Annotated in this window: 103 protein-coding genes, 1 tRNA gene and 2 riboswitches (1 of these 106 only partly in view); of the genes, 83 read left to right on the top strand and 21 right to left on the bottom strand. The window is 35.3% G+C overall.

Annotated features, from left to right (window positions below; translation table 11 throughout):
- The 19 genes from purL to ESZ47_RS03415 all read left to right on the top strand — a co-directional run.
- Nucleotides 1–926: the final stretch of a phosphoribosylformylglycinamidine synthase subunit PurL gene (purL, locus tag ESZ47_RS03505; protein WP_148604792.1), read on the top strand. The gene continues 1291 nt to the left of window position 1, outside the view; only the last 926 of its 2217 coding nucleotides appear in the window; its start codon lies off the left edge, out of view; it ends in the stop codon at nt 924–926.
- Nucleotides 905–2515, top strand: a complete 1611-nt coding sequence (gene purF, locus ESZ47_RS03500; RefSeq protein ID WP_148604790.1) for an amidophosphoribosyltransferase — start codon at nt 905–907, stop codon at nt 2513–2515. Before purL ends, purF begins: the two co-directional genes overlap by 22 nt.
- Nucleotides 2512–3549: a phosphoribosylformylglycinamidine cyclo-ligase gene (gene purM, locus ESZ47_RS03495; protein ID WP_148604788.1), complete on the top strand. Its 1038-nt coding sequence runs from the start codon at nt 2512–2514 to the stop codon at nt 3547–3549. The genes purF and purM overlap by 4 nt, the downstream gene beginning before the upstream one ends.
- Entirely contained in the window at nt 3543–4133 is a 591-nt protein-coding gene (gene purN / locus ESZ47_RS03490; protein WP_148604786.1) for a phosphoribosylglycinamide formyltransferase, read from the top strand. The genes purM and purN overlap by 7 nt, the downstream gene beginning before the upstream one ends.
- Nucleotides 4130–5656 carry a bifunctional phosphoribosylaminoimidazolecarboxamide formyltransferase/IMP cyclohydrolase gene (gene purH, locus ESZ47_RS03485; RefSeq protein ID WP_148604784.1) on the top strand — a complete coding sequence of 509 codons (1527 nt, stop codon included), beginning with the start codon at nt 4130–4132 and terminating at the stop codon, nt 5654–5656. The genes purN and purH overlap by 4 nt, the downstream gene beginning before the upstream one ends.
- A gap of 104 nt (nt 5657–5760) precedes the next feature.
- Nucleotides 5761–6933 carry a metallophosphoesterase family protein gene (locus ESZ47_RS03480; RefSeq protein ID WP_148604782.1) on the top strand — a complete coding sequence of 391 codons (1173 nt, stop codon included), beginning with the start codon at nt 5761–5763 and terminating at the stop codon, nt 6931–6933.
- Nucleotides 6923–9286 carry an ATP-binding protein gene (locus ESZ47_RS03475; RefSeq protein WP_148604780.1) on the top strand — a complete coding sequence of 788 codons (2364 nt, stop codon included), beginning with the start codon at nt 6923–6925 and terminating at the stop codon, nt 9284–9286. Before ESZ47_RS03480 ends, ESZ47_RS03475 begins: the two co-directional genes overlap by 11 nt.
- Nucleotides 9287–9313: 27 nt before the next feature.
- Nucleotides 9314–10264, top strand: a complete 951-nt coding sequence (locus ESZ47_RS03470) for a 3'-5' exoribonuclease YhaM family protein (protein WP_148604779.1) — start codon at nt 9314–9316, stop codon at nt 10262–10264.
- A gap of 447 nt (nt 10265–10711) precedes the next feature.
- Complete coding sequence (locus tag ESZ47_RS03465) at nt 10712–12001, top strand: alkaline phosphatase family protein (RefSeq protein WP_148604777.1); 1290 nt, start codon at nt 10712–10714, stop codon at nt 11999–12001.
- 58 nt (nt 12002–12059) lie between these two features.
- Nucleotides 12060–13385, top strand: coding sequence for a bifunctional folylpolyglutamate synthase/dihydrofolate synthase (locus ESZ47_RS03460; protein WP_148604775.1), 1326 nt, complete (start codon nt 12060–12062; stop codon nt 13383–13385).
- A gap of 129 nt (nt 13386–13514) precedes the next feature.
- On the top strand, nt 13515–14603 hold the full coding sequence (locus ESZ47_RS03455) for a tRNA dihydrouridine synthase (protein WP_148604773.1): 1089 nt from the start codon (nt 13515–13517) through the stop codon (nt 14601–14603).
- A gap of 63 nt (nt 14604–14666) precedes the next feature.
- Entirely contained in the window at nt 14667–16139 is a 1473-nt protein-coding gene (murE, locus tag ESZ47_RS03450; protein WP_148604772.1) for a UDP-N-acetylmuramyl-tripeptide synthetase, read from the top strand.
- A gap of 75 nt (nt 16140–16214) precedes the next feature.
- Nucleotides 16215–17225: a lipoate--protein ligase gene (lplA, locus tag ESZ47_RS03445; protein ID WP_148604770.1), complete on the top strand. Its 1011-nt coding sequence runs from the start codon at nt 16215–16217 to the stop codon at nt 17223–17225.
- Nucleotides 17218–18354, top strand: a complete 1137-nt coding sequence (locus ESZ47_RS03440) for a thiamine pyrophosphate-dependent dehydrogenase E1 component subunit alpha (RefSeq protein ID WP_148604768.1) — start codon at nt 17218–17220, stop codon at nt 18352–18354. Before lplA ends, ESZ47_RS03440 begins: the two co-directional genes overlap by 8 nt.
- A 1-nt stretch (nt 18355) precedes the next feature.
- Nucleotides 18356–19336, top strand: a complete 981-nt coding sequence (locus tag ESZ47_RS03435; protein ID WP_148604766.1) for an alpha-ketoacid dehydrogenase subunit beta — start codon at nt 18356–18358, stop codon at nt 19334–19336.
- Nucleotides 19329–20630 carry a dihydrolipoamide acetyltransferase family protein gene (locus ESZ47_RS03430; RefSeq protein WP_148604764.1) on the top strand — a complete coding sequence of 434 codons (1302 nt, stop codon included), beginning with the start codon at nt 19329–19331 and terminating at the stop codon, nt 20628–20630. The genes ESZ47_RS03435 and ESZ47_RS03430 overlap by 8 nt, the downstream gene beginning before the upstream one ends.
- Before the next feature lie 2 nt (nt 20631–20632).
- Nucleotides 20633–22042 (top strand): dihydrolipoyl dehydrogenase, encoded by a 1410-nt coding sequence (lpdA, locus tag ESZ47_RS03425; protein ID WP_148604762.1) that lies wholly within the window; start codon nt 20633–20635, stop codon nt 22040–22042.
- A 31-nt stretch (nt 22043–22073) separates the two neighbouring features.
- Nucleotides 22074–22859 carry an alpha/beta fold hydrolase gene (locus ESZ47_RS03420; protein ID WP_148604761.1) on the top strand — a complete coding sequence of 262 codons (786 nt, stop codon included), beginning with the start codon at nt 22074–22076 and terminating at the stop codon, nt 22857–22859.
- A 132-nt stretch (nt 22860–22991) separates the two neighbouring features.
- Nucleotides 22992–24665 (top strand): glycerophosphodiester phosphodiesterase family protein, encoded by a 1674-nt coding sequence (locus ESZ47_RS03415; RefSeq protein ID WP_148604759.1) that lies wholly within the window; start codon nt 22992–22994, stop codon nt 24663–24665.
- Between the two features lie 39 nt (nt 24666–24704).
- Here ESZ47_RS03415 and ESZ47_RS03410 read toward each other — a convergent pair whose 3' ends face one another.
- Nucleotides 24705–25868 carry a DNA/RNA non-specific endonuclease gene (locus ESZ47_RS03410; protein WP_148604757.1) on the bottom strand — a complete coding sequence of 388 codons (1164 nt, stop codon included), beginning with the start codon at nt 25866–25868 and terminating at the stop codon, nt 24705–24707.
- A gap of 410 nt (nt 25869–26278) precedes the next feature.
- Here ESZ47_RS03410 and ESZ47_RS03405 point away from each other — a divergent pair.
- From ESZ47_RS03405 to topA, 3 genes are all read left to right on the top strand, one after another.
- A tRNA-Ile gene (locus tag ESZ47_RS03405) sits at nt 26279–26352 on the top strand.
- A 106-nt stretch (nt 26353–26458) separates the two neighbouring features.
- The gene (locus tag ESZ47_RS03400; RefSeq protein WP_148604755.1) at nt 26459–26992 is read left to right on the top strand and encodes an HdeD family acid-resistance protein; all 534 of its coding nucleotides are present in this window, start codon (nt 26459–26461) and stop codon (nt 26990–26992) included.
- Between the two features lie 162 nt (nt 26993–27154).
- Nucleotides 27155–29242 (top strand): type I DNA topoisomerase, encoded by a 2088-nt coding sequence (gene topA, locus ESZ47_RS03395; RefSeq protein WP_148604753.1) that lies wholly within the window; start codon nt 27155–27157, stop codon nt 29240–29242.
- A gap of 22 nt (nt 29243–29264) precedes the next feature.
- On the opposite strand, the gene ESZ47_RS03390 is transcribed toward topA, so the two are convergent.
- A complete protein-coding gene (locus ESZ47_RS03390; RefSeq protein ID WP_148605724.1) occupies nt 29265–30152 on the bottom strand; it encodes a YitT family protein in 888 nt (295 codons plus the stop codon).
- A 103-nt stretch (nt 30153–30255) separates the two neighbouring features.
- On the opposite strand from ESZ47_RS03390, the gene ESZ47_RS03385 reads away from it, so the two are divergent.
- The 18 genes from ESZ47_RS03385 (at nt 30256) to ESZ47_RS03300 (ending at nt 46153) form a co-directional block, all read left to right on the top strand.
- Nucleotides 30256–30726: a hypothetical protein gene (locus tag ESZ47_RS03385; RefSeq protein ID WP_148604751.1), complete on the top strand. Its 471-nt coding sequence runs from the start codon at nt 30256–30258 to the stop codon at nt 30724–30726.
- Nucleotides 30726–31529 (top strand): hydroxymethylpyrimidine/phosphomethylpyrimidine kinase, encoded by an 804-nt coding sequence (locus tag ESZ47_RS03380; RefSeq protein ID WP_148604749.1) that lies wholly within the window; start codon nt 30726–30728, stop codon nt 31527–31529. Before ESZ47_RS03385 ends, ESZ47_RS03380 begins: the two co-directional genes overlap by 1 nt.
- A gap of 55 nt (nt 31530–31584) precedes the next feature.
- Nucleotides 31585–32784, top strand: coding sequence for an isochorismate synthase (locus tag ESZ47_RS03375; RefSeq protein WP_148604747.1), 1200 nt, complete (start codon nt 31585–31587; stop codon nt 32782–32784).
- Nucleotides 32765–34387, top strand: a complete 1623-nt coding sequence (gene menD, locus ESZ47_RS03370; RefSeq protein WP_148604745.1) for a 2-succinyl-5-enolpyruvyl-6-hydroxy-3-cyclohexene-1-carboxylic-acid synthase — start codon at nt 32765–32767, stop codon at nt 34385–34387. Before ESZ47_RS03375 ends, menD begins: the two co-directional genes overlap by 20 nt.
- Entirely contained in the window at nt 34384–35193 is an 810-nt protein-coding gene (gene menH, locus ESZ47_RS03365; RefSeq protein WP_148604743.1) for a 2-succinyl-6-hydroxy-2,4-cyclohexadiene-1-carboxylate synthase, read from the top strand. The genes menD and menH overlap by 4 nt, the downstream gene beginning before the upstream one ends.
- Nucleotides 35171–36271: an o-succinylbenzoate synthase gene (menC, locus tag ESZ47_RS03360; RefSeq protein ID WP_148604741.1), complete on the top strand. Its 1101-nt coding sequence runs from the start codon at nt 35171–35173 to the stop codon at nt 36269–36271. Before menH ends, menC begins: the two co-directional genes overlap by 23 nt.
- Nucleotides 36272–36283: 12 nt before the next feature.
- Nucleotides 36284–37549 (top strand): tetratricopeptide repeat protein, encoded by a 1266-nt coding sequence (locus ESZ47_RS03355; protein WP_148604739.1) that lies wholly within the window; start codon nt 36284–36286, stop codon nt 37547–37549.
- 40 nt (nt 37550–37589) lie between these two features.
- Nucleotides 37590–38795, top strand: a complete 1206-nt coding sequence (locus tag ESZ47_RS03350; RefSeq protein WP_148604738.1) for a CCA tRNA nucleotidyltransferase — start codon at nt 37590–37592, stop codon at nt 38793–38795.
- The gene (locus ESZ47_RS03345) at nt 38782–39279 is read left to right on the top strand and encodes a dihydrofolate reductase (protein WP_148604736.1); all 498 of its coding nucleotides are present in this window, start codon (nt 38782–38784) and stop codon (nt 39277–39279) included. Before ESZ47_RS03350 ends, ESZ47_RS03345 begins: the two co-directional genes overlap by 14 nt.
- A 10-nt stretch (nt 39280–39289) precedes the next feature.
- A complete protein-coding gene (locus tag ESZ47_RS03340; RefSeq protein ID WP_148604735.1) occupies nt 39290–40144 on the top strand; it encodes a DegV family protein in 855 nt (284 codons plus the stop codon).
- A 180-nt stretch (nt 40145–40324) separates the two neighbouring features.
- Nucleotides 40325–41311 (top strand): nucleoside hydrolase, encoded by a 987-nt coding sequence (locus tag ESZ47_RS03335; protein ID WP_148604733.1) that lies wholly within the window; start codon nt 40325–40327, stop codon nt 41309–41311.
- Complete coding sequence (locus ESZ47_RS03330) at nt 41308–41856, top strand: ECF transporter S component (RefSeq protein ID WP_148604731.1); 549 nt, start codon at nt 41308–41310, stop codon at nt 41854–41856. Before ESZ47_RS03335 ends, ESZ47_RS03330 begins: the two co-directional genes overlap by 4 nt.
- A 130-nt stretch (nt 41857–41986) precedes the next feature.
- A complete protein-coding gene (locus tag ESZ47_RS03325; protein WP_148604729.1) occupies nt 41987–42706 on the top strand; it encodes a nicotinamide mononucleotide transporter family protein in 720 nt (239 codons plus the stop codon).
- A gap of 95 nt (nt 42707–42801) precedes the next feature.
- Complete coding sequence (locus ESZ47_RS03320) at nt 42802–43713, top strand: SGNH/GDSL hydrolase family protein (RefSeq protein ID WP_148604727.1); 912 nt, start codon at nt 42802–42804, stop codon at nt 43711–43713.
- Entirely contained in the window at nt 43695–44306 is a 612-nt protein-coding gene (locus tag ESZ47_RS03315) for a YpmS family protein (protein ID WP_148604724.1), read from the top strand. The genes ESZ47_RS03320 and ESZ47_RS03315 overlap by 19 nt, the downstream gene beginning before the upstream one ends.
- Nucleotides 44293–44520, top strand: coding sequence for a YozE family protein (locus ESZ47_RS03310; protein WP_148604723.1), 228 nt, complete (start codon nt 44293–44295; stop codon nt 44518–44520). The genes ESZ47_RS03315 and ESZ47_RS03310 overlap by 14 nt, the downstream gene beginning before the upstream one ends.
- 21 nt (nt 44521–44541) lie before the next feature.
- On the top strand, nt 44542–45399 hold the full coding sequence (gene ylqF / locus ESZ47_RS03305; protein ID WP_148604721.1) for a ribosome biogenesis GTPase YlqF: 858 nt from the start codon (nt 44542–44544) through the stop codon (nt 45397–45399).
- The gene (locus ESZ47_RS03300) at nt 45392–46153 is read left to right on the top strand and encodes a ribonuclease HII (RefSeq protein ID WP_148604719.1); all 762 of its coding nucleotides are present in this window, start codon (nt 45392–45394) and stop codon (nt 46151–46153) included. The genes ylqF and ESZ47_RS03300 overlap by 8 nt, the downstream gene beginning before the upstream one ends.
- Here the strand turns inward: ESZ47_RS03300 and ESZ47_RS03295 are convergent.
- The 4 genes from ESZ47_RS03295 to ESZ47_RS03280 are packed head-to-tail and all read right to left on the bottom strand — an operon-like array spanning nt 46137 to nt 49049.
- Nucleotides 46137–46778: an energy-coupling factor transporter transmembrane component T family protein gene (locus ESZ47_RS03295; RefSeq protein ID WP_148604717.1), complete on the bottom strand. Its 642-nt coding sequence runs from the start codon at nt 46776–46778 to the stop codon at nt 46137–46139. The genes ESZ47_RS03300 and ESZ47_RS03295 overlap by 17 nt on opposite strands.
- Entirely contained in the window at nt 46775–48145 is a 1371-nt protein-coding gene (locus ESZ47_RS03290; protein WP_148604715.1) for an ABC transporter ATP-binding protein, read from the bottom strand. Before ESZ47_RS03290 ends, ESZ47_RS03295 begins: the two co-directional genes overlap by 4 nt.
- Before the next feature lie 32 nt (nt 48146–48177).
- Nucleotides 48178–48471, bottom strand: a complete 294-nt coding sequence (locus tag ESZ47_RS03285) for a thiamine-binding protein (RefSeq protein ID WP_148604714.1) — start codon at nt 48469–48471, stop codon at nt 48178–48180.
- A complete protein-coding gene (locus ESZ47_RS03280; protein ID WP_148604712.1) occupies nt 48468–49049 on the bottom strand; it encodes an ECF transporter S component in 582 nt (193 codons plus the stop codon). The genes ESZ47_RS03285 and ESZ47_RS03280 overlap by 4 nt, the downstream gene beginning before the upstream one ends.
- A gap of 219 nt (nt 49050–49268) precedes the next feature.
- Nucleotides 49269–49358: riboswitch (TPP riboswitch) on the bottom strand.
- A 202-nt stretch (nt 49359–49560) separates the two neighbouring features.
- Between ESZ47_RS03280 and ESZ47_RS03275 the strand changes: the two genes are divergently transcribed.
- Genes ESZ47_RS03275 through pepT form a run of 3 tightly spaced genes read left to right on the top strand, consistent with a single transcriptional unit; the run spans nt 49561 to nt 52300 of the window.
- Nucleotides 49561–50250 (top strand): tRNA (adenine(22)-N(1))-methyltransferase, encoded by a 690-nt coding sequence (locus ESZ47_RS03275; protein ID WP_148604710.1) that lies wholly within the window; start codon nt 49561–49563, stop codon nt 50248–50250.
- Nucleotides 50247–51032 (top strand): Nif3-like dinuclear metal center hexameric protein, encoded by a 786-nt coding sequence (locus ESZ47_RS03270; protein WP_148604708.1) that lies wholly within the window; start codon nt 50247–50249, stop codon nt 51030–51032. Before ESZ47_RS03275 ends, ESZ47_RS03270 begins: the two co-directional genes overlap by 4 nt.
- Nucleotides 51033–51064: 32 nt before the next feature.
- Complete coding sequence (gene pepT / locus ESZ47_RS03265; protein WP_148604706.1) at nt 51065–52300, top strand: peptidase T; 1236 nt, start codon at nt 51065–51067, stop codon at nt 52298–52300.
- 48 nt (nt 52301–52348) lie between these two features.
- Here pepT and ESZ47_RS03260 read toward each other — a convergent pair whose 3' ends face one another.
- A complete protein-coding gene (locus ESZ47_RS03260) occupies nt 52349–52546 on the bottom strand; it encodes a DUF2929 family protein (protein WP_148604704.1) in 198 nt (65 codons plus the stop codon).
- Between the two features lie 184 nt (nt 52547–52730).
- On the opposite strand from ESZ47_RS03260, the gene ESZ47_RS03255 reads away from it, so the two are divergent.
- The 9 genes from ESZ47_RS03255 (at nt 52731) to ESZ47_RS03215 (ending at nt 63694) form a co-directional block, all read left to right on the top strand.
- Nucleotides 52731–56069, top strand: a complete 3339-nt coding sequence (locus tag ESZ47_RS03255) for a DNA polymerase III subunit alpha (RefSeq protein ID WP_148604703.1) — start codon at nt 52731–52733, stop codon at nt 56067–56069.
- Between the two features lie 95 nt (nt 56070–56164).
- Complete coding sequence (gene pyk / locus ESZ47_RS03250; RefSeq protein ID WP_148604701.1) at nt 56165–57586, top strand: pyruvate kinase; 1422 nt, start codon at nt 56165–56167, stop codon at nt 57584–57586.
- 150 nt (nt 57587–57736) lie between these two features.
- Nucleotides 57737–58933, top strand: coding sequence for an ammonium transporter (locus ESZ47_RS03245; protein ID WP_148604699.1), 1197 nt, complete (start codon nt 57737–57739; stop codon nt 58931–58933).
- A gap of 105 nt (nt 58934–59038) precedes the next feature.
- A complete protein-coding gene (locus ESZ47_RS03240; protein WP_148604697.1) occupies nt 59039–60031 on the top strand; it encodes a PhoH family protein in 993 nt (330 codons plus the stop codon).
- Complete coding sequence (ybeY, locus tag ESZ47_RS03235) at nt 60031–60513, top strand: rRNA maturation RNase YbeY (RefSeq protein ID WP_148604695.1); 483 nt, start codon at nt 60031–60033, stop codon at nt 60511–60513. The genes ESZ47_RS03240 and ybeY overlap by 1 nt, the downstream gene beginning before the upstream one ends.
- Nucleotides 60497–60964 carry a diacylglycerol kinase family protein gene (locus ESZ47_RS03230; protein ID WP_148604693.1) on the top strand — a complete coding sequence of 156 codons (468 nt, stop codon included), beginning with the start codon at nt 60497–60499 and terminating at the stop codon, nt 60962–60964. Before ybeY ends, ESZ47_RS03230 begins: the two co-directional genes overlap by 17 nt.
- A 34-nt stretch (nt 60965–60998) precedes the next feature.
- The gene (era, locus tag ESZ47_RS03225; protein ID WP_148604690.1) at nt 60999–61910 is read left to right on the top strand and encodes a GTPase Era; all 912 of its coding nucleotides are present in this window, start codon (nt 60999–61001) and stop codon (nt 61908–61910) included.
- Between the two features lie 39 nt (nt 61911–61949).
- The gene (recO, locus tag ESZ47_RS03220; protein ID WP_148604688.1) at nt 61950–62732 is read left to right on the top strand and encodes a DNA repair protein RecO; all 783 of its coding nucleotides are present in this window, start codon (nt 61950–61952) and stop codon (nt 62730–62732) included.
- Entirely contained in the window at nt 62732–63694 is a 963-nt protein-coding gene (locus ESZ47_RS03215; RefSeq protein WP_148604687.1) for an asparaginase, read from the top strand. The genes recO and ESZ47_RS03215 overlap by 1 nt, the downstream gene beginning before the upstream one ends.
- Nucleotides 63695–63759: 65 nt before the next feature.
- Here the strand turns inward: ESZ47_RS03215 and ESZ47_RS03210 are convergent, their stop codons facing one another.
- The 3 genes from ESZ47_RS03210 to ESZ47_RS03200 are packed head-to-tail and all read right to left on the bottom strand — an operon-like array spanning nt 63760 to nt 67302.
- Nucleotides 63760–65115: an aspartate kinase gene (locus tag ESZ47_RS03210; protein ID WP_148604685.1), complete on the bottom strand. Its 1356-nt coding sequence runs from the start codon at nt 65113–65115 to the stop codon at nt 63760–63762.
- Between the two features lie 34 nt (nt 65116–65149).
- The gene (gene thrB, locus ESZ47_RS03205; protein WP_148604683.1) at nt 65150–66028 is read right to left on the bottom strand and encodes a homoserine kinase; all 879 of its coding nucleotides are present in this window, start codon (nt 66026–66028) and stop codon (nt 65150–65152) included.
- Entirely contained in the window at nt 66025–67302 is a 1278-nt protein-coding gene (locus tag ESZ47_RS03200) for a homoserine dehydrogenase (RefSeq protein ID WP_148604681.1), read from the bottom strand. The genes thrB and ESZ47_RS03200 overlap by 4 nt, the downstream gene beginning before the upstream one ends.
- 123 nt (nt 67303–67425) lie before the next feature.
- Here ESZ47_RS03200 and thrC point away from each other — a divergent pair, with 123 nt between their 5' ends.
- From thrC to ESZ47_RS03180, 4 genes are all read left to right on the top strand, one after another.
- Nucleotides 67426–68883: a threonine synthase gene (thrC, locus tag ESZ47_RS03195; RefSeq protein ID WP_148604679.1), complete on the top strand. Its 1458-nt coding sequence runs from the start codon at nt 67426–67428 to the stop codon at nt 68881–68883.
- Between the two features lie 95 nt (nt 68884–68978).
- Nucleotides 68979–70211, top strand: coding sequence for a serine hydroxymethyltransferase (gene glyA, locus ESZ47_RS03190; protein WP_148604677.1), 1233 nt, complete (start codon nt 68979–68981; stop codon nt 70209–70211).
- Nucleotides 70212–70248: 37 nt separating this feature from the next.
- Nucleotides 70249–70779, top strand: a complete 531-nt coding sequence (locus ESZ47_RS03185; RefSeq protein WP_148605722.1) for a 5-formyltetrahydrofolate cyclo-ligase — start codon at nt 70249–70251, stop codon at nt 70777–70779.
- Between the two features lie 122 nt (nt 70780–70901).
- Entirely contained in the window at nt 70902–72098 is a 1197-nt protein-coding gene (locus ESZ47_RS03180; RefSeq protein WP_148604675.1) for an SAM-dependent methyltransferase, read from the top strand.
- Nucleotides 72099–72138: 40 nt separating this feature from the next.
- Here the strand turns inward: ESZ47_RS03180 and ESZ47_RS03175 are convergent, their stop codons facing one another.
- The 4 genes from ESZ47_RS03175 to rbsR form a co-directional block, all read right to left on the bottom strand.
- A complete protein-coding gene (locus ESZ47_RS03175; protein ID WP_148604673.1) occupies nt 72139–72972 on the bottom strand; it encodes an aldo/keto reductase in 834 nt (277 codons plus the stop codon).
- 197 nt (nt 72973–73169) lie between these two features.
- The gene (gene rpiA / locus ESZ47_RS03170; RefSeq protein WP_148604671.1) at nt 73170–73868 is read right to left on the bottom strand and encodes a ribose-5-phosphate isomerase RpiA; all 699 of its coding nucleotides are present in this window, start codon (nt 73866–73868) and stop codon (nt 73170–73172) included.
- Between the two features lies 1 nt (nt 73869).
- The gene (gene rbsK, locus ESZ47_RS03165; protein ID WP_148604669.1) at nt 73870–74814 is read right to left on the bottom strand and encodes a ribokinase; all 945 of its coding nucleotides are present in this window, start codon (nt 74812–74814) and stop codon (nt 73870–73872) included.
- 107 nt (nt 74815–74921) lie between these two features.
- Entirely contained in the window at nt 74922–75932 is a 1011-nt protein-coding gene (gene rbsR / locus ESZ47_RS03160; RefSeq protein WP_148604667.1) for a ribose utilization transcriptional repressor RbsR, read from the bottom strand.
- Nucleotides 75933–76085: 153 nt separating this feature from the next.
- Between rbsR and ESZ47_RS03155 the strand changes: the two genes are divergently transcribed.
- From ESZ47_RS03155 to ESZ47_RS03145, 3 genes are all read left to right on the top strand, one after another.
- Nucleotides 76086–77309, top strand: coding sequence for a NupC/NupG family nucleoside CNT transporter (locus ESZ47_RS03155; RefSeq protein WP_148604665.1), 1224 nt, complete (start codon nt 76086–76088; stop codon nt 77307–77309).
- Nucleotides 77310–77337: 28 nt separating this feature from the next.
- The gene (gene rihC, locus ESZ47_RS03150) at nt 77338–78249 is read left to right on the top strand and encodes a ribonucleoside hydrolase RihC (protein WP_148604663.1); all 912 of its coding nucleotides are present in this window, start codon (nt 77338–77340) and stop codon (nt 78247–78249) included.
- A 198-nt stretch (nt 78250–78447) separates the two neighbouring features.
- Entirely contained in the window at nt 78448–79659 is a 1212-nt protein-coding gene (locus tag ESZ47_RS03145; RefSeq protein ID WP_425280129.1) for a chloride channel protein, read from the top strand.
- 38 nt (nt 79660–79697) lie between these two features.
- On the opposite strand, the gene ESZ47_RS03140 is transcribed toward ESZ47_RS03145, so the two are convergent.
- From ESZ47_RS03140 to kdsA, 3 genes are all read right to left on the bottom strand, one after another.
- Nucleotides 79698–81128 carry a nicotinate phosphoribosyltransferase gene (locus ESZ47_RS03140; protein WP_148604659.1) on the bottom strand — a complete coding sequence of 477 codons (1431 nt, stop codon included), beginning with the start codon at nt 81126–81128 and terminating at the stop codon, nt 79698–79700.
- A 198-nt stretch (nt 81129–81326) separates the two neighbouring features.
- Nucleotides 81327–82283, bottom strand: a complete 957-nt coding sequence (locus ESZ47_RS03135) for a KpsF/GutQ family sugar-phosphate isomerase (protein WP_148604657.1) — start codon at nt 82281–82283, stop codon at nt 81327–81329.
- Nucleotides 82267–83118 (bottom strand): 3-deoxy-8-phosphooctulonate synthase, encoded by an 852-nt coding sequence (gene kdsA / locus ESZ47_RS03130; RefSeq protein WP_148604655.1) that lies wholly within the window; start codon nt 83116–83118, stop codon nt 82267–82269. Before kdsA ends, ESZ47_RS03135 begins: the two co-directional genes overlap by 17 nt.
- 246 nt (nt 83119–83364) lie before the next feature.
- Here kdsA and ESZ47_RS03125 point away from each other — a divergent pair, with 246 nt between their 5' ends.
- From ESZ47_RS03125 to ESZ47_RS03105, 5 genes are all read left to right on the top strand, one after another.
- Entirely contained in the window at nt 83365–83814 is a 450-nt protein-coding gene (locus tag ESZ47_RS03125) for a Fur family transcriptional regulator (RefSeq protein WP_148604653.1), read from the top strand.
- A gap of 202 nt (nt 83815–84016) precedes the next feature.
- A complete protein-coding gene (locus tag ESZ47_RS03120) occupies nt 84017–84919 on the top strand; it encodes a metal ABC transporter solute-binding protein (protein ID WP_148604651.1) in 903 nt (300 codons plus the stop codon).
- An 8-nt stretch (nt 84920–84927) separates the two neighbouring features.
- Nucleotides 84928–85614, top strand: coding sequence for a metal ABC transporter ATP-binding protein (locus tag ESZ47_RS03115; RefSeq protein WP_148605720.1), 687 nt, complete (start codon nt 84928–84930; stop codon nt 85612–85614).
- On the top strand, nt 85607–86410 hold the full coding sequence (locus ESZ47_RS03110) for a metal ABC transporter permease (protein ID WP_148604649.1): 804 nt from the start codon (nt 85607–85609) through the stop codon (nt 86408–86410). Before ESZ47_RS03115 ends, ESZ47_RS03110 begins: the two co-directional genes overlap by 8 nt.
- Nucleotides 86411–86502: 92 nt before the next feature.
- Nucleotides 86503–87834 carry a dihydrolipoyl dehydrogenase family protein gene (locus ESZ47_RS03105; protein WP_148604647.1) on the top strand — a complete coding sequence of 444 codons (1332 nt, stop codon included), beginning with the start codon at nt 86503–86505 and terminating at the stop codon, nt 87832–87834.
- Between the two features lie 60 nt (nt 87835–87894).
- Here ESZ47_RS03105 and ESZ47_RS03100 read toward each other — a convergent pair whose 3' ends face one another.
- A complete protein-coding gene (locus ESZ47_RS03100) occupies nt 87895–89538 on the bottom strand; it encodes a hypothetical protein (RefSeq protein WP_148604646.1) in 1644 nt (547 codons plus the stop codon).
- Nucleotides 89539–89732: 194 nt separating this feature from the next.
- Here ESZ47_RS03100 and ESZ47_RS03095 point away from each other — a divergent pair, with 194 nt between their 5' ends.
- From ESZ47_RS03095 to ESZ47_RS03050, 10 genes are all read left to right on the top strand, one after another.
- Nucleotides 89733–91421 (top strand): hypothetical protein, encoded by a 1689-nt coding sequence (locus ESZ47_RS03095; RefSeq protein ID WP_148604644.1) that lies wholly within the window; start codon nt 89733–89735, stop codon nt 91419–91421.
- Between the two features lie 177 nt (nt 91422–91598).
- On the top strand, nt 91599–93008 hold the full coding sequence (locus tag ESZ47_RS03090) for a cryptochrome/photolyase family protein (RefSeq protein ID WP_148604642.1): 1410 nt from the start codon (nt 91599–91601) through the stop codon (nt 93006–93008).
- A 35-nt stretch (nt 93009–93043) separates the two neighbouring features.
- Entirely contained in the window at nt 93044–94090 is a 1047-nt protein-coding gene (locus tag ESZ47_RS03085) for an ABC transporter permease (RefSeq protein ID WP_148604640.1), read from the top strand.
- A gap of 1 nt (nt 94091) precedes the next feature.
- Complete coding sequence (locus tag ESZ47_RS03080; protein ID WP_148604638.1) at nt 94092–94808, top strand: ABC transporter ATP-binding protein; 717 nt, start codon at nt 94092–94094, stop codon at nt 94806–94808.
- A gap of 366 nt (nt 94809–95174) precedes the next feature.
- Entirely contained in the window at nt 95175–95606 is a 432-nt protein-coding gene (locus ESZ47_RS03075) for a universal stress protein (protein ID WP_148604636.1), read from the top strand.
- Between the two features lie 644 nt (nt 95607–96250).
- A riboswitch (FMN riboswitch) is annotated at nt 96251–96390 on the top strand.
- Nucleotides 96391–96511: 121 nt separating this feature from the next.
- Nucleotides 96512–97531, top strand: coding sequence for a bifunctional diaminohydroxyphosphoribosylaminopyrimidine deaminase/5-amino-6-(5-phosphoribosylamino)uracil reductase RibD (gene ribD, locus ESZ47_RS03070; protein WP_148604634.1), 1020 nt, complete (start codon nt 96512–96514; stop codon nt 97529–97531).
- Nucleotides 97532–97545: 14 nt separating this feature from the next.
- On the top strand, nt 97546–98136 hold the full coding sequence (locus tag ESZ47_RS03065) for a riboflavin synthase (protein WP_148604632.1): 591 nt from the start codon (nt 97546–97548) through the stop codon (nt 98134–98136).
- 2 nt (nt 98137–98138) lie between these two features.
- Nucleotides 98139–99329 (top strand): 3,4-dihydroxy-2-butanone-4-phosphate synthase, encoded by a 1191-nt coding sequence (ribB, locus tag ESZ47_RS03060; protein WP_148604630.1) that lies wholly within the window; start codon nt 98139–98141, stop codon nt 99327–99329.
- A gap of 22 nt (nt 99330–99351) precedes the next feature.
- Complete coding sequence (gene ribH, locus ESZ47_RS03055) at nt 99352–99825, top strand: 6,7-dimethyl-8-ribityllumazine synthase (protein ID WP_148604628.1); 474 nt, start codon at nt 99352–99354, stop codon at nt 99823–99825.
- 289 nt (nt 99826–100114) lie between these two features.
- Nucleotides 100115–102751, top strand: coding sequence for a cation-translocating P-type ATPase (locus tag ESZ47_RS03050; protein WP_148604626.1), 2637 nt, complete (start codon nt 100115–100117; stop codon nt 102749–102751).
- A gap of 48 nt (nt 102752–102799) precedes the next feature.
- Here ESZ47_RS03050 and ESZ47_RS03045 read toward each other — a convergent pair whose 3' ends face one another.
- Both ESZ47_RS03045 and ESZ47_RS03040 read right to left on the bottom strand, forming a co-directional pair.
- Nucleotides 102800–103975, bottom strand: coding sequence for an MFS transporter (locus ESZ47_RS03045; RefSeq protein WP_148604624.1), 1176 nt, complete (start codon nt 103973–103975; stop codon nt 102800–102802).
- A gap of 31 nt (nt 103976–104006) precedes the next feature.
- Entirely contained in the window at nt 104007–105677 is a 1671-nt protein-coding gene (locus ESZ47_RS03040) for a glycoside hydrolase family 13 protein (RefSeq protein ID WP_148604622.1), read from the bottom strand.
- 479 nt (nt 105678–106156) lie between these two features.
- Here ESZ47_RS03040 and ESZ47_RS03035 point away from each other — a divergent pair, with 479 nt between their 5' ends.
- The 8 genes from ESZ47_RS03035 to ESZ47_RS03000 all read left to right on the top strand — a co-directional run bounded on the left by ESZ47_RS03035 (nt 106157) and on the right by ESZ47_RS03000 (nt 113710).
- The gene (locus tag ESZ47_RS03035) at nt 106157–106834 is read left to right on the top strand and encodes a response regulator transcription factor (protein WP_148604620.1); all 678 of its coding nucleotides are present in this window, start codon (nt 106157–106159) and stop codon (nt 106832–106834) included.
- On the top strand, nt 106827–107822 hold the full coding sequence (locus ESZ47_RS03030; RefSeq protein ID WP_148604618.1) for a sensor histidine kinase: 996 nt from the start codon (nt 106827–106829) through the stop codon (nt 107820–107822). Before ESZ47_RS03035 ends, ESZ47_RS03030 begins: the two co-directional genes overlap by 8 nt.
- Before the next feature lie 102 nt (nt 107823–107924).
- Nucleotides 107925–108680: an ABC transporter ATP-binding protein gene (locus ESZ47_RS03025; protein WP_148604616.1), complete on the top strand. Its 756-nt coding sequence runs from the start codon at nt 107925–107927 to the stop codon at nt 108678–108680.
- 1 nt (nt 108681) lies between these two features.
- Nucleotides 108682–110646: an FtsX-like permease family protein gene (locus tag ESZ47_RS03020; protein WP_148604614.1), complete on the top strand. Its 1965-nt coding sequence runs from the start codon at nt 108682–108684 to the stop codon at nt 110644–110646.
- A 98-nt stretch (nt 110647–110744) separates the two neighbouring features.
- Nucleotides 110745–111296: a GNAT family N-acetyltransferase gene (locus ESZ47_RS03015; protein WP_148604613.1), complete on the top strand. Its 552-nt coding sequence runs from the start codon at nt 110745–110747 to the stop codon at nt 111294–111296.
- Between the two features lie 98 nt (nt 111297–111394).
- On the top strand, nt 111395–112303 hold the full coding sequence (locus ESZ47_RS03010; RefSeq protein WP_148604612.1) for an aldo/keto reductase: 909 nt from the start codon (nt 111395–111397) through the stop codon (nt 112301–112303).
- Nucleotides 112304–112649: 346 nt separating this feature from the next.
- Nucleotides 112650–113384 (top strand): AzlC family ABC transporter permease, encoded by a 735-nt coding sequence (locus ESZ47_RS03005; RefSeq protein WP_148604610.1) that lies wholly within the window; start codon nt 112650–112652, stop codon nt 113382–113384.
- Nucleotides 113381–113710 carry an AzlD domain-containing protein gene (locus ESZ47_RS03000; protein ID WP_148604608.1) on the top strand — a complete coding sequence of 110 codons (330 nt, stop codon included), beginning with the start codon at nt 113381–113383 and terminating at the stop codon, nt 113708–113710. Before ESZ47_RS03005 ends, ESZ47_RS03000 begins: the two co-directional genes overlap by 4 nt.
- Before the next feature lie 331 nt (nt 113711–114041).
- Here ESZ47_RS03000 and ESZ47_RS02995 read toward each other — a convergent pair whose 3' ends face one another.
- Nucleotides 114042–114896, bottom strand: a complete 855-nt coding sequence (locus tag ESZ47_RS02995; RefSeq protein ID WP_148604606.1) for a helix-turn-helix domain-containing protein — start codon at nt 114894–114896, stop codon at nt 114042–114044.
- A gap of 207 nt (nt 114897–115103) precedes the next feature.
- On the opposite strand from ESZ47_RS02995, the gene ESZ47_RS09520 reads away from it, so the two are divergent.
- Nucleotides 115104–115343, top strand: a 240-nt coding sequence (locus tag ESZ47_RS09520) for a KxYKxGKxW signal peptide domain-containing protein (protein WP_244307553.1), incomplete at its 3' end; no start/stop codon positions are given.

The following is a 115343-nucleotide window of genomic DNA, read 5'->3' as shown; positions in this document are numbered from 1 at the left end:
CTCAAGTACGTGCTGATACGGCTATTAAGCCTGGTGGAGATGCGGCGTTGATTCGTATTCGTGATACGCAAAAGGCATTAGCGATGACAACAGATGTCAATGCTCGTTATTTGTATCTTAACCCACGTCTGGGTGCCAAAATGGCAGTTGCTGAAGCGGCTAGAAACATTGTATCTACAGGGGCAAAACCAATTGGCATTACAGATGGCTTGAACTTTGGTTCACCTGATAATCCAGAAGTTTATTATGAATTGGATCAAGCTGTTTCAGGGATTAATGATGTTGCCAAAAAGCTTAACACACCAATTATTTCTGGAAACGTGTCCCTTTACAACGAAACAGATGGGCAAGCAATTTACCCCACACCAATGATTGGCATGGTTGGTTTGCTTGAAGATATCACAAAAGCAACACGAACGGCATTTCAAAAAGCAGGCGATAACATTTATCTTGTAGGACGAACGAAAGATAGCTTTAACGGTTCAGAAATTCAAAAAATGCAAACAGGGCGTATTGACGGACAATTATTTGATTTTAATGATGAGGACGAGTTAGCAGCGCAACAGTTCATTCTAGACGCTACCGATCGACGTTTGCTTAATAGTGCGCATGATTTATCTGAAGGTGGATTAGTCGTTGGTCTTCTTGAAAGCGCCTTTGCTGGGAATCTTAGTTTTGATATCACGGTAGACTTAGCCGATAAGTATCTATTTTCGGAAACACCAAGTCGTTTTGTAGTCAGTGTGTCGCCTGAAAATAGGACAACATTTGAATTAATAGCCGGTGACCGAGCAACAAAATTAGGTACGGTTACAACAGATGATGCCATTAATATTACAACGACAACAAGCGATATTCAATTGTCACTCGGTGAAACGAAGAATATCTATCAGGAGAGTATCGCATGGAAACTAAACGCGGAGTAACGATGATGAACGAACAAAAAAATGAAACATCACGTCTTAATGTGCGTAGTTTAAATGAAGAATGTGGCATTTTTGGTGTCTGGGGTCGATCCGATGCGGCGCAATTAACATACTATGGACTACATTCATTACAACATCGTGGTCAAGAGGGAGCGGGTATTGTTGCTAACAATAATGGTCGTTTGTGGCAAGAGCGAGGCCTAGGTCTACTCAGCGATGTTTTTCGTGACACATCTCGTATTGAGGCCTTAGCTGGGGAAAGTGCTATTGGTCATGTGCGTTATGCCACAGCTGGATCTAATGGGTTAGAAAACATCCAACCTTTGATGGTGAATTTTCATGACATGCAAATTTCATTAGCGCACAATGGTAATTTGACAAATGCACTTACATTACGTGAAGATTTAGAAGAAGAAGGGGCTATTTTTCAATCATCTTCTGATTCTGAAATTTTATTGCATTTAATTCGCCGGTCTAAAGCTGATAAATTTATTGATAAACTAAAAGAGGCTTTAAATATTGTGCATGGTGGGTTTGCGTTCTTACTGTTGACGCCACATGGGATGTTTGCTGCATTGGATCCACATGCATTTCGACCTTTTGTGATTGGTCAAATGCCAGATGGTCACTACATTGTTACATCTGAAACAGCTGCTATTGAAGTTGTTGGTGCCAAGTTCGTACGCGATGTACAACCTGGTGAACTAATCGCAATCGACGACAATGGATTAACCATCGATACATATACTGATAAAACCACTTTAAATATTGACTCGATGGAATATATCTATTTTGCTCGCCCTGATTCAATGATTTATGGTGTGAATGTACACAAGGCACGTAAGCGGATGGGGGCAGCTTTAGCAGCAGAACAGCCGGTTCCGGAAGCAGATATTGTTGTTGGCATTCCGAACTCTAGTTTGAGTGCAGCCGCTGGGTTTGCTGAGGCCAGTGGGTTACCCAATGAGATGGGATTAGTCAAAAATCAATATATTGCGCGAACATTTATAGAGCCGACACAGGATAAAAGAGAGCGTGCTGTTCGCATGAAATTAAGTGCTGTTCGAGATGTCGTTGTTGGTAAAAATGTTGTATTGATTGATGATTCAATTGTCCGTGGTACGACATCGATGTTTATTGTACGTATGTTAAAAGAAGCCGGTGCTAAATCTGTTCATGTTCGGATAGCTAGTCCAATATTTAAATTTCCGTCATTTTATGGTATTGATATGCAAACAACAGAAGAACTGATGGGCGCAAATCATTCATTGCTTGAAATGACTAAAATGATTGAGGCTGATTCACTTGGATTTTTGTCAGTTGGCGCGCTAGTTAAGGCAATAGACTTACCGTATGATGGGGAAGGAACTGGGCTAACGACTGCTTACTTTGATGGCCATTATCCAAGTCCAATTTATGACTATAAGCCAAGCCTAGATAAATTTATTCGTGCTAGGGAAGTGGATTTTGTTCCTGAACCGACTACTACTTACCACCCTCGTCAAGTGGCTTCACTACGACACCAAGAACTCTTGTCAGATGGTACTATCCATTTAGATTCACAAACAATCCAAGGGGTGGAAATATGAGTGAGAAAAATGCGTATCAAAAAGCTGGTGTTGATATCAAGGCAGGAGAACGTGCTGTTGATTTAATGAAGGATGCAGTTGCAGATACCTATAATGACCAAGTACTTGATGGTATTGGTGGTTTTGGCGCTGCATTTGCTTTGGGAAAAGGATATACCGATCCTGTTCTGATTTCAGGTGCTGATGGCGTGGGAACAAAGTTACTGTTGGCTATCGCTGCGGATAAGCATAACACGATAGGGCAAGACTTAGTAGCAATGGTGGCTAATGATATTTTAGCTCAGGGTGCAAAGCCAGCTTTCTTGCTTGATTATTTAGCTGTGGACAAGATGAGGCCAGAAGTTGTTGCTGAAATTGTCACTGGTATTGCCAAAGCTGCCAAAGCATCAAATATGTCTTTGATTGGTGGTGAAAGTGCGGAACTACCAGGGTTGTACGCAGAAAAGCATTATGATTTAGCGGCTTTTGCTGTTGGTGTTGCAGAACGTCAGCAGTTATTGTCATCACAAAATGTTTCTGAAGGGGATATTTTAATTGGATTACCATCTTCTGGTATTCACTCAAATGGTTATTCACTAGTACGTCAGGTTTTTGATATTCATTCGGACAATGATTTTAAGCAATTATCATCTGAAACAAAAGAAACACTCCTGACGCCAACAGCCTTATATGCTAAATCTGTTTGGCCACTTGTTGAAGCTAATCTAGTACAGTCAATGGCACATATTACTGGTGGTGGAATTGTTGAAAACTTACCTAGAGCGTTACCAGAAAATGTTTCTGCAGAAATAAGCTGGGGCTCATGGCCTATTTTACCAATTTTTAATGAGTTGCAGACTAAGGGAAAACTGTCATTGGAAGATATGCTATTGACTTTTAATAATGGACTTGGAATGATTTTGATTGTAAAACCACAGCAACTAGCAGATGCAATGACATTACTGACTCAACAAAATCAAACAGCTTACTTACTTGGCAAAATAACGCCTGCTCAGAGTGAAAGAGTTGTTTTTACAGGTAATCAGCCATGGTGAGGAAAATTAGATTAGCAGTTTTTGCCTCTGGAACGGGGACTAACTTTCAAGCATTGAATGATGCCATTTTACAACGAGGTCTTAATGCTGAGATAGTACGCCTGATAGTCGATAAATCAACTGCTGGGGCTTTGAATTTAGCTAAAATATTCGGTATTCCTGCTACAGCAATTAAATATTCGAACTATGAAAAGAAGACCGAAGCGGAACAGGTCATTATTAATCAACTTAAAACAGATCAAGTTGATGGTATTTTATTGGCTGGTTATATGCGTATTTTGACGCCAAAGTTAATCGATGCCTATTCGGGGAAGATTATCAACCTCCATCCGGCCATGTTACCTAAATTTCCGGGACGACACAGCATCTTAGATGCCTTTGAAGCCGATGTTTCAGAAACCGGTGTAACCGTTCATTTTGTGGATAATGGCATTGATACTGGTGAGATAATTGCTCAAGAAGCTGTACCGATTTATGATGATGACACACTTGATTTACTAGAAACACGCATTCATAATATTGAACACGTACTGTATCCTAACACACTTGCAAAGTTAATAGATGAAGGAGTATTTTTAAAATGACACGAGCATTACTTAGCGTTTCTGATAAAAGTGGTTTAGTCCCATTTGCCAAAAATTTGGTTGAATTAGGCTATGAATTAGTCTCCACTGGTGGTACACACAGGGTATTGGCAGATGCTGGGTTAGATGTTATTTCAATTGATGAAGTAACCGACTTTCCAGAAATGTTGGATGGCCGTGTAAAAACGTTGCATCCACGTGTTCATGCGGGCTTACTTGCTCGTCGTGATTTACCAGAGCATATGGCTAAATTAGCAGAATTTGATATCACACCAATTGATATGGTAGTTGTGAACTTGTATCCTTTCAAATCAACTATTCAAAAAGAGGGTGTTACAGAAGCAGAAGCCATTGAAAACATTGATATTGGCGGTCCATCAATGTTACGTTCTGCTGCTAAAAATTTTGCATCAGTTTTGCCAATTGTAGATCCAAAAGATTATGATGCTGTTGTCAATAAGCTAAAATCCGGTGAAGTTAATCGTGAATATCGTAAGTCATTAGCCGCAAAAGTATTTCAACATACCGCCAGCTACGATGCTTTGATTGCTAATTATTTGACGGAAACATCATTTCCTGAAAATCTAACATTACCTTACGAAAAATTTGATGATATGCGTTACGGTGAAAACCCACATCAACCAGCTGCTGCTTATAAGACAGCCTTGCCAGAAACCTATTCGGTTTTGAATGCTGATATTTTGCATGGTAAGCAATTGTCGTATAATAATATTCGTGATGCTGATGCGGCACTTAGAATAATTGCTGAATATGAAGAAACTACAGTTGTTACAGTTAAGCACATGAACCCAGCTGGAATAGGGCAGGGAGAAACTTTGGAATCTGCTTGGGATCAAGCTTTTGCTGCTGATGATATTTCAATTTTTGGTGGTATTGTGGCTTTAAACCGCGAAGTTGACGCGGTAACTGCAGAAAAGATGCATGCTATTTTCCTTGAGATTATTATTGCGCCAAGTTTTACAGCGGAAGCATATGAAATCTTAGCAGCTAAGAAAAATCTTCGTTTGCTAACATTACCATTTACAACAAATATTTCACAAAAATTAGAAGTCACTTCTGTATTAGGTGGGGTGGTTGTACAAGAACGTGATTTGGTTGGCGAGTCTGAAGATAATTTTACCGTGGTTTCAAAAGCACAGCCTACCAAAGAACAGTTACAGGCAATGATTTTTGCTCAAAAAGTAGTGAAACATGTGAAGTCAAATGCTATTGTTGTCGCTCGTAATGGTCAAACGTTGGGTATAGGTGCAGGGCAGCCTAATCGTATTGATTCAGTTGTTTACTCAATCCAAAAGGCAGAAAAAAAACCAGGATTTGATGAAGCTGTATTAGCTTCAGATGCATTTTTCCCAATGGATGATTCTGTCCAGTATGCAGCGGAACATGGTATTAAAGCGATTGTTGAACCTGGCGGATCTATAAAAGACAAGGATTCAATTGCCAAGGCTGATGAATTAGGCGTTGTCTTAATCTTCAGTGGTACACGACACTTTAAACATTAAAATACTGTCCAAAAAAGCGCTCTAAATAGCGCTTTTTTAGTTGAATCACGGTATTTTTTTAGGTATACTTATTTATACGAACAAATATTCGCTTAGGAGATTATATGAAATTTATTCATGCAGGTGATGTACATCTAGGAAATCCCTTTTCAGGCCTGGATAAACAGCTACCAAATAAACTAAAAAAAGTTGTTCAATCAGCAACTATTCATTCTTTTGAGCAATTGGTTGACGATGCCTTGACTAATGAAGTTGACTTTATTTTGTTTCCAGGAGACTTATATAATTCTGCAGACAATAGTCCATTCATTCAAGAGGTTGTGAGTCAACAATTTGAAAGACTTTCTAAAGCTAATATCGACGTTTTTTTAAGTTTTGGTAATCATGATTTTGAGGCGAATACTAGGCATCATTTACCATGGCCAAATACAGTACATGTCTTTGATCAAAAAGTAGAGATAAAGTATTTAACATTAGCTTCAGGTGAAAAAATTGCACTAACCGGATTTAGTTATCAAACACAACGTCAAACAACTAAAATTATTGATGAATTTCCTGTTAAGGGGGATGTGGATTATCAAATGGGACTATATCATGGTTCACTAGGAGTTGATGGAGATCCCTACGCACCATTTTCAGTCAGTAATATGCTAGAAAAAAACTATGATTATTGGGCTTTAGGGCATATTCATGTACGACAAACATTAAATGAACAGCCTTTTATTGGTTATTCGGGTGTGTTACAAGGACTTAATCGTAAAGAGACGAACGAAAAAGGATATTATTTAGTTCACGATGAAAATAAATGCTTAGTACCAGTTTTTAAAAGTGTTGCGACTATTATTTGGGATAGCGTAAACATTTCTACGATGATTGACGAAGAAGACTTAATTGATCAGATAAATAATTTACAAAATGAGAAGACAATATTTTGGTCGATTACTATTACTGCTTCGTTGAATTCAACAATGATTGAAAGAATAAATAGTGGGGTCACGTTAGATAAAATTCGCGCGCAATTACCTACTAATATGTGGGTAGTACGGTTAAGCATTTCTGATGCTAAGCATTTGGCTCTAATTTCCGACAATATTGATCAACAATATTGGATTCAAGGACTAGAACAAGTATTTGAAGAATCTAGTGTGATGGACTATTTATCAAACCAAGTTCCTGTGTTTATTCGTGAATATTTTATGAATGATGATGGTAAAGCTGAACTTAGAAATAGTATGGAACAATTAATTGCAGAAAGGCGACAAAATCATGAGGATTAAACGCTTAGAAATTAGTGGGTTTGGTCGTTGGTCGCAACAAAATTTTGATTTAATAGATGGCATGCAAGTTATTGCTGGTCAAAATGAATCTGGGAAAACTACATTACGCGCTTTCATTGTAGGTGTTCTGTTTGGCTTTCCAACAAAAAAAGGTGGCGTCAATGTTTATGATCCAAAAGATGGTAGTCAATACGGTGGTAGTCTGATTTTAGAAACAGATGAGGGGGATGTCCGTATTACGCGCTTAGATCGAACAAAGACAACCTTGAATATTACAAGATTAGTTAATCAAACTGAAATTAATGATCCAGAAAAATGGTTAAAGAAAAAACTATCGCCACTTACTAGAGAATCATTCGATGATATTTTTAATTTTAACCAAGAGGATTTATCGCATATATCTCAAATTAAATCAGAAGATTTTCAAAAATTATTACTCAATATTGGTGCTGTAGGGAGTACAGGCTGGTTGGATGTGATGGCAGATCTTGACAAGTCAGCTGATAAGCTTTTTGCACCACGTGGTAATAAGAGACCATTGAATATGGCCATAAAAGATTATGAAAATAATGCTTTGCAGATACAACAAAACAGTGAAGCACTAAGTGACTTTATTTCAACCGAAAAAAAATTAACAGATTTGGAAACAAAACAGCAAGAGCAACAAAATAAAATTTTAACGATTAATCAGGCGCTTCAAGAAAGAAATAAATTGATACAGCAGTATCAATTATTTGAGTCGGCTAAAAAGATAACGATTCAAGATATTCAGACTGTTAATGAAACTGAGGTTGTAAAAGCACAGCGTTTACAAATTGAAATTGATGCTTTAAGCAACAGCATAAATCGCCACAACGCAACACTACAAAATATTAAATTACCCGAGCAACTTACCGATAGTAAAAAGGAGCAATTGCTTTTATCTCAAGCGCAGGTAAGGCAACGTATTTTATCCGAAAATCAAACCAAAAAGAACGAGTTATTGCAACAGACGAAACAATTGGAGGAGAGATTTACAGCGCATGTTCCTGAGCCGTTGACAGATAAAGAACTGCAAGAATTAGCAACGAGTAATTTTTATTTTTATGTTAGTGTGATAGCAGTCATTTTAGTAATATTAAGTACTTTTGTACTGCATCTATCAATGTTGTGGATAGGTATTATCATATTAGTCGGTTGTGGTGGTTTATATTACAAGAGTCAGCAACAAAATAAAAGTAAGCAAGCTATTAAAGAGCGATATAGTCCACTAGATGTAGTAACGATTAAAGCAATTCAGCCACAAATTAATCTATATGAACAACATTTATCAGAAATTGAAAAATTAGATTCTGACATAATACAGCAGCAGGATGATGTGGTTAATTTAATCAAGCCAATAGCAGTAAGACTCGATGTTGAAGTATTGTGTGATTCGTTAGACCTTACAATTGTTCAATTAATTACGGCATTGCAACAACAAAATCTTTCAACAGACAATAAACGAAATTTACTTGTTCAACAGCAAAATCAAATTGTTGTTGAAACGCAGCAAGAAAAAGAAAAATTAAATTCAAAAATTGAAGAACAGAATATTGTTTTTAAAACGTATCATGTTAATGACTTGAACGAATTAGAAGATTTATTATCTCAATTCAAAAAGAATTTGCAATTTAAACAGCGCTATCAAGATATTATGCAGCAAATTGACGAAGAAACACGTCAAAAGTTAGTGCGATACGAAAGTGAAGAACAACTTGTTGCGCAACAAGAACAACAGAAACATGAGTTGGCTATTCTACAAGAGCACGCTTTTAAATTGCAAAATGAAATTGCGAACTACAAAGCACAACAAGAACAACGAACTAGTAATGATCAATTTATGACTATGCAGCAAAATTTAGCTAATCAAAAAACTGAATTAACTCAACAATTTAGTGATTATCTAACGCTAAAATTGACTGTTAGATGGATCAATAAAGCTTTACAAAATGCTTCTCAAAATCGTTTTCCAAAAATGCAAGAATTAGCAACAAAATATTTTAAATATCTTACCAATGAACGTTATGATAAAATTCAATTTTCAAAAAATTCATTACAGGTTATAACCATAGATAGTCAAAAATTTGATGTGACAGAACTATCTACTGGTACACAAGAACAGCTTTATGTTGCTTTTCGCTTAGCTTTAAGTCAAGTGATTAAAGATATCATTAGTATGCCACTTCTAGTAGACGATGGATTTGTTAATTTCGATGATAATCGTAAAAAAAATGTAATGCATTTATTACATGATTTAGCACAGGAACAACAAATCATTTATTGGACGGCAGCTAGGGACAATGATCAATTTAAAAATGTGATAAAATTATAATTAATTAAGCTAGTTAGGGGCTAGACTATGACAAAATTATTAGCAGAGTATCAAGATAATGAACATATTGATAGTTTTGCATTAATTAAAACTGCAGAAGTACGTTTGACAAAAACAGGGAAAACATACATTAGTATTTTGTTTTCAGATCGATCCGGAGATTTACCTGGAAACTTGTGGGATGCTGAAGATAATCAAATTAAAACGCTTGTTCCAGGAAAAATTGTCCGTTTACAAGGAGTCAAAGGTTCTTACCGAGACCAACCACAAGTTCAGATTACTCAAGTCCGTTTAACTGAGGCAGGGGAACCTGATAGCCCTTCAGACTTTATGGTTCATGCACCTGTCAAAGAATCCGAAATGAATGAAGAATTAAATGACTTTGTGTTGTTAATAACTAATCCAACTTGGAATCGTGTTGTTAGGAAGTTATTTTCACAGTATAATGATCTATTTTTACGGTATCCAGCTGCTAAATTTAATCATCATAATTTTAGTGGTGGGCTAGCGTTTCATTCATTGTCAATTGCAAAACTAGCTAAAAATATTTCAAACCAGTATGCTCAGCTGAATCAAGAATTACTCATTGCTGGTGCTCTACTACATGATTTAGGAAAAGTTATCGAGTTGTCCGGTCCTATTGCTACTCAGTATACATTAGCGGGAAGTTTGATTGGCCATATTGCACTGGTTGACGAGCAGATTGTGCTGGCAGCAAATGAATTACATTTTGATTTACAGAGTGAAGAAATGATTATTTTACGTCATGTTGTGTTGGCGCACCATGGATTACTTGAATACGGTTCACCAGTCAGGCCAGCTTTGATGGAAGCAGAAGTTTTACATCAGTTAGATGAATTAGATGCAGGTATTCAAATGATGACCAGTGCTTTAGATAAAACTGATTCAGGTACATTTTCAGATAAGATTTTTGGATTAGATAATCGTAAATTTTACAAAATAACTGATCAAGACTAAGTATTTTAAACGAATTAAAACACCCTAAAAATAAAGGCATTAGAAACTTACTTTTCGGGGTGTTTTAGTTGTTCAGAAAATTGAAACTGTTTATACATTTTTTGTTAGGTATTTATGGGTGCCTTAACTAATAAATATGTACATATTACAAATCCAATTTCGATTAGTAAAACGGTACAAACAAAAAAGAGTAAGTGTAAATCATTCAGCCGAAAGGCTAAATATATAAATAATAAAAGTACTAAAAATATAATAATGAAAAATGCAGGCATATGACGCTCCAATTTGGTATGACGTTATTTTATGTATTTAATTATAATAATATATAGTTATTTGAATTTTAAACTATTCATCGTTAAGTAGTATAATTATCTTTTGAAACGCCTATAGTTTAAGTGCTACAATATAAAAAGCTAATCGCTTAATTGACACGAGGAAGAAGAAATTATGACCATTAAAAATCCATTAGTGATTATATCTTTTGATGCAATGGGTGCTGAAGATATTGCTGAACATATTGATTTGATGCCGAATGTTGCAAAACTAATTGAACGTGGTACGCATGTAAAAAAAGTTGAGGGGATTTATCCAACATTAACTTATCCTTCACATGCAACAATTATTACTGGCGTTTATCCGGCTAAGCATGGCATTGTTAATAATACAAAGATACAGCCAGAACGTGGTGATTCCCCTGATTGGTTTTGGTATGCACAGGATATTAAAACACCAACGTTATTCGATTTAGCACATGAAAAAGGACTGAAAACAGCGGCTTTCCTATGGCCTGTTTCAGCAAAAGCACCGATAACATGGAACATTGCTGAAATTTTTCCTAATCGTATTTGGACCAATCAATATTTTGTGTCGTTTAATGCTAGTACGCCTTATTTTCTTTTTGATATGAATAGAAAGTTTGGTAAATATCGTCAAGGAATCAAGCAACCGGCGCTTGATCAATTCATTACCAAAGCTGCTGCTGATACAATTAAACGTAAAAAACCTGATATGACAGCAATTCATTTAGTTGATATGGATGCTCATCGCCATAAGTATGGTGTTCATTCTAAAGAAGCTTACGAAGCATTACAGCGATTGGATGCTAACTTAGGTGAGCTAATAAAAGCTACAAAAGAAGCTGGTATTTTTGATAAAACTAATTTTGTTGTTCTAGGGGATCACTTTCAAATTGATGTTGAAAATATGATTCATTTAAATCAATTATTTGCTGTCAATGGCTGGTTAACGGTTAACGATAAAGGTCTAATTGATAATAGTTGGCGTGTCTTGGCCAAAACCACTGACGGTTCAACCTATATTTACATTAATGATATGTCGTTAAAAAATGATGTATATGAAGCCCTAAAAAAAGTACCGGGTATTGAAAAAATTTATACCTCAGCGAATATTATTAAGTGGCACATTAATCCTGATGCAGACTTTATGGTGGAAGCACAGAATGGCTTTTTCTTTACGGATGAAATAAATCGTCCTGCTATCGTTGAGCCGACTAATGATAAAGAATTGGGACAAAGTGATCGCTATAAAGCGGTTCATGGATTCCGTCCGGATAAAAAAGGATATCAAACGACATTGGTTATGGCAGGGCCTGATATTGCTCATGGCATAATTGAAGATGCTCAATTAGTCGATGAAGCACCAACTATGGCTAAATTACTTGGTGTTGAATTTGATAATGTATTAGATGGTATTCCGCTGAGAAAAATTTTTAAATAAACTACTTTATATAGGTTATGCTAAAATAACATGTATAATATTTTTTTGGAGACTGCTTGTGGATAAAAAAATGAATAAAACTGAGTTAAAGGCCTCAGCACGCTATAGAACAGTTCTAAAGAGTTTGGATAATACTTGGCGTCTTCTTGATGAAGGGCGAGTCGCAGTGTTAAAAGAAGTATTAATGTGGCTTGGTCATCCTGATCAATCATTGAAAATTATTCATGTTGCTGGTACAAATGGTAAAGGGTCTACAGGCACTATGTTGGGCGCTATTTTAAAGGCTAATGGATATACCTATGGCCATTTTTCTAGTCCTTTTATTATGGATGATCGCGAGCAAATTCGTATTAATGGTGATATGATTTCAAAAAGCGATTTTCTCAAATATTACGATCAAGTAGCGACTCTTTTTAAGCAGCATGATGTGCCTCCGTACTATTTATCTTATTTTGAGTATTTTACAATAATTTCTTTACTTGCCTTTGTTGATAAAAAAGTTGATTTGGTTATTTTTGAAACAGGTTTAGGTGGCTTATGGGACGCTACCAATGCGATTGAGTCACCCATGCTGACTGTTTTTACAAAAATAAGTATTGATCATCAAAATTTATTGGGACATAACATCTCAGAAATTGCTGAAAATAAGGCTGCAATAATCAAACCGGGAACCTGGGTCATTGATTATGCTGGGCAAGATATTGAAGCAAAAAAAATATTACAAGCACGTACTAGTGCTGTAGGTGCTCGATGGTTTGAGCATGATCAGGATAAAATTATAATTTCTAATACGACACCATCTGGTTTAGATTTAATTATCAATGGTGAAAGTGGTTATTTTTTGAGTATGGCTGGTGCTTTTCAAGTGCACAATTTTAGTATTGTTCTAAAAATTAAAGCTGCGTTAATTGAAAAAGGCTATCAATTTGACCGAGAAAAAACACGCAATGGCATTGCTAATGTAAAAATGTTAGGTCGTATGAACTATCATCCTGATAAAAATATTTTATTTGATGCTGCTCATAATGTAGACGGCATTCAGGCGCTTGTTTCTGCTCTAAATTCATGGCATTTGAAAATCAAACCAACTCTAGTTTTGGGTGTGCTGAAAGATAAAGATTATCATGAAATGCTTGATGAAATTGTGCCCTTTGTTCAACGCGTGATAACGGTTACGCCGAACAATAAAACGCGTGCACTGTCGGCTGATGAATTAGCAACTGATATTTTATCTAATTATCCAAGCGTTGATGTTGAAATTGCTAACGATGCTTCAGCTGCCGTATCACTTGCTATGCGAGTACGTGAGTCATCACAAGCGCTGATTGTTGTTACTGGATCGTTCTACACGTTGAGTGCCATTCATAAGGAGGGTGGTATCTGATTTTTATATTTTTAATGATTTGATGTCAATATATGTATATATCAGTATCAATTCTTTGTGAAAATATCTGTCTCATGTTAAAATGTGAGAGATATTTTTTATGAATATAGAATTTTATGAGGCAAAATAATGTCAGAATTAAAGCAAAATACGTTTTGGGACGAAGTTGTTGAAAAAGTCCAAGCTAATCATAAGACAACGCAACCTTTTTTTAGTATGGCACCAATGGAGGCTGTAACGGACACAATTTTTAGGCGCGTTGTCGCTAAAGCATCGGCACCAGATATTTATTACACTGAGTTTACAAATGCAAGTTCGATGGTACATCCAAAAGCTAGGTTTTCTGTTCAAGGACGTTTGGCGGTTGCTAAAGAGGAAGAACAGCCAGTGGCTCAAATTTGGGGTTCGCGGCCTAATGAGATTGCTGGAGCAATAAAAATTTTATCTGAAATGGGTTATCGTGCTGTTGATATTAATATGGGATGTCCAGATGGTACCGTCATTAAAAATAGTTCAGGTTCGGATTTAATTCGACATCCTGAATTAGCTGAAGAAATTATTATTGCTGCCCAGACAGGCAACTTGCCTGTCTCTGTAAAAACGCGTTTGGGCTTTTATAAGCCAGAAGAATTTAGAGAATGGTTACCCATTGTTTTACGCCACAATGTGGCAGTTTTGACTGTACATTTAAGATCACGTAAAGAAATGTCTAAGGCACCAGCTCATTATGAATTTATTGACGAAATATTAGCGATGCGCGATGAAATAGCACCAAATACTTTAATTCAAATTAATGGTGATATTAAAACACGAGTTGAAGGATTGAAGCTTGCACAAGAGCATCCTGGTATTGATGGGATTATGATTGGTCGGGGTATTTTTGAAAATCCATACGCATTTGAAGAACAACCTAACCAACACACACTTGAAGAATCAATTGCTTTATTAAAATTACAATTGGATTTATTTGATGAAGTTAGTGAAGATGGTACAAAAAAGCATTTTGAAGCACTTAAACGGTATTTTAAAATCTACTTGCGAGGCTTTGCGCATGCTTCTTCATTACGCCAAATGTTAATGGATACACATACTACAGCTGAAGTTCGAGAAATATTAACCAGAGAACTTACAAAAGTCTATGCAGCTGTTGCTGATGATAAGCATATTTACCGTGATAACGCTATTGCTAGTGCTGACATGGCGGCTTCACGAAAATAAACATGAATAAAAATAATTAAAGCTTTGTGAGTCATTGCATTGCTTTTTTAGTATAATGAAGATATGAGATTAACAACTGAAACAATTCAAAACATACTAACGAGTCACGATTTATTATTAGATACACCAGCAGTTGAGTTAACATTTGATTTTTTGCATTATGACACACGAAAAGTGCAAGAAAATACATTATTTGTTATTAAAGGTGCTTTCAAAAAAGAATATCTTGATGATGCAAAGGGCATTACAGGATTAATTACTGAGCAACTTATTGACGTTGATTTACCACAATGGCGAGTAACGAATGTACAAAAGGCTTTGTCGTTATTGTCAATGGTATTTTTTGACTACCCACAAAACCAATTATGGATAGGTGCATTTACAGGAACAAAAGGTAAAACAACTGCTGCTTATTTTGCTTATACAATGCTTAAGGAAGCAACAAGTAATCATACAGCACTATTTTCGACTGTAGATCGTATTACCGGACCCAATGCAGCCGATAAAAAGAAATCTGATTTAACAACGCCAGAATCATATGAGCTATTTAAAGATATGCGTCAGGTTGTTGATAATGGTATGACACATCTTGTAATGGAAGTTAGTTCACAAGCGTACCTCAAGAATCGTGTGTATGGTTTACGATATAACGTTGGTGCATTCTTGAATATTTCTCCGGATCATATAGGTCCAAATGAACATCCAAATTTTGAAGACTATCTTGCACATAAATTAATGTTATTTGATCATTCAGATGAGGTCATTATTAACACTGAAACAGATCATTATGACCAAATATATACTTACGCCAAACAAACGCACGGAAATGTGTATACATACGATCGTCAGATGTTTACGTCTCAAGAAAGTGCAATCCATGAAAGTAGGTTTACAGTTGTCCATAGTTCATTTAAAGAAATGTTAGGTTCATACCGCTTAAATGTACCAGGAGATTTTAATGAATCTAATGCAATTGCAGCAATGATGATGGTTTCTTTTGCTGGTGTTCAACATGCTGCTATGGTTAAAGGCTTAGATGAGGTCTTTATTCCAGGGCGTATGCTGAGTTTGCCTATTTCTGGACATGGTGTGGCATTTGTTGACTATGCGCACAACTATGTTTCGATGCGTGCCTTACTTAGTTTTGCGCAGTCTCAATATCCAAATGGACGAGTACTTGTTGTAGTTGGTTCACCAGGAAACAAAGGTGTTTCACGACGTGCTGATTTTGGCCATGTAGTGAGTGACTTGGCTGATGTGGTTTATTTAACTGCTGATGATCCACAATTTGAAGATCCACTAGCTATCGCTCATCAAATAGCAGAGCATATTAACAATGACAAGCTAGAAATTCACTTTGAAATGGATCGTATTAAAGCTATTCACGAGGCGATAACTATGGCTAATGAAAATGATATTGTTATTGTTGCAGGAAAAGGTGAAGATCCTTATCAAAAAGTAAACGGCGTCGATGTACCATATATTGGTGATTATGCTGTAGTAAAACAAGTTAAAGAGGAACTAAAGGACTCGTAAGGGTTCTTTTTTTGTGTAAACAAGTGGTACAATAAAGTTGTAACATGTAAGCGTTTACAAAGAGGAGCTGATGATATGCAATTTATTAATTATTTTAATCAAGATGCTTATACTAATATTGCGATGGATGCGTGGCTGTTAAAAAATTTGAAACCAGAGAAACCTGTATTTTCATTATGGCAGAATAAAAAGGCTGTTATTATCGGTGAAAATCAAAATACCTTTGCGGAGGTCAATCCAGAATATATTACTGAACAAAATGTTCAAGTTGTTAGACGAGTTTCTGGGGGTGGAGCAGTTTATCATGATTTAGGTAATATATGTTTTACATTTTTTGTACCAGTTGCTACGAGCGCTAGCGTCGATTTTCATCAGTTTGTAAAGCCAATGGCAGATGCCTTAGAGTCTCTTGGTATCCATGTCGATATTTCAGGTCGTAATGACTTGGAAATTGATGGTAAGAAAGTTTCTGGTAATGCCCAACGGTATGCTGGTGGTTATTTGATGCATCACGGTACTTTATTATGGGATACAGATGTGGATGCTATGGTACGTTCTCTAAACGTGGCTGATGAAAAGTTCATCTCGAAAGCGGCCAAGTCAGTTCGGTCTCGTGTAGGTAACATCAAAGACTACGCCCCTGTAGGGCTAACACTTGATAAATTTATTGAACAATTAAAGTACTATCTAACCGATGAAGGAAGGGACTCAGAATATAAGTTAACTGATGCACAAAAAAACTCAATATTGAAATTACGAGATGAAAAATTTTCACAATGGTCATGGAACTATGGTAAAAGCCCACAATTTATGTACAATAATCATGCAAAATATAGCGGCGGTGCAATTGATGTACAAATGGACGTTGATAGTGGCCACATTACAGACATTAACTTTACGGGAGACTTCTTAGGTGTCAGAGATTGGCGTGAAATGAAATCACAATTAATTGGTATTCCATTCACTCGTGAGGCAGTTGCGGAAGTGCTTGATAAAAACAAAGAGGGTCAATATTTTGGTAGCGTTACAAATGATGAATTACTAGAAACATTCTTTCAGAAAGATGAGGTTGTAACAAATGGTTGATATAACAACAACAAATAAGCAAGTGCTTGACTTTAAATACCAATTGGCAGAACAAGATGAGCATTTTCCAACATTGAAAGTTTTGGACAATGAAGGAAAAATTATTGATAAGGAAGCGTTTAAGCGCGCAGAATTATCTGACGATGATCTGGTTAACATTATTAAGCGCATGATATTGAGTCGCCAATTAGACATTCGTTCTACAAAACTAGCAAAGCAAGGACGGTTTGGTTTCTTCGCACCAACAGCTGGTCAAGAAGCTTCACAAATGGCTTCTTCGTATGCTTTTAATGATGACGATTGGTTAATGCCAGGTTATCGTGATATCCCACAGATTATTGTAAAGGGATGGCCAATATGGAAAGCTATTTTATGGTCACGTGGACATGTACTAGGCAACGTATTTACTACTGAAGATGGCAATCCGGTTAATTCTTGGATGCCACAAATTATCATCGGGGCACAATACGTGGAAGCCGCAGGAATTGCTCTAGGTCTTAAAAAACGCCAAAAAAACGCAGTCGCCTATGCTTATACTGGTGATGGTGGAACATCACAAGGGGATTTTTATGAAGGAATGAACTTTGCCGGTGCTTATAAGGCAAATGCAGTATTCTTCGTACAAAACAATGGTTATGCAATTTCTACACCACGTTCATTACAAACAGTAGCTTCACATTTAGCCGCGAAAGGTTGGGCTGCTGGCTTACCTAGTCTTGTTGTGGATGGCAATGATCCAATTGCTGTTTATTTAGCTTCTAAAGAAGCAAGATCATGGGCTGCTAGTGGCCACGGACCTGTGTTAATTGAAACATTAACAAATCGTTTAGAACCGCACTCAACGGCTGGTGATGATCCATTGCGTTATCGAACTAAAGATGATATTGATGGATGGTGGAAGAAAGAACCACTTCTTCGAATGCGTAAACTATTACAAGACCAAGGTATTTGGAACGAAGAAAAAGAAGATGAGTATGTTACAGAAGTGAATGCACTTATTGATGAGCAAATTAAAATTGCTGACAACGTTGAGAAACAAAAAATTTCTAATTTTATCAAAAATACACTTGAAGTCCCAGGTCAAGCAATGAATGAGCAAATAGCTAAGTTTGAAAGCGAGGGAAAGTAACATGACCGTAAAAAGTTATATTGATGCCATCCGTGAAGCCATGGACTTGGCATTAGAAAAAGATAATGATGTAATTATTTTTGGTGAAGATGTTGGTGAAAACGGTGGTGTATTCCGTGCTACAGATGGGCTTCAGGCAAAATATGGTGAAGAACGTGTGTTCAACACACCATTAGCTGAGTCTGGTATAGGTGGATTGGCTATTGGTTTGACTACACAAAATTACCGGCCAGTGATGGAAATTCAGTTCTTTGGTTTTTTATTTGAAGTGATGGACTCTATAGCTGGACAAATGTCGCGTAATCGTTTTCGATTTAATGGGACTAGAAATATGCCAATTGTTGTTCGTTCACCATATGGTGGTGGGACAAAAACACCTGAAATGCATGCTGATAATTTAGAAGGCATTGTTGCACAAATTCCTGGTATTCGTGTTGTAATGCCGGCTAATCCAGCAGATGCTAAAGGCTTACTGTTGAGCTCTATCGAATCTAATGATCCAGTTGTGTTTTTAGAGAATTTACATTTATACCGTTCATTGAAAGGAGAAGTACCAGAAGGATATTATACAACACCTCTAGATAAGGCCGCAGTAGCACATGAAGGTAGTGATGTATCAATCATTTCTTATGGTGGTGGTGTACCAGTTGCTTTGAAAGCAGCTGATGAACTGGGAAAAAATGGTATTTCAGCAGAAGTCTTAGATTTGCGAACAGTGTCACCGCTGGATATTCAATCGATTGGTGATACTGTTACTAAAACAGGTCGTGTTGTCATTGTGCAAGAAGCGCAAAGGATGGCTGGTATTGGTGCTACTGTTATGAGTGAGATTTCTGAACGATTTATTTTGAGTTTGAAAGCACCGATTGGGCGTGTCGCAGCTCCTGACTCGGTTTATCCATTTGGACAGGCAGAAAATGATTGGATGATTAAACCTGATGATGTGGTAGCAAAAGTCAAGGAGGTTGTAAATTATGACTGAGATTTTTAAAATGCCAGATATTGGAGAAGGTATGGCAGAGGGAGAGATTACTTCTTGGCTAGTTAAAGTCGGTGATACTATAGCAGTCGACGACCCAGTTGCTGAAGTTCAAAATGATAAATTAATTCAAGAGATGCTATCACCTTACGGTGGGAAAATTACTAAGCTATTTGTCAATGAAGGGACAACTGTTGAGGTTGGTGATTCACTGATTGAATTTGATGGTAACGGTGAAAATGATGTAACTGATGGACAAAATAGTACTAAGAACGTTACAGGTGTAGCTACTCAAGAATCAACAAGAATAGCAGAAATTACAAAAAAAGATAACACAGAAGAATCAGCGGTGAAGGTAGCTAATGGGCGTATTCTAGCGATGCCTTCAGTTCGTCATTTAGCGTATGAAAAAGGAATTGATTTAACGCAAGTGCCGGCTACAGGACGTCATGGACACGTCACGTTAGCAGATGTTGAAAACTTCCAGGGTCCAACTTCAAGCATTCCAGAACAACCAGCGATTAGCACGTCTACTTCGGAAATGCCACAACAATCGGTTATTACTTCAGATGAAACGAAGAAAGAGAGCTTGCCACGTGAAGGGCGACAAACGATGGCACCAGTACGAAAAGCAATTGCAAAAGCAATGACGTCACAAGCTTCCATTCCAATGGTTACTAATTTTGATTCGGTTACTGTTGATAAATTGGTAGCTCATCGTAAGACCTTTAAGGAACCTGCTTTGATGGATAGTGGGGTTCATTTGACCTACTTAGCTTATGCGGTCAAAGCACTTGCAGCAGTTGCCAAGAAGTTCCCAGAACTAAATGCTAGTATTGATATGCAAACACAAGAAATTATTTACCATGATGAAGTGAACATGGGTATTGCGGTTGATGCACCAGCAGGATTATATGTACCAGTGATTAAGGGGGCAGATCAAAAATCTATTTTGACAATTGCTGAAGAAATTACGACACTTGCTGAAGCTGTTCGTGATGGATCAATTAAGCCAGCTCAAATGCAAGGCGGTACGATTACTATATCTAATCTTGGCTCTGCTCGTGGTACTTGGTTTACTCCGATTATTAACGGTAAAGAGGTAGCGATTTTAGGATTAGGTTCAATTTTGAAAGAACCAATTGTGAATGAAGATGGAGAATTGGCTATTGGTCAAAATATGAAATTGTCTTTGACTTATGACCATCGTTTGATTGATGGTATGCTCGGACAGACTGCTTTAAATTATTTGAAAAAGTTATTAAATGATCCGGCTTATATGTTGATGGAGGTGTAAATATGGTTGTTGGTGCACAAGCTCGCGATGTTGATACAGTTGTTATTGGATCCGGACCTGGTGGATATGTTGCTGCCATTCGCGCTGCTGAACTTGGCCAAAGTGTTGTTATTGTTGAGCGCGATCAAATCGGTGGCGTATGTTTAAATGTTGGTTGTATCCCATCCAAAGCGTTAATTAATGTTGGTCATCGTTATCGTGAAGCTACTGAAAACACGCCATTTGGATTAAGTAGTACAGATACAACGCTAGATTGGCAACAAGCGCAACAATGGAAACAAAATAAAGTGGTTCACACACTCACTTCAGGCGTAGAGATGTTGCTAAAAAAACATCATATTGAGATTGTAAGGGGTGACGCTGTATTTAACGACAACCAAACCCTCAATATTTTGCAAGATGATGGACATGAGTTATTGCAGTTTAATAATGCCATTATAGCTACAGGATCAAGACCAGCTGAAATACCAACAATGCCATTTAAGGGACGTGTAATTGATTCTACAGGAGCATTGAACTTAACAAAAATTCCGAAGCGATTGATTATTGTTGGTGGTGGTGTTATTGGTTCAGAAATAGGTGGCGCATATGCTAATCTTGGCACGGAAGTAACGATAGTTGAAGGACTAGATCATACCTTAAATGGGTTTGATGCTGAAATGACAAAACCAGTTTTAGATGACTTTACAGAACATGGTGGAACAATTATAACTAGCGCAACGGCTAAAAAAGCAACACAAACTGCCAAAGATGTAACATTAACTTATGAAGTTGATGGTAAGGAACAAGATATTATTGGTGATTACTTATTGGTTGCGGTCGGTCGTCGTGTCAACACGGATAGTATCGGTCTGAATAACACAGATATTAAAGTAACAGATCGAGGATTAATTGAAACTAATAATCAAATGCAAACATCTGTCTCACATATTTATGCTATTGGAGATGTGGTTGCTGGACCACAATTGGCCCATAAGGCCAGTTTTGAAGGGAAAATAGCTGCATCTGCGATTTCTGAAGATCCTCAGGCACATGATTTGCATTATTCTCTACCATCAGTTGCTTATACACAATATGAATTGGCAACTACTGGAGAAACACCCGAAACAGTCAAGGATAATCATTTAGATGCTAAAATATCAAAGTTTCCTTTTGCTGCAAATGGCCGAGCTATTTCAATGGATCAAGCTGTCGGTTTTGTACGATTAATTAGTGACAAAAAAACAAATGCGTTAATTGGTGGACAAATTGTAGGATCAACTGCATCAGATTTGATTTCAGAATTATCGTTAGCTATTGAGAATGGATTAACGATACAAGATATTTCATTAACAATACATCCACACCCAACGTTTGGAGAAGCAATCATGGACACAGCTGAGTTAGCAGATGGCTTGCCGATTCATATTTAACGGAAAAGATTGATCAATGTAGGAGTGTAATATGGCAACATTCATGACAAATGATAACGTACGATTGCATTATAATATCTATGGACAAGGAACGCCTATCATTTTGATCGCGGGTTATTCCGGTAATCAAGCGTCATGGACTGCACAAATTTCTCCCTTACAAGAAGCAGGTTTTCAGGTGATTACGTATGATCGGCGTAATCATGGTGAGAGCGAAACTGTGAATTATGGCATGCGTATATCGCGCCATGGGAAAGATTTAGCGGAGTTAATTACAGCATTAGAACTAGAAAAAGTTATTTTACTTGGTCACTCAATGGGAGCTAGTACAATTTGGGCATATCTGTCGTTGTTTGGTGATGAGCACGTTAAAGCAGTGATAACGGAAGACCAAGTACCTAAAATTTTAAAGGATGATACTTGGTCATATGGTATTTTTAACGCAGACATCACCATGCTTTGGACAGCAGCTGAAAAACTACCACATACCAAGTTAACGCATGCTAAAATATCAAAAGATATTAAATTGTCACTGTCAAAAGCCTATCATCCTTTTGATTTTAAATTTAATGAACCTTTGTTGCTAAATAGCTTTATTCAGGATTGGCGGGATGTTGTCAAGCGTACACGAGTACCACAGCTCTTTTTAGCAGGGCGTCATTCGCCATTGTGGCCGTCACAGCATGTCGAAGTACTACAAAGCTTGGCAGTAAATGATAGTGAGACGTATATTTTTTCTGATGCTGGACACATACCACACATCGAGGAGCCTGCATCCTTTAATCAAATATTGATATCTTTTTTAAAAAATCAATGAGATTATTTATTGAAAGTATGTGACAAAAATTTTATTTTAATGTAATATGAGATTGTCCGAGTACAAGTAAGTTTCTGGTACAAACTTGGACTTTCTTTTTTTCGGAAAAATCTGATTGAAGTGAGGGGAATGATGAATAAAATACAATATAGTAAAATTGTTGAGATAGCAGTGATGCTATTTATATATAATTTTTTTGCGAAAATAGCTGTCACTATAGTTCAAAAAACATTACCTAATTTTTATCAAATAAACACAAGTACATGGCACCATTTACTTAATTCACTCTTAAAGTATAAAATTGAATTTATCAGCCTTGCAATCGTGTATCTGCTATTGTGGTATTTATTTGCAGGTATAGTCTTATTTTTTCTTCGACGTTCATGGGGAGAAAAAAACGGCAACAGCTTTATTAGGCAGTTGTTTTCTTATAAATTGCATATAACTATCTTCATTTTGATTGTACTAATGGTACCATTAGTGTCATTTGGACTTAAAATACCATTTGCACAGTATTTTTCTATACCTAAAACATTTATTGACATGCTTAGTAGTTTTTGGATCAATATTATTTTTACACTGGTATATGTTGCACTGGTTTTATTATTTATCAAATTCAGACATATAATTTACTATACAATTTATAAAAATCAAACATTATCAATGGCGATTAAAACAACTGTAGAAGAAAAAATGTCTTCAGGACTACAACTATTTGTTAGATCGTTTGTTACAGCTGTGCTTTTCGGGGGTTTTTCACTATTTATTTTATATGTTATTCAACAGTTAGCTGATGCATTTTTCGATATTACTTTCAAACGTACGATTGCTAATATTTTGATTGTTTTATCAACTGCTTTGATGTACGTTATCAGTGCTTATGTTTTGAATTTGTATATTATACTTTTGTCAACACATCAAAAACATGAAAGCAGTCAAAAAATAGCCTATAAATCGTTATTGTTTCAAGGTGCGATTTTGGTGTTGATTGGTATGGGAAGTACTTTCATCTCTGGTCGATATTTTATCACGCCCAGAGGACAGTATTTAGTTATTGCACATAAGGGAGTTTCTCAACTTAGCGCGGAACCAAATTCTGTTAATTCACTTAAGAATACGATAGCAACTAAACCTGATTATATTGAAATTGATATTCAACCAACAAAAGATGGTGTATATGTTCTGACACACAATACAAAGGTGACAACTGTTTCAGGTAAAAATATCGATATATCAAAAACGAATTGGTCTGATTTGAAATCTAAAAAAATTGAGGAAGCTGGACATCAATTTTACTTATCCAGCTTTTCGAAATATCTTGCTGTTGCTAATAAAAATAAGCAAAAACTATTGATAGAGTTAAAACTTAACGACACAGCTACTAATAAACAGTTACAGCAGTTTGTTAATAATTATGGTCATCAAATGGTGAAAAATCATAGCCAAATCCAGTCAATGAATCAAAATGTTGTGAAGCGATTACATATGTATACAAATTTAACTACAGGATTACTCTCACCAGTCAAAAATAATATCAATCGCAGTAAAGTAAGCCAATTTTATGCGATTGAATACTCTAAAGTTGATGCTGGGTTATCAAATAAAATCAATCATTATAATAAAAATTTGTACAGTTGGACGGTCAACGATAAATTTGATATTGAAACGGCTTATATGTTGGGCGTTTATGGTGTTATTACTGATAAACCAAAAGAAACTAGAGAGATATTACAAAATGTTCGTAAAAATATGAGCTATCATAGAGCCTTTATAAGTATGGTTTTTAGTCAGCAAAATGATATTTAATCTTTATTTTCAATACTATGTACGCCCGCGAGGGCTTTTTTAACGCAATGATTTTCTATATCCTGCTGCTTGGGCTTCTGCTTCACTGTTGAAGTAAACCGCATTACTACTATTCATATAATAGCCAGCTTGACCAGGAACATGGTAAATATGTGATTTTGCATTTCCAATAATTTGTTGGCTTTGACCAGTGTAAGTTTGTGTTGTAGTAGACTGGTCTTGGGAAGCTTGCGCAGCTGCTGCACTAGCTATGGACTGTGATGCGGCAGCTTGTGAAGAAGCCTGTGCGACACTAGATTCACTGGCAGCCTTTTGATCTGCTGCCAGTGATGATTGTTCCGCTTCAGAGCTAGCTCTAGCAGAAGAAGCTGCCTCTGAACTGGCTTTTGCGGATGAACTAGCTGCCTCAGAGCTCGCTTTCTCTGATGAAGCTTTTTGAGCTGCTAAATCCGCTTTTTTATGTAACGTGTTTTGAGCTGTACCATCAGCGTAATTAATAATGGCATTTGAACTATCATTGTTAAGATAAACAACAGTTGCGCCATCGTTTCCGTTTTCTTCACGATATGATTTGAGACTAATTTTAATCTTTTGTCCAGAACTGGAATATCCCAAGTAGGATAGGCGAATTTGTTGTGGTAAAAGATTCTGACCGCTATACATAGGTGTAACTTGGTAATCTAAGCGGCTGCTTTTATGCTTTTTAAGCCAGTTGGCGAGACCTTTTTCATAATAAGGCATAGCTTTTTTATTGTTGATGTTTGTTTTCTTTAGTGCACCTTTGTTAAGATAAGCAGTTTCAGAAACTAAATTTTTTGCTTCGTCTGTTAAACCACTAAATTGATAGTCAATAAGTTGACCGCGGTTGAAGAGCGACGATTTATGAATAGAGCCTTTGGATTTTTTATAGTTAAATCGATAATTATGCCATCCAACTGGATTGTGTTGCAATTTGTCTAACTGTTTTTCGATTGGCTTTTCTGAGTAACTGAGTTGTATATGTGCATCAACAGCGCGCTGCTGGCTATCTTGGTTAACTAAGACTAACTGCTTTTCGTTTTTAAAATCAAGAGGGTGTTGTTCAGCACCACTCAAATTGTCATTATGATAGCTATTAGCAGAAATGTCCACGGAAGGATATACGACGCTAGTGAAAATCACTAAAACAATACCTAGAGCTGTTTTTTTCAATAATCTTAACATAAATAAATTCTCTCCCGAACAGTTTAACGTGAATATTTAGCACGTAATAAACATGTTTTATTTATGTGATTAAAAAGTATATTAATAATTTAATTACAAAACCATCATACTTTCGTAATTATAATACTTATAAATTATGATAGGCAAGTATAAATTGTATAGTAATTGTATAGATAGTTATTTTAAAATTTTTGTTTGAATAAGAAACATTGGTGTAATAGGAAATGTGCATAATAAAAAAGATATGCAACGGGTACCGCATCTTTTTTATTATTTATATTTTTAAAGTGCAATTCATGACACTTTGATGATATAATTTAGAATGTAGTTGAATCTTCAATAATTTCATGCTTTACTGATTTAAAATTATTAATTTTATTGAAAAGTTCTATTGTGGGATGTTACTATAAGGACCATTAGCTCAGTTGGTTAGAGCAAACGGCTCATAACCGTTCGGTCGTTGGTTCGAGTCCAACATGGTCCATAGAGAGACTATTCTATTAGCAATGCTAATAGAATAGTCTTTATTTTTAACAAAAAATGAGAAAGTGTGACTAAAAGCGTATAATACAAATTAGAGGAGGATGAAAATGTCCGATATATTTTTAAGAAAAATACGTAATATCATTGGCTTTGATGCTATTGTGTCAGTGATTTTTGGTGCTTTGATACTTTTTTGGCCTACACACAGTGCTTCGGTGGTGGCTGCCTTAATTGGGTTAGCTTTTATTGCTATTGGTCTGTCTCATGTCATATCTGTTTTTGATCGAAAAAATGAAGATGGTTGGGTTCGTGTTGGGAATTTTGTTATTGGTGCCGTATATTTTATTGCCGGTGTGTTTACTTTCATTAACCTATACGCTGCAACAACCTATCTCTTTATCGTGATTGGTGTGTTGGTCGGTATTACATGGATAATTGAAGGATTTATCGCACTTGGATCGGTTAAATATTATGCACAGAAAAGATGGAGTATATTTTCAGCAATAATTAGCATTGTTGGCGGTGCTACAATGCTTTTTGTGCCTTTAGTTAGTGCTATTTTCCTCTGGCAACTACTAGGTATCTCATTACTAATTCTTGGTATTTTTAAAATGTTATATTTTGTTGCTTGGAAAAAGTGAGTTTCATTCAATTAGCGATGATACCGTCTGCTTAGATTAATTCTGACCAGACGGTTTTATGTTATAATCAAATCAATTTTAAAATTTAAAACTACTTGATAAATTACTAGAATTTCAAGATATATTATATTTAAAAAATAAAAGAATGTGAGGAAAAATATTTTGCCAGAAACCAAAACGATATTGAAAAAGAAAAAAACAACGCCACGAAAAAAATCTAAAGTTAAAAAGAATTTAGTGATTGTCGAAAGTCCGTCAAAGGCGAAAACAATTGAAAAGTATCTTGGTCGCAGTTATAAAGTGGTTGCAAGCTTAGGACATATACGTGATTTGCCTAAATCAACGTTGGGCGTAGACGTCGAACATGACTATGATCCTAAGTATATTAATATTCGTGGAAAAGGAGATGTAATTAAAGGATTACGAAAAGAAGCAAAAGCTGCCAAAGCCGTATATCTAGCTTCCGATCCGGATCGAGAAGGAGAGGCTATTGCTTGGCATTTACAGCATATTTTAGATTTAAATCCTGAACAGACTAATCGTGTCGTTTTTAACGAAATTACAAAAGACACTATCAAAAATGCATTTAAGACACCGCGCGTGATTAATCAAGATTTAGTTGATGCACAACAAGCTCGTCGTATCCTAGATCGACTAGTTGGTTATTCTATTTCACCTATTCTTTGGAAAACTGTAAAAAGAGGATTGTCCGCTGGGCGTGTACAATCTGTTGCTTTAGGATTAATCATTGCGCGTGAACGAGAGATTCAAGCATTTGAACCGGAAGAATATTGGACATTAGATTCCGTTTTTACAAAAAATCGGGCAAAATTCAAATCAGTATTTTACGGTTTTGATGGTAAAAAGCAACCATTACCAGACAATGCTAGTGTTCAGGATGTGTTAAAGCGAATTGACAAAAATGAAACATTTAACATTGTTAAAGTGGATGTTAAGCAACGTAAACGACAACCACAACCACCATTTACGACATCAACGATGCAGCAAACAGCGAATACACAGTTGAATTTTAGAACACGTAAAACAATGATGGCTGCGCAGCAACTTTATGAAGGTATTAACCTGGGGAAAGGGCTAGGTCAAGTTGGCTTAATTACTTATATGCGTAGTGATTCAACACGTATTTCATTAGTTGCCAAAAACGCTACAGCTCAATTCATTCACGATACTTGGGGTGAGGAATATTCGCAACATAAACCTGTGACGGGTAAACTACCGGAAGGCGCGCAAGATGCTCACGAAGCAATTCGGCCATCTGATGTTACAAGAACCCCAGAATCTATTAAGGATAAATTAACACCAGACCAATTTAAGCTCTATTCTTTGATTTGGTCTCGGTTTGTTGCAAGTCAAATGACCCCAGAGATTTTAGATACTATGGCCGTTACGCTTGAACAGAATGGCGTTATTTTTCGAGCTAATGGTTCTAAAACAAATTTTGAAGGGTTCACAAAGGCCTATCCAACTGCCAAAAAAAAGGACAATGTTTTACCTGATTTGAGCGAGGGGGATAAAGTGAAGTTGGCCAATACCGACCCTGAACAACATTTTACATTGCCTCCAGCACGTTATTCTGAAGCTGCTTTAATTAAAGCGTTGGAAGAAAATGGTGTTGGTCGACCATCGACTTACGCACCAACGTTAGATACAATTCAACGTCGTAACTATGTTCGTATTGATGCGCGAAAATTTGTGCCAACTGAACTAGGCGAAATTGTTCAAAAAATTGTTGAGGAAAGTTTCCCTGATGTAACTAACATGAAGTTTACAGCAGCCGTTGAACATGAATTAGATGAAGTTGAAACTGGGCATAAACACTGGGTGCCGGTTATTGACTCGTTCTTTAAACCATTTCAAAAAGAAGTTGAAAAAGCAGAAACATCTCTTGAAAAAATTATTATGCATGATGAGTTGGCAGGAATGGACTGTGAAATTTGTGGTGCGCCTATGTTAGTTAAAATGGGTAGATACGGTAAATTTTATGCCTGTGCACGTTTCCCAGATTGTCGAAATACGAAAGCCATTGTGCAGGAAATTGGATTGTTGTGTCCAAAGTGTCATAAGGGACAAATTGTTCAGAGAAAAACAAAACGTGGCCGTACATTCTATGGTTGCCAAAGGTATCCTGATTGTGACTTTGTAACATGGGATAAACCAACTGAAAAAACATTAGCTGATGGAACAACACCAAAAGATGATGTAGAAGAAAAAGAAGCTACAAAAAAATAAAAGCCACAGTTTGTTGTGGCTTTTATTTTGATTTGAATATAGATTTATTGGGCCGTAAGTATGTAAATCCTTCCCCAAGTTGTTCTTGTGTTGTAAATATAGAAACAAAAGCTTTAGAATCAATTTTATCAATAATATGTCGTACGGTGTTGACTTCGGATGGATCGACAACAGCATAGACAACACGTTGATCTCGATGCGAGTAACCGCCTTCAGCCTTTAGTAAGCTGGTACCACGTTCAAGTTCATTCATAATTGCATGAGAAATCTCTTCTGGATATTGTGTAAAGATCATGAACGATCTTGCATTATAGGCTCCTTGTTGCGTTATATTCACAACCTGTGAAAATACGAAAGAGGCAATTAATGTGTACATCATGTGTACAATATCAATATATACGAGTGACAGCAACAATACGCAAGCATCGAGGATAAACATGGTACGGCCAATTGGTATACTAAACTTTTGCTCCACAATGCGAGCAACAACGTCACTACCACCTGAAGTACCACCGAAGCGGAATACGAGGCCTAGGCCAAACCCAGCAACAATACCAGCAATGATACCGGCGATTAACATATCATGATGTAGTGCAGGGGGAGTGGGTATAATTTGCCACAACCATAGCCATGATGATAGAGACACAATGCCCCAAATAGTATAAATTAATGAACGTCGCCCTAATATTCGATAACCAATAAAAAGGAGTGGTATGTTTAAGAGTAAGTTTGAATATGCAGGGTTCCAATTGAATAGTGCGCGGAGAATCAATGTGATACCGGATATTCCGCCCTCAGCCAAATCATTGGGAATATTAATGTTAACTAAGCCCCAACCATATAAAGCGGTACCAACTGCAATCATACATAAATCTTTAACAGAAATGCGTTCTAAATTAGTCGTCTGCATTATCAACACCTCACCATATTTCGTAAAATTAATCATACCACACATATGGTAGGAAATTTATTACGGTATTTGATATAATAATAGTTAATGATTAGAGGTTAATATGGCAGATTATAATAATTATAGAAGACCACAATTTTATAAAAAAAAGCACCCAGTACGAAATTTCTTCATTGTGTTGGTAGTTTTGATTATTATTGGGCTAAGTATTTTCATATACTTAAACTATTCAACCGCTCAAAAAACAACGACACCTATCGAACAGAAGGCAAGTACGAATAGTACAGTTGATGAGACTTCTGATTCTACTTCAGAGGAAAGCGACTCAAGTAGCTCAGAGAAAACATCAAGTGAATCAAGTTCTTCGTCAAGTAGCTCTAGCTCTTCATCTTCGAGCAGTACGTCTGATTCATCTCAATTGAAAGGTAAAACTATTAGTGAGGCCATTCAATGGGCTAAAGCTAATAGGAGTACTTATTCTTGGAATATCACGTCGGGTGGAAATGATGCAATCGTAACACAAATCACCGACGATGGTACAAATATTAGCTTTACAGCATCGGCTGCTCAATAATGGCTGATAAGATTTTAACAATCGCTGGATCTGATTCACTTTCTGGTGGAGGTATTCAGGCGGATTTAGCTACGTTTAATGAGTTTGGGTATTTTGGATTAAGCGTCATCACAAGTATTGTGACAGTAACGATGGATAATTTTCGAATTTCACCAGTTGATGTCGATTTGATTAGAGCGCAATTGGATTCAGTATTAGCTTTGGATGATATTGTAGTCATCAAAGTTGGTTTGTTACCGACGGTTAATATCATTGATTTAGTTGCTAATTATTTATCACAGGTAAACGTGCCTATTGTGGTTGATCCAGTGATGGTCTTTAAAGAGTCGGACACTGCAAACACTAATTACTTAGCTGATCAAATTAAGCAAAAGTTGTTACCGTTGGCTACTGTTGTTACACCAAACCTAAGTGAAGCTCAAATGCTAAGCAATATAACAATTAAAAGTATTGATGATATGAAAGTAGCAGCGAAAATTATTGCTGATTTCGGTGTTCAAAATGTGGTGATTAAAAGTGGTGCAAGACTTCCTGGAAGTAAAGTTATTACGCTTTTGTTTAAAGACAATCATTACAAAGTATTTGAACAAGACAAGATAGTGACTGTATTACCGATGAATAATGGTTCAGGATGCACTTTTTCATCTGGTATTGCGGCAAACATTGCAAGAACAACGATAGAAAATGCTATTCTTGATTCAGAATCATTTGTTCGTTCAGGTATTGAAAACGGTGTTCTATTAAATAAAAACTTTGAAGTAGGGAATGTTTGGCAAGCTGCTAGACGGTTGCGAAAAAACTAAAGAGAAGCGACAGATTATTATCTGTTGCTTTTTATATGTTAAGGGTACATGTGAAATGATAAGCATAAATCAATTATTAACATATCAACGTAAGTTACGGTCAAACGATTATATTTTATTAAATCAACTTCTGGATGATGTTGAAGTTGGGGCTTTTTTTGAAACCAATGACGGTAAAAGTATTATCTATGGATTTGGACAAAAACAAACATGGACAGAAATGCCCAATGCAACTGAGTCGATAGTTTTTGGAGCAAAATCTTTTGATAATCAACTAGATACAGGGATTATGAATGGCTTTTGGTTTGAACCAGAAATTATAGTAGTATTAGAGGATGATAAACTTCTATCTAATTTAATAACGATTGATGCCTGTTTAAAAAAAGTTCAGTTTAAAAATTCTCAACCAGTGCAGATTGTTGAAGAACATAACGAAAATGATTGGTCTAGTAGGGTACAGTCACTAATTAATGAACTAAAAAAACAAGAATCCATACAAAAAGTTGTTTTTGGTCGGCAACAACAGCTTCAATTTTCAAACACATTGTCATTGACGACTTTGGTGCCAGTGCTTAGAAAACAAAAAAATATTTATCATGTAATGATTAAAAAGGGTCATGAACTATTCATTACAGCAACACCAGAACGGCTAATTAAGATTAGCCATGACCATTTAGAAACGGCTGCTGTTGCTGGAACAATACAACGCGGAAAAAATGAATCAGAAGATGATGCTTTTGGTAAAATATTATTGCGCAGCAAAAAAAATAATGAAGAACATGAATATGTTGTTCGTAGTATTGTTCAACAATTGCATGACGTAACATCAACATTGCATATACCTACTAGCCCTGTATTGTTGAAAAACAAGCAAGTACAGCATCTATACACACCTATTGTTGGTAGAATAAATACAAATGTTTCAATTAGAAATATTGTATATAAACTACATCCAACACCAGCTTTAGGTGGTGTGCCACAGCAAAAGGCAATGGATTATATTCGTAATCACGAGATGATGACACGTGGTCTATTTGCTTCACCAGTGGGCTATTTTACACGAGATAACATTGGTGAATTTGTTGTGGGGATCAGATCTATGTATGTCAATGGTAAAAATGCGCGCTTGTTTGCAGGTGCTGGTATTGTAGTTGATTCAGATAGTCAACAAGAATTTTATGAAACAAGTTTGAAATTTCAACCAATGCATGAGCTATTAGAGGAACTATCAACGAATGGATGCACTAACGTTTAATACAAAACATTTGCTTTACACGCTTTTTGAGAGTGGTGTACGGTATTTTGTGATATCCCCTGGATCACGAAGCACACCAATTGCATTACTTTTGGCAGAATATGCAGAAAATAATCAAGCAATTAATTTATTTGTTGATGTTGATGAACGGTCAGCTGGCTTTTTTGCCTTGGGCATAGCTAAAACAGTTTTGGAGCCGGTTGTATTACTAGGTACATCTGGTACAGCAATAGCTGAATATATGCCTGCCATAGCCGAGGCTAGTGTTTCTAGTGTACCACTGGTTGTGTTATCTACAGATCGTCCGCAAGAACTACAGCACAACGGTGCACCACAGACAATTTCTCAAAATAATTTATTTGGACATCAGACAAAAGAAGCCATTGAAATTAATTTACAAGATCAACACAGTGATGTTACGAATTACATTGATTTTATGATACAGAGACTGGTTCATCTATCGATGATGGTTCCTCGCGGACCAATACAAATTAATTTGCCCTTGAGAAAACCGTTAATGCCTATATTGAAAGATTCACACAAAATAACGGTTAAGCCTTTAACTTTTGAAGAACAAGTACCTCAATATCAGCCAATTTTAATTCATGCGAAACGACTGCTAATATTAGCTGGACCAAATGTGTTAAATAGCTACGATGAAGTTTTGAATCAGTTTGCTGCGGAAAATCATGTGCCGGTTATCACAGATGTATTGAGCCGCAGTCGGGGTGGAAATACTGTTTATGGAATTGATATGCTATTGGAAATGAATCGAATTCCAGTAGAATTAAACCCTGACTTAGTTATTAGATTTGGAAAAACACCAGTTTCAGCTCGAGTATTACAATGGTTGAAAAATCGACATATTGAAACTTGGCATATTGATGAAGATGCCGGAACAGACCATACGAGGCATATTTCACGTGCAATAAATATGGCACCAAAGAGCTTCCTAAATAGTAGTCAACTAACTTTATCTGATGAGCAGAAGAGTTTTAACCAAAAGTGGCAAGTGCTTCCAAAATCTCAAAGTGTAGATAATGAAATGAGCGTTGTGCCTGCAATAGATAATGCTGTAGCTGATAACACACACATTTTTGTAGCAAACAGCATGCCTATACGTGATATGGATAATTTTTTTTCGGGACTGCATACGAAAAATGTATTTGCAAATCGGGGTGCTAATGGTATTGATGGTGTGATTTCTAGTGCCTTGGGGATGGCTGCTAGTAGGCAACAACGAAGTTTATTGTTGACAGGAGATTTAACCTTATTTCATGATATGAATGGATTGATGATGGCTAAAAATTATTTGTTACCATTAGACATTGTGGTGATTAATAATAATGGTGGTGGAATTTTTTCATTTTTGCCACAGGCAGAAGTGTCAGAATATTTTGAGCAATTATTTGGTACACCATTGAATATTGATGTCTCTAAAATTGCTCATCTGTATGATTTACATTACACTAAACTAAATGTTCCAGAAGAGTTAAGCGATATTTTAAAAATACCAGTGACAGGCACTAGACTAATCGAATATCAGAGTAATCGTCGGCAAAATAAAATTGATCATAATAATGCATTGAGGCTATTAAAATGAGAATAGACACGAAGGAGTATTGTTATAATGTTCAAGTAACAGTTAACAATAAGGATAACGTAAAGTGGTTACTGTTACATGGATTTATGGGTTCACATCATGATTTCGATCAGATTATTCGTCGCTTACCTGGACAAGTACTAACGATTGATTTACTGGGATTTGGTGACAAAATGCCGACAGTTGCCCCTGAGCAGTTCCGGATGAGCAATCAGATTGATGATTTAGTTCATATTTTGAAACAATTAGATTGGCATGATATCAAATTATTAGGTTATTCAATGGGGGGACGTCTCGCTCTAGGCTTTGCAATTAGCCATCCATATCTTGTGCATCAGTTATATCTAGAAAGCGCTACTGCTGGATTGAAAACACCGCAAGAACGTGATGTACGATGTCAAGCTGATTTTCAAAAAGCTGAACAAATTGAAGATAATTTTGCTGATTTTGTTGCTTCTTGGGAAAAAATGCCACTTTTTTCAACGCAACAAAATGTCACAGTAGCGCAAAAAAAATTTATGCATGAACAACGAATTAATCAAAATCCAATTAATGTTGCCAATTCACTGCGTTATATGGGGACGGGTGTTCAAAAAAACTATTGGCCAAATTTGAAAACTTTGGATATACCAACTCAGTTAATTGTTGGTGAGTTAGATAATAAATTTATTGATATAGCTCAAAATATGTTGACATTATTGCCCAACGCACTTTTGACAATTACTCAAAATGCAGGTCATAATGTTCATTTTGAACAACCAGCTAAGTTTGTTGAGGTGTTACATGTATCAAATAAAAAGAATTAGTTTAATCCCTATTTCATTGGAACTTTTACATCCTTTTAAAACTGCGCATCATACAGTCAAAAATCGTCCTTTAACCATTGTAGTGATGCAAGTGTTAGACCAGTTTAATGGTCAAATAGTCAAAGGGTATGGTGAAGTACAGTCTTTTGATGATTTTTCTTATGCATCGGAGAATCAGTATGTGAGTCGTGAAGTTTTAAAAACTTTATTATTACCACAGCTTAAACGTTATTCTTTTAGTAATCCTGAATCATTTTCAGCATATTTGAATCAGCTGACACCATTTGCGTCATTTGCTAAAGCTGCCTTAGAGATGGCAGTTTGGGATGCGCTCGGAAAGTTTACACAGCAGTCATTACAACAAATGATACATGGGCAGGGAAAAGAAGTTGCGGTTGGCCTTGCTGTTGGTTTAACAGATCAGTTGGATTTTAATTTGGTTCAGAAATATCAAAGGATTAAAATTAAAATTGACGGACGAACTAATGATTTTAAAGCTTTGAGTCAATTATTGGAAAGATACCCTAAACAACGGTTTTCAATTGATGCAAACAGTAGCTTTACGATTGACAATATGAAACAGGCTGATGATTTACCTGATAATATTGACTTTATTGAACAGCCATTTGGTGAAACCGATTTTGTAGAACATGCTAAAATGCAGGCTGAAATAAAGAAAAACATTAGTTTAGATGAATCAGTTAATAACATTAGTGACGTTTATACAATGCTACAATGCCGCTCAGCTAATGCATTGACAGTCAAGCAGGGGAAAATTGGCGGTATTTCAAATGCTTTGTTAGCGATTAGGTTAGTAAGTAAACCTTGGATTGGCGGTATGTTGACCAGTGGTTTAGGCAGGAGTGTTGATTTAGCGCTTAGTAGTTTACCAAAAATTGCATTTCCGGGAGATATTTCAGATAGTCTTCGCTATTTTCAAGACGATATTATTAAAGAACACTTAACTGTTGAAAATGGCACTATAAAAGTTCCAAATAATTATGGTATTGGCGCTACAATGGATTTCGATGTGATTTCCAACTTACAAGTAGCCGATACATTTACGATAAACTATTAAAATGAGGATATTATGACAACGAATTATGCACAACAAATGCTCGACGCCTTGTCTAGCGGTCAGCTTGAGGATGCTAAAAAACTTTTTGCACAATCTTTAAGAAAAGATAACGATGATTTAATTTATAGTTTAGCAGAGGAACTTTATGCGCTTGGATTTTTAAATCAGTCACGGCGGGCCTACAAAAAATTACTTGAAAAATACCCTGAAGAAGATGAATTACGAACAGCTTTGGCAGATATAGCTATTGAAGATGGTGAAATTGATGAAGCACAAGATTATCTAGCACAAATATCATCTAATTCCTCCTCCTATATAAAGGCATTATTAGTGAAAGCTGACCTTTATCAATCAGAAGGATTGAGTGAATCTGCTGAAAACAGCTTGTTGAAAGCAGAAAAAATCGCACCTGATGAGGAAGTTATCCAATTTGCTTTAGCAGAGTATTACTATTCTAATCAAAACTATGCTAAAGCTGTTCCACGTTATCGAGCATTGTTAATGACAGGGCATCGTGAAATTAGTCGTGTTGATATTGTAGCAAGAATTGGTATGGCCTATGCGCAAATTGGCAATTATGAAAATGCGATGGGGTATCTGGAACAAATTAAACCAGAACGGATGACATTAGACACGCGTTTTCAACTAGCCATTTTATATCAAGAAAATGAACGAATTGATGAAGCTATAAAATTGTTTAATGAGATTTTAGATATCGATTCAAAGTATACATCTATTTATCCTCTTTTAGGGCAAGCTTACGAACAACAGCAGAAATTTGAAGATGCATATCGTGTTTATCAAGAAGGTTTAGCTCAAGACGAAACGAATGAATTATTGTATCGTTTAGCTGGCCTAGTTGCCGATAAGCTTGATGATTTAGATCAAGCCAAAAATTACTATAAACAGGCTTTGGCGTTAGATAACGCTGACGTAACAACAATTATTGCCTTGTCCGATTTACTTTTAAAGCAATATGAATATGAAGCAGATATTCAATTACTAGAGAAGTATATTCAGGATAACATTATTGATCCCATGTTTTATTGGCATTTGGCACGAGCCAATTATCAAATTGAGGCGATCTCTCAAGCAAACAAGTATTGGATGTTAGCATTGCCATTTTTTGAAGAAAATGTTTCATTTTTACAGGATATAATTGATTGGTACCATGAGCAAGGACAACGTGAGAACGAAATAAACATGATGAACCATTACTTGCAGATTGCACCAGATGATGTTGATATGCAGATGAAACTTGAAGATGCAAAATTTTAAGAACACAAAAAGTGTCTATCTTTGGTAGAATAAACTATATATGAAAATTACACAGTTACCTAAAGAATTTATAGTAGCACAACCAATACTAGCTAAATTAGAAGCAGCGGGATATGAGGCTTATTTTGTTGGTGGTTCAGTTCGTGACACGCTTCTGGGAAAACCAATTCATGATGTTGACATTGCTAGCAGCGCTTTTCCAGAAGAAATAAAATCACTATTTAATCACACAGTTGATACTGGTATTCAACATGGTACGGTGATGGTTTTAAATCAAGGCACCGGTTATGAGATTACCACTTTTCGTGTTGAATCAACCTATACAGATTTTAGACGACCAGATAGTGTTACCTTTGTGAGAAGTCTAGAAGAAGATCTCAAACGACGAGATTTCACAATTAACGCTCTTGCTATGCGATACGATGGTCAAGTAATAGATTTGTTTCATGGTTTAGATGATTTGAAAAATAATGTCATTCGTGCTGTTGGAAATGCAGAGCAACGTTTTACAGAGGATGCCTTAAGAATGATGCGGGCCCTACGTTTTAGTGCACAACTTAACTTTAATATTGAGAGTGATACACGAAAAGCCTTAATTGAGTTAGCGCCTAATTTAGAGAAAATTGCTGTTGAGCGTATTCGTGTTGAATTCGAAAAATTATTATTAGGGGCTCAAGCTGCTAACAGTTTGAAAATAGCTTTAACTAGTAAAGTTATGAATTATCTACCTGGTCCGGCTATTCGTAATTGGTCTTTACTAATGGATGATTTGGAACATGATCAAGCTTCAAACTATATGGTTGCTTGGGTGCATCTGTTAGTAAGAGCAGGTTTTGATAAAAATCAACTTCAGCAGTTTATGTATGATTGGAAAATGAGCCGTGACGTCATGAAAGCTGCGAATGCAGTCGTTCCTCTTGTAAATAATTTAAAAAATATCACAGTATTTGATATTTATCAAGCTTATGATCATCATAACACGTTACTTGAAGTTTTGAGGCTAACAGGCAGAGACTTAGAGACAATTCAACGAATAAGTCATATAATAAAGATGTTACCGATTACAAAAAATGCTGAACTGAATATTAGTGGTGGACAATTAATTCGTGACGGCGTGATTAAACCAGGGCCTTTATTAGGAAATCTGCTAAAAAAAATTGAATATGCAGTGGTTATTGGTGAATTGCCAAATAATTATGAGGCACTCAAAAAGTTTGCAAAGGAGTACTTAAATGGTCAAGGTTAAAATGGTATGGGCCGAGGATCAAGAACATGCGATTGGAAAAAATGGTGACATTCCTTGGAATATGCCAGACGATCTTAAATTATTTCGTGATGAAACAGTCAATACATTGATGATTATGGGGCGTTCCACATGGCTTAGCATCGGTCGTCCACTGCCCAATCGGACAAGCGTTGTCATGACTCAGCAAGCTGATTGGCATACAGATTACCCTGAAGTGAAAGTTGTTCATTCAGTCGAAGAGGCTTTGAACTTAATATCAAATGAACGACAAGAGGTGTCTATAGCTGGTGGAGCAACTATTTATCGTGAATTTATGCCTTATGCAACTGATTTGATTATTACTCGTGTTGATGGTATCGTTCATGGTGATACTTTTGTTGATGACATTAATCTAAAGAAATTTAAATTAAAATCAAGAGAACCACATGCTAAAGACGATCGCCACGATTACGCATTCGTTGTAGAGCGGTATGAACGCATATAAGGAAAAAAACATGTCAAATATAAAAATAGTTACAGATTCAGCTGTAGCACTCACACCCGAAGAAATAGAAAAATATGATATTAAGATTGTACCACTGTCTGTTCAAATTGATGGCACAGTTTATGAAGATGGCGTAACTATTCAGCGAGATGAATTTCTAGAAAAAATGATTGAAAGTAATAGTTTACCACAAACTTCGCAACCCTCAATTGGTACTTTTCAAGCTGTATATGATGAAATACATCAGCAATTCCCTGATTCAGAAATTTTAAGCTTACATTTATCATCAGGTTTATCAGGCACTGTCCGCGCTGCTGAACAAGCAGCAGCATTGACAAACGCTAAAATTACAACATTTGATACGTTAGCAGCGGATCGAGCACAGGCATTTGTTGTTTTGCAAGCAGCGGAAATGGCTTTACAAGGTTCTACAATGTCTGAAATATTACCAGCTATAACACAAGCACGAGATGAATCACACATATTTTTGAGTTTTACTTCTCTAAATAATATGGTGGCAGGTGGTCGATTGAGTAAGACACAAGGTATTATTGGTAACTTGTTAAACATTAAAGTTGGTGCAGGCGTAACTAAAAATGATGGTACAGTTGAAGTTCTATTGAAGGGTCGAGGCATGAAGACAATAGCTAAATTTAATGATAATGTTATTGCTAAAATGAAAGAATACAAGGAAGTACTGGCTATCGGTATTTCGCACGCTGGTATTCCTGAAGAAGCTGCCCAAATAGCTGCTCGGTTAAATGCTATTTGGCCAGATATTGATATTCCAGTTTTGAACACGACGCCAATCATTTCAACGCACACAGGCGTTGGTGCATTGGCCATATTGTACCGTGCAAGGTAGCATAAAACCCCAGAATTGTATTTCTGGGGTTTTATTGTTGCATTAAAATTGATACACTTAAAAGGCATTTATCAAAATCGACAAATTTGTCGGACTGGTTCGGAAAATCCCAGAATAAAAAACCAAGTGTACTTGTTATTAATTTTAATAGCAGTACATAGGAAAGAAAGGAAAGATAAAATGCAAAAAATTATAATTGACACAGACCCAGGTATTGATGATAGTTTAGCCATCCTGATGGCGCTAAACTCTCCTGAATTAGATGTCATCGGAATTACTGTCGTTGAAGGTAATGTACCTACAGAAATAGGTGTACAAAATGCACTTAAAGTACTTGAGGAGGCTGGTCGGCTCGATATTCCTGTTTTCAAAGGTGCAACTGCGCCTTTGAAACATGAATATGTGAGCGCACAAGATACACATGGATTAGATGGTCTTGGTGAAAGCGATATATCAAGTGCAGTAATTAAAATGGCTGACAAAGATGCGAGTTCGGCTTACGAGCAATTACTCACTGATAATGAGGATGTTTGGTTGTTAGCTTTAGGACCCTTAACAAATATCGCCATATCTATGCAAAAAACACCTGAAGTTTGGCAAAACATGTCTCGTTTGATTATTATGGGTGGAGCCTATCAATCGAATGGTAATACTTCACCAGTAGCTGAATATAATTTTTGGGTTGATCCTGATGCGGCAGATTATGTTTTGAATAGCAGTCCAATTGTAGCTGAAATTGTGCCACTAGATATAACTAGAAAAATGTTATTGACGCCAAATATATTATCTTTAATGCAGCGACTCAGTCCTGATAAATCTGTGTTTATTACAAAGATAATTCAATTTTATTTTGATTTTCATTGGACGCAAGAACATGTATTAGGAGCCGTTATAAATGATCCATTAGTTATTGTTCACGCACTTTATCCTGAGTATACTAGTGGTATTAGTAAGTATGTGACAGTTGTCACTGAAGGAATAGCGTTAGGGCAGAGTATTGTAGATGTTGCTGATATTTGGCATATGGAGGCCAATGCTGTAATTTTAACAAGGGTTGATTCATTACATGCTATGTCAGAGATTATAGCACGCTTACTGAATATACCGATAGAAACTGTACTGACGGAAATAAATCACATCGCTACAACTCTTGAGGCATTATCATGAAAAGAATGTCAACGCAACAAATTGCTTTAATTGCGCTATTTATTGTTATTAATATAATTGGTGGACATGTGGCATTATTGGCTAAATTACCAGTTTACTTAGACACGATTGGTACGTTATTAGGTGCAGCTTTCTTTGGTCCAATTGGTGGTGTGGCTGTGGGTGTATTGACAGCCTTAATCAATGGTACAACTGGTGATGTTTTTTCAATCTATTATATGCCTAGTCAAATAGTGACAGCTATTATGGCAGGCTTCATTTATCACAAGATAAAGGTCACAGATATTAAAAATATTTGGTGGTCAGCTTTGATTATATCTGTACCAGCAACTATTGTGAGTTCAATTATTACTGTTATTTTATTTCATGGTATTACATCTTCTGGATCGAGTGCTATTGTACAATTATTGTATGGATTAGGATTAAGCCAGGGAACAGCTGTTTTTTTGGTTCAAGTTGGGACAGATTATTTTGATCGTATTATAGGAGTTTATGTTGTGGCAGCAGTATATAGTATTGTAGCTATTCGAGTACATACTAGTTGATTTGATACCGAAGGCCTGAATATGCCTTTAAAAACTATTTCGGGCGTTCACGGCAGATCGGCCCGATAACAACAAACTGATGAGCACGTTGCCGTTTCGGTGCTCGAAAAACAAACGGAGATATTTTACCATGCTTATTTTAGTCCAGAAACTTAATCGCTCATGGCTTGTGGATATTTTAGGAATTCTGATTGTAATATTTGTTGCCTGTAGTTCAGGTTATTTATTTAATAATTTAACGGTAACAGCGTTTTTTTCTCATGTTCATTGGGCCACATATGTACCATTTGGTATGATTTCAGTTTTATCGTCTAGTTTATCGATACTATCTACACGTTTGACATCACGTTTAAATAAATTAGGAAATGTCATTGGAACGGGTAATACGTTACTTTCTGGTACGATTGATTTTATTTTAGGGAATCGCGGTGCAATATTAACTTATCCAGTATCTTTTTTAATTAATGCAGCAGCTGTTGGTGGGTGGAAACATTATGGTAAACAGCGCGTGAACCGGTTATTTGATTTTAAAAAGTTATTTGTGCTACTCATTATTGGTACAATAGGTCTGAGTTTTGGTCTGAATTACCTCGCTTTTCAAACCCTTAGCCCCTTATTTTGGCTATCTAGTACGGTTTTTGCGCTATCACTTATTCCAAATATTATGAATATTTTTAAAATTGAAGATCAGTGGCTATTTTGGATTGTTTACAACATTATTCAATTGGCTAAAGCGTTAACCCAAGGAAATTTTGCCAACGTTGGTAAATATGTATATTATATTGCCAATAGCAGTGTAGCTTATCCAGTTTGGCGGGCAAAGCGTAAATATCATGAACAAAAGCATTAAAATCTAAATAAAAAACAGGTAATTTCACTTGTTTTTTGTACATAATGTCTATTTACGCTATAATGGTTACCAGTAAAGTTTCAGGAGAATTGTACATGCGAAAATTTGCCATTAGTTTAATAGTACTCTTACTGATTGGCATGAGTGCGTTTTACGGGGTTAAAACCTGGGAACACCAGAAAATTAACGTAAATAAATCTAATGATACAGCAAAAAAAGTATCACATATTGATTTAGTAACTCTTGGAGACTCTTTGACTGAAGGTGTTGGTGATGAAAAAAATATTCAAGGATATTCTGGTCGAGTAGCGAAAAAAATTCGTTCTGAATATGGTATAAGTGTCACGTTAAGTAACTTTGGTAAGGCAGGCGACCGTTCAGATCAAATTAAAAAAAGATTAGATACGCAAACAAAATTTCAAACACACTTAAAAAAGGCTAATATCATTGTCATGACTTCAGGTGGCAATGATCTACAACAGATACTGTTAAAAAATATTTATGCAACGTCACCAAGCATATTATCCGCTGCAGTTAGACAGGGGAAACAATCTTATCAAAAAAATTTATCTGCACTGATGAGAGACATTCGTTCATATAATTCACATGCACCAATCTTTATATTTGGTAACTATAATCCATTATATGTTCACTTTGCGAATCGATCGGATTTTAATGATGATGTCAAATTATTTAATGGCATTAATGAAAGTGTGGCTGAAAAAGATGGTAATGCCTACTTTGTTAGTATTTTTCAATTAACATATGGTCAATTCACGACATCTGCGGAGCGCAAGGAGCTGATTAAGCAATCTACTGATTCGAACAGTAGTACAAAATCTAATGCTGCCATGACTGCTGTGTTAACGGGAAAACAAAATATTAATAATGATTGGATTAGCACCGATGATAACTATCATCCTAATAATAAAGGATATAATTATATGACAGTGCAATTATTTAATAAAATGAAAAAGGAAACAAAGCAATGGCTGATCAAACGTTAGTACGATCAAAAGAAATAACTAAAAAACTCCCAATTTGGTTTTGGCTTTTTTGGGGATTAGTTTTACTATTAGTGATTGGTAGTTTGTATCTTTTTAATGATGCCACAGGTCCAGTAAAAATAAAAGATAATGTATCCAAAATTAAAAAATCAGATGCAACCTTTGATGTAACTTTGAATAAAAAACAAATTAATGCTTTAGCGGCTCATTATTTAAATGATAGTAACAATAGCGGGTATACATTTAAAATTGATGATCAAGTAATGATGTATGGGAGTACTAAGTTTTTAGGTCAGAAGTTTAATTTTGGTATGGCTTTGGAGCCTGAATTAACGACAAATGGTAATATTATCTTAAATGCTAAATCATTAGCCATCGGAAATTTATCACTGCCAATTAAAACAGTTATGAGTTATGTTAGATCAAGTTATGATGCACCAGATTACGTTACGATTGTACCTAAAAAGAAACAAATATTTATCGACATGAGTAAACTACCAACAACGCAAGGCATACGATTCAAGGCAAAAGTGGTCAATATGGATTCAGATGAATTTATTTTCCAAGGAGGACTGTCGAATGAGAAAAAGTGATCGTTCTTTTTATAGTTGGTTGATGACTAATCGAAATTCACTTGCTGCTGATGAAATTCAACAGTTTGCAAACAATGCATTTTTAGATGCTTCATTTCCAAAACAAAGTAGTGATTTTGATGAATTATCTAAATATTTAGAAGAGAATGCCAGCTATCTTATGAGTATGACAACGTTCGATGATGCTTGGACAACATATAATGCAGAGCGTTAATTTTGAAAGGAAATATGTTTAATGGCACAAATAATTCAATGGTTTCCTGGTCATATGGCCAAAGCTTTCCGCTTAATGCGAGAAAATCTGAAATTGGTAGATGTTGTTTTTGAGTTGGTTGATGCAAGAATTCCAGAAAGTTCACGTAATCCTGAAGTTGATAAACTTATTGGCAATAAACCACGTTTATTAATTATGACTAAAGCTGACTTAGCAGATCCTGATCAAACACGAGCTTGGAAGAAACATTTTGAAAACCAGGGGCATACCGTTCTTGTGCTTGATACTCGTGATCCACGGACCCCACAATTAGTTACTAAAGCAGCAAGACGAGCGGTTGAAGCAAAAAAAGAGGCACAGTTAGCTAAGGGGATTCAAGATCAACCTATTCGAGCAATGATTTCGGGTGTGCCTAACGTAGGTAAGTCGACATTATTGAATCATTTAGTCATGAAAAATGTTGCTCCCACAGCTGATCGACCAGGTGTAACTAAAAAAATTGCTTGGCTTAAAACCCCTACAAAACTAGAATTGCTTGATTCACCGGGTGTGTTGTGGCCTAAATTTGAAGACCAAAATATAGGTATGAAATTAGCTTTAACTGGTGCTGTTAAAGATACTATTTTTGCTAAAGATGATGCTGCCTTATTTTTAATCAATTTTTTCCGTTCTTACCGACCAGACGCTATTATTGAAAGATATCATTTAGCTCATGATATCTTTGACCAACAAGAGAATGTTGATATATTATTGTCTATTACGAATAAACTAGGATTTAAAGACGATTACGACAAGGCCAGTGAACGCATACTAAATGATTTACGTAAAAATAAGTTAGGTCCTTTCACGTTAGACATAATTGAGACACAACATGCCTGAGACAATTGCTAGTATTAAACAACAACTGAAAACAATGAATGATGGCGATGAACGTTTGGTGATTTGGCAGCAAGATAAACGAATCGGGGTTCAAAATGCTTTGAAGTCATGGCAAAATAGAAAAGAAAAGTTGAGACTTAAGCGTGAGAATTTTTTAACACGTTTTGATATTGAGCGACAATACTGGTCACAAGGATATGATTTAATTGCCGGTATTGATGAGGTGGGCCGTGGACCTCTTGCTGGCCCAGTCATCGCAGCAGCAGTTATTTTACCTCATGATTTTGATATAATAGATGTTATTGATTCAAAGCAACTTTCTTTTCATAAAAGAGATGAATTATACGATCAAATCATTGAAAAAGCTATTTCAATAGGCATTGGTCTGGTTGATTCACCAATAATAGACAAAATCAATATATATGAGGCGGCCAGAGTCGCTATGACAGAAGCAGTTAAACAATTGGCTCCTGAACCAGAAGCATTGTTGATTGATGCCATGAGATTGGATATTGATTTGCCACAGGAATTTTTGATTAAAGGGGATGCGCGTAGTAATTCAATAGGTGCAGCTAGTATTATTGCTAAAGTTACGCGAGACCGTTTGATGAAGGAATATGCATTACAATATCCTGGTTATGGATTCGAAAAAAATGCTGGCTATGGAACCAAAGAGCATCTCGAAGCCATAAAAAAAATCGGTATTACACCGATTCATCGTAAAACATTTGCACCAATTAAAGATATAATATAACTAACTGTAACAATATTAAGAGGCTGATTGCAATAATCCAGTCTCTTTTTTTTATGGTGATACTTTGAAAATGAGTGCGTGCTGCGTTCTCTGTGAAACCATGAGAAGCCATGGCTTCAGCAAGTCGCGTGGACCATCGCAATGACACGAGAATTGCTTTAAAGAAAAGTTGAGGAGAATAGAAAGATAGTGATTCACCACGCATTAAAGCAGCCGTTCGAATTATTTTTATTTCTTGTCGTACACGAGGCACAAAAGTTAACGCACCGCGGAGTCCATAGACAAAGGTTGTCGACAAGTGAAATCTTTGTTCTAAGGTATCTAGCAATAATATCATATCTGTTGTGTAGGAGAATGCTGCACCTAGAAAAATATAAGCAATAATACGTGTGACCATAATAATTGCCATATCTCGTGTACCATAGATGGAAAATGATGTCCAAGCTCCAAGAGCAGGTAAAATAGGCATCATAACAAGCAATAAGTACCGTTGCCAAGATAGCCTTGAAAAAAGAAGATAAAGGCCTGTGGTTACTATGATCAGAAGATTAACTTGATAATTAAGCACAAAAGTCATTTCAAGACTAACCACGAGAATAAGTAAAAATTTAACTACTGGATTCATAAAAGGTGCTCCGTATACTTCAATGTTTGATTTTTTAGAGCTAAATGGTAATCACACACTGAACCTAAATGATTGAGTTGATGACTAATAATGATAAAACGTTGTTGACCAGCATCAGCAATCTCTCTTAACATTTGGCTTACCACCAATACAGATTCACTATCTAGTCCAGCAATCGGTTCGTCTAACAAAAGTATAGGGGTACCGATAATTAGCATTACGAGCAGCTGCAACTTTTTCTTTTGTCCACCGGATAATTGATAGACAACATGATCTTGCAAGTTATTTAAATTTAAGCGTTTCAAATAACTTAGGATAACGCTTTCTGACCATTTTTCAGGATGCTTTGCATACTGCACACTTAAAGCAAGTTCTTCATGTAGTGTCATTCGCAAATATTGTTTTTCAGGATTTTGAAATACTAAAGCAACCTGTTTCGCATATTCGGCTATCTTTATTTTTTGAATATTTTTTCCTAAATAATCAATTTGTCCTTGATAAGAAGATAAGCGACAAATTGCATTAAATAAAGAAGATTTACCAGTACCGTTAGCGCCTGTTAACAATGTAATCCCATCAGAAGCAAGTAATAAGTTGTTAGTGGTAATCAAATTGCGTTGACCAACAGATAGGGCAAAGTTACTCAATTCTAAATTACCGATGTTTGGCAGTCGAAAGGAGAGATATTTTTCAGGGATTATACGATGATCAAAATCATTAACTGGAAACACTTTTTTCTCACGTAGTTCCCAGACTTTGTCCGCTAATGTTTCATATCCATGTAAATCATGGTCTGTCATTAAAATTGTTGTGCCTTTTAGCTGTAGTTCTTTTAACTTAGTTAAAAGGTATTGACGAGATTGCATGTCAATGTTTGCGAATGGTTCGTCTAGTAACAGTAATTTACTTTGCATGGCTACAATGATTGCTAAGGCAACCTTTTGTTTTTCACCACCAGATAACGTGGCAATGTCTTGATTAGCAAGGTGTGAGATACCAATAAAATCAAGCGCGGACGCTGCTCTTTTTTGAATATCTTCTTGTGAAACTCGTAAATTTTCTAATGTAAATATTAGTTCATTTAATGGTGTTGTCATAGCAAACTGTGTGTCCGGATCCTGGAATAGGAATCCTACAAATGTTGCTTTTTTGTTCGCTGATAATTTAGTAACTCTCTCATCATGAACTAAAGCCTCACCTTTAAGCTGTGGATAAAGTCCTGAAAAAATGCGGAGCAGTGTTGATTTTCCTGACCCAGATGGACCAATTAAAAGATTAAAACTATTGGGATCTAGCGACATATGAATGTCATCCAACAATTTTTTATTGCCATATGACAAGCTAATATGTTCTAAATGAGTGACCATAATTTAATTACCTATGTACGCGGAAAATCCGCTTATCTATACTTATCTGTTTTCTCTGCAATAGTTAAAACATCGGAGTTTGTAGCCATATTTATTTTACTATAAACCATTACCGGAGTATTACTGACTTCTGCAGCAATTTTAGGTAGATTTTTTAGGATACTCATCAGTTGATCGTAATCACCTTCTAAAGTTGACTCGAAAGCACCTACTTGATAATGAACTCCGCTTTTATCGATATAGTCAATCACATGGTCGACAATACGAATAACTTCTTCAGTGTTTGAGGTCATTGGTAGCACCTGTACGGCAATACTTGAAATCATGAAACAACCTCATTTTTATTGCTATCTAGGATTCCTGATTTAGCAATTAGTTTTTGTGTGAAGTAGACAATAACACCTGCAAATATTGCTGATGAAATTAAGCGCGTGATAAATAAGCCAATCAATAATCCAATAGAATAACTTGCGTAGCCATTGCGAAATAAGTCCCAAATGAATGTCACGATTGTCACTGTAATAACTGACATAGACAAGCTAGTTTTGTCCCAGCGACGGTAGCCATAGACAGCAAATCCAATTTCGGTACCGAGACCTTGAATAAGGGCAGATACGATATTCATGACACCCCATTGTGATCCGAAAACCATTTCAATCACACCACCCAATGTTTCACCTATGATAGAGGCACCGGCACGACGTAAGATAAAACCAGCCATAGGGCCAGCCATCAACCAAGGACCTAAAGTGGCATCATTTGCATAGGCACTTAGACCAAAGGGCGTTAGAAAGGCTGCAATAACATTATAACCAAATGCCCAAGCCCAGAAAATAAATCCAAAAAAAACACCAATTAATGCGATGAATATAACATCGCGCAAAGACCATTTGTTTGCAGACATGTGCAAAACCTCCTCAAAATTCACATCATTTAATATGTATAGTTAATCTGTCTGTACACATTAATGACAACAATAACTAAAATTACCGCCAAATTAGATACATAAAAAGCCAGCCCTCGTAAGAAGACTGGCTTAAAAATAGTTAAGTGATATCATACAATACTTGAAAAAATAACCATCATTTATTAAGTTAAATGATATAAAAGTTGATGTATGAATGCATTTTCAAGTAAATCTCCCTACGCTAGTACTAACTAGATCAGGTATAATGGGTATTATCTCAGCGCGACGGCACCCCAGATTTTGGTATTTCAGTTGCTTGTGATTAGTTCACACAGTAGATTCTAACATATTAAAGCAGATCGTGCAAACCAAGGCTTAGTCATGTCATTGTTTCTAACAAAATATAAACCATAGTCAAAAAAATGTAGTATAGTGAAGACTTACAAAAGCGAATTACTGACTTATTTGTTATACTAAAATAAGTAAAATATAATGTTAAGGATTAAAAATGGATAGCATTCATCTTTCACCACGACTCGAAGCTGTAGCTTCATTTGTACCATCAGGCGCACGTTTAGCTGACATAGGCTCTGATCATGCCTATTTACCTGCTCATTTGCTGCTTAATCATAAAATTACCTATGCTATTGCTGGCGAAGTAGCACAAGGCCCCTATGAAAATGCGCAACAGGAAATTATTCGTCGAAATTTATCAAACTATCTTGAGGCAAGATTGGCCAATGGCTTGGCCGCAATTTATGAGGAGGATAAAATTAATACCGTAACCATTGCTGGAATGGGTGGTATGTTAATTAAGGATATCCTTGATGCTGGGCTCATTAATGGACAGCATTTCGAAACAATGGTACTCCAACCAAACACGGATGAATATATTGTTCGCGAGTGGTTAACCAAAAATAATTATCAAATTACTAATGAAGTTATTAAGCGAGAAGATAATCATTTTTATGAAGTCCTTTTAGCTACACCAGGTCATCAATCTTTAACTGAGATTGATTTAAAATTTGGACCGTTTTTGCATCAGGACAAGACAGAAATTTTTATTGCGAAATGGCAAAAAGAGTTAAAACGTATTGACTTGATTTTTAAAAATCTTGAAAGTGCTGGAAAAAAAGGTACAACGGTATATCAAGAGTGGCAAAGAAAATATCAAGAAATTCAAGAGGTTATCCAGTGATTGCACAAGAATTAATTGACAAAATTGAAGCATTTGCCCCTAAAAGTTTGGCAGAAGAGGGTGATCCTACGGGATTGCAAATAGGCAATCCACGGCAAAATATTTATCGCGTCATGACTACACTTGATGTTCGGCCGGATGTTGTAAAAGAAGCAATTGATCGACAAATAGATTTTATATGGGCACACCACGAAGTAATGTTTTTTCCAGCTAAAAACCTTGATTTGTCAAATCCTCAAAATCAGATGTATGCTGATTTGATTCAACACAACATTGTTGTCTACGCCTCACATACCAATTTGGATAGTGCTCAAGGTGGAATGAATGATTGGTTAGCTCAAGTATTGGGCATTGAGAATCCCGTTCCCTTGATACCTAATGAGGATAGTCAAACAGGGCTGGGCAGAATAGGTTATTTGAATGAACCTGTTTCGGTAGAAGAATTTGCTAGGCGAATTCGAGAAATATTTAATGTGAAAACTCTTCGTGTCATTGCTAATGATTTAACTAAGCCAATCCAAAAAATTGCTGTTTTGGGCGGGGATGGTGGACATTGGTGGCGTAACGCACAACAAGCTGGTGCTGATGCATATGTTACGGCAGATATTTATTATCATGTTGGGCATGACATTTTGGCATCGGACTTTATTGTAATTGACCCAGATCATCATATGGAAGCTATTGCTAATGACAAGATGGTCGATAAAGTGCAACTATGGTTTGGTGATGAACTTAAAGTAATTTCAACCAGCGTCAATACAGACCCATATCAGTACATTTAAAGTCTGGAAATTAACTATAAAAGGAGCAAATTATGACAAAATATCCAGGATTAACAGAGCGTTTTTTGAAATATATTGAAGTTGATACACAATCTGATGAAAATTCAGAAACAGTGCCTTCTTCACCTAAGGAAGTAGCTTTTTTAGCTGATTTGACGGAAGAGTTAACAAATATAGGGCTAGAAAATGTTCGTACTATGGATGACGGATATGTGTTTGCTGAATTATCAAGCAATATTGATGATGAGCAAGTTCCAACAATTGGATTTATTGCACATGTGGATACTGCCGATTTTAATGGTGCTAATATCAAGCCACAAATTATTGAAAATTATGATGGACGATCAAATATAAAACTGGGTACAAGTGGCTATCAATTAACTACTGCTGAATTTCCTAGCTTGAAAAAATATGCAGGTCACACCCTAATTACGACGGATGGAACAACTTTATTGGGGGCAGATGATAAGGCTGGTGATGCTGAAATTATCACAGCGGCACAATATTTGGTGGAGCATCCAGAAGTCAAACATGGGCCGTTACGCTTTGCATTTGGTCCAGATGAAGAAATAGGCATAGGTGCTGATCATTTTGATGTTACGGCATTTGGTGCTGATTTTGCCTATACAATGGATGGTGGACCATTAGGTGAGTTAGAGTGGGAAACGTTTAATGCAGCCAGTGCAACAGTCAATATTCAAGGTAGAAATGTTCATCCAGGTACAGCTAAGAATACAATGATTAATGCTATTCAATTAGCTTTTGATTTTCATGCGCAATTACCTGAGTATGATCGACCTGAGCACACTGAAGGGACCGAAGGATTTTGGCATGTGATGTCGATTGAGGGAAATCCTGAAGAAGCCACACTACGATATATCGTTCGTGATCATGATCGAACGATATTTGAGACACGAAAGCAAAAATTATTAGATGTTGCGGCCAATTTTAATAAAAAATTTGGCGAAGAGCGTGTCAAGGTTAGTTTAAATGACCAATACTATAATATGGGTGATATTCTAAAAGATGATATGCGTTCAGTTCATTTGGCTGAAAAAGCGATGAAAAGTATAGATATCAAACCAATCATAGAACCTGTTCGTGGTGGTACTGATGGTTCAAAAATTACATTTTTGGGATTACCCACACCAAATATTTTTGCCGGTGGAGAGAATATGCATGGCCGTTTTGAATATGTTTCTACTAATGTGATGGAACAAGCAACAGATGTAATATTAAAAATTATCCAACTTGCACAGGAAAAATAACGATGAACAAAAAAGAGCTCATGCGAGCTCTTTTTTAATGACTGAAAACTATTCTTCAGTTGCAACTTCTTTTGGTGCGGCGGAACCTGAAATAGCTGGGATAGCAATCAATGCAACTTCACCAACAACCACAGCAATTACAGCAACAGCAATGAAGTTATAAGTGCCAGAATTTAATTGAGACACAATATACCCCAGAATTTCACCAAATATTGCTGACCAAATAGCTACCATAATATATTTCATGATTTTTACCTCTTTACTGTCATTATAATACACCTTTTTTCACAAAGTGCAAGTTTTTGAGAAAGAAAGCGTTATATTAATAATAATATATTTTTTGCTATTACTAATATTTCCTAAAAGCAACGACTTTTGACCCACTTTTAGGTATAATAAAAGAAAACAAATGTTCGTATAAGGAGTTGAAATGTACGCACCGCTTCAAATATTAAGCAGTTATAGCTTACTTAAAAATCCAAATGCAATTAAACAAATTGTTCGTACGGCTAAAGAACGAGGCTATGAGGCTGTTGCACTAACTGATGTCAACGTTATGTATGGTGCAATTGAATGGTTTCAACAAGCCCAAAAATACGACCTTAAGCCATTATTTGGTGTAACTTTAATGATTAATGGTATTGTAAATACTGCTACACAGTTTCCAGTTGTTTTGCTAGCCGAAAACCAGCAAGGTTATCAAAATTTAATGTGGCTATCATCCGCAAAGATGACCAGTGAAGGAAACTTTGAATGGCAACAGATTGCACAACATCTAACGGGTATTAACGTCATATTCCCAAATGATAGTGAGTTAGTTCAGCTCATTTCGTCAAGTTATGAGAGACTAACTGAATACTGGCAAGAACTCACTGGACTAATCGATAAACAACATACATTCATTGGTATCAATGCACAAATGGCACCTCAAATACAGGAGCGTTTAGGTCAGTTCAGTACGCAAAATACTGCTCGATTAATTGCTTTAGATGATGTTGATTATCTAAATGAAGATGATGCATTCACAACCCAAGTGTTAAAGGCCATTGAAGCTAATACCAAGCTGGAAGATATCAAACTTCTTTCCCAACAACGTGGTTCAAATATTCTAAGAGATTTATCCACGATTCAGCGTGAGTATCAATCCAGTGAATTGTTAAAAACCGCGTATATTAATAACGAACTGATTGTTTCAAAAAGTAATGTCGTTATTGTATTTAAAGAAACAGCACTACCACCATTTGAGACACCATCTGGGATAAGCAATGCTCAATTTTTGGAAAAATTAGCAATTAGTGGACTACAGAAAAAATTAGCAGGTCGTCAGGTCAATGCTGATATATACGAAAAAAGATTACGTAATGAACTAATTACGATTGAAAAACTTGGGTTTAGCGACTATTTTTTAATTGTTTGGGATATCGTTAATTTCGCACATAAAAATCATATTCAAACTGGTCCAGGTCGTGGGTCAGTAGCTGGATCGTTAGTTGCATATAGTTTACGAATTACTGATGTTGATCCACTACAATTCAATTTATTGTTTGAACGTTTTTTAAACGACGAACGTGTTCAGATGCCAGATATTGATATTGATTGGCCACCAACTAAGCGTGAGGACCTTTTTGTATACCTTCATCAAAAATATGGTAAAAGAAATTTTGGTCAAATTATTACATTTGGAACATTAGCTGCTAAACAAGCTTTACGCGATGTAGGTAGAGTTTTTGGACTGACAACACCGACATTAAGTAAGCTAAGTGCAGCCATACCAGAGGGCAAGAATGGCCGTAAAGTCTCTATTGACGAAGCCTTGAAACTACCACAACTTCAAAATACTGTTCATGATATTGATCATGGACAACTATTGTTACAAACAGCTCGAAAAATTGAAGGCTTGCCAAAGAATTATTCAACACATGCCGCAGGAATTGTGTTGAGTGCCACTCCTTTAGTGCAAACTTTGCCGGTGCAAAATGGCACAGAAGGGAGATTGTTAACACAATTTGAAAAAGATCCAGTGGAACAACTGGGACTTCTTAAAATTGATATTCTAGGGTTACAGAATTTAGCTATTTTAAGCCAAGCACTTTATTATGCGCAACGATTATTGCCAAAAGAATTCAATGTTACTCAAATACCTTTGGATGATAGGGAAACCTTAAGTTTATTTGCGAAAGGTGATACCAATGGTGTGTTTCAATTTGAGTCTAATGGTATTAAAAATGTTTTACGAAAATTAAAGCCTTCAACTTTTGAACATGTTGTTGCCGTAAATGCATTGTATCGACCGGGTCCTTCACAAAATATAGAAAAGTTTATTACACGGCGTCACGGTAAAGAACAAGTGACCATTCCAGATCCAGCACTAAAAGCAATTCTAGCACCAACTTTTGGCATTATTGTTTACCAAGAACAAGTGATGTTAGTTGCGGAGGCTTATGCTGGTTTTACCTTGGGCGAAGCCGATATTTTGAGAAGTGCTATGTCAAAAAAGAAAATTGAAAAAATGCAAACACTGCACAAGCAATTTATTGACGGTGCTATAAAAAATGGTCATGATAAAGATCAAGCCGAGGTCATTTTTTCCTATATCGATGAATTTGCTAATTATGGCTTTAATCGTTCACATGCGGTTGCATATAGTAAGTTAGCTTTTGAATTAGCTTATATGAAGGCTCATTATCCGTTAGCATTTTTTACAGCACTATTAAATGCTAATTTAGGAGAGCAAAGGAAAACACAACAGTATATATCTGAAGCTAAAATGAGAGGGATTTCTGTATTAGCACCAAATATTAACAAATCATCCAAACTATGGACAGCTAACGATACACAATTACAGATGGGTTTGAATAATATTCGTGGTGTTCGGACGGATTTTGTCAATAGTGTATTGGAGGAGCGTCAAAAAGCGGGGCCATTTCAAACAATTCAATCTTTTGTCAAGAGATTACCTGACAAAATGCGCAAACCAGATGTTTTGGAACAACTGGTATACGCAGGAGCATTGGATGCATTTGGTTATAATCGTCGTGAATTAGTTGAAAATTTAGATAGTTTAATAGAAGGTGCTGGTTTTGGTAATTTGATTTTGAAAGAGACTAAAATTAAGAAATTTGAAGAGTATACATTATCTGACCGACTAAAAAAAGAAAAAGAAGTTATTGGGGTTAATTTATCAGGGCATCCTTTAGATGCCTATACTAATTTAATTATGTCAGAGGGATTTACTCAAATCGGTACGATAGTTGACCCAGATCATCAAGAAAAAGTGCTAGCTATTATAGACAGTGTACGTCAGATTCGGACCAAAAAAGGGGATGATATGGCCTTTGTCAAAGTTTCTGATATGACAGGTGAAATTAGTATTACGGTATTTCCCCAATTATTCAAAAAAGTTAATAATCTTTTGAATCCTGGTACAATAATCAGCATCATTGGTAAATCAGAAAGAGATATGCGTAGCGAAATTGCTATTGTAGCTAACCATATCCAATCTGCACCCGAACCAAAAAAAATTGATCAAAATCAAGGTACATGGTTTATTCAATTTGACGAACAGCATGATACACCGCAGAACCGAGAAAAAATCAGTCAGTTTATCAAAGCACATCATGGGAATAATCCTGTCGTAATCCATTGGCAAAACGAAGGTAAAACACAAAAACTTAATCAAGAATTTTGGATGCGTGGTGAAACCGTTATCATGCGTGATCTAGCAACTTTACTAGGCAGTGATAATATTATTTTTAAGCAAAGTTACTAATAATATGACTTGTACAAATGGGGCATAATGTATAAAATAGAGATTGGGTAGAGTTGCACAAGCAACAACCAAGATAACTAAGGAGCTATTTAACCATGAAAAAGACGAAAATCGTCTCAACACTTGGTCCGTCATCATCTGATGTCGAAACAATCGTAAAGTTAATCCAAGCAGGTGCCAATGTATTCCGTTTTAACTTTTCACACGGTGATCACGAAGAACACTTGGGTCGCATGAACGCAGTTCATGAAGCCGAAAAGATTACTGGTAAGACAGTTGGTATTTTGTTGGATACTAAGGGTGCTGAAATCCGTACAACAAAGCAAGCTGACGGCAAGATTGAATTCCATACTGGTGACACATTGCGTATCGCAATGGATGAAAACCTTGAAGGAACGAAAGAAAAGATTGCTGTTACATACGCCGGTTTGTTTGACGATGTTAAAGAAGGCGGACAAGTCTTGTTTGATGATGGGTTGCTTGGTACAACTGTTGTTGAAAAAGATTCAGCTAATCGTGAATTAGTTGTTCGTGTTGATAATGATGGTATTTTGGGGTCACGTAAAGGTGTTAACGCACCTGGGGTTTCAATTAACTTGCCTGGTATTACTGAAAAAGATGCTGATGACATCCGTTTTGGTTTGGATCATGAAATCAACTATATTGCAGCTTCATTCGTTCGTAAGCCTGAAGATGTGCTCGAAATTCGCGCATTGTTGAAGGAAAAGAACATGGAACATGTGCAAATCATTCCTAAGATTGAATCACAAGAAGGTATCGACAACCTTGATGCAATTTTGGAAGTTTCAGATGCCTTGATGGTACCACGTGGTGACATGGGTGTTGAAATTCCTGCTGAAAACGTGCCTTTGGTTCAAAAGGACATGATTCGCAAGATGAATAAAGCTGGATTGCCAGTTATTACTGCTACACAAATGCTTGACTCAATGGAAGAAAACCCACGTCCAACACGTGCCGAAGCTTCTGACGTTGCCAATGCTGTGTTTGATGGTACTGATGCAACGATGTTATCAGGTGAATCAGCTAATGGTGATTATCCTGTTGAAGCTGTCGCAACAATGGCAGCAATTAATGAAAAGGCTGAAACTTCATTACGTGAAAACGGTCGTCATGAAGATATCTTATTTGACGAGTCTGATTCAACAGAAGCTGTTGCTGCCTCTGTAGCACGTATTGCACGTAACGTGAATGCTAAAGCTGTTGTCGTATCAACAAACTCTGGCTATACAGCACGCATGGTTTCAAAGCATCGTCCTGATGTTAATATTTTGGCCGTTACTTATTCTGAACGTGTACAACGTGGTTTGACATTGAACTATGGTGTTGTTCCAGTTGTCTATGATGCACCGCAAACAATTGACGAAATGGTTGATTTGGCTAAGAAGGCTGTTAAAGAACAAGGACTAGCTAACTCAGGAGATACAATTGTTATTGCAGCAGGTGTGCCAATGTCACAATCTGGTACAACTAACATGTTGACTGTACAAACAGTATAATCTTTTATTTCGTGCTTTATAAAAAGACTGTGGTTAATTGAGAAATCAATAAGCCATAGTTTTTTTATGTAAGCAAACCTATCATATTTGAATACTAAAATTTTACGAACTGCTAATATTAGATTAAATAAGAAGAGCAGGAGTAACTTAATGAATAGTGGCGATTTAGCATGGGTATTAATTTCAGCAGTGTTAGTTTGGATTATGACGCCAGGATTAGCATTGTTTTATGGTGGCTTAGGTGAAAGACGCAATCTTTTACATACAATGTTTATTCCAATTATGATTATTGGTATTGCTTCCATCATATGGTTTGCTGTGGGCTATACGTTGTCTTTCGGTGGTAGTGGTGATGTGATTGGTAATTTTAAACATCTATTGTTAACAGATGTTTCATTTACGCATTCCACCAAGAATTTATCAATTCCAGATGGTGCCTTTGCGCTGTTCCAAGGGATGTTTCCGATAATTACAGCTGCAATTATCACAGGTTCAGTCATTGGTCGTGTGAGAATTAAAGCTTTGCTAGTTTTTATCGCACTTTGGTTAATATTTATTTATTCGCCATTAGCGCATATGGTTTGGGGCGGCGGTTTCTTAGCTCAATTAGGTGCAATTGATTTTGCTGGCGGCACTGTTGTTCATATTTCTAGTGGTGTGACGGGTCTTGTATTAGCATTAATGATTGGGCACCGTCATATAGATAAACATATACCAGTCAGACCTTCATATGTTTTAATTGGTGGCGCATTGCTTTGGGTTGGCTGGTTTGGTTTTAACTCTGGATCAGCTCTTGCAGCAAATGGTACAGCGGTGCTAGCATTGGTTAATACATGGCTTGCTTCGGCAGCGTCTGTATTGACTTGGGGTGGCGTAGAGTATAAGTACCATGGACGTGCTACTTTATCGGGTATCACTAGTGGTGGTGTTGCGGGCTTAGTTGCTATTACACCTGCTGCAGGATTTGTTGCCCCATGGGCAGCCGTAGTAATGGGCTTATTAGCTGGTGTGATTGGCTTTGCGGGCATTACATTTGTTAAAAATAGTTTTGGCTATGATGATACACTAGATGCATTTGGTATTCATGGTATTGGTGGTGCAGTAGGCGCAATTTTAACAGGTGTTTTTGCTGATAAAAATGTCGGTGGTGTTGCGGGGTTAGTTAATGGTGACGTATCGTTAGTTGGTAAACAATTCATTGCAATTATATTTACAGTTATTTTTGCAGCTATTGGTACGTTTGTGTTAGCTAAAATAACGGAAATAATAGCTGCCCCATTACGCCTAACAGCTGATGAAGAAGCTGAAGGTTATGATGCGATTATGCACGATTTGACGATTGAATAAGGGACGAAAGTCCTTTTTATTTTGTTGATTATATTTAATTCATAAACTACCATCATGTTCGGCAATATGGTAAAATAAAGGAAACATACAAAGGGGATTTGCTTTTTGACAGCACAAATTCAGCAAATTTTTACATTTGAAAATGCCGAGCAGCAAACAAAATTACTCGGCGTTAACGATACTTTTTTGAAGTTAATTGAAGAGGGATTAGTTGTTCAGCTTCATGCGCGCGGTGACCAGATGACGATTTCTGGAGATGAAGATAAAGTGCCGCTAGCTAAAGCTGTATTACGTGAGCTAACAAGTTTGATTAAGCATCAAATCAATATATCTGATACCGATGTTGTGAGTGCAATTACAATGGCACAACGGGGTACGTTAGAATATTTTAGTGATTTATATTCTGAAGTACTTATTCGAGATAATAAAGGACGTTCAGTCCACGTTAAAAATTTTGGACAGCGACAATATGTGCATGCTATTCGAAAAAATGATGTGACATTTGGTATTGGACCAGCGGGTACAGGTAAAACATTTTTGGCTGTTGTTATGGCGATTGCAGCATTGAAGCGTGGTGATGTTGAAAGAATTATTATTACGCGTCCTGCAGTTGAAGCCGGAGAATCTTTAGGATTTTTGCCTGGCGACCTTAAAGAAAAGGTTGATCCGTATATGAGACCCATTTATGATGCAATGAATGCACTAATTGGATCGGAACAAACACAACGTCTTATGGAACGTGGCGTAGTGGAAATTGCGCCGTTAGCTTATATGCGTGGTCGAACGTTAGATGATGCCTTTATCATTCTCGATGAAGCGCAAAATACAACTAATCAGCAAATGAAAATGTTTCTTACTCGTTTAGGATTTGGCTCTAAGATGATTATTAATGGGGATATATCACAGATAGATTTACCATATGGTGCTAAATCAGGTTTGATTTCTGTACAACGTATTTTGAAAAATATTGATCATGTGTCGTTTATTCATTTTGGTAGTGCAGACGTTGTCCGTCATCCAGTTGTTGGTTTAATTGTTGGTGCATACGATGATGCAGAAAAAAAGTTGACCGAGTTGAAAAAGGAGCAAATTAAATAATGGATTTGGCAATTATAGACCAAACAGAAACAGGTGTTACGCCATATCATTGTGACTTGGTACGCTGTGTATTAGATTATGCAGGTGAATATTTAAAATTACCGAATAACACAGAAATGTCCGTTACGTTTATGAATAATGATGAAATTCATCGCTATAACAAAGAATACCGTGGTGTTGATAAGCCTACAGATGTTATTAGTTTTGCAATTGAAGAAGATGGCGACGACTTACCTGTTTTACCAGATGAATTGATGGATAATGAATTGGCTAAAAATATCGGTGATATTTTAGTTTCAGTAGACATTATCAGTTCTCAAGCTGAATATTTAGGGCATAGCTATGAGCGCGAACTTGGTTTTCTGGTTGTACATGGATTTCTTCATTTGAATGGTTACGATCATATGCTTGGTGATGCAGAAGAAAAAGAAATGTTTGACCTACAGCGAGAGATTTTAGATAATTATGGCCTCAAAAGATAAAAAACTCGAGGGTGCGCCTAAAGACTACAATAAAAAAGTACAACGAAACAGTACTTTTTTCCGAGCAATGAAAAATTCCTTGCATGGCATTTGGTTAATATTAGTCAGAGAACGTAACATGCGTATACATATCATGTTGGGATTTTTTATTTTGGTCGTAGGGTTACATTTAGGCTTAAATCGTGCTGATTGGTTGTGGGTTGCGGTTGCGGTATTTACAGTGATATCAAGTGAATTTTTGAACACAATTATTGAAGCTGTTGTTGATTTGGTTGTTGAAAAAAGATATCACCCACTTGCTGGCTTAGCAAAAGATGTGGCTGCTGGTGGTGTGTTAGTGGCTGTTTCTTTTGAGATTATTCTTTTAATCATTGTATTTCAACCTTATATATGGCGACATTTTGGTATTGTGACTAATTTTTCAGAAATTATTCACAGTTTTAGTAAGTAAAGATATAGGAGAATCGGTGAAAACCGTATATATTATGACAGAATCTATTTTTAAATCAGGATTTGTGGCGATAATAGGTCGTCCAAATGTTGGTAAATCAACATTGTTAAATCGAATTGTTGGTGAAAAAATTGCTATCATGTCTGACAAAGCACAGACAACACGTAACAAAATACAAGGTATTTATACCACTGATGAAGCACAAGTCGTATTTATTGATACACCTGGTGTTCATAAACCACAAAATTCACTTGGTGATTTTATGGTGAAATCAGCTTTTTCGGCGCTGCATGAAGCAGATGCAATTTGGTTTGTTGTTGATGCATCAATGGAACGCGGACGTGGCGATGATTTTATTATCGAGCGTTTAAAGGAAGTAAAAAATACCCCTATTTATTTATTGGTTAATAAGGTAGACTTATTGGCGCCCAATGATTTGCTTAGTGTCATTGCTAGTTATCAGGAAAATGCACCAGAATGGTCAGAAGTATTTCCAATCTCAGCTACTGAAGGCGACAATGTATCAGAATTATTGGAAAACGTTGTTTCACATCTAGAAGAAGGACCACAGTATTTTGATGCGGATCAATTAACTGATCATCCAGAACGTTTTGTCATTGGAGAATTAATTCGTGAGAAAGTATTGCAACTAACTCGTCAAGAGGTACCACACTCAGTTGCGGTTGTCATAGATAAAATTGCTCGTGAAAATGAAGAAAAAATTCATATCCAAGCATCTATTATTGTTGAACGGCCAACACAAAAAAACATCATCATTGGTAAGCAAGGTGCAATGATTAAAGATATTGGTACCAGAGCACGTAAAGATATTGAACATTTGTTAGGAGACAAAGTTTTTTTGGAGACATGGGTTAAAGTTGAGCCTCGATGGCGTGATCGTCCACAGGCTTTGCAGACATTGGGATATCGCCAAGAAGACTACTAACAGTAGAAGTTAATCAAAATTAAATTTGGTGGTATCATTATGGCAATTATTTGTGGTATTGTATTATATACACGACAATATAAAGATAATGATTTATTAGTTCGCATACTAACGGAAACGTACGGCATGCGAACTTTTTTGGCACGAGGCGCAAAAAAGTCTAATTCAAAACTTGTAGCTGGAACGCAGCCTTATACACTTGTGACATTTGATGGTGCATTACCAAAGCAAAAAAAAGGTTTAGGTTACATCAACAATATTCAAGAGATAAAGACTTATCAACGAGTTGTTGAGGATATTGAAGTAAATGCTTATTCTGCTCTAATTGTAACCCTAATTGATTCTTCTTTTGAAGAGGGGGAACAGTTAACGAGGTGGTACAATCAGCTAGAAATGGCTCTACAAAAACTGGATGCAGGGTTAGATCCTCAAATTATTGCCAATATTTTTGAAATACAGTTACTTGTTCCGCTTGGTGTTGCACCAAATTTAAAGGCTGATCCTATAACAGGCCAAATTGATGGAAAGTTTGATTATTCAGAAAAATACAATGGTATCATAGCCGAAAACCATTTTGATTTAGATGAGCAGCGATTAATGTTAGATCAGAAAACAGTCTTTTATTTGCGACAGTTAAGTGTCATTGATCTTCGTCAAATTCAAAATATTAAAATGTCAGTCAAAACTAAGCGAGGTCTACAGCGTGTTATTGACTATATTTATGAAAAACAGGTTGGTTTGAAACCACGAGCTAAAACGTTCATCGAGCAGATGCATTCGTGGCAAAATACTTTAACTAATTTTAGAAGGAAAACAAAATAATGAAGAAAATTTTAGTTTTGCATACAGGTGGTACAATTTCAATGCATGAGGACGTAGATGGGGATATAGAGACAGGGGCAGAAAATCCCTTAGTAAAGTCAGCCATCAATCTACCAAATGCTGAATTGCATGTTGAAAATATTTTTAATTTGCCTAGTGAACACATTGGCCCAGTGCACATGCTTCAATTGCAAAATCGTATATTAGAAGCAGGAAATCAATTTGATGGTATTGTTATCACCCATGGAACAGACACATTAGAAGAAACTTCATTCTTTTTGGACAGTACCTTAAATATTTCTTTTCCAATCGTAATGACAGGGGCGATGCGCTCGTCTAATGAACTTGGTTCGGATGGCCTATACAATTATCATTCTGCTTTACGTGTCGCTGTTGACGATGCGTCTAAAAATCGCGGTGTTTTAGTTGTAATGAATGATGAAATTCATTCGGCACGTTTTGTAACAAAAACACATACAACAAACGTAGCAACATTTGCTTCACCACTTAGTGGCACTATGGGCTTATTGACTAAGCGACAAATTACCTATTTTTATGATTTACCAAAAAGAGAAGTTTTACCAATTACAGATGTTAATAAAAACATTCCTGTTTTAAAAGCGTATGCTGGCATGGATGGGCAACTGCTAAAGTTGTTAGCTGATGAAAAAGTGGATGGTATTATTATTGAAGCACTTGGGGCAGGTAACTTATCTCGTGAAGCAGCTCGTGGTGTCGAATATGTTTTATCATGTGATATCCCTGTAGTGATTGTTTCTCGTAGCTTTAATGGTGTTGCAGCACCAGTATATGATTATCTAGGTGGTGGTGTTCAGTTAGAAAAAGCTGGAGCAATCTTTGCTTCCAGTATTAATGGTCCTAAAGCAAGATTGAAGTTGCTAATCGGATTATCTAATCACTTGCCAAATAATCATTTGAAGAGTTATTTACATGGTATTTAGTTTAATTTTCAATGAGTTAATCAACGTATACAAATAAAAAATACTCACTATTTAGTGAGTATTTTTTATTTAAAGATATTTTTATAGATAGCTTTGACCGCACTATCTGATAGATCAGGTTGAATACCCAACATAATAGAAATTTCACTAGCACCTTGGTTCACCATTTGTAAACTAATATTTTGTTCTTTAAGTGGTGCAACAATTTCAGTTAAAGCACCTACTCGGTTGCGCATGCCTTCGCCAACAACCATAATGATGCCATAACTGGGGATCCATTTTAAAGTATCAGGTTTAATTTCTGAGGAAATATCACTTAACATATTATCAACTTGTTCTTGTGTTAACATTGTTTTATCAAAGATAATGGTTAAATCATCAATACCAGAGGGCATGTGCTCATAAGAGATGTTATGTCGCTTCAAAATATCAAGAATACGTAAAGTAAAACCAACTTGTTTATTAAGCAAATATCGATGTAAATAAAGTGCTGCAAAGCGATTAGAATTAGCAATACCAGTTACTGGACGTGTCTGTTGCAATTCAGTGGGTGGCACGATGAACGTGCCAGGTGCATCAGGATCATTGGTATTTTTAATGTTAATACGAATACCCCCTTGAATAGCTGGAATAATGGCTTCATCGTGGAACACGGCAAAGCCGGCATAAGATAATTCTCTCATCTCATCGTATGTCATTTGTTCAATAGCTGCAGGTTTTTCAATAATCGAAGGATTAACAGCATAAATGGCACTGACATCAGTAAAGTTTTCATACAAATCAGCACTCAAACCACGAGCCATAATAGCACCAGTAATATCAGAGCCACCACGTGAAAATGTTGCCATATCACCGTTTTTAGTATATCCAAAAAATCCAGGTATAATTAACCGTTCAGAAGTAGATAAATCTAATCTTGCAATTGACTTATATGACGTCGTATCAAAGGTTGCAGATCTAGCATTATCGTCAACTAATAGTCCTAATTCTTTAGGATCTACAAAACGAGCCGGCATACCTAAATGTGTAAATATTTTAGCAACTAATTGCGCATTTAAATATTCACCATGAGCAGCAAATGCGGCATATAAATAATCAAACGAGCGATAGTGCTTTCTAGTCAGGTGTTCAATTTGTTCATCTAAATCAGCCAATTCATAATCTGGTAAGTCAAAATATTCGCCGATAGCATGATAGCGATGTTTAATCGCTTCAATGATTTCACTGGTATCTTCATCTGCCAATGTCGCTTGCGCATAAGATAGCAAAAGATCGGTTACCTTTTTATCATCTTTAAATCTCTTACCAGGGGCCGACACAACGACGACTTTTCGATCTTGATCAGATTGAATAATGTCAAATACACGCTGTAATTGCTGTCCATTTGCGAGTGATGATCCGCCAAATTTTGTAACTTTCATAATATATTATTAGTGCTTGGTAGCACATAGTCTCCTAATCGTTTTTTGTTATTTGTAAACCATTGAAATCTGATTTCAGTAATAATAACTTTCCGGGTAAGTTCATTTTAGAAAGTGTTTCTAATAATTTTTGAGTATCTTTTTTTGGAACTAACGTAATAATTGTAGGGCCAGCTCCCGATAAATAAGTACCAATTATTTGTAATTGATGTGCAACTTCACGAATAATTTCTAAATGAGGAGCAAGATGTGAACGAGCTTGTTCGTGAAACTGATCCATTTCGATGAGTTTACGAGCTGTATTGAAATCACCGACACTGAGAGCTGCAGTTAACGTGTTACTAATGGCACTTGCAGCAACACTATCTTTAAAAGACATGTGAGCTGGTAGTGCTTGGCGTGCCTCGGCTGTGAGTAATTCGTATTTTGGGATAAATGTTACAAAATTAATATCTTGCGGTAGCTTTAAAGGTGCATGAAACACTTGAATTCCATTATAAAAGGCAGCAACACCACCCCCAAATAAAGCTGGAGCAACATTGTCTGGGTGCCCTTCTAAAACAGTGGCTTTTTCTAGTAAGCGTTCATTTGTTAAATTTAATTTTCCCAGCGTGTTTGCCATTGCTAATCCAGCCAGCAAAGCTGACGAGGAAGAGCCGAGTCCACGTGCGAGTGGAATATCAGATTTTACAATGATACGATGAGGCGTAAGATTTGGTGCTAATGATAAAGCAGTTTTAACAATAAAGTTATTTTCGTCATCCGGCATGTCAGTGCCGTAATCATGAATAACGTGCCATTGAACCGTTTCTTCAAATATTTCTAGTGTTAAATATAAATTCAATGCAACACCTAATGAATCAAAACCAGGGCCAATATTAGCACTAGTTGCTGGTACAGTTATTTTAATCATGAGAAAATTTTATACTCCGCTGCTAAGTTAATACCATCTGCATTTCTAATTGTTGTACGAATGACATTGAGTTGTGCATCTGATGCTTCATGTGTTAGAGCCACTAGTCTAGCGTAACCATCCTTGGCCGGTGTTTGTTTTAAGTTTGTAAAACTTATTTTTGCAGATGCAAAAATACCTGTTACAGAATACATTGCTCCAGGGGTATCAGCGACTTCCACAACAATAAAACGGCGTGCAATTCGCTGAGATGGCTTTGCTAAGTCCAAGTTTTGATTGAACGTATTGAATGGACGTCCAGGTGTATTTAAAGCCAAATTTGTGGCTACATTGGTTAAATCGCTTAGCACGGAATTAGCAGTTGGCATTTCACCGGCTCCTGGCCCGTATAGCATTACTTCACCAACAGATTCACCATTCACAAGAACAGCATTATTTTCATTATTAACTGTTGCCAATGGATGATTGAAAGAAACAAGATGAGGAGCAACTTCAATACTAAGTGCGTCACCGACACGTTGTGCAACACCTAGTAATTTGATAGCATAACCAAAACTGTGTGCATCATTAATATCAGAATCGGTCAAGTTAGAGATGCCGGTAACCATGACATCATTCATGATTGGTTGAACACCAAATGAAAAATTAGAGAGAATAATTAATTTATATGCAGCATCAAAGCCTTCAACATCATTTGTTGGGTTAGATTCAGCGAAACCTTTGTCTTGTGCTAATTTAAGTGCATTGACATATGTTAAACCATTTGTTGCCATTTGAGTCAAAATAAAGTTACTCGTACCATTAATAATTCCGGCTACTCGTGAAATTGCATCTGCAGTGAAACTAGTTGAAAGAGTACGTAAAATTGGAATACCACCGGCAACAGCAGCTTCATAGTACAAGTCAACGCCATTTTGATTAGCTAATGCTGCTAATTCTTGTCCGCGAACAGCGATTAAATCTTTATTTGCAGTGACAACGTGTTTTTTTGCCATGAGCGCACGTTTAATGATGTCATATGCGTAATCAATACCACCCATGACTTCCACGACAATCTGGATAGCCTCATTGGTTAAAATATTATCAGGGTCATCAGTAATGGGAAAGTCTTGTTTAAAACCAGTGCGTGGTTTATCAAGATTGTGTACAACTGCTTGACGTACAACCAAATGAGATCCTGTACGTTGTGTAATTTGGTGAGCGTTTTGTTGTAAAATTTTTACGACACCACTACCAACTGTGCCGAGACCAAAAAGTCCAATGCCTATTTCCATGTGATATGCCCTTTATTTTGAGTGTATTATATATCTTCTTCTTATGATTTTATCATTATAATATCTAAAAATAAACAAATTTGTTATAATTGGATAAATTATAAAAAAAGGAATACAATCATTATGAAATATGTATCAACACGTGGGCAGGCGCCTGCAGTTACATCAAGCGAAGCAATCATAGATGGTATTGCTCCAGATGGTGGCCTTTATGTTCCAGAAGAATGGCCAAAATTAAAATTAGATTGGAAAAATATAAGTCAGCAAAGTTATCAAGAAATTGCTACACAAATATTCGATGGTTTTTTTGATGATTTTACAGCAGAAGAAATTGATCATATTATTTCTAAGTCATATGGAAAGCAATGGGAAAATGATAGCATTGTATCGCTTCACGGTGAAGGTAATCTGCATTATATCGAACTATTTCACGGACCAACATTGGCTTTTAAAGATGTTGCCTTACAAGCGTTACCACATCTATTGACAACAGCTGCCAAGAAACAGTCATTACAAGATAAAATTGTTATTTTGACAGCAACTTCTGGAGACACTGGAACTGCTGCAATGAGTGGCTTTGCAAATGTTGAAAATACTGAGATTGTTGTTTTTTATCCAGAAGTCGGCGTTAGTGATATTCAACGACAACAAATGCAGACTGAAGAAGGTCGTAATGCGCATGTCACATCAATTACTGGCAATTTTGATGACGCTCAAAAAGCTGTAAAATCAATTTTGAGTGATGATGCCCTAATTCAAGAACTCGCTGAAAATGGCATGCGCTTCTCATCGGCCAATTCGATTAATATTGGTCGTTTGGTGCCACAAATTGTTTATTATATCTATTCTTATGCACAATTAGTAAAAAGTGAAGAAATAGTAGCTGGAGAAGAAGTGGACATAGTTGTGCCAACTGGAAACTTTGGTAATGTGCTAGCTTCGTACTACGCCAGCCAACTTGGACTACCAGTTCGTCAATTTATTGTTGCTTCTGACGAAAATAATGTGCTAACAGATTTTTTTAATACCGGTGAGTACAATCGTCAACGTGATTTTAAAGTCACCAATTCGCCAGCTATGGATATTTTAGTGTCAAGTAATTTGGAGCGCCTGTTATACTTTGCTAGTAATCGTAATGGGGCAGAGGTTCGCAAGTATATGGCAGCATTAGCTGCAAATGGTAAGTATACTTTAACCGAAGCAACACGCAATAATTTGAAAAAATTTACCGCTAAATTTGCAACACAAGAACAAGTTGTTGCTACGATTAAACATATATTTAGAGATACAAATTATCTAATTGATCCGCATACAGCGGTTGGTCGATTTGTTTATGAAACAAATGATGTTCAAACATTACTCGCAGCCACTGCGAGCCCATACAAATTTCCACAAACAGTTTTGTCAGCCTTAAATGAGTCAGTAGTTGGTGGAGTAAATGATTTACATAAACTAGCTACTCGAACTAATACGTTAATTCCAAATCAGGTTGCAACGTTATTTGATAAGCCAGTTATCCATACTAAGGTTATTGATCCGGCAATGATTACGCAATCTCTTAAAGACGAACTTTCGTTGTAATTATCAGTGTATTGTTTAGTATATTGTGATGTTTTTAGATTCAAATGATGCTTTTTTTAATGTATAATTAAGCTATATCAACCAAGGAGAATCAAATGTCATATAAAGAATTAGATCCTATTGTCTGGAGTGCTATTCAACAAGAAGGTGCGCGTCAAAACCGCACAATCGAGTTGATTGCCTCTGAAAACTTTACATCAAAAGCAGTGCGTGCTGCACAAGGCTCGGTTTTAACTAACAAATATGCTGAAGGTTATCCATATAAGCGTTACTATGGTGGTACTGAATATGTTGATGTCATTGAACAAGTTGCGATTGACCGCTTAAAGTCACTTTTTGGTGCAGAATATGCAAATGTACAACCGCATTCTGGCTCTCAAGCAAACGCTGCTGCTTATATGGCTTTCTTGAAACCGGGTGATAAGATATTGGGTATGAGTCTTGACGCTGGTGGTCATTTGACGCACGGTGCTAAAGTGAGTTTTTCTGGTAAAGTTTATGAATCACACACGTATGGACTAGATTCCGAAACAGAAACATTAGATTATGAAGCCATAGCTGAGCAAGCACGTGAAGTGAAACCGCAGATGATAGTAGCGGGTGCTTCAGCATACTCACGAATTATTGATTTTAATAAATTCCGTGCTATTGCAGATGAAGTAGGTGCCTATTTAATGGTTGATATGGCACATATTGCTGGACTTGTTGCTGCTGGATTACATCCAAATCCAGTCGGCATTGCAGATGTGGTGACATCAACAACTCACAAAACATTACGTGGCCCACGTGGTGGTGTTATTTTGTCACAAGAAAAGTATGCTAAACAACTTAATTCAGCAATTTTCCCAGGTTCGCAGGGTGGTCCGTTAGAACATGTTATTGCAGGTAAAGCTATTGCTTTTGGTGAAGCTTTGCAACCTGAATTTAAAGATTATGCGCAACAAGTCATTAAAAATGCAAAAGCAATGGCGAATGTATTTAATAGTGCCGATGATATTCGAGTTGTAGCTGGTGGAACAGATAATCATTTGTTTAATTTAGACTTAACTAAAACTGCTTTGAATGGTAAGCAAACACAAGAATTGCTAGATACAGTCTCAATTACAACAAACAAAGAAGCTTTACCTAATGAGCAATTAAGCCCATTTGTGACTTCTGGTATCCGTATTGGTACAGCAGCAATCACAACTCGTGGTTTTGATGAAGTTGATGCAGGCCGCGTCGCAGAGTTAATCGTGACAGCAATTCATCATTATGATGACGAAAAAATACTTAAACAAGTGAAGCGTGATGCCGAAGAATTGGCAATGAAACATTTATTTGAATAGTGTGAAAGCTGGCATTGCCGGCTTTTTTGGTGAAAACATGTACCTAAAAGAAAAACTAAGACAACGTCAAAAAGAAGTCCTTAAGATTGAAAATATTAAAAGTCGACAGCTCGAAGAACAAGCGTTGTACGAACAACTTTTTCAGACACCTGATTGGCAAACAGCTCGAAGTATAGCTATCACCTTGAGTATGGATTTTGAATTAAATACGCATCCTATTATCATAGCAGCATGGCAAGAAAATAAGCGAGTAATGGTACCAAAAATTGTTAATAAAAAAATGATTTTTGTTACAATCGATTCGAACACACTGTATACAAGCGGTTCGATGAGCATTAAGGAGCCAATCTCATCTGATCAAGCTAGTGAAGATATTGATTTAGTAATTGTTCCTGGATTGGCTTTCACCAAAGATGGCAAACGTTTGGGCTTTGGTGCCGGCTACTATGATCGATTTCTAAAGCAATATGTTGGGCATACGGTTAGTTTAGCACTTGCTGATCAATTGTTTGATGATCTGCCAACTGAATTGCACGATGAAATCGTTCAGCAGGTTTTATATGTGTAATATAATTACGCTTCAATATGTTTTAGCGATACATACAATTATTATGCGTAGAAATTTCAATAATATTTGACTTTTAACAAATGATTTCTTACAATACCAATATAGTAGGTAAAGGGGAAATTATGCTTGACAAGACGATTTATAAACAGATTTTTAAATCTAGTTTCGACGCCCCAATCGACGTTGAATTTTGGGATGGAGAGAAGGTAAGTTACGGTCAAGGTGATCGAATTGCCACAATCATCCTTCACGATGTCATACCAATTAAAGATATCATGGCCCATGCTTCGCTCACTTTTGGTGAAGCTTATATGGATGGTAAAATTGAAATCAAAGGTAATTTACAACACTTAGTCAAAATTGCGTACGATTCTAAACAAAGTTTTTTGAATGGTTCAAAGTTTTCGAAACTAATTCCAAAACATTCTCATTCAGAAAATAAAAGCAAAGCTGATGTGCAAAGTCACTACGATATTGGTAATGACTTTTATAAAATGTGGCTAGACCCCACAATGACATACTCTTGTGCATATTTTGCGAGTGAGAATGATACACTTGAGGATGCGCAGTGGAATAAGGTTCGTCATATTTTAAATAAGCTTCATGCACAGCCTGGCGAAACATTACTGGATATTGGTTGTGGCTGGGGAACATTGTTGTTTACAGCTGCTAAAGAATATAATCTAGAAGCAACTGGTGTTACACTTAGCCAACAACAATATGATTTTGTATCTAACAAAATTAAAGAAGAGGGCTTGGAAAACAAAGTACATGTTTATTTGGAAGACTACCGTGAACTGAAAGATACCTATGACCATGTAACTTCTGTTGGCATGTTTGAACATGTTGGTAAAGAAAATCTAGGTGAATACTTTAAACAAGTAGACAATCTTTTGACAGAAAATGGTACAGCATTAATTCATGGTATCACTGGTCAACATAAAGGTGCCGGTGTGGATGCATGGATTAACAAATATATTTTCCCTGGAGGATATATTCCAAATATTGCAGAAAACGTTGAACACATTATTGATGCTGCTCTTCAAATCGATGATATTGAACCATTGCGTCGTCATTATCAGAAGACTCTGGAAATCTGGACAGAAAACTTCCATAAAGTTGAGGAGGAAGTTATTTCAAAGTATGGTGAACGCTTTTATCGAATGTGGGATTTGTATTTGCAAGCCTGTGCAGGATCATTTGAGTCAGGAAATATTGATGTTGTTCAGTATTTGCTAACAAAAGGACCATCTGCCACAAACTTACCAATGACACGTTCTTACATCTATCATGCTGATGTAGCAAGTGGGGTTAAATAAAATGTTAAAAAAGCTAACTGTAAATAGTTAGCTTTTTTATTTAAAATTCTTGATATACAGCAGGATCCTGATGATTATTTCTACCGTTAGGCTTAGTTAAACTATTAATACGTTCTATGTCAGATGAACTAATTTCAAAATCAAACAAGTCTAGATTCCCTTTTTGTCGAGTATAGCTGCTAGCTTTTGGTATAGGTAACACGCCCAAAGAAATTTCCCATTTTAATACAAGTTGACCAACATTCTTTTTGTATTTTTTTGCTAATTCTACAAGTACTGTGTCATTTAATATTGCACTGGCACGGCCAAGTGGACTCCATGCCTGTGTTAAGATATTTTGAGATTGATTATAATCGCGTTGTGTTTGTTGATTAAAATATGGATGAAGCTCAATTTGGTTAACTGCTGGTAATTTGTTAGTTTCCTTTTGAAGGCGATCAATATGTTCAGGGAGGAAGTTGCAGACACCAATTGATTTAACTAAACCAAATTTTTGTGCTTGAATTAATGTATGCCATGCCTCTAAATAATGATCATCAATAGGGTTGGGCCAATGCAATAGGTACAAGTCAAAATAGTCTAATTTACTACGGTATAGAGATTCTTGTAAGAGGTTAATTGAGTCTTGATAGTTACTATAATATTTTCCGGGAAGCTTAGATGCAATGATTAACTCATCACGATTAACATGAGATTGATGAATTGCTTGCCCAACGGTTCCTTCGTTTTGATAATTAAAAGCAGTATCGAACAAGCGATATCCAGCATCAATTGCTGATAAGATTGATTGTGTTCCCGAAAAACCATTTAGTTTGTATGTGCCAAAGCCAATTTCTGGTAGTTTTTGGCCATCGTTTAGTTCATGAAATGCCATAAGTGTAGACCTACTTTCTTAATCATTATGACTTTTATGGTAGTTTAAAGTCTTCGAAGATGCAAGAGAATAGTTTGTTCAACATCAAACAAAAAAGATATCACATTTAAAGTAATATCTTAATGACTAGCATATGTGTATTAGTGGTATTTTAAGTTGTTAAAATTAAATTCTATAATCGGAAGTGTAATTGTACATCAGTTAATCTCAATAGGTTGTTTCGGTTGAGATTTTTTAATTTTGACAGTGTCACCACCAATAATCATTTTATTGCATATGTTTAAGAATAAACCATGTTCAACAACACCAACTTGTCTTTCAAAATAGTCAGCTAATGAGTACGGATCATCGATTGTGTTCATATAACAATCAATGATATAATGTCCGGCATCAGTGATAATTGGTTTGGTTGTATTAGGATGGCAGCGTAGTTGTGGCGAAAAGCCTTTTGCAGTAAATTGTCGAAGCAATTGGCCGCTGCCATAAGGAATAACTTCAACAGGTAAGGGGAATAATCCTAGCGTTTTGTGGACTTTGCTGCTGTCAACAATCCAAATATTTTCTTTTGAATTTTTTGCAACTATTTTTTCCATCAGTAGTGCATCACCCCCACCTTTTATGCCATTCAAATCAATATCTATTTCATCTGCACCATCGACTGTGATGTCAATATGGTCTACAGCGTCGATATCAACAATTGGAATATCTAGTTCTGAACATCGTTTGCTAGTGATTGTTGAAGTTGTGACACCAATAATGTTTAGATTTGAGTTAGCCAAAGCTTCAAGGAAGTATGCAACAGTTGATCCAGTGCCTAATCCAACAACCATATCATTTTTGATATAGGTAAGTGCAGCAGTTCCAGCTTGCTTTTTTTGCAGGTCCTTTTTTTCCATGCTAAGACTCCGAACCAACGGCGCTAGTGAGTAAACCGTCATCAACTTCTTGTTTAGTTGGAATGGAAACAAGTGCACCGGATCGACTAACCGTAAGTGAACTAGCAAAACAGCTCCGTTTGATAATACGTGGTAAATCAGACATGTCTCTCTGAACATTAGCGGCAAAAGTTCCAATGAATGTATCACCTGCAGCAGTAGTGTCTACAGTGTTTACTTGGAAAATAGGGATGGTGTCTACTGAGCCCTTAACATGGTAATATATACCGGCATCACCTAATGTGACAATAACGTTTGGCAATCCTATGTTATTTAATTTTTCTGCTAATTGTGCAAGTTCTTCTGTTTTTGTAGTTGGCTTAACATGAGCTAATGCAGCAGCTTCTGTTTCATTTGGTATGATTAAATCAGTGTTAGAAATAATATTGGCATCTAATTTGGAGGTGATGGGGGCGGGGTTCAATATTGTTAAAGAATTATGTTGCTGAGCAATCCTAAAACTTGTTGCAATAGCCTCTTCTGGTACTTCCAGTTGTGCTACTACTATATCAGCATTCGCTATCACATCGTGTGCTTGTTCAATATCAGCACTAGTTAAATGCATATTTGCACCACCATAAACCATAATAGTATTATGGCCATCGTTTTCTAACATGATCGTGGCTGAACCGGTAAAAATTTTTTTTGTAAAAATATAATCAGTCGAAATACCTTCGTCGGCTAATAGTTGCTTAAACGCTCGACCTCGGTCATCATTGCCTACGGCGCCAATCAATGTAACCTCAGCCCCTTGTCGAGCAGCAGCGATCGCTTGATTAGCGCCTTTTCCACCAAATGTACTTGCTTGATTATTAATAGTGATTGTCTCGCCTTGGTTAGGTAATCTATCAATCATTTGAATGGTGTCAATATTAAGACTACCGATAACAACAACTCTATTTTTCATGATATTATCTCCTCAAAAGTAATGTCGGTTAAACGTTTTACTTAATTAAGGTTTGATAATATTTTATGTTTTTTTTTTAATAATGTCAAGAAAAAAGATAATACCCGCTAAGTATTATCTTGGTAATGTTTAACTGGCCCTGTTGATTCTCGAATAACTAATTTGACATCAAAAAATTCAGTTTGAAAAGGTAGATTAGGGTGATCTAACCTTTGTAAAATCATTTTTAAAGCAGTTTCCCCAATTTTTGCAACAGGTTGTGCTATTGTAGTTAGTGTGGGGATCATGAATTCCGCATAATCTGTATCATCGTAACCAATAATGGAAATATCATTAGGTACTTTGATATGCTGGTAAGCAAGACCACGTAAAATACCAATTGCCATTTCATCATTTAAAATAAATGCTGCTGTGGAATTACTTTGAATCAATTGTTTGACAGCTGCTAAGCCACCATGCTTTGAAAGTGTAGTTTCAATAACTTTTTTAGGTCTCAAATTAGCTGTGGACAGTGTGTCCAAAAAGCCAGCACGGCGTTGTAGCATGTTATCGGTCAAATTATTTGGTAAGATTAATGCGATATTTCTATGTCCAAGAGCCAACAAATGATTAGCAGCCATACTACCGCCTGTGAATTCATTTATTTGAACCATATCCTGAGCATTAATATCAGCATTTTGATCGAGCACTAAGTAGGGTATATGGAACTTCTTTAAAAAGATGTTGACTTCATTGCTATTCGGGATAAGTCGCCCAAAAACTAGTGCTTCAACACCACGCTCGACCAGAGAAAAAATGGCGTCTTGCAGATTTTCATCCGTCGATCCTAGAAATACTAAATTAACATCTTCTGGAGCGCTATTTTGCATGCTTTGAATAATATCGGCAAAAAAAGGCATTCGAAAAGAGGGAATGATAACGCCAATTAAGCGTTTGTGTCTGCCCTTTAGATTTCTTGCAGCGCTGTTAGGAATGTAGCCAAGTTCATTTTGCGCCTGTAATACTTTTTCAATAGTAGCCTCAGAGAAACGTTGTCCTTTATGATTTAGGATTTGAGACACGGCAGCAATAGAAACGCCTGCTTGTTTGGCAACATCTTTGATTGAGATTTTGCGCATCACATCAACCTCCTTAGTGTAAAAACTTTGTTCTTACACTATTGTACCAGTAAAAAATAATTGAAAACGCTTCCATTTATATAAAATTGATGTTATAATGACTTTGGTTAAACGTTTTACTAACTTGCATTTTGTTCAAGAGAGGAAAAACTCATGTTTCTATTTGCTAATATTCTTGGTATTTTTGTTTTTATTGCCATTGCGGCTTTATTTTCTAATGACAGAAGAAATATCCAATGGAAGTCAGTTGGTATTATTCTGATCTTAGAATTAATATTGGCTTGGTTCTTTACTCAGTTTAAAGCTGGCCAATTGGCAGTACAAGGAGCAGCCGACGGCTTTAATTGGCTTGTTTCGGTGGCATCTAAAGGTATAGCATTTGCTTTACCTGATTGGTTAACTGCTAATAATGGTGGTCCTAACTTTGTAACTTCTGCCTTACTACCAATTTTATTGGTGGTGCCTTTATTTGATATCCTGACGTATGTTGGTGTCCTACCATGGTTCATTAAGTGGATAGGTAAGGGTTTAGCATTTATAACAGGACAGCCAAAATTTGAAGCATTTTTTTCTATTGAGATGATGTTTTTGGGAAATACTGAGGTGCTAGCTGTGTCGAAAGCCCAGTTAGATAGTATGTCTGCTCGTCGGAACTTTACGTTGGCTATGATGTCAATGAGTTGTGTTACTTCAGCAATTATTGGTTCTTATACACAAATGGTTCCTGGCAGATACGTCTTAACTGCTATTCCGCTGAATATATTAGGTGCCATTATCATTGCAACTATTTTGAATCCGACTAGAGTGACACCTGAAGAAGATGTTATTGTCAGTGTATCATCTGATAATGGTAAAAAAGAACCATTCTTTTCGTTTTTAGGTGACTCGATTCTTGGTGCAGGTAAGTTAATATTGATTATTACCGCTACAGTTATCGCATTTGTATCTTTGGCAGCTCTAATTAATCAACTGTTTAGTTTAACAGGCCTACACTGGTTAACTTTAGAAAATATCTTTGGTGTTATTATGTTTCCATTTGCTTGGCTACTTGGTTTTAATGTACATGAAGCTTTTCAAATTGCACAATATATGGGTACAAAATTAGTCACAAATGAATTTGTTGTTATGGGAGAAATTTCAAAATCAATTATGGCAGGAAAGGGCCTTTTTGCGAATGAACATGCACGCATTGTGTTGACAGTATTTTTGACCAGTTTTGCAAACTTTGGTACGCTTGGCATGATTATTGGTTGTTTTAAAGGTCTTGTAAGTAAAGAAAAGAATGATTATATTAGTGCACGTGTACCGTACATGCTGCTATCTGGTATTTTAGTTTCGTTATTATCTGCTGCGACGGCTGGCTTATTCGTGTGGTAAAGGAAAAGTAACATAGAGAGGATAAATCATGACTCCAATAATTTTGGATATGGATCCAGGTATTGACGATGCTGTCGCCTTGTCGATTGCTTTGACTAATCCTGAGATTGACATAAAACTATTAACGAGTGTTGCTGGAAATGTTAGTGTCGAAAAAACAACAAAGAACTTATTAAAATTAACAACCTTTTTTCATCAAGACACGTTACCAATTGCAAAAGGCGCAGCTGCTCCTTTGAAAAAAACGCTTTCGGATGCTTCCTATATTCATGGTGAATCCGGTATGCCAGGTTATGATTTTCCAAGGATTACCAGTGAAGTTATAACTACTGATGCGGTTACCGCAATGGCGCATGTATTAGTTAACGCTACTGAACCAATTACCATTGTTGCTACGGGAGCATATACGAATATTGCACAATTGATACAAAATCACCCGAATCTACTCGGAAAAATTAAAAAATTTGTTTTGATGGGTGGGACATTAACAGGTGGAAATGTTTCTTCAGTTGCAGAATTTAATGTGTTTACCGATCCTGATGCTGCAGACATTGTCTTTAAAAGTGAAGTGCCGATTGTCTTGATCGGACTTGATGTTACTTTAAAAGCTTTATTATCATTGGAAATCATTGAAAAGATTGGCCATATGGGCCGAACAGGTGACATGCTTCAAAAGCTTATGAAGGCTTATGGCGACAGTGCAATAGGTGGTAAACCAATGCATGATGTCAATACCATTTGTTATCTTTTAAAGCCAGAATTTTATACATTAAAAGATTATTGGATTGATGTGATTGTGTCTGGACCCGCTATTGGTGCTACGGTTGCGGATACACAAAATCGATGGTCTGATGGTAAGTTAAATGCAAAAGTAGCGATAGACATTAATGTATCGGCGTTTGAAAAATGGCTTATTGACCAAATACAAAAAATGAATTAATGATGCAGCTGAATTATATAATTAAAAAAGATTACTGTTACGAAGATAACAGTAATTTTTTGATTAAATTATTATATAATAGTTAGGTGATTCAATATTTCTGAGAGAGATAGGTAAGTTATTTTTATGAATAACACTTTTAAGCCGAAAAGTAAGACTGTTCAAAATGTTACGAAAAATCAGCAACTCGTTGTTTTAATGGGATCAACAATTATAATTGGTATTATTGTTGGATTAAGTTCTTTATTTCTAGGAATTTTTCTAGAGTATGTTGAACATTTATTTTTAGATTACCGAGAAACCGCTAGTCAACCAGCACCAATAGGTTCATCATCATTTCGTAGATTATTATCCGTTTTTATAGGTAGTATCCTTGCAGCAATAATTTGGTGGCTTTTAAGAACCAAAGCAACAGCGACAGTTAGCGTTAAAAAGGCATTAATAGGTAAAAAAATGCCTTTGTGGCAAACGGCTATTCACGTTATGACACAAATATTTTATGTTGGAACTGGTGGATCTGTAGGACGAGAACTTGCACCCAGAGAAGCCGGAGCTATGCTGGCACAAAAAGTAGAAAGTTTATCTAATGCGATGCATATTCCACAGTTATCAGCAGATGATCGAAAATTGCTGATTGCTGCGGCAGCAGGTGCTGGATTTGCAGGCATTTATATCGCACCAATCACTGGGATGTTTTTTTCTGTTGAAATACTATTAAAGAAAATGACATTACGTACTATAACTGTTAGTTTAACCATGTCTACTATTGCGATGTTTATCGGCGCAATTACAAAAGGGTTTAACCCATATTATTTAGTGGGGGATGCAAAGTTTTCAATACTTTCGATGGTGATGGTAGTTGTTATTGCACCATTTTGTGGAGTTGCTGGTGCATGGTTTAGGAAGTTGTGTCAGTGGGCTGAAAAGGGACAAGAACGTGGCAATAATATTTTATGGCAATTACCTATTATGGGGTTGATGACAGGTCTAGTTGCTACATTTTTCCCGCAAATCATGGGAAATGGACGTTCTTTGGCACAACTGGTTATTAACAGCACTGGGATTTGGACCATTAGTTTGTTAATTATTGGCGCCTTGTTAAAAATAGTTGTTACTGTACTAACGATTCGGTCAGGCGCATCAGGTGGTACCTTAACACCAGCCATTGCGATTGGTTCAGTGTTAGGTGCTTTCTTGGGTATGATTTTATTTTTATTTGTACCTAGCATTTCAATTTGGGAAGCAGCGATATTAGGAGCATGTACGTTACTTGCTGCATCGCAGCAGGCACCGTTGATGGCGTTGTTTATGATATTTGAAATTTGCCATTTAGATTATGCCATGCTTTTACCACTGAGTTTTGGTGTTTTGATATCTACTATTGTGTCCAAAAGAATATTGACTAAATAAATGAAAAAGCATCTGTTTCAACACAGATGCTTTTTCATTTATGGTGTGCTATCAAGATTTATATCTGTAGCTTTTTGTATCGCTAATTTTGCACGTTTACGAATAATATCAAAAGTTTCTGGATAGTAACGGCCATCTTCGTAAATAACGCGCAACATATCATCACTATCGTGACCATCAGAAATAGAAGGGACGGTTTCTAGGACCCCATCATGATCAACTACTTTTAATAATCCAGCTTTTGAAGCTTTTGTAATGTCTGTTTTGGGATGTTTTTGAATATTAAAAGGTTGTCCGTTTCTATCAATACCAAAAGCAGCTTTAATAGCAAAACGCTCAGTGTCACGAGTGAATCCTTCTTGTAATAAGCCGCCTCCTGATCCAACAGCAACATTATCGGCTGACCAGCCTTGTTCGGTAATTGTTTGGTAAAATGATATAATGGTTTCTCGATTCATACCATCACCCTGTAAAATACCAACATTATGATTTAATAACTTGTAGCCCTTATCATTCATTGTGTGCCCAAAAATGATATCTAAATGTTCAATGATCGATAAAGGCATTTGAATTGGGTCGCCTGAATCAGGGCGAAAGACAGTGCGACCTGGTCTAGCTATGATTAATTGCTTAATTTCTTTGGACCCAACGACATAATCAATGAAATTGTATGAATCGTAGCTATCTATTACAATTGAAAGAGTTGTGTTTTCGTCTGATTTACGAATTTGTTCACTTATATACGAAAATTCGCCGAGGCCAGATCCATAAGCAGTAGCAACAGAATGTTCTGTTGCCCAAACTGACATGGCTAATCCTGATTTTCCATAAATTTGTTCGATTGCAAGTGTTGCTGGCATATTATCTGAACCACGGAAATGCAGTAGGTGTGCTGCACCACCACGTTCAGCTGCCTCTAATGAGGTGACACCACGTGCTCCAAAGTCATTAACAGCCCATGATAAGTTATTAATTGTACCGGTTTTTTGATAAAAATTTATTAGAGATTTTTTGATATAATAGTCATTTGTTGCGATAGTGGTTGGATACCAAACATGCATGAGAACAGTTTCCAGAGCATTCAATGTTGTCGCAAACCAAGGTTGTGTTGATTCAATAGTAAAAACTACATTACCAGTTGGAATAATTATACCTTCAGGTAATGATTTTATTTTAATTGGCCAATAACCTAAATTGCGTACTTTTTCCCAAACGGCTCGATGAAAGTAATCTTTAGTACCAAAAGTTAATTCTGCGATTCTTTCTGCCTCGTCAATCATTTCTGTAGTGATGGGGGTCAAAAAATGATCATGAATGATCATCTGCAGACCAAAAAAATTAATGTGATCAAAACGACCACCTTTACGCGGCTCAGCATAGGAATATAATTTTTGTAATCCTTCTGGATATTCTTTCCAATGTGTTAATTTATAGGCATCTGTGTTTAGAATCGGATTTTGGACTGTCATGATAAAGTTCCTTTGTTTTGTTTGTATAAGAGCCGTGAGGATAACGCTCTTTGGAGTTTATAGTTTAATGACTTCACACGGTCATCTGACTTGTGAGATAATTAGTCATTTATTATAGCACATGACTGACAATTTTATACAATAAAACAGGCTAGAGGATATTCTCTAGCCTGTTGTTGATTTATTATTAATGAGAAATTACTCTAAGACATCATGAATCGTTACCACACCAACTACTTTTTGATTGTTATCTAAAACCACAAGATTTGAAATATTATAATTGGCCATTTTTTTCCAGGCTTCGCGATTACGTTTATTTTCATTAATACTGATAAAGCCTTCGGTCATATAGTCTTTTGCAGTTGACCCCTTAACTTTGCTAATATTTAAAAACTTCTTTCGAATATCACCATCAGTAATAATACCAATGACATTCTCTTCTGAATCTTTTACCAATGTAATACCAATACCAAAGTCACTGATGCGGTAGATAACATCGTTGATTGAAGTATCTATATGAACATAGGGAATTTTAGTATGCATAGAGTTCTTGACATTTTGCAGTAAAATTTTTCCAATAGATCCGCCAGGGTGATATAATGCAAAATGTTCACGATCGAATTCTTTGGCTTTTTCAATCGCAACCAATAATGCATCACCCATGACCAGTGTTGCTGTGGTTGAACTAGTTGGTGCTAATTTGGTAATATCAGCTTCTTCTGCCACATCAATGGTTAATACAATATTTGCATTTTTAGCAAGAGTAGAATCTTCTGACCCTGTCATAGCTACAGTGAATAATTTGTCCTTATGTATATTTTGTAACGCTGATAAGGATTGTAAGACTTCCTGTGTTTCACCACTATTAGAAATCAAAATAACTAAATCATCTGATGAGACACGACCTAGATCACCATGATAAGCTGTGCCAGCATCAATATAAAAACTCGCTAATCCGACTGATGAAAATGATGCAGCGATTTTATCTGCTATAATACCAGATTTACCAATTCCTAGAAAAATAATACGACCCTTTGTCTCTAATATTTTATCAATTGTTTCATCAAATGACGTTCCTAGTGACTGTTTTACACGATCTAATGCTTCTATTTCCGTTTCAAAAGTTTGTTTAGCATCCTCATAATAGACCTTCATGATTGTACACCGCCTTCATCTTCAGATTTTGATGGAAGAGGTCATTGGCAACCTCTAAAATAGGACGTATTTTTGAAAGGTATAGTTGACTGTCTTGATCAGAAATGGCTTTTGGAGGATTAGGATGTACTTCTGCAAAAATCCCATCTATGCCAATTGTTAAAGCTGCACGCATTAATGGGAAAACATAATCTCGATTTCCACCAGAATGGTTACCATATCCACTGGGAATTTGAACAGAGTGAGTGGCATCGTAAATGATGGGAAATTTAGTTTCACGCATTTGAATGAGACTTGTCATATCGACGACCAATTGGTGATAGCCAAACATACTACCTCGTTCTGTCACTAGAATATGGTTATTAGTTTGTTCAACTTTATGAACTGCGCTTTGAATATCTTCCGGCGCCATAAATTGTGCCTTTTTAATATTTACAACACGACCAGTATTAGCTGCAGCAATTAATAAGTCAGTTTGTCGACTCAAGTAAGCAGGAATTTGTAATACATCAGCAATTTCAGCCACAGGGGAACATTGATAAGATTCGTGAACATCTGTTACAATAGGGACCTTGTATGTTTCCTTGATTTTTTTTAATACTGCGAGACCATTTTCCATTCCCGCACCACGCTCTGAGTCAAGAGAACTACGATTAGCTTTGTCAAATGAAGATTTGAAAACATAATTAATACCCAAATCTTCGGTGATTTGTTTTAGGTTTTCAGCAACCTCAGCACAGGTGTCATAAGATTCAATGGCACATGGACCTGCCAATAATGTTAGCTTATCATCTGAAAATCCGTATTCTTGAAAAACTTCACTAATTTTTGTCATAATATATCTCCTTATCACAGATACAAACAATACACATAACGACATCCTATGTGCTACAAACCCAAGTTTTGAGTGAAGATGCGTTAGTAAGGTTATTGTAGCATTAATTATTTTAGAAGTAGTAAAAAAAGACTTTGCTATTTTATGGATTCGAAAGTAGAGGAAAGAAACCAGTAGACTAACTAACAATTTTGCGAGATAATGATTACTGAACGAATTTGATGAATAATGGAAGTGTAATATACTATGATAGAGGCAGAAAGACAATACAATAAAGGATTATCTATTTTACAAAATAGTGCTTTTCGAGTTACAAAACAGCGTAAAGATTTATTAAAATATTTATCTGATTATGAAGCAAAGTATGTTTCTGTTACGGATGTCGATAACCATATGCAACAACTATATCCTAATGTCAGTCATACAACGACATATCGAAATATTAAAGAATTTGCAGATTTGGGTATTGTTGAACAACGCTCTGAAAACGGCCAATTAAATGTTAAGTTTCAATGTGATTTTGTTTCTCCAGATCACGGACATTTTTTTTGCCAAAATTGTCATCGTGTAATCAAGATTGACTCTAGTATGTCACCAAAGCTGAAAGAGTCTTTAAAAGATTTTTTGGTATTAAATGTTAAGTTAGAGTTGTTTGGATTATGTGATCAATGTCAGAAAATTAATAATCTAGCATAAAATTAAACATCTTTACTTTTAGAAATAAGCCATGAAAGTGGCTTATTTTTTATTATAGTAATCATTAATGATTACTATAATAAAAAAGAATTGTTTTAGTAAATAAATGAAGAGAGGTAGTTATTATGCCTAAGACATAGAGTTCCCACTGATTTGAAACAGCTATTGAATAAATAAGTGGAGAAAGTAAGGGATATAAATTATGAAACGAAAGTATACTTTTGGTGGTGTCGTCATTATTGCCATTTTATCGGTCATTATGTTTGTTTTTGTGCATGAAAGTAATACTACCGTAAGCGCTAATCAAAAAGAAATTAAAGTTGTATCTTCGGTTGATTTTTATGGTGAAGCAGCTGAAAAAGTACTAGGCAAGTACGGTTCTGTTAAGTCAGTTATTACTGATCCAAGCGTTGATCCACATGATTATGAACCTAGTGCTAAAGTTGCAACAGAAGTTTCTAAGGCTGATTTAGTCATTTACAATGGTATTGGATACGATTCGTGGATGACTAAGTTGGCAAAGAATTCCGATGTGAAAGCAGTACGTGTGGGTGAAGATGTGCTTGGTAAAAAAGATGGTGATAATCCTCATTTGTGGTATCAAAGCCAAACAATGCCTAATCTAGTTAATTATTTAGCTGATAAATTTTCAAAAATAGATCCAACGCATAAAGATACTTTTAAGGCTAATGCTAAAAAATATATTGCAAGTTTAGAACCTATTCAAACAAAAATAAACACGTTAAAGAAGAATTCTGATAATAAATTGGTTGATGTAAGTGAACCCGTGTTTGATTATGCGTTAGAAGAGCTTGGTTATACAGAAAATAACACTCATTTTTCTAAGTCAGTTGAAGATGGTACAGATCCATCACCAAAAGATATTAAGTCTATGCAAGATGATATTAAGAACAAGAAAATTTCATTCTTCGTTCAAAATACACAAGCCACTGATAAGACTGTTAGTCAATTGGTGAAATTGGCAAAAAAGCATTCAGTTCCTGTATTAAATGTTACGGAAACGATGCCCAAGAATAAAAATTATAAGCAATGGATGTTAGATCAATATAACCAGTTAGAAAAGATTCAAAAAGTTGAACAATAGTTTATATGATGTCTAAAAAAATATTACAAGTTGAACAATTAAATGTGACTATTCCAGGAAAGGTATTGATTCATCAATTATCTTTTGATGTCTATTCAGGAACCTTATTGTGTTTAACTGGTGATAATGGTGTTGGAAAGACAACCTTAATTAAGTATCTTTTACAGGCCGCAAAAGATACTATTAGTTTCCAAAAAGAAATTCGTTTCAATATTAATTTTGATGATATTCAATTAGTACCACAATTTCGAGATATTGACGATGAATTTCCATTGAGCGTAAAGGATTTTATCGTACTGAATTTAACCCGACAGTGGTTGCCTTGGCTAATAAAATCAGAAAATGAGCAATTACAAAAAATTATTAATCTTACTAACTTGAATGATATTAAAAATCGCGCTTTAGGACGTGCCTCGGGTGGAGAAAAGCAACGAGTCTATTTGGCACAAGCGTTGATGACACATCCAAAATTATTGATTTTGGATGAAAGTACCTCTAATTTGGATTATGAATCACGCATTGATTTGTTGAAACTAGTTAAAAAAATCATTGCACAAGAACAATTAACTGTTATTTTTATTACTCATGATCCAGAGTTGGTCCAAATGTTTGGTGACTTTGAGTTAAACATTAATAACGGACATGGTGAATTAAGCAATTTACGCTTAACTACTAAAGGGGGAAAGCATGCTTAGTTATCCGTTTATGCAGTATGCGTTTATAGCTAGTTTTTTTATTTCAATCATTTGTGCAATTATTGGTGTCTTTGTTGTAGCACGTAAAACTTCATTCTATGTACACACGTTATCTGAAATTAGTTTTTCCGGTGCAAGCTTTGCAATTTTTGCTGGTATTTCTCCCATTGGTGGCATGTTAATGTTTACGATTTTGAGTTCCATATTTGTCTCTCTGGCAGGTAGAAAATTGAGTCAAAGAGAAGCGTCAGTAAGTGTTTTTTCGGCTGTATTTATTGGTCTTGGTGTATTGTTTTTATCTTTATCAAACAAACAATCGAGCTATGCAACGAATATTTTATTTGGCAGTATTGTTGGTATTAGTAAAGAAAACTTATATGAACTCTTGCTCTTAATCGCTTTTATCTTGCTCATCACGGTGTTCATGTTTCGACGACTGAAATATATTTCGTTTGATACAATCGGTGCTGAATTTAATGCCAAAGGAACGTTATGGATAGGATTGTTATTCTTGATATTAGTTGCATGTACAGTTAGTGTTACTGCACAAATTGTTGGTTCATTACTTATTTTTTCTTTGTTAACCGTGCCCGCTTCTTCTGCAAAATATTTAGCAACATCAGTTCATCAAATGATGTTAATTTCATTTATTTTTTCCTTATTTGGGACGTGGATGGGTTTATATTTGAGCTATATTAGTAACTGGCCAGTTAGTTTCTTTATCACCATAATTGAAGGAGTATTTTATTGCTTTTCTTTACTGTATCATAAATTATCAACAACATATCGTGCATAATTGAGCGAGTAGATTGTTTGCTATAAAAATTCACCTGAATTATAATGACCGTAAATGTTAGTGACTGGCCGATTAAAATTGGAGGTAATTTTATGACAAGGCAATATGACTACGATGTTTTATATTTAGGTAGTGGACATGGCACATTTGACGGTGCAGTTCCACTGGCACAAACTGGTTCTAAAGTTGGTGTCATTGAAAAAGATATGATAGGTGGCACATGTCCAAATTTTGGCTGCAATGCCAAAATTGCATTGGATGCACCTGTAACTTTATTGCGTAAGGCTGAAAGATTTGACAATGTTGTTGCAGGCAGTTTAGCATTAAATTGGAAAGAAAATATAGCATACAAACAACATGTTATCGAAGATTTACCAGATATGATTACCGGCCTTATTGAAGGTGCCGGCATTGATATCATTCATGGGACAGGTGTTTTTCAAGATAGGCACACTATTCTAGTAAATGGGCAACAAAAAACAGCTGAAAATATTGTTATTTCAACTGGACTTCGCCCGCATAGGTTAGATATTCCTGGCAGTGAGTTAGCACATGATAGTCGTGAATTTATGAATTTAGAGAATTTACCTGAAAAGATTGTTGTCGTAGGTTCTGGTTATATCAGTATGGAATTTGTAACCATGGCCAATGCTGCTGGTGCGGATGTGACTGTGTTAATGCATGGCGATAGTACCTTGAAAGACTTCTATCAGCCATATGTTAGTAAGATCATTGATGATTTAAAAGGCCGTGGTGTTAAATTTATTAAGAATGCTAACATTACTAGTTTTGAAACATTGAACGGTCAAACGGTTGTGCATTATGGTGAGAACAAGCAATTAATAGCTGATTGGATTTTAGATGCAACTGGACGTGTTCCAAATGTTGAGCATATTGGTTTGCCGGAAATAGGGATTGACTATAATGATAAAGGGATTGTTGTAAATGAATATTTGCAAACAAATATTGATAATATATATGCTTCGGGTGATGTCATTGATAAAAAGCAGCCTAAATTGACACCTACTGCTATATTTGAATCTTTATACTTATCAAAACAGTTTGCTGGCCAAAGTAATGAACCGATTAAATATCCTGTCATTCCATCAGTAGTCTTTACTTCGCCTAGAATTGCTAAAGTAGGTATATCTGTCGAAGATGCTAAAAAAAATAATGATCACATTCAACAAAACCAATTAGTTGATGACTGGTATCGCCAAGTTAATCATGAAAGAATTAGTGAAAATACATTGATTTTTGATGATGATCATCGTTTAATTGGTGCTACAGAGGTGAGTGAACAAGCAGATAATGCTATTGATACATTGTTACCGGCAATTGAATTTAAATTCAGTAAAGAAGATGTTTCACGAGTAATTCATCTATTTCCTTCAATTAGCGCCTCAACTTGGGGACTATTGTGATTGAATCATAAATAAAAAGTGATGCAAGACGATTAAGTTTTGTATCACTTTTTTATTAATTTATTTGAAAATATGTGTGCGACTGATAAATAATTGGCCAATACTGTAAACTATGGCTAATAAACTAACGAGCATGGTGAAATAGTTAGTTTTATTAACTGATGCAGCAACTTTTAAGTGATTAGAACCTTTGCGAAGTTTTAACTTCAAAGCATGTTGAGATAAATGTTTTATATTCTGATGATTTAGTGTCACCTTGTAAGTTACACCTGAATAAATAGCGACAGGTAATGTGTAATAACTTGATTTTGTTGCATTAACTGTATAGTCGATAGCATTATAAGTTTGGCTATTAATTTTTAAATCAAGGGTATTGTTACTTTGAAAAGCAGGTATTCTTGCTTGAAGTTGTTTTTTGTTGTTTGCTGGTAAATAATCTAGACCAATAGCGCTATTTTTGATGGTTTTATAATAGTTTTCTTTTGTTAACCAAAACCGATAACCATCTTGAGTTACTGTATTATGATATGAATGAACAGCACTTAAGCTAAGTGTTATTAAACCGAAAATAACAAGCACATTGATATCATTATGCTTTAAAGGGTATGCATTAAAGTAGTACATAACACTAATAGATAGAAGCATCGATACCAGAAATAGCAAACGACCTAAGAATTGAATAACGTTTATTGGTGTATTGACAAAATTTTGCCAGGGTAACCAATCAAATGTACTAAAAAATAGTATGATGGTAGCTACTGACCAATAACGCCAAACACCATTTTTATTTGTAAAAAGCATGAACGCCAAGAAAATAATTAACCCTGTGTTGATTACACCAATATTAAAACTATCAGCACGTTCAATAATACTGTTATCAAGAAGCGCTTGCCAGTATTTTGTAGTATTTAGCGGTATTAAATTTGGTCCAGGACTCACCAATAGATTTGACAATAACAATGAACCCATGTTGGTTAATGTGTAAAGTGCAGATAAAATAGCTAAAACAGTTGCCTTAATGTAATTTTGAAGTTCTTTAATTGTAATTTGACGATGTAATAAGCGTATAAAAAAACAAATAATAATCATGACGGTAATAATTATTAGGGACAAAATGTGGCTATTTGCGATGGCACCCATGCCTATGCCTAAATAAAGCCACCCATTTTTTTTATTGTGCCAAATTTTGAAACAACCTAAAAATACTAAAGGTATGAATGCATATGCCAATGCTTCACCTAATGCATTTCTAGAATAAAGAACAGTCATATGATAAGAGCTGAATTGGTATATAGAAATACCAATTATTTGAATCCATCTGTTATTTGTTATAAACTTAGCAAGTAAGAATGTATTAAAAATGGTTAACAAATTTAGTAAAACAAAGCCAATTGCTAAGGCAACTATAGGATTACTAAACAATAGCCGTGGGATGATAAAAATAATACTAGTTAGCCATGGGTACATACCATTCATGGCAAGACCTGTATGGTGCAATCCTATAAAATTCACAAGTGGGGGTAATGAACTATTATGAAGGGCTTGTGCTATGGCATCAAAGCGTGCCAAATGTATGTTACCATCGTAACTCAATTTGAATACGTTGTTGGTAAATGCGGGTAAAGTTGTTAGAAGTGATGTTCCTAACATAATCATCAAAATGATGTAATGATGGAGGTGGGTTGAAAAATGACGTTTTAACATTATAAATCCTTTATATTTTAAAAATAACCTATAACTACCATAATAAAAACGATGCTAAATAGCAACATATATGGTAATAATCAATCAATAAGGTAAATATATGTTTAAAATTAATCTTCGTTTTATGTTGAAAAGTTAGTATTTTTCTGGCATCTAATTTGCTCTGTCCTAGTAATACAAATTGAGGGGAAGTCATGTCAATAATTTCACAACAGGTAAAAAAAAGCTGGCCAATCACCGTTCTTTTTCTGTCGTCAATATTGCTCTTAACACCATTTTTTTTGGATCACGCAATGATTATTGGTTCTGATACCATTTTTCATTTTAACCGTTTATATGATACAGCCATGCAGATGAAACATGGCAATTTTCAATACTTTATTTCTATGTATGGTTTTCAATCCTCTGGGCGAATTGTTAATGCGCTTTATGGGCCATCTATGGCCTATCTGCAGGGAATGCTCGTGTTAATTAGTCCATCCTGGTTTGACTACCAAGTATTGTCAAATGGCATATTATATTTTATTTCTGCTTGTTCATTATACGTCTTGTTAAAAAAAGCTGGTGTGAGAGTTTCCTATCGGATACCTTTGTCTATTTTATACATGACGACTTATTCAGTACAATATTGGACACTTAGGCAAGGGTTTTCGAGTTGGGGAGCAGCGTTATTCCCAGTATGTTTAATACCCTTGATCAACTTAATTGAAAAAAAGACGCTTTCTGCTATTCAAACGGCAATATGTATTGGTATCATGTGTCAAATACATATGCTGTCTGCAATGTTGTTGGTTTTGGTATACGCATGTTTTTATTGCGCAACCTTTTTTACAAATAATATAGAAATCAAAATTAAATTATTAAAGCAGCTCGGTCTAGCTATACTTATTTTTAGTTTTCTTGTTTTAAATATCTTGTACAGCTTTATTGCGATATACAGTACAAATAATATTGCACAGCCATTTATTAATAAATGGATGGCTGAAACCACTATTTTTAGAGGAAGTAGTTATTGGTTATTTTATCCACCAATTTTGATGGTTGTTATGTTGTTTGTACTGTGGCAAGCTTGTCGGCACTGGAAAAAGGCATCGCAATTATTAAAAGTGACAACAATTAGTAGCATGCTTTTCTTTATTTTATGTACTGATTTATTTCCTTGGAAAATTTTGAATAATTCACATAACCAATTAATTGAAACCATTCAATTTCCATTTCGATTTTTTGTGCCATTTACAGTTTTATTGTTATTAGCTTTGGGACTAATATTACAAAAATGGCATATTAAATCTACAGTTTTTGGTATAGTGTGTTATATTTTATTGGTTTTTTCTTTAATACAAACTAGTATGTCAACTAGTAATGCCTTGCGTATTTGGCACCAGACCGATTCTTTTTTAAACTCTACGGTACATACCTACCTTACATCAACTAATACTCGTAAAATTAAGAATTCATTTTTTATTTCTGATAAGGAACAATCATTAAAGTATGTTGTGAAATCTACTCCAGATTATTTGCCGATAGAAAATACAACTTGTAAAAATAAATATGAATTGTATTATCACTTAGTTATTGATAAACAAAAATATTTTAAAAAATCTGTTCAAAATAATAAACTGGTTGTACAATGGCAAGGGAGATATGTTAAAAATATTCAAGTGCCTATTATAAAATATGCAAACACAGTTTTAGTTTTGAATCATAAGCAGCTACATGGGGATGTAAAACATGGCAAGATTGGTACACCCATTGTGAAACAACAAAAAGGATGGAATCAATTAGTCGTTTATTATCGTAGGGATTGTTTGCTGACCGTTATTCTACTAGTCAATTGCTTGAGTTGGGTAACTGTTGTTTATACGAATTATAAATTCAAATGAATTGAATAAAAGTATAGAAAAGCACCTCTTAAGAGCTGTGCTTTTTTATTTTCAAAAATTGGCAACATATGAACTGATCTGATTTGATATATTAAATTAGTGAAAAATAATTCTTTTCATTTGCTTATTTTTAAGAGAACGTTCATTATAGTTTCAAGAATGAATAAGGAGAAATTAATGACTTCAGTGATGTGGTTTCGCCGCGATCTTAGGCTCAAAGATAATATTGCGCTATTGAATGCAATAAAAAAAGGGAACAAAGTATTTTGTGTTTTTCATATTAATCCAGAACAATTGACAAAACCAGATACAGTAAATCAAAGTGCTTTTTTTGCCAGTGTAAAATATTTTAAAGATGAATTAAAGGCGCAGGATATTCAGTTAAATATTTTGTACGGCGACTTACAAGAAAGTTTTCAATATTTAAAGGATAAAGTACCGGATTGGCAAGATATATTTTTTAATTTTGATGAAAAAGGATTTGGACGTCAGAGGGATCAAAAAATGGTCACATTTTTTGAAAACACTTTACACATTAAGGCACATCCTTTTGTTGATTATAATTTGCATGGTGCAACGGAAATTAAAAAAGATTCAGGTGAAGGGTATAAAGTTTTCACGCCATACTTTAAAAAGTGGATTAATCAAGTAAAACCAGTACCAAAAGTATATGATTATACTTTGCTTCAAAAAAGTAAATCACCACTATTTTCAGAAAATGATTTTAGATTGTCGAAGTTAGTTCAAAATCAACGTAAATTCATCACAAACCACTTGGGTACAAAAAATGCTGAGAAGGCATTGCACTACTTTATAACAAATAATTTGGCACAATATGATCAAAATCGTGATATTCCAGCATTAGATAAAACAAGCCATTTGTCACGTTATTTACGTACTGGGGAAATTTCTATTCGAACAATTTGGCAAGCCGTAGTACAAGCACCAGATAGTAATGGGAAATCTAGTTTCATCAAGGAGCTATGTTGGCGTGATTTTTATAATATGATTTATGTTATGTATCCCAATCAACAACAGGTATCTATAAAGCAAGAATTTGAACAAGTTGATTGGATAAACGATCAAGAACAGTTTGAATTATGGAAAAGTGGTCAGACGGGCTTTCCAATTGTGGATGCAGGCATGCGTCAACTGAATAAGCAGGGGTGGATGCATAATCGCTTAAGAATGATTGTGGCTTCATTTTTAACAAAAGATTTGTTAATCGATTGGCGCTGGGGAGAAGCTTATTTTCATGAAAAATTGCTAGATTATGATGCAGCTAGTAACATTGGTGGTTGGCAGTGGGCAGCCTCTACAGGAACAGATAGTGTTCCTTATTTTAGGATTTTTAATCCGAAAATTCAGTCACAGAAATTTGACCCAGATGGACTATTTATTAAACAGTATGTACCAGAATTGAAAAATATTGATACAAAAATGATTCATGAACCAAATAAATTATCAGTAGCTGACCAAAAAAAATTTGGCGTTACTTTAGGAAGAATGTATCCACTACCAATTGTTGACCATGCTCAGGCGAGAAAACGAGCCATTAGTTTTTATGAGGCCAGCAAAGACGTTTAGTTGTAGTAACAGATAAAACGGAAAGGAAGTAGGAAATGTTCTTAGCATTAAGAGAAATCAAGTTTGAAAAAATACGTTATAGTTTGATTATTACATTAATTTTGTTTATTAGTTATTTGGTTTTTGTTTTAAATGGTCTAGCAACAGGATTATCTGACTTAAATAAGTCAGCTATCACGCAATGGCATGCCTCAACAATATTATTAGATAAGGATGCTGAGGGGCGTTTGTCGCAATCCTTCCTAGAGCGTTCTGATCAACAAAAAATTAATGGGCAAGGTACACCATTAAGTCAGTACAGTGCCTTGGTAAAAAACAATCAGACTGGCAAAACGAATGCACAAATATTAGCGATCGAGGCAAAAGGTTTTATTTATAAAAATCTAAAAATTTCTAGTGGTATGAATTTTAAAAAGGATAATACCGCCGTTGTTTCAGAACAACTAAAAGAAAATGGCTTTAAAATTGGAGATAAAATAAATATAGCCAACAATGATATTCAATTGCAAATTGTCGGCTTTACCCCAAAAGCTTCTTTTAACGTTGCGCCTGTTATTTATACATCTTTTAAGTCTATGGCTAAGATAAATCAGGCACCAGTAAATGGTATTGTTTTTAATAAAACGTTGAAAGGCAATCCGCAGTTCAAGCACAGTAAATTATATACTATAACCAGTTTTATTAGTAAATTACCAGGATACCAAGCACAGCAATTAACATTTAAATTTATGATAGGTTTTCTTTATATCATTGTATTTATTGTTATTTCCATTTTTTTGTACATTTTAACAATTCAAAAACTACCTAATTTTGGTGTTATGAAAGCACAAGGAATATCAACGCGCTATCTGATTTTGAATACATTGACACAAACTTTTATCGTGGCTGTTATTGGTGTTAGTCTGGCCATGATGCTGACAGTTATCACAGCGTATGTTTTACCAAGTGAAGTACCGATTGCCATTAATATCAAGCAAGTGCTTACAACAAGTTTTGGTATATTAATAATGTCTTTATTAGGCGCGTTATTGCCAATCAGGCAAATTATTAAAGTAGATCCATTTGAAATGATTGGAGGGTAGTATGTCACGTTTAGAATTTGAAAATGTGAGTAAAAAGTATGGCAAAGGTATGAGTGAGTTCTTAGCGTTAGATCATATAAATTTTTCAGCTGAATCAGATCAATTGATATTAGTGGTCGGTCCTTCAGGTTCTGGAAAAACAACTTTTTTAACAATCGCTGGCGGTTTACAATCACCTACAACTGGAACTGTAAAAATTAACAGTGAGATTATTGGTAACTTATCAAAAAATCAGCAGTCTACTCTTCGTTTAAATACAGTTGGCTTTATCCTGCAGTCATACAATTTAGTACCGTATTTAACGGTCGATGAACAGTTTTTATTGGTTGATAAAGTGAAGAGGCAGCATATATCTCAAGAAAAATTTCTAAGTATATTAAAAAAACTAGGTATTGAAAATCTTGGCAAAAAGTACCCTAATGAGTTATCTGGTGGACAGAAGCAACGAGTAGCAATTGCTCGGGCGCTTTATGCTGACCCGGAATATATTTTGGCCGATGAGCCCACAGCTTCGTTAGATACTCATCGTTCGAAAGAGGTTATGTCTTTATTACATGAATTAGCTCACCAAAATAATAAAACAATCATTGTTGTTACCCATGATTTACGCCTACAAGATCAGGCTGATAAAGTTTATCAAATTATTGACGGGAAAATGTCAGAAGTTTTAAACATAGATAAAAGTGCTAAAAAAAATCTTGACTTTTATTCAAAATAAAATTCTTCTTACTTTGTCAAGGAGTTCAAATACGAATAATGTAAGCGTTTGCATTGCGGTCATGAGTGTTGTACAATTGAGGAGTAGATTAGAAAAAGTCCAAAGAAAGAGTAGCAAGTTATTGTTGCTATAATTAGTGAACGTGAGTGACGTCAATGGGCTTTTACTAGTCCTAGGAACAACGTACTTGCTGTTTATATTATGATGTTAAGGTTGTGCTGGGTGCATACTGGTGGTTGATTAATTTAAAAGGAATAGTGACTTGATTTTCACCAAGTGTGTTTTTGGGGTAGGTTACTGAAGAGTAGGTTGTTTTTTGTTGTTGAAAGGTATCTTTTACCAAAAAGCAGAAAGGAAGTAGTGTTTATGATTAAAACAATTGTTGTTGCTACAGATGGTAGTGAGGCCGCGATGAGAGCAGTACAATACGCTGCAGATTTGGCCAAAAAATATGATGCAAAAATTGAAATTGTTAGTATTATTCAATATTCAACAGTTGCTTACCATGATGGTAGTCAGGTGTTCTATGCGTCAATGACAGATAGTTTAACTGAACTGGCAAGGGATAATCTTTCAAAAGCAGCGGAAATATTAGCCGACGAAGGTATTCAATTTAATACACATATGTTCAAGGGAGATGCGCGGTTTGTTTTGTCAAATGAAGTTGTTAAGAACTTTAGTCCAGATTTAATTGTCATGGGAAAAACGGGGACAACAGTTTTGACACGCATGTTTATTGGCTCTACAGCAAGGTATGTATCTGAAAGAGCAGATGCAAATGTTTTGCTTGTCAAATAATACTAAGTATCATAAAGGTGACCTAAAAATAAAAAGCAACTAGCCAATATAGTTAGTTGTTTTTTATTATTTATGATGATGCATCCAAAATAGGTAAATGCCTACAATAACTAATAGTGCAGAAAGTACAATGTAAATTATGAGATAAACATACTTTATATGTAACAATATATAATTTAACAAATGAATCATATTTTTTCCTTGAATTTTAATGACTACTACTTTAGCATACTATAATACTTTTCGAGCTAATAATTTCTGAATTTCTGGCAGAGATTGACCTTTTCGAAATTCTATTTGTTCTGAGTCAATTAATAGAGGTGATATTTTTTGTTGGATAGTTGCAATAGGAACAGTTGAAGCATTATACCTAACAATCCGTCTAATAAACCTATTTTTCGCTTCTTTTACTAAATAACAGTGTGTGTGAACAACTTTTATTAAGTGTACAATGAATACCTTTATTTTACCAATCCACAACTGAAATGCAAAAAATTTGTATGTGAAATAATTTATGTATTTTAAAAAATAATTGTTATTAATAATTCAGTAACAGCAGTATTTTTTATTTAATCTATCTTAATGATGCAATTTTTTTGATTGACTTTAGTGGTTGCTAATGATAAATTAACAGTGTTAAATAATTTAATCTTCGGGGCAGGGTGTGATTCCCGACCGACGGTGATGGTGTAAAAACCTTAGTCCGTGACCTACGATGTTTTTCGTAGCTGACACAGTGTAATTCTGTGACCGACAGTTAAAGTCTGGATGGGAGAAGATTTAAAATAGTTTAGACATTTTTTTGTTTTTGTCTAAGTTTTTTTGAATTAATCTGAATTACTATAGGCCCGATGTGTATTTTTAGCGCATCGGGTTTTTTGTCCTGAAAAATTCAGGAGGTTAGTATGAATGATTTAACATGGATGCGTCTAGCTGTGCGTGAAGCAGCTAGAGCAATGCCGTATAGGACTTTTGAAAATCCGAGAGTTGGTGCGGTGATTGTCAAAAATGATGAAATTATTGCGAAAGGATATCATGAGGAGTTCGGAAAGGATCATGCTGAAATCAATGCGTTTAAGCAAGTAAAGAATAAATCAGATCTTTTAGGCGCTACATTGTATGTCACGTTGGAACCATGTTCTGTTAAAGGAAAAGTGGGTTCTTGTGCAGAATATATTAAAAATTGGGGATTAAAACGTGTGGTTGTTGGTAATATTGATCCCAACCCCTCAACAAATGGTAAAGGAATTCAAATTTTGAAATCTGCCGGTATTGTAGTGGATGTTTTAAATAGCATAGAAAGTCAAGCACTTAATCCTGCATTTTTTTATTTTTTCACAAGACATATGCCCTATATTCAATTGAAATTAGCGCTGTCTAAAAATGGTCTTGTAACGGGAAAGCTAAAAAAACGTTCAAAGTTAACTGATTTACAAGCAGATATTGATATACACAAAGAACGTGGCGCTAGAAGTGCAATTATGATTGGTAGTGAAACTTTCTTGACAGACAAGCCGATGTTGACAGTTCGACATATTAATATTAGACATCAACAACCTTTGAAAATTATAATTGATCGTCGTGGTCGACTACAAAATAAGGACTTTTGTTTTTCAACGAATTGGATAATATATACCGAAAATGAATATTTTGCAAAAAAACATTCATACGTCAAATTAATGATTGACGGACTAACAGGTATACTAGCTGATTTAGGAAAACAAAATATTCAATCTGTGATGGTAGAAGGGGGGCCAACTTTGATGAATTCATTTTTAGAACAAAATTTGTGGCAAGAAACATTAATTTATATGACTGACAAAACGTTATCTTTTGGCGGATTAAAGGGTATTTCAATGGTACAACAACCAAAAAAAGAGATTCGTGTCGGCAATGCAATTAAAAAAATCTATGCAAATAAGTAAAGGAGTATGTAAAAATGTTTACTGGTATTACGCAAGAAATAGGACAAATTGTTTCGATAAATAAACGTAACGCTAAAGAAATTAATTTAAGAATTATCGCCTCAAAAGATTATTTTTTGAATAGCCACATCGGTGACAGTGTCATGGTAGATGGTATTTGCTTGACAATTAAATATATACACTCAAACTATGCTGATTTTGACATTATGGTACCAACTTTTGAAACAACTATTGTTAAATACTACCAGGTCGGTCAGAAAGTTAATTTGGAAAAAGCGCTCTTAGTGACCAATCACTTTGATGGCCATTTTGTTTTAGGACATGTGGACCAAACTGCCAAGATCATTCAAAAAGACCACATTGAAGAAACTACTTTATTAACTTTTAAACTAAAAAATAATCAACTGATGCCCCAAATAGTTGATAAGGGTTCAGTTACAGTCTCAGGCGTTAGTTTGACAGTTATTCAAACACAAGACAATACATTTCAAGTGGGGTTAATACCGCATACTTTAATGAAAACAACTTTGGGATTACTGGAAGAACACCATTTAGTTAATATAGAAACAGATATTTTAGCGAAGTACTTGATGAAAGGACAGTAAAGATGACAAACAGTGTCGAAAAAGTAAAAAAAGCAGTTGAACAATTAAAAAAAGGTCAGCTTATTATTTTAAGTGATGATCAGAATCGTGAGCATGAAGGAGATTTAGTCGGATTAGGTTCGTTTGTTACAGCTGAAACTATCAATAAAGCTTTGTCAATAGGCAGAGGTGTACTTGCTGTGCCAATCACAAAATCTCGGGCAACGGAACTCGGATTGAAACAGATGACAGAAAATAATTCAGAAAAATTTGGTACAAAATTTACCATTAGTGTTGATTATGTTAGTAGCACAACAGGTGTTTCAGCTTACGAGAGAGCCACAACCATTAAAAATCTGGCCAATTTAAGTACAACAGCTGTTGATTTTGAGTCGCCTGGTCATATTTTTCCGTTAGTTGCTGAAGATGATGGTCTACTAGTTCGACAAGGGCATACTGAGGGTGCCGTTGAATTGGCTAAAATAGCTGGTGTCCCGCCTGTGGCTTACATCATTGAAATTTTATCAGAAGATGGTAACATGGCGCGAGGAAAAGAATTAGTGGATCTGTCGAAAAAATATCATTTTTTTCAGTTGACCATGCAAGATTTAATTAATTATCGAAACGCTCAACTAGAATCTGGTATTGATGAAGGGCCTACCGTGCATTTGCCGACAAAATATGGCGATTTTTATTTAACAGAATTTCAAACAGATGAAAAAGAAACCATTTTACTGATGAAAAGTGATCAATTATCTGATGATTTGCCTTTGCTTAGAGTTCATTCAGCATGCGCCACTGGTGATTTATTTGGTTCAAAGCGTTGTGAATGTGGGTCGCAACTGAAAACAGCGCTCGAAACTATTGCAAAACAAGGTGGTGCTTTGATTTATTTACCACAAGAAGGGCGAGGTATTGGGTTGCACGAAAAGTTAAAAAGTTACGTGCTACAAGAAAATAATTTTGATACATATGATGCAAATATTCATTTGGGACATCTGCCAGATGAACGTAATTATGCACAAGCTGCTACCGTATTAAAAGCGGTAGGTCTGACAAAAGTACGTTTATTAACCAATAATCCCGATAAAGTCCAGTCTTTATTAGATGAGGGCATTGAGGTAGTGGATCGAGTGCCATTGATTACTGGTATTACTGATACAAATAAGCAGTATATGCAAACAAAAAAGAATAAGTTTAATCATCTGTTGTGATTAAGAATAATTGAGGTGGAAAATGATTTATAAAGCTAAGTTAACGAATCAATCGACTAAAAAGATTGCTATTATTGCCAGTAAATTTAACGATTTAGTGGTGAATCATTTAGTAAGTGGTGCACAAGAAAATTTAGAGATGCATGGTATAAGTAAAGAAAATATGGATATATTCTGGGTACCAGGCGCATTAGAAATTCCAATAGTGACTCAAAAAATAGCAGATGCAAAAAAATATGATGGCATTATAACATTAGGCACTGTAATCAAAGGTGCCACTGACCACTACGATCTTGTTATTAATGGTGTTGCTAATGGTATATCACAAGTGAGTCTTAGCACTAATGTACCAATTGTTTTTGGTGTGCTAACAACTGATACATTGGAACAAGCGCAACAAAGATCTGGGGGGAAATCGGGAAATAAAGGGGCTGAAGTTGCTGCCAGCTTATTGGAATTAATTGACATTATTGGTCAGATTGAAATGATAAGATAAATTTTTCTCGTGTATTAGCCAAAGACCATGATTTTCAAACTCTTACTAAAATTCGTTTATAATAGTTATGTTACAATGTAATTAACATACTAAATTAGATAATAATAATTTTTTAATCTCTTTTTATCATATCTTTATAATTGATTTTGTTTTTAGAAAAATAGCTTGATGGCCAACGACGTGCTGTCTAAAGTTACATCTAGTCATACAATGATGTATTTTTATCTATAAAAACAGGTATGGGGTTAGTAAATTTTTCCAAACAAACGACTAAAAAGGAGGATGTTGCATGGAGGCATTTCGAGAGAGTATCAAGAAAACAATTTCATCAAGTCAGGTTGATATTAATCAAGGGTTAACCACTGAACAAGTAAGTAAAAGTCGCGAGCAAAATGGTTCGAACATTTTCACAGCTGAAAAAAAAGCATCATTGTTGAAAAAGATTTTAATTAGTTTAAATGACGTTGCTACTATTATATTGTTAATTGCAGTGGTTATCTCATTTGTGGCGACGTATTTAGAAAATACAGGTAATTATTTTGAAAGTCTGTTGATTATTGGTATTGTTATTATTAATTCTGTTTTATCAATTGTTCAAGAGGGCAAGGCCGAAGATTCATTGGCGGCTTTGCAGAATCTGAATCGCACGCAAGTAAAGGTATTACGCGATGGACAAATAGAACAAATTGATGCAGATGATGTGGTACTTGGGGATTTATTGATTGTGGAAAACGGTAGTGCCATTGCTGCTGATGCTCGATTGATTGAGGCAGTAGAATTGCAAGCTGAAGAATCCGCGTTGACTGGTGAAAGCTTACCAGTTGAAAAAAATGCTAATGCAACTTTTGGCTCTGATGAGGTTGGCCTTGGGGAACGGATCACAATGGTTTATCGTGGGACAAACATTGTTAATGGACATGGTCGAGCTATTGTCTCAGCTGTTGGAATGCAAACGGAAATGGGTAAAATTGCTAGTTTATTGAATAGTGAGTCTAAAGTCCCTTTGACCCCTTTACAACGGCGCTTAGTTCAATTAGGAAAAAATATCTCTTGGGTAGCCATCGGTTCAGCAATTATCGTTCTTGGTTTAGGGATTGCACAAGGTATGGATTTGAAACATATTTTTTTGACTGCTATTTCTTTAGCCGTAGCTGTTGTTCCAGAAACATTGGCGGTCATTGTAACCATGACTTTAGCATTAGGTGTGCAAAAAATAGCACAAAAGCATGCCATTATTCGACGATTACCAGCGGTTGAAACACTTGGTACAACTAACGTTATTGCATCTGATAAAACGGGTACATTAACACAAAACAAAATGACTGTTCGCCAAGTATGGCATAATGAGCAAGACCGTTTAACCACTACTACAGACGGATTAGATGGTGTGGCAAAAGAAGTTCTTTCTTTAGCTGCTATTTCAACTAACGTATCTGGCAAAGATGTCGACGGATATCGGGTGTATGATGGATTGCCAACAGAAATCGCATTAGTACAAGCCATTGAACAAGATACATCACGTGAGTCATTATTAAAAAAGTATCCATTAGTCGAACAAATTCCTTTTAATTCAACTAAAAAACGGATGACAACTGTTCATCGACGACCAGAAGGTGGTTATATAGCAATTACAAAAGGGGCATTTGATGTCTTGTTACCCATGGTTAGGCATGGAAACAAAGAAAAAGCAGAGAAGATTAATAAATATTTTGGAGAACAAGCGTTGCGTGTCTTGACGATAACTAAAAGACTTTTTGATGTGATGCCTGAAAACCCAACACAAGAATTTTATGAGCGAGATTTAATGTTAGTTGGTTTAGTTGGAATCATTGATCCACCACGTCCTGAATCAGCATCAGCTGTTGAGCAGGCAAAAATTGCAGGTGTTCGAACAATCATGATTACTGGAGATCATGTCGAAACAGCTAGTGCGATAGCTCGTGAAATTGGTATCCTAAGGCCAAAAGATCAAACAATTACGGGTTCTGAATTAGCAAAATTATCAGATCAGGAGTTAGATGAAAATGTACAAAATTATAGTGTTTATGCGCGCGTAACACCTACTGACAAAATTAGAATTATCAAGTCATGGCAACGTCAAGAAGCAACTATTGCCATGACTGGGGACGGTGTTAATGATGCACCAGCTTTGAAAGCAGCTGATGTCGGTATTTCGATGGGTGAGACTGGAACTGACGTGGCGCGTGAGGCGTCAGATATTATTTTAACGGATGACAATTTTGCGACAATTATTAATGCTATCTCTGAAGGACGAGGTGTCTATGTCAAAGTTAGAAAAACAATTAACTTCTTATTAAGTGCGAATATATCGGAGTTACTAGTTATTTTAATTGCAATGATACTGGGCTGGGGATCACCATTGTTACCGGTGCACTTATTGTTCATTAACTTAGTAGCCGACGGTTTGCCAGGATTTGCTTTAAGTCGCGAACCAATGTTAGCAGATGTAATGAAAAAAACACCCATGCCTAAAAAAACGAGATTGTTTGCACAAGGGCTTGATCGACAAATTGGATTAAATGCTGCTTTGTTTGCTATCGTTACTTTAGTAGCAATCTGGATTGGACAAAATATTAGTTTTGGTGGGTTACAAACTAGTGAGCAAATCGGTCAAACAATGGCATTCACGCTATTATCTTTGACTTCTATTTTCCATGTATTCAATATTCGATCAGAGAAAACTCTCTTTTCTGTCAGTTATCGTGCTAACCCATCGCTAGTAAATATGGCAGTGTTAGCAACCATTATTACGCTAGTAATTGCTTTGGTGCCGTTCACGCAATCAATGTTTGGTTTAACAGCATTGTCATTTAGTCATTGGATGATTATTATTGTATTATCGTTAGCACCAACAATTGTTATTGAAATTTTAAAACAGATTCGACCAACTTTATTTAAAGTATAATAAAAAACTTTGTCGCTAATGACAAAGTTTTTTTACTGTTGATAAGATTTACACAATTTTTTTAACGTGCTCTTTTTGAAACATAGTTTGATAGATAAGTACAACCACCGTTAATATAATTAAAAGCCAAAAGAGTGTCAAAAATGGGCCAACGTGTGTTGTTAGAGAATTCATATTTCCAAGGCCTTTTAAAAAAAATGGAGTGGAGAACGACCCTAAGTTTGCCCCTATCAATAGGGTAGAATTGGCTAAAGTTTCTGACCCTTTTGGGGCAATAGTGCTGACCAACGAAAAGATATATGAGCCAACGAGCGGATACGACATACCGCAAATAATAGCACCAATTGTTACACCGAAGACACTATGAATGTAAACTATAATTAGTGAGCCAATAGCCATAAATAAAATACCAAGTGGTAAAACAAATTGTTTAATAAAACTAAATATTTTCCCAAATAATATTCCCGTAATCATGCCCATCAAAGTATTGGCTGAGATAATTAAACTGGAAATTGCACTTGACTTTGATAAATCAGTCACAATAATATTGGGTACCTGAATGATTACAGCAGTGCTGGAAGCAACTATAAAAGTAAGGAGTATCGTCATGATAATGACAGGTAAGTTAATACGCTGTTTATTATCGCTGTCACTATGTATCATTTGTGGTTCAGGAACCACTTTTAAGAAAAATACTAATAATGGAAAAGCTAAAAGATAAATTAAAAACGACACATGCCAATTAATTAAAACTAGGAAACCAACTAGTATGTTAAGAATGGACACACCAATCTGTTCGGTAGCAGAACGAAAACCTAACATCTGAGAACGCATAGGATCTTCATAGAATAGATCTATAATTGTGATTGCTAATGAATTAAATAATCCGATACCAGCTCCTACAATCAACCTAGAAATAAGGATGAGGATAAAACTGTGTGAGAAAAAAGGGAATACCCCAGCAACGCCGGTTAGCATTAAACCAATAGTAATCGTTTTTTTGATACCTAATTTTTTCGAAATAATACCCGAAAAAAGTAGTGTAATCATAACCGAAAACTGTTGTATGGTAGCAATCATATCGATTTGAGCAACCGATATATTTGGAAAACTTTTAGCTATTTCAGGCAGTGCCGAAGAAATAGCTGTTCCCGTCGTTATCATAACAGAAACTGATAGAACGGCCAAAATAAAAATCTTCGAATGAGAATCTTTCTGACTCAAAATAACACCTTCTTTTTTGTTCGGAGTTTAATTATTTTGTTAATAAATAAACTTTACTTTCGTAGGGACGTAATATTGTGCCTTGATCTTCTGCGTAATTACTAATAAGTAACTGCTTATTAGTATTTTGATTGTAGTTACGGATAACTGTTTGATCCGTGAAATTATTGATAACAAGTAATGCTTGCCCATTATAGTGGCGGCGATAAGTATAAACTTGCTCATCATCAGTATCTACGGATTCAAAACTTCCGTAGCGAATGATTTCAAAATCATGACGCAATTGGATTAACTTTTGATAATAGTGAAATACAGATTTATTATCGGCTAATGCGTTTTCAGCATTAATTTCAGGGTAGTTTACATTTGGTGCGTACCAAGGAGATACTTCTGAAAATCCAGCGTTGGGTTTATCAGCCCATTGCATAGGGGTTCTAGCATTATCTCGTGACATAGTGTCTAGATATCTCAACATGGTATGACTATCAATAATATTCTTTTCATTAACAAATTCTTGATAGAAATTAATAGACTCAATATCTTCATATTGGCTGATTTCTTCAAAATGCCCATTAGTCATACCAAGCTCTTCGCCTTGGTATATATAAGGAGTTCCTTGTAACAAGTGAAGTACTGTAGCTAGCATTTTGGCTGATACTTCACGAAATTCTGAAGAGTCATTTCCAAATCTTGATACGGCTCTTGGTTGATCATGATTGTTCCAATAAAGGCTATTCCAACCTTTGCCATCTAATTCAGATTGCCAACGATTTAATGATACTTTCAGATCGTTTAATTTGACAGGAGCATCATTCCACTTACCAAATCTTACGTCAGGATTTGAACTTAGAGAAACATGTTCAAATTGAAAAACCATATTTAGTTCGTGACTGTCTAAACCGGTATATTTAATAGCATCCTCAGGTGTTGTACCAGGCATCTCACCAACGGTGATAGTATCATATTTGGATAATACGTCATCATTCATTTGTCTTAAAAATTCATTTAGCCGATGACCATCAGCCACAAAATCCATCGTTGTACCGGACGTTACAGGAGAGGGTACATCTGGCAACCCTTCAGGTTTTGATATTAAATTAATAACATCCATTCGGAATCCATCAACACCTTTATCTAACCAAAAATGCTCAATGTCAAAGACTGCCTCACGAACACTTGGGTTTTCCCAGTTCAAATCTGGTTGTGCTTCAGCAAACATATGCAAGTAATATTGTTTGCGTTCAGGAACATATGTCCAAGCTGAACCACCGAATGCTGCTAGCCAATTATTTGGTTCATGACCGTCAACTGGATCTCTCCAAATATAATAATCAGCATATTGGTTGTCTCTACTTGTACGGCTTTCTTTGAACCATTCATGTTGATTAGATGTGTGATTGACAACCAAATCCATCATAATTTTAAGATCTAGCTGGTGCGCTTGTTGTAACAAATTATCAAAATCTTTCATTGTGCCATAGATAGGGTTGATATTTTTGTAGTCTGAAATATCATAGCCATTATCCTTGTTAGGTGAAGCGTATATTGGATTAAGCCAAATGACATCTACACCTAAATGATGAATATAAGATAGGCGTTGTTTAATACCATTTAAATCACCGATACCATCATCATTACTATCTTGAAAACTCATAGGATATACTTGATAAACTACTGAGTCTTTAAACCATTGCTTAGCCATTAAAAAATTCTCCTTTTATATTTATGAATATAGAATACCATTTTGCGTAAACGTTTACAATGCCTTTAAATAAACTAGGTAAACGTTTACGCAAATTACAACTTGAAACAGCAGTAATTATTAAAAATATAAGAATTTATTCAATTTTTGTGATTATAAGCCTTTACGATATAATTAAGTAAAGTTAATCAATTAATCAATGGGGTTACCATGACAGCAAGTATTAATAATGTTTGTAAAATAGTAGGTGTACTAAAATATAGGGTTGCCTAATCTAGGAATCAACATTTTCATTGTTTGTCAAAGAGTTGAAGGTATATGTTTGTTATAGGTATCCTTAATCCGGCTCAAAAATTAAATGTTGATGTGTCTTTTAAGTTAGAATAATATAAAAGTACGTGATTTTTTCAGTAGTAACATGAATGGCAAATACTAATTATATTGCTTAGACTCAAATAAGCATGTAAAGGATAAAGATGATGAAGTATAAGATTTTTATTGTAGAAGATAACCAAGAGATTGTTAATTTGCTTATGAAAGGACTTACAGGTTGGGGGTTAATAGCAGATAAATGTAACAAACTTAATTGTGTTAACCAAGAGATAGAAAACTACTCACCGCATCTAATAATTATGGATATTAATTTGCCATACTATAATGGTTTTTATTGGACACAAAAAATTCGGCAAAAAAGCTCAGTGCCAATTATTTTCTTATCTAGTCGTAATGAAGAAACTGATATGATTATGGCGATGAATTTTGGTGCGGATGATTATATTACTAAACCATTTAATATTGATTTGCTAATCGTCAAAATTAATGCACTTTTACGTCGTGAATATAGTTTTGGATCTGAAAAAACTGTGTTATCGTTTCAAAACTACAAACTTAGTGTTGTTGATGACTTAATACTATATGAAAATCAGCAAATTATTCTTTCAAAAAATGAGATGAAACTTTTATATCTGTTATTTCAGCATCCAGGGCAAGTCGTTAATAAGGAGGATATTATGGCTGCACTATGGGATGATGAAATATTTGTTGATAGGAATACGCTTTCTGTTACGCTAGCTCGGTTAAGAAATAAATTAACTGATATAGGCTTTGCGCAATATTTACAAACTGTAAAAGGGAAAGGCATTATGCTTAATGGTTAAAAAAATAGCTATTTTAGTGTGGCAGTTCTTAGCTGATTTTTGGTATATATATCTTATGTATCTATCAATTTTTGCTTTATTGTTTTGGAGCGCGACAATGCGTTCGTTAAATTTGAGCATAGTTATTGATACTTTTTTTGGTAGCTGTTACATACTGTCTATTATCACGAGCATATTATTTTGGAAATGGTATCGAGAAGATAAAAAGCTTAGTGTATTACTGATTGAAAAAAATATGGTATCTATGCCTGAAATTAAAGCAATGACTAGCCATGGAAAAAAGTATCAAACATTGATAAAAAAGCAACAGTCAGCGCAAGAAGTGCTCCAATACAAACTAAATGAAAATATCCAAGATATGCAGGATTATTATGCAATGTGGGCACATCAAATCAAAGTACCGTTGTCAGTTTTAGATTTAATGAATCAAACGGGCACTGTAGATAAGTATGAAACAGGAAATCAACTGTTAGTCATTAATCAATATTTAGATATGATGTTACAATTTATTCGTTTAAAAAACTTCAATCAAGACTTGACTTATCAAAAAATAAGCATCCAAGCAACACTAAGGTCAGTGATTAAAGATTATAAATATTGGTTTATCCATAAAAATTTGTCTATTTGTTTGAATGAAAATGATTTTATAGTGGTTAGTGATCCAAAATGGCTTCACTTTGTATTTGAACAAATTATTTTTAACGCGATTAAGTATACACCGAATGGAAAAATAAATATTATTTGTGAAGAAAACGGACGAGTGATTATCCAAGACACAGGAATTGGCATTGCTTCTAGTGATCTTCCTTTAATATTTAACCAAGGTTATACAGGGTTTAATGGCAGAATTAATAGCAATTCTAGTGGACTAGGTTTGTATATGGTGAAAACCATTTTAAATAGTTTAGGACACGACATACAAATTAGTTCACAAATAAACGTTGGTACAAAGGTAATCATTGACTTTGAACAAACAGAAATTAAATAAACCTTACTAATTTGTAAGGTTAGAGAGGCGATGTGTAAGGTTCATCGTCTCTTTTTTAATTTAAAATAGAATTATATTATATGACACAGGAGATAAAACTTTATGACACTACTTAAAGTTGAACATTTAAGAAAAGAGTATCGCAGTAGGATAAAAAATAATACTGTAACTGCATTGAGCGACGTAAATTTTGAAGTAGAAGAGGGAGAGTTTATTGCAATCATGGGAGAATCAGGATCTGGAAAATCTACTTTGTTAAATTGCATTGCCACGTTAGATAATCCTACTGCTGGTATGATTTCGTTAAACGATCAAGATTTAACGAAGCTTTCGGATAAATTATTAGCCCGATATCGTCGTGATCATCTTGGGTTTGTCTTTCAAGATTTTAATTTATTAGATACGATGTCTATTACAGATAATATTTATTTACCTTTGATACTAGCTAAAAATACTATAGGGAAGGAGAATAAATTGAATCATCTGTCTAAGCAGTTAGGTATAGAAAGTTTATTGAATAAGTATCCCTATGAACTATCTGGTGGTCAAAAACAAAGGGTTGCCATTGCACGAGCATTGATTACTAATCCAGATATTCTATTAGCAGATGAACCCACAGGTGCACTAGATTCTAAAAATTCATCTGAAATTTTGTCAATTTTTAGCCAATATAATGAACAAAGGCAAACGATACTGATGGTAACACATTCATCATTAGCAGCTAGTCATGCGCAGCGTGTGCTTTTCATTAAAGATGGGAAGGTATTTCATCAGGTTTATCGAGGAAATAAGACTGAGCAAGAAATGTTATTAACTATTAACGATGCCATGACTAATTTATTAGGAGGAATTGCCTAATATGTTGTATTGGAAGTTGGCTTGGCAATCAATTGTCAAAAATAAACTAGAGTATTTACCTTTTATTCTAGCTGGTAGTGCGGCAGTGGCCTTAAATCTAATTATTCAGTTATTAATTTATTCTAAAGGAGTGAAAGATTTAATAGCTAGTGTTTCAGTCATTGAAATGCTTAGTTTTGGCCAAGTAGTCATTTGCATTTTATCAATAATCTTTTTGATATATACTTATAGTTTTCTTAGTAAAAGAAAACAGACTGAATTTGGGTTGTTTAACGTTTTGGGCATGCAAAAAATGGATTTAATTAAAATTAGCTGGCGACAGCAGTTGATTTCATTTGTGCTGATTACTGTTTTAGGTATCATTAGCGGATTAGTATTTAGTAAAGTATTAATTTTACTATTCATGAAGTTAGTTGGTGGAAACAATTTTGGTTTAAATATATCAGGATTACCAATACTATTTGTTACTATATTTTTTTCTGTTTGCTTTTTATGTTTGCTTGTAAAAGATGTATTTTCAATTATTAGAATGAAAACTATTTCACTTTTACATGCAACTAAGAAAGGTGATTCAGAGCCTAAAAATCATTGGTTTTTATTTATACTAGGAATCGGGTTATTAGCTGGGGGCTATTACATATCGTTGACTGTTACTTCACCATTAAAAGCGATTACACAGTTCTTTATAGCAGTATTGCTAGTTGTCTGTGCAACTTATTTACTCTTTATCGTAGCATCAACGATTGTTTTAAAGTTAATGAAACAAAACAAAGCATACTATTACCAAACAAATCATTTTATAACTGTTTCAAATATGCTTTTTAGAATGAAACAGAATGCCACCGGTTTAGCTAGTGTTTCCTTACTAACAACAATGGCTCTAGTGGTTGTTGTGACAACAGTTTCTATGTTTATTGGTCAAGAAGATTACGTAAATCAACAGTTTCCACGTGCTGTGATTTTGAAAAAAACAAATCATCAAAAAAATTCAGTGCAAACAGTTCATCAGTTAGCGGACAAGCACCATATCAAAATTAAAAATAGCTATTCGCTAGAAATAAGTTCAGAAATTGCTGGTTACTTGACAGAAAATCATAAAATTCAGCCATTAACAGATAGTTCAGCAACTAGTGCAGACGGCCTATCAGAGATTCAATTTATGACAAGCAAACAGTTCGCAAAATTGACACCGAGCTATCAAAAATTAAAAACCAATGAAGTATACATCTATGATCGCCAAGGTACTTTTAAAGAGCCTATGATTACCTTTTTGAATAAGACGTATCATGTGAAAAAGATTTTAAAAAGAATTAATGGCATTCCGAGTGAACAACCAAATATGACACATTCTATGGTAATTGTGGTACCTTCAAAAAATGTTACCAATGCAATGGGTGATATTTTTAATGATTTAGGTGATAGGAAACAAGCAATTACATATCAAAATCAATTATTATTTAATGTTTTTGGAAATTCAAAAAATAGAAAAGCTTTTCTAAAAGATTTGTCTCAACTACCAAATACGACAGTTACGGATAAATTTTCAACAATGAATGCATTGAAAGAGTTTTATGGTGGGTTCTTCTTTATTGGTATCATATTCTCTATTAGTTTTGTCATGGCTACTGGATTGATCATTTATTATAAGCAAATTTCTGAAGGACGAGCAGATCAGCAGCAATTTGACATTTTACAAAAGGTGGGAATGTCAAATGATGAAGTGAAACGAACGGTTAATTCTCAAATTATTTGGATATTTGGTCTACCAATTATTATTGCTGTAATGCATCTGTGCTTTGCTATGCCAATGATTCATAAGATTTTACAATTGTTTGGTATTATTATTGGTCCGATGGTTTATATCACAACATTCATAACAATTATCTCGATGATTGTTATTTACTATCTAATATATCTCAGAACATCGAAAACCTATTATCTGCAAGTGTCCAGAAAAATATCTTAATGAATATAGTTTGGCTTCAATTTGATAAATAAATTCATGAAACATTGTGATAATTATGATAGAATTTAAAATATTCTATCAGTTCAAGAGGGGATTTTATGACTATTTATTTTAGAGTTGATATTGAGCCCAATCTTAGTTTAGCTTTGACAGAATTAAATCATGCTAAAGACATTTTTGAATTATTAGATACTGACCGAGAAAATATTGGACAGTTTCTTGATTTTGTACCTGCTACAAAGATTGAGGGTGACGAATTAAACTACATCAAGAAAAAAATACATGGCGTTGCGCAAGAAACCGATAGTTTATTTTCTATTGTTAAAAATGAGCAAATTGTAGGTGTCATTGACTTACACTTTATTGATATGAAAAACAAGAAGGCTGAAATTGGCTATTGGTTACATTCAAAATATCAGCATCAAGGTATTATGACAAAAGCTGTTCGTAAAGTTTGCGAATATGCTTTTGACAATCTTGGATTAAACAAATTATCAATATTTGCTGATGTGAAAAATATCGGTAGTAATTTAGTTGCAAAACATGCGGAATTTTCATTTGTGACGATACACAAAGAATATTATTTTCATGGAGAACAATTTTGTGATATGAATGAGTATAGCCTGTTAAAACGTCATTTTAGGAAATGAGGTGGTCAATATATTATTATGAAACACTAGAACAGCAATATGAGGGTTGCTGCTATATAATGATGTTAGTAATTCATAATAGAAAGGATATTGTAAACATGTCATATAATCAAAAAACTGTTGATAAGGCCTTAAAGTTAGGACTTGGTACCAATAAAGTTGGTGGACACAACCTATTTCAAAATTTGGACGATAAGAATGGTTATGAAATCATTCGTCAAGCGTTAGATTCTAACATTAAAATGTTAGATACAGCTTTTATGTACGGCCTTGGTCGATCAGAAGAAATTATCGGGGAAGTCATTAAAGATCACCCGCGTTCTGATTTTAAAATCGCAACCAAAGCTGCTCAGGATATTAACCATGATTTAAAGCCTAATAATAGTCCTGAATTTTTGAAAAAAGCAGTTGATGAGGCTTTAGAAAGATTGCATACAGATTATATTGATATTTTTTATATTCACTTCCCAGATGAACATACACCAAAGGACGAAGCTGTTGCTGCACTGAATGAACTGAAAGACGCAGGGAAAATTAGGGCTATAGGTGTGTCTAACTTCAATTTGGAACAACTTAAAGAAGCTAATAAAAATGGACAAGTCGACTATGTTGAAGATCACTATAGCCTTGTTCATCGAGAAACTGAAAGAACATTGTGGCCATATTTAAAAGAGCATGATATTGCTTTTGTACCATATTTTCCTTTAGCTTCTGGATTATTGAGTGGTAAATATGATATAGAAGATGCACCAAAGTTTAATCAGTTCACAAAGGCAGCGTTTGAAAATATTATTTCTTCCCTGAAATTAGTTGGCCAAATTGCTGACAATCATAATGCTACTGTAACGCAAACTATTTTAGCTTGGTATATTGCCAATCCTAATATCAGTACAGTTATTCCAGGTGCACGTGATGCTAAGCAAGTGATTAATATCGCCTCTAGTTTGGATATTGATTTATCAGATACAGAATATCAACAGATTGACACAGCTTTTGAAAATTTTTAAGTTAATGCGACATTATATTTTTATAAAAAAACAAGTTACTTAGCTGACTTGTTTTTTTATCGTCTATTTATATTAGTTAACTTTGATATTTGTTATTTTCGGATAGCAATTAAAAGCACAGGTTACAAAAGTAATTGAGTAGTTAAAGAGCAACGAATATAGAGAGTTTTTATCATCTGATTTATAAAAAAATAATTTTATTTATTGAAAAATAAGATTTTAAATGACTTTTATTTGTAAATTTAAAGTTGATTATTTAAAATATTAACTTTTAATAATAATTATGCTAGTATGTTAATATTATGTAATTGTTTTTGTAATTTATTTAGAGAATTAGAGGCCCATTATGTTTTTATCCAATCAACAATTAACTGATTTTTGGGATGGTGTTAAATCTTCTTTGCCGACAATGTTAGGATACATTAGTATCGGTGCGGCATTTGGAACGATTGCTGGTGCACAGCACTTTACCGCTTGGCAAGTTTTCTTGTTGGGTGGTGTCCTTTATGCTGGTTCGGCGCAGTTTATTGTTGTTAGTATGTTAGTTACTCAATCCTCAATTAGTAACATTATTTTGATGGTATTCTTGGTTAATTTTAGGATGTTTTTGCAGTCACTAACAGTTACCCGAGTTTTCCCAAATCAGTCAACATTGTCGAGTTTGTTAATGGGAAGCTTAGTGACTGATGAATCATTTGGTATTTTGTCTGTTAATATTGCTGCCGACAAGCAAAGATCTGTTATGTGGATGCATGGGTTAAACATTTCTTCTTGGCTAACTTGGTGGCTTTCATGTGTTATTTTTTCAGTAGTAGGGAAAGGGATTACTAATCCAGCTGCCTATGGATTGGATTTTGCATTACCAGCTATGTTTGCTGGATTATGGTTATTGACTAGTATCTCAATGTTTCAAAATCCAAAAGAAGACAAGCTTAAAATATGGTCGATTATTATTGTTTCTATTATTTTATTGTACTTGTTAATGTGTTTTTTCAGTGGGGCAGTAGCAGTATTAGTCGCTTCCATTACAGCTAGTTTGTACGGTGTATTGATCCATCAGAGGAGTAAGAAACTAAGATGAATGATAACTATTTTTATATCGTTCTTGTGGGATGTGTTATAGTAACATTTTTACCCAGAATTCTACCATTTTTGATAGCGAAGTATATTATTTTTCCAGAATGGATGACAACTTTTTTAAGGTATTTACCATTAACAATGATGACAACACTGATGTTTCAAAATATATTTGTGAGGAATGAAAATACGTATTTAGTGACGATAGATTTCGTCTCTTTAATGGCTTTAGTTCCAGGATTGATGATAGGTTACTTTAGGCGGTCATTGATGCTCGTGGTGCTGTCAAGTGTTGTGGTAATGGCAGTAATTCGCTACTTCAACATATAAATTATATTTTATATACATATATGAGTTTGGTGTTCCAGTACGTATTTTTTTGGTACAGCACAAACCTATTATCGATGTATTTAATTAGGTAAGATATTGAATCAATAGTTTTGACCAATAGTAATGGATTATTTACATGGAGGAAAGATACTATGGACATAATTCATAATGCAATTACACTAAATGTGTTGGTAGAAATTGACTATCATACAATGAATATCAACTAATCATAAGATATTTATACACTACAACATCTGTCAGACCGACGTTATTTCAGAAGATATGACGTCAATGCCATATTATGGCTAAAAAACACATTAAAAAAAAGCTCTTATCTTTGAAGGGAGCTTTTTTTAATATTCTTCTTTAAAAAATGTGCACTGATACGATTAAATATTTTAGGTGAATAAGCATCATTTAACCATTCTGCAACATTGTAAGCGTTGTTTATTTTTTTGTCATCATTTAGATAAATTCCAGTTAAAAATAATTTAAAAAGTTGTTGATTAGCATCAAAACAAAAATTATCATCCTCTATTTTCTGTAGAAGAAAGGATGAAATATTATCCTGCTGCTGAATAATACTAGTTTCCAAGTATTTGATAACAATACTATTAACAATATCTGGATATATTGTTGTATTTTTATCAACGTTATATTGCTCCAAAATATCTAAAAAATATGATTTTATTTTTTTAGCGGGCAGCATGTTAATAATGGATTCGAATAAATAAACATCATATGTGTGCCAATTAACAATTTCATCAAAATATGAAAATAACGTATGCTGATCGATACTATTAGCTATTTTAAACGAATTGTGATAGAGCGTAGATTTAATCATTAGTAAACGATGTTTCGTCTTGAGATTCAAAGGTGACTGATTTGTAATTTGATTATAAAGCATATGGATTTCAGCAGTATTTTCCGTTTTATATAAAAAATCGAGTTTGCATTTATATGCAGTAATATTTTCAAACGTACCAAAAGAATTTGAAAAATATTCGTCGAATGTAAGTTCTAACTCTCGACATAGTGTGAAAATCGTTTGCGCATTGGGTAATATTTGTCCATTTTCTATTCTTGAAACCATAGCTTGGGATCCAATAGCATTTCCTAATTGCACTTGTGATATGTGTCTTAGCTTTCTCTGTTCTTTAATTATGCTGCTGTCAGTATCTCTCATTTTGTAACATCTCGTTTCCTTTGATTTTCAGTTTATTAAATTAAAAAATAGCATGACATGCGATGGATTTTTAAATTATTCAATATTGAATATACTATTATGCATAAAACGGAGATGGCATGCATAAGACTTATAGAATGAAATGGTAAAGGTTTAACATCTTTATAATTATTTTTCAGGAAAAATGAGAATAGAGGATATTATTTCATGAGAGACAAGAGAATGGTATGCGATCGAAAGAAACTCTATAAGGCTGGCAAAATGTTAGTAACAGCAGGAATTTTTTCAATTGCTATGTTTAGCGGTTCGGCCCTAACCGTAAGAGCGGATACGCTGAATGGCACACAAAAATCTGGGGATGCGACGATAAAAATCACCACAGTAGATTCGCTAGCAGACACAGTGGCTACAACAGATAAAGTAGTGAATGCTGATAGCACAACAGAC

Origin of the sequence: Leuconostoc litchii, from assembly GCF_008107645.1 — a bacterium.
Classification (GTDB): domain Bacteria; phylum Bacillota; class Bacilli; order Lactobacillales; family Lactobacillaceae; genus Leuconostoc; species Leuconostoc litchii.
The sequence above is the reverse complement of the archived record's forward strand: the minus strand, read 5'-3'. Positions and strand labels throughout refer to the sequence as shown.

What these genes read in the sequence shown, in the direction of transcription:
- ESZ47_RS03300 (WP_148604719.1), top strand. Translation starts at nt 45,392, where the DNA reads ATGCCTGAGACAATTGCTAGTATTAAACAACAACTGAAAACAATGAAT.
- ESZ47_RS03145 (WP_425280129.1), top strand. Translation starts at nt 78,448, where the DNA reads ATGGGATCAACAATTATAATTGGTATTATTGTTGGATTAAGTTCTTTA.
- ESZ47_RS03415 (WP_148604759.1), top strand. Translation starts at nt 22,992, where the DNA reads ATGAATAAAATACAATATAGTAAAATTGTTGAGATAGCAGTGATGCTA.
- ESZ47_RS03335 (WP_148604733.1), top strand. Translation starts at nt 40,325, where the DNA reads ATGCAAAAAATTATAATTGACACAGACCCAGGTATTGATGATAGTTTA.
- ESZ47_RS03110 (WP_148604649.1), top strand. Translation starts at nt 85,607, where the DNA reads ATGCTTAGTTATCCGTTTATGCAGTATGCGTTTATAGCTAGTTTTTTT.
- pyk (WP_148604701.1), top strand. Translation starts at nt 56,165, where the DNA reads ATGAAAAAGACGAAAATCGTCTCAACACTTGGTCCGTCATCATCTGAT.
- era (WP_148604690.1), top strand. Translation starts at nt 60,999, where the DNA reads ATGACAGAATCTATTTTTAAATCAGGATTTGTGGCGATAATAGGTCGT.
- ribD (WP_148604634.1), top strand. Translation starts at nt 96,512, where the DNA reads ATGAATGATTTAACATGGATGCGTCTAGCTGTGCGTGAAGCAGCTAGA.
- lplA (WP_148604770.1), top strand. Translation starts at nt 16,215, where the DNA reads ATGCAATTTATTAATTATTTTAATCAAGATGCTTATACTAATATTGCG.
- ESZ47_RS03140 (WP_148604659.1), bottom strand. Translation starts at nt 81,128, where the DNA reads ATGACAGTCCAAAATCCGATTCTAAACACAGATGCCTATAAATTAACA.
- thrB (WP_148604683.1), bottom strand. Translation starts at nt 66,028, where the DNA reads ATGATTAAAATAACTGTACCAGCAACTAGTGCTAATATTGGCCCTGGT.
- glyA (WP_148604677.1), top strand. Translation starts at nt 68,979, where the DNA reads ATGTCATATAAAGAATTAGATCCTATTGTCTGGAGTGCTATTCAACAA.
- ESZ47_RS03255 (WP_148604703.1), top strand. Translation starts at nt 52,731, where the DNA reads ATGTACGCACCGCTTCAAATATTAAGCAGTTATAGCTTACTTAAAAAT.
- ESZ47_RS03430 (WP_148604764.1), top strand. Translation starts at nt 19,329, where the DNA reads ATGACTGAGATTTTTAAAATGCCAGATATTGGAGAAGGTATGGCAGAG.
- ESZ47_RS03120 (WP_148604651.1), top strand. Translation starts at nt 84,017, where the DNA reads ATGAAACGAAAGTATACTTTTGGTGGTGTCGTCATTATTGCCATTTTA.
- ESZ47_RS03135 (WP_148604657.1), bottom strand. Translation starts at nt 82,283, where the DNA reads ATGAAGGTCTATTATGAGGATGCTAAACAAACTTTTGAAACGGAAATA.
- ybeY (WP_148604695.1), top strand. Translation starts at nt 60,031, where the DNA reads ATGGATTTGGCAATTATAGACCAAACAGAAACAGGTGTTACGCCATAT.
- ESZ47_RS03040 (WP_148604622.1), bottom strand. Translation starts at nt 105,677, where the DNA reads ATGGCTAAGCAATGGTTTAAAGACTCAGTAGTTTATCAAGTATATCCT.
- ESZ47_RS03175 (WP_148604673.1), bottom strand. Translation starts at nt 72,972, where the DNA reads ATGGCATTTCATGAACTAAACGATGGCCAAAAACTACCAGAAATTGGC.
- ESZ47_RS03015 (WP_148604613.1), top strand. Translation starts at nt 110,745, where the DNA reads ATGACTATTTATTTTAGAGTTGATATTGAGCCCAATCTTAGTTTAGCT.
- menD (WP_148604745.1), top strand. Translation starts at nt 32,765, where the DNA reads ATGGATGCACTAACGTTTAATACAAAACATTTGCTTTACACGCTTTTT.
- ESZ47_RS03230 (WP_148604693.1), top strand. Translation starts at nt 60,497, where the DNA reads ATGGCCTCAAAAGATAAAAAACTCGAGGGTGCGCCTAAAGACTACAAT.
- ESZ47_RS03185 (WP_148605722.1), top strand. Translation starts at nt 70,249, where the DNA reads ATGTACCTAAAAGAAAAACTAAGACAACGTCAAAAAGAAGTCCTTAAG.
- ESZ47_RS03435 (WP_148604766.1), top strand. Translation starts at nt 18,356, where the DNA reads ATGACCGTAAAAAGTTATATTGATGCCATCCGTGAAGCCATGGACTTG.
- ESZ47_RS03310 (WP_148604723.1), top strand. Translation starts at nt 44,293, where the DNA reads ATGAGAAAAAGTGATCGTTCTTTTTATAGTTGGTTGATGACTAATCGA.
- ylqF (WP_148604721.1), top strand. Translation starts at nt 44,542, where the DNA reads ATGGCACAAATAATTCAATGGTTTCCTGGTCATATGGCCAAAGCTTTC.
- ESZ47_RS03080 (WP_148604638.1), top strand. Translation starts at nt 94,092, where the DNA reads ATGTCACGTTTAGAATTTGAAAATGTGAGTAAAAAGTATGGCAAAGGT.
- ESZ47_RS03380 (WP_148604749.1), top strand. Translation starts at nt 30,726, where the DNA reads ATGGCTGATAAGATTTTAACAATCGCTGGATCTGATTCACTTTCTGGT.
- rihC (WP_148604663.1), top strand. Translation starts at nt 77,338, where the DNA reads ATGACTCCAATAATTTTGGATATGGATCCAGGTATTGACGATGCTGTC.
- ESZ47_RS03050 (WP_148604626.1), top strand. Translation starts at nt 100,115, where the DNA reads ATGGAGGCATTTCGAGAGAGTATCAAGAAAACAATTTCATCAAGTCAG.
- ESZ47_RS03295 (WP_148604717.1), bottom strand. Translation starts at nt 46,778, where the DNA reads ATGAATCCAGTAGTTAAATTTTTACTTATTCTCGTGGTTAGTCTTGAA.
- purH (WP_148604784.1), top strand. Translation starts at nt 4,130, where the DNA reads ATGACACGAGCATTACTTAGCGTTTCTGATAAAAGTGGTTTAGTCCCA.
- kdsA (WP_148604655.1), bottom strand. Translation starts at nt 83,118, where the DNA reads ATGACAAAAATTAGTGAAGTTTTTCAAGAATACGGATTTTCAGATGAT.
- ESZ47_RS03390 (WP_148605724.1), bottom strand. Translation starts at nt 30,152, where the DNA reads ATGCAGACGACTAATTTAGAACGCATTTCTGTTAAAGATTTATGTATG.
- rbsK (WP_148604669.1), bottom strand. Translation starts at nt 74,814, where the DNA reads ATGAAAAATAGAGTTGTTGTTATCGGTAGTCTTAATATTGACACCATT.
- ESZ47_RS03000 (WP_148604608.1), top strand. Translation starts at nt 113,381, where the DNA reads ATGAATGATAACTATTTTTATATCGTTCTTGTGGGATGTGTTATAGTA.
- ESZ47_RS03400 (WP_148604755.1), top strand. Translation starts at nt 26,459, where the DNA reads ATGTCCGATATATTTTTAAGAAAAATACGTAATATCATTGGCTTTGAT.
- ESZ47_RS03350 (WP_148604738.1), top strand. Translation starts at nt 37,590, where the DNA reads ATGAAAATTACACAGTTACCTAAAGAATTTATAGTAGCACAACCAATA.
- ESZ47_RS03035 (WP_148604620.1), top strand. Translation starts at nt 106,157, where the DNA reads ATGAAGTATAAGATTTTTATTGTAGAAGATAACCAAGAGATTGTTAAT.
- ESZ47_RS03375 (WP_148604747.1), top strand. Translation starts at nt 31,585, where the DNA reads ATGATAAGCATAAATCAATTATTAACATATCAACGTAAGTTACGGTCA.
- ESZ47_RS03200 (WP_148604681.1), bottom strand. Translation starts at nt 67,302, where the DNA reads ATGGAAATAGGCATTGGACTTTTTGGTCTCGGCACAGTTGGTAGTGGT.
- ESZ47_RS03010 (WP_148604612.1), top strand. Translation starts at nt 111,395, where the DNA reads ATGTCATATAATCAAAAAACTGTTGATAAGGCCTTAAAGTTAGGACTT.
- ESZ47_RS03210 (WP_148604685.1), bottom strand. Translation starts at nt 65,115, where the DNA reads ATGAAAGTTACAAAATTTGGCGGATCATCACTCGCAAATGGACAGCAA.
- ESZ47_RS03440 (WP_148604768.1), top strand. Translation starts at nt 17,218, where the DNA reads ATGGTTGATATAACAACAACAAATAAGCAAGTGCTTGACTTTAAATAC.
- ESZ47_RS03090 (WP_148604642.1), top strand. Translation starts at nt 91,599, where the DNA reads ATGACTTCAGTGATGTGGTTTCGCCGCGATCTTAGGCTCAAAGATAAT.
- ESZ47_RS03340 (WP_148604735.1), top strand. Translation starts at nt 39,290, where the DNA reads ATGTCAAATATAAAAATAGTTACAGATTCAGCTGTAGCACTCACACCC.
- pepT (WP_148604706.1), top strand. Translation starts at nt 51,065, where the DNA reads ATGACAAAATATCCAGGATTAACAGAGCGTTTTTTGAAATATATTGAA.
- ESZ47_RS03285 (WP_148604714.1), bottom strand. Translation starts at nt 48,471, where the DNA reads ATGATTTCAAGTATTGCCGTACAGGTGCTACCAATGACCTCAAACACT.
- thrC (WP_148604679.1), top strand. Translation starts at nt 67,426, where the DNA reads ATGAAATATGTATCAACACGTGGGCAGGCGCCTGCAGTTACATCAAGC.
- ESZ47_RS02995 (WP_148604606.1), bottom strand. Translation starts at nt 114,896, where the DNA reads ATGAGAGATACTGACAGCAGCATAATTAAAGAACAGAGAAAGCTAAGA.
- ESZ47_RS03315 (WP_148604724.1), top strand. Translation starts at nt 43,695, where the DNA reads ATGGCTGATCAAACGTTAGTACGATCAAAAGAAATAACTAAAAAACTC.
- ESZ47_RS03280 (WP_148604712.1), bottom strand. Translation starts at nt 49,049, where the DNA reads ATGTCTGCAAACAAATGGTCTTTGCGCGATGTTATATTCATCGCATTA.
- menC (WP_148604741.1), top strand. Translation starts at nt 35,171, where the DNA reads ATGTATCAAATAAAAAGAATTAGTTTAATCCCTATTTCATTGGAACTT.
- ESZ47_RS03465 (WP_148604777.1), top strand. Translation starts at nt 10,712, where the DNA reads ATGACCATTAAAAATCCATTAGTGATTATATCTTTTGATGCAATGGGT.
- ESZ47_RS03420 (WP_148604761.1), top strand. Translation starts at nt 22,074, where the DNA reads ATGGCAACATTCATGACAAATGATAACGTACGATTGCATTATAATATC.
- menH (WP_148604743.1), top strand. Translation starts at nt 34,384, where the DNA reads ATGAGAATAGACACGAAGGAGTATTGTTATAATGTTCAAGTAACAGTT.
- ribB (WP_148604630.1), top strand. Translation starts at nt 98,139, where the DNA reads ATGACAAACAGTGTCGAAAAAGTAAAAAAAGCAGTTGAACAATTAAAA.
- ribH (WP_148604628.1), top strand. Translation starts at nt 99,352, where the DNA reads ATGATTTATAAAGCTAAGTTAACGAATCAATCGACTAAAAAGATTGCT.
- lpdA (WP_148604762.1), top strand. Translation starts at nt 20,633, where the DNA reads ATGGTTGTTGGTGCACAAGCTCGCGATGTTGATACAGTTGTTATTGGA.
- ESZ47_RS03155 (WP_148604665.1), top strand. Translation starts at nt 76,086, where the DNA reads ATGTTTCTATTTGCTAATATTCTTGGTATTTTTGTTTTTATTGCCATT.
- ESZ47_RS03345 (WP_148604736.1), top strand. Translation starts at nt 38,782, where the DNA reads ATGGTCAAGGTTAAAATGGTATGGGCCGAGGATCAAGAACATGCGATT.
- ESZ47_RS03115 (WP_148605720.1), top strand. Translation starts at nt 84,928, where the DNA reads ATGTCTAAAAAAATATTACAAGTTGAACAATTAAATGTGACTATTCCA.
- ESZ47_RS03455 (WP_148604773.1), top strand. Translation starts at nt 13,515, where the DNA reads ATGTCAGAATTAAAGCAAAATACGTTTTGGGACGAAGTTGTTGAAAAA.
- ESZ47_RS03105 (WP_148604647.1), top strand. Translation starts at nt 86,503, where the DNA reads ATGACAAGGCAATATGACTACGATGTTTTATATTTAGGTAGTGGACAT.
- ESZ47_RS03025 (WP_148604616.1), top strand. Translation starts at nt 107,925, where the DNA reads ATGACACTACTTAAAGTTGAACATTTAAGAAAAGAGTATCGCAGTAGG.
- ESZ47_RS03065 (WP_148604632.1), top strand. Translation starts at nt 97,546, where the DNA reads ATGTTTACTGGTATTACGCAAGAAATAGGACAAATTGTTTCGATAAAT.
- recO (WP_148604688.1), top strand. Translation starts at nt 61,950, where the DNA reads ATGGCAATTATTTGTGGTATTGTATTATATACACGACAATATAAAGAT.
- purN (WP_148604786.1), top strand. Translation starts at nt 3,543, where the DNA reads ATGGTGAGGAAAATTAGATTAGCAGTTTTTGCCTCTGGAACGGGGACT.
- ESZ47_RS03020 (WP_148604614.1), top strand. Translation starts at nt 108,682, where the DNA reads ATGTTGTATTGGAAGTTGGCTTGGCAATCAATTGTCAAAAATAAACTA.
- ESZ47_RS03260 (WP_148604704.1), bottom strand. Translation starts at nt 52,546, where the DNA reads ATGAAATATATTATGGTAGCTATTTGGTCAGCAATATTTGGTGAAATT.
- ESZ47_RS03075 (WP_148604636.1), top strand. Translation starts at nt 95,175, where the DNA reads ATGATTAAAACAATTGTTGTTGCTACAGATGGTAGTGAGGCCGCGATG.
- ESZ47_RS03480 (WP_148604782.1), top strand. Translation starts at nt 5,761, where the DNA reads ATGAAATTTATTCATGCAGGTGATGTACATCTAGGAAATCCCTTTTCA.
- ESZ47_RS03470 (WP_148604779.1), top strand. Translation starts at nt 9,314, where the DNA reads ATGACAAAATTATTAGCAGAGTATCAAGATAATGAACATATTGATAGT.
- ESZ47_RS03355 (WP_148604739.1), top strand. Translation starts at nt 36,284, where the DNA reads ATGACAACGAATTATGCACAACAAATGCTCGACGCCTTGTCTAGCGGT.
- rpiA (WP_148604671.1), bottom strand. Translation starts at nt 73,868, where the DNA reads ATGGAAAAAAAGGACCTGCAAAAAAAGCAAGCTGGAACTGCTGCACTT.
- ESZ47_RS03320 (WP_148604727.1), top strand. Translation starts at nt 42,802, where the DNA reads ATGCGAAAATTTGCCATTAGTTTAATAGTACTCTTACTGATTGGCATG.
- ESZ47_RS03475 (WP_148604780.1), top strand. Translation starts at nt 6,923, where the DNA reads ATGAGGATTAAACGCTTAGAAATTAGTGGGTTTGGTCGTTGGTCGCAA.
- ESZ47_RS03085 (WP_148604640.1), top strand. Translation starts at nt 93,044, where the DNA reads ATGTTCTTAGCATTAAGAGAAATCAAGTTTGAAAAAATACGTTATAGT.
- ESZ47_RS03005 (WP_148604610.1), top strand. Translation starts at nt 112,650, where the DNA reads ATGTTTTTATCCAATCAACAATTAACTGATTTTTGGGATGGTGTTAAA.
- ESZ47_RS03410 (WP_148604757.1), bottom strand. Translation starts at nt 25,868, where the DNA reads ATGTTAAGATTATTGAAAAAAACAGCTCTAGGTATTGTTTTAGTGATT.
- ESZ47_RS03275 (WP_148604710.1), top strand. Translation starts at nt 49,561, where the DNA reads ATGGATAGCATTCATCTTTCACCACGACTCGAAGCTGTAGCTTCATTT.
- ESZ47_RS03330 (WP_148604731.1), top strand. Translation starts at nt 41,308, where the DNA reads ATGAAAAGAATGTCAACGCAACAAATTGCTTTAATTGCGCTATTTATT.
- ESZ47_RS03100 (WP_148604646.1), bottom strand. Translation starts at nt 89,538, where the DNA reads ATGTTAAAACGTCATTTTTCAACCCACCTCCATCATTACATCATTTTG.
- ESZ47_RS03030 (WP_148604618.1), top strand. Translation starts at nt 106,827, where the DNA reads ATGGTTAAAAAAATAGCTATTTTAGTGTGGCAGTTCTTAGCTGATTTT.
- rbsR (WP_148604667.1), bottom strand. Translation starts at nt 75,932, where the DNA reads ATGCGCAAAATCTCAATCAAAGATGTTGCCAAACAAGCAGGCGTTTCT.
- purM (WP_148604788.1), top strand. Translation starts at nt 2,512, where the DNA reads ATGAGTGAGAAAAATGCGTATCAAAAAGCTGGTGTTGATATCAAGGCA.
- ESZ47_RS03325 (WP_148604729.1), top strand. Translation starts at nt 41,987, where the DNA reads ATGCTTATTTTAGTCCAGAAACTTAATCGCTCATGGCTTGTGGATATT.
- ESZ47_RS03095 (WP_148604644.1), top strand. Translation starts at nt 89,733, where the DNA reads ATGTCAATAATTTCACAACAGGTAAAAAAAAGCTGGCCAATCACCGTT.
- murE (WP_148604772.1), top strand. Translation starts at nt 14,667, where the DNA reads ATGAGATTAACAACTGAAACAATTCAAAACATACTAACGAGTCACGAT.
- ESZ47_RS03215 (WP_148604687.1), top strand. Translation starts at nt 62,732, where the DNA reads ATGAAGAAAATTTTAGTTTTGCATACAGGTGGTACAATTTCAATGCAT.
- ESZ47_RS03125 (WP_148604653.1), top strand. Translation starts at nt 83,365, where the DNA reads ATGATAGAGGCAGAAAGACAATACAATAAAGGATTATCTATTTTACAA.
- purF (WP_148604790.1), top strand. Translation starts at nt 905, where the DNA reads ATGGAAACTAAACGCGGAGTAACGATGATGAACGAACAAAAAAATGAA.
- ESZ47_RS03245 (WP_148604699.1), top strand. Translation starts at nt 57,737, where the DNA reads ATGAATAGTGGCGATTTAGCATGGGTATTAATTTCAGCAGTGTTAGTT.
- ESZ47_RS03385 (WP_148604751.1), top strand. Translation starts at nt 30,256, where the DNA reads ATGGCAGATTATAATAATTATAGAAGACCACAATTTTATAAAAAAAAG.
- ESZ47_RS03180 (WP_148604675.1), top strand. Translation starts at nt 70,902, where the DNA reads ATGCTTGACAAGACGATTTATAAACAGATTTTTAAATCTAGTTTCGAC.
- ESZ47_RS03290 (WP_148604715.1), bottom strand. Translation starts at nt 48,145, where the DNA reads ATGGTCACTCATTTAGAACATATTAGCTTGTCATATGGCAATAAAAAA.